Annotated in this window: 95 protein-coding genes, 2 tRNA genes and 6 pseudogenes (2 of these 103 cut by a window edge); 60 read left to right on the top strand and 43 right to left on the bottom strand. The window is 67.2% G+C overall.

Annotation, left to right across the window (positions count from 1 at the left end):
* The 3 genes from dnaJ to T333_RS16850 all read left to right on the top strand — a co-directional run.
* Window positions 1–925: the 3' portion of a molecular chaperone DnaJ gene (dnaJ, locus tag T333_RS16860; protein ID WP_355000755.1), read on the top strand. Its footprint begins 230 nt before the window's first position; 925 of the gene's 1,155 nt are visible here — the last part of the coding sequence; its start codon lies beyond the left edge, outside the window; it ends in the stop codon at window positions 923–925.
* Window positions 926–929: 4 nt separating this feature from the next.
* Window positions 930–1,670, top strand: coding sequence for a 16S rRNA (uracil(1498)-N(3))-methyltransferase (locus T333_RS16855; RefSeq protein ID WP_355000754.1), 741 nt, complete (start codon window positions 930–932; stop codon window positions 1,668–1,670).
* Window positions 1,671–1,852: 182 nt separating this feature from the next.
* A complete protein-coding gene (locus T333_RS16850; RefSeq protein ID WP_355001146.1) occupies window positions 1,853–2,233 on the top strand; it encodes a low affinity iron permease family protein in 381 nt (126 codons plus the stop codon).
* Between the two features lie 52 nt (window positions 2,234–2,285).
* Here the strand turns inward: T333_RS16850 and T333_RS16845 are convergent, their stop codons facing one another.
* A complete protein-coding gene (locus tag T333_RS16845; protein ID WP_496425039.1) occupies window positions 2,286–3,557 on the bottom strand; it encodes an MFS transporter in 1,272 nt (423 codons plus the stop codon).
* A 99-nt stretch (window positions 3,558–3,656) separates the two neighbouring features.
* On the opposite strand from T333_RS16845, the gene T333_RS16840 reads away from it, so the two are divergent.
* From T333_RS16840 to T333_RS16805, 8 genes are all read left to right on the top strand, one after another.
* Window positions 3,657–4,589, top strand: a complete 933-nt coding sequence (locus tag T333_RS16840; protein ID WP_496425038.1) for a LysR family transcriptional regulator — start codon at window positions 3,657–3,659, stop codon at window positions 4,587–4,589.
* Between the two features lie 139 nt (window positions 4,590–4,728).
* Window positions 4,729–5,784 (top strand): PhoH family protein, encoded by a 1,056-nt coding sequence (locus T333_RS16835; RefSeq protein ID WP_355001145.1) that lies wholly within the window; start codon window positions 4,729–4,731, stop codon window positions 5,782–5,784.
* Window positions 5,785–5,894: 110 nt separating this feature from the next.
* A complete protein-coding gene (gene ybeY / locus T333_RS16830) occupies window positions 5,895–6,449 on the top strand; it encodes an rRNA maturation RNase YbeY (protein ID WP_355000751.1) in 555 nt (184 codons plus the stop codon).
* Window positions 6,446–7,798 carry a hemolysin family protein gene (locus T333_RS16825; RefSeq protein WP_355000750.1) on the top strand — a complete coding sequence of 451 codons (1,353 nt, stop codon included), beginning with the start codon at window positions 6,446–6,448 and terminating at the stop codon, window positions 7,796–7,798. Before ybeY ends, T333_RS16825 begins: the two co-directional genes overlap by 4 nt.
* Window positions 7,791–8,150 (top strand): cytidine deaminase-like protein, encoded by a 360-nt coding sequence (locus T333_RS16820; protein WP_355000749.1) that lies wholly within the window; start codon window positions 7,791–7,793, stop codon window positions 8,148–8,150. The genes T333_RS16825 and T333_RS16820 overlap by 8 nt, the downstream gene beginning before the upstream one ends.
* Window positions 8,143–9,060, top strand: a complete 918-nt coding sequence (gene era, locus T333_RS16815; protein ID WP_496425037.1) for a GTPase Era — start codon at window positions 8,143–8,145, stop codon at window positions 9,058–9,060. Before T333_RS16820 ends, era begins: the two co-directional genes overlap by 8 nt.
* Window positions 9,061–9,189: 129 nt before the next feature.
* Window positions 9,190–12,063, top strand: coding sequence for a type 1 periplasmic-binding domain-containing protein (locus T333_RS16810; protein ID WP_496425036.1), 2,874 nt, complete (start codon window positions 9,190–9,192; stop codon window positions 12,061–12,063).
* 247 nt (window positions 12,064–12,310) lie between these two features.
* A complete protein-coding gene (locus T333_RS16805; RefSeq protein ID WP_496425035.1) occupies window positions 12,311–13,282 on the top strand; it encodes a TerC family protein in 972 nt (323 codons plus the stop codon).
* Window positions 13,283–13,321: 39 nt separating this feature from the next.
* On the opposite strand, the gene T333_RS16800 is transcribed toward T333_RS16805, so the two are convergent.
* Window positions 13,322–14,782, bottom strand: a complete 1,461-nt coding sequence (locus T333_RS16800; protein ID WP_496425034.1) for an amidase — start codon at window positions 14,780–14,782, stop codon at window positions 13,322–13,324.
* Window positions 14,783–14,939: 157 nt separating this feature from the next.
* Here T333_RS16800 and T333_RS16795 point away from each other — a divergent pair, with 157 nt between their 5' ends.
* From T333_RS16795 to T333_RS16775, 5 genes are all read left to right on the top strand, one after another.
* On the top strand, window positions 14,940–15,851 hold the full coding sequence (locus T333_RS16795) for an alpha/beta fold hydrolase (RefSeq protein ID WP_496425033.1): 912 nt from the start codon (window positions 14,940–14,942) through the stop codon (window positions 15,849–15,851).
* Window positions 15,838–16,437, top strand: a complete 600-nt coding sequence (locus T333_RS16790; protein WP_355000743.1) for a TetR/AcrR family transcriptional regulator — start codon at window positions 15,838–15,840, stop codon at window positions 16,435–16,437. The genes T333_RS16795 and T333_RS16790 overlap by 14 nt, the downstream gene beginning before the upstream one ends.
* A 56-nt stretch (window positions 16,438–16,493) precedes the next feature.
* Window positions 16,494–17,255, top strand: a complete 762-nt coding sequence (gene recO / locus T333_RS16785; RefSeq protein ID WP_496425032.1) for a DNA repair protein RecO — start codon at window positions 16,494–16,496, stop codon at window positions 17,253–17,255.
* An 85-nt stretch (window positions 17,256–17,340) separates the two neighbouring features.
* Window positions 17,341–18,168, top strand: a complete 828-nt coding sequence (locus T333_RS16780; RefSeq protein ID WP_355000742.1) for an isoprenyl transferase — start codon at window positions 17,341–17,343, stop codon at window positions 18,166–18,168.
* A 14-nt stretch (window positions 18,169–18,182) separates the two neighbouring features.
* The gene (locus T333_RS16775) at window positions 18,183–18,593 is read left to right on the top strand and encodes a YbjN domain-containing protein (RefSeq protein ID WP_355001144.1); all 411 of its coding nucleotides are present in this window, start codon (window positions 18,183–18,185) and stop codon (window positions 18,591–18,593) included.
* Between the two features lie 345 nt (window positions 18,594–18,938).
* On the opposite strand, the gene T333_RS16770 is transcribed toward T333_RS16775, so the two are convergent.
* The gene (locus T333_RS16770) at window positions 18,939–19,547 is read right to left on the bottom strand and encodes a TetR/AcrR family transcriptional regulator (RefSeq protein WP_355000741.1); all 609 of its coding nucleotides are present in this window, start codon (window positions 19,545–19,547) and stop codon (window positions 18,939–18,941) included.
* Between the two features lie 104 nt (window positions 19,548–19,651).
* On the opposite strand from T333_RS16770, the gene T333_RS16765 reads away from it, so the two are divergent.
* On the top strand, window positions 19,652–20,629 hold the full coding sequence (locus T333_RS16765; protein WP_496425031.1) for a hypothetical protein: 978 nt from the start codon (window positions 19,652–19,654) through the stop codon (window positions 20,627–20,629).
* A gap of 112 nt (window positions 20,630–20,741) precedes the next feature.
* Here the strand turns inward: T333_RS16765 and T333_RS16760 are convergent, their stop codons facing one another.
* The 3 genes from T333_RS16760 to T333_RS16750 all read right to left on the bottom strand — a co-directional run bounded on the left by T333_RS16760 (window position 20,742) and on the right by T333_RS16750 (window position 22,591).
* The gene (locus tag T333_RS16760) at window positions 20,742–21,170 is read right to left on the bottom strand and encodes a Fur family transcriptional regulator (protein ID WP_355000739.1); all 429 of its coding nucleotides are present in this window, start codon (window positions 21,168–21,170) and stop codon (window positions 20,742–20,744) included.
* A gap of 3 nt (window positions 21,171–21,173) precedes the next feature.
* Window positions 21,174–21,524, bottom strand: a complete 351-nt coding sequence (locus T333_RS16755) for an ArsR/SmtB family transcription factor (protein ID WP_067787209.1) — start codon at window positions 21,522–21,524, stop codon at window positions 21,174–21,176.
* Window positions 21,525–21,607: 83 nt separating this feature from the next.
* Window positions 21,608–22,591 (bottom strand): hypothetical protein, encoded by a 984-nt coding sequence (locus T333_RS16750; protein WP_496425030.1) that lies wholly within the window; start codon window positions 22,589–22,591, stop codon window positions 21,608–21,610.
* Window positions 22,592–22,974: 383 nt separating this feature from the next.
* On the opposite strand from T333_RS16750, the gene T333_RS16745 reads away from it, so the two are divergent.
* The gene (locus tag T333_RS16745) at window positions 22,975–24,375 is read left to right on the top strand and encodes a glycine--tRNA ligase (RefSeq protein WP_496425312.1); all 1,401 of its coding nucleotides are present in this window, start codon (window positions 22,975–22,977) and stop codon (window positions 24,373–24,375) included.
* Between the two features lie 115 nt (window positions 24,376–24,490).
* On the opposite strand, the gene T333_RS16740 is transcribed toward T333_RS16745, so the two are convergent.
* Window positions 24,491–25,111, bottom strand: a complete 621-nt coding sequence (locus tag T333_RS16740; protein WP_496425029.1) for a TenA family protein — start codon at window positions 25,109–25,111, stop codon at window positions 24,491–24,493.
* Between the two features lie 63 nt (window positions 25,112–25,174).
* Here T333_RS16740 and T333_RS16735 point away from each other — a divergent pair, with 63 nt between their 5' ends.
* Window positions 25,175–26,626 (top strand): phthiocerol/phthiodiolone dimycocerosyl transferase family protein, encoded by a 1,452-nt coding sequence (locus tag T333_RS16735; RefSeq protein WP_496425028.1) that lies wholly within the window; start codon window positions 25,175–25,177, stop codon window positions 26,624–26,626.
* A gap of 10 nt (window positions 26,627–26,636) precedes the next feature.
* On the opposite strand, the gene T333_RS16730 is transcribed toward T333_RS16735, so the two are convergent.
* Window positions 26,637–27,779 carry a serine hydrolase domain-containing protein gene (locus T333_RS16730; RefSeq protein ID WP_496425027.1) on the bottom strand — a complete coding sequence of 381 codons (1,143 nt, stop codon included), beginning with the start codon at window positions 27,777–27,779 and terminating at the stop codon, window positions 26,637–26,639.
* 31 nt (window positions 27,780–27,810) lie between these two features.
* Window positions 27,811–28,488 (bottom strand): MBL fold metallo-hydrolase, encoded by a 678-nt coding sequence (locus T333_RS16725; protein WP_496425026.1) that lies wholly within the window; start codon window positions 28,486–28,488, stop codon window positions 27,811–27,813.
* Between the two features lie 50 nt (window positions 28,489–28,538).
* Here T333_RS16725 and T333_RS16720 point away from each other — a divergent pair, with 50 nt between their 5' ends.
* Entirely contained in the window at window positions 28,539–30,518 is a 1,980-nt protein-coding gene (locus T333_RS16720; protein WP_496425025.1) for a TPM domain-containing protein, read from the top strand.
* A gap of 45 nt (window positions 30,519–30,563) precedes the next feature.
* Window positions 30,564–31,382: a MerR family transcriptional regulator gene (locus T333_RS16715; RefSeq protein WP_496425024.1), complete on the top strand. Its 819-nt coding sequence runs from the start codon at window positions 30,564–30,566 to the stop codon at window positions 31,380–31,382.
* Between the two features lie 143 nt (window positions 31,383–31,525).
* On the opposite strand, the gene T333_RS16710 is transcribed toward T333_RS16715, so the two are convergent.
* The 9 genes from T333_RS16710 to T333_RS16670 all read right to left on the bottom strand — a co-directional run bounded on the left by T333_RS16710 (window position 31,526) and on the right by T333_RS16670 (window position 40,935).
* Window positions 31,526–32,965 carry a molybdopterin-dependent oxidoreductase gene (locus T333_RS16710; RefSeq protein WP_496425023.1) on the bottom strand — a complete coding sequence of 480 codons (1,440 nt, stop codon included), beginning with the start codon at window positions 32,963–32,965 and terminating at the stop codon, window positions 31,526–31,528.
* A 138-nt stretch (window positions 32,966–33,103) separates the two neighbouring features.
* Window positions 33,104–34,063, bottom strand: a complete 960-nt coding sequence (locus T333_RS16705; RefSeq protein ID WP_496425022.1) for an MlaD family protein — start codon at window positions 34,061–34,063, stop codon at window positions 33,104–33,106.
* The gene (locus T333_RS16700) at window positions 34,060–35,115 is read right to left on the bottom strand and encodes an MlaD family protein (protein WP_496425021.1); all 1,056 of its coding nucleotides are present in this window, start codon (window positions 35,113–35,115) and stop codon (window positions 34,060–34,062) included. The genes T333_RS16705 and T333_RS16700 overlap by 4 nt, the downstream gene beginning before the upstream one ends.
* Window positions 35,115–36,197, bottom strand: coding sequence for an MlaD family protein (locus T333_RS16695; RefSeq protein ID WP_496425020.1), 1,083 nt, complete (start codon window positions 36,195–36,197; stop codon window positions 35,115–35,117). The genes T333_RS16700 and T333_RS16695 overlap by 1 nt, the downstream gene beginning before the upstream one ends.
* Window positions 36,197–37,234 (bottom strand): MCE family protein, encoded by a 1,038-nt coding sequence (locus T333_RS16690; protein WP_496425019.1) that lies wholly within the window; start codon window positions 37,232–37,234, stop codon window positions 36,197–36,199. The genes T333_RS16695 and T333_RS16690 overlap by 1 nt, the downstream gene beginning before the upstream one ends.
* On the bottom strand, window positions 37,222–38,229 hold the full coding sequence (locus T333_RS16685; RefSeq protein ID WP_496425018.1) for an MCE family protein: 1,008 nt from the start codon (window positions 38,227–38,229) through the stop codon (window positions 37,222–37,224). The genes T333_RS16690 and T333_RS16685 overlap by 13 nt, the downstream gene beginning before the upstream one ends.
* Window positions 38,229–39,260, bottom strand: coding sequence for an MlaD family protein (locus tag T333_RS16680; RefSeq protein ID WP_496425017.1), 1,032 nt, complete (start codon window positions 39,258–39,260; stop codon window positions 38,229–38,231). The genes T333_RS16685 and T333_RS16680 overlap by 1 nt, the downstream gene beginning before the upstream one ends.
* Window positions 39,261–39,262: 2 nt before the next feature.
* Window positions 39,263–40,126: an ABC transporter permease gene (locus tag T333_RS16675; protein ID WP_496425016.1), complete on the bottom strand. Its 864-nt coding sequence runs from the start codon at window positions 40,124–40,126 to the stop codon at window positions 39,263–39,265.
* Window positions 40,126–40,935 (bottom strand): ABC transporter permease, encoded by an 810-nt coding sequence (locus tag T333_RS16670; RefSeq protein WP_355000722.1) that lies wholly within the window; start codon window positions 40,933–40,935, stop codon window positions 40,126–40,128. The genes T333_RS16675 and T333_RS16670 overlap by 1 nt, the downstream gene beginning before the upstream one ends.
* A 350-nt stretch (window positions 40,936–41,285) precedes the next feature.
* On the opposite strand from T333_RS16670, the gene T333_RS16665 reads away from it, so the two are divergent.
* The 8 genes from T333_RS16665 to dnaG all read left to right on the top strand — a co-directional run bounded on the left by T333_RS16665 (window position 41,286) and on the right by dnaG (window position 50,372).
* On the top strand, window positions 41,286–42,533 hold the full coding sequence (locus T333_RS16665; RefSeq protein WP_496425015.1) for a PucR family transcriptional regulator: 1,248 nt from the start codon (window positions 41,286–41,288) through the stop codon (window positions 42,531–42,533).
* Between the two features lie 175 nt (window positions 42,534–42,708).
* The gene (locus tag T333_RS16660; protein WP_496425014.1) at window positions 42,709–43,707 is read left to right on the top strand and encodes an alpha/beta hydrolase; all 999 of its coding nucleotides are present in this window, start codon (window positions 42,709–42,711) and stop codon (window positions 43,705–43,707) included.
* Window positions 43,708–43,759: 52 nt separating this feature from the next.
* Window positions 43,760–43,975 (top strand): hypothetical protein, encoded by a 216-nt coding sequence (locus T333_RS16655; RefSeq protein ID WP_355000719.1) that lies wholly within the window; start codon window positions 43,760–43,762, stop codon window positions 43,973–43,975.
* An 8-nt stretch (window positions 43,976–43,983) separates the two neighbouring features.
* The gene (locus T333_RS16650; RefSeq protein ID WP_496425013.1) at window positions 43,984–44,967 is read left to right on the top strand and encodes a hypothetical protein; all 984 of its coding nucleotides are present in this window, start codon (window positions 43,984–43,986) and stop codon (window positions 44,965–44,967) included.
* A gap of 384 nt (window positions 44,968–45,351) precedes the next feature.
* Window positions 45,352–45,972, top strand: coding sequence for a YdcF family protein (locus T333_RS16645; RefSeq protein ID WP_355001143.1), 621 nt, complete (start codon window positions 45,352–45,354; stop codon window positions 45,970–45,972).
* Window positions 45,973–45,977: 5 nt separating this feature from the next.
* On the top strand, window positions 45,978–47,237 hold the full coding sequence (locus T333_RS16640) for a deoxyguanosinetriphosphate triphosphohydrolase (RefSeq protein ID WP_496425012.1): 1,260 nt from the start codon (window positions 45,978–45,980) through the stop codon (window positions 47,235–47,237).
* 95 nt (window positions 47,238–47,332) lie between these two features.
* Window positions 47,333–48,412, top strand: a complete 1,080-nt coding sequence (locus tag T333_RS16635; protein ID WP_496425011.1) for a Fic family protein — start codon at window positions 47,333–47,335, stop codon at window positions 48,410–48,412.
* 49 nt (window positions 48,413–48,461) lie between these two features.
* The gene (dnaG, locus tag T333_RS16630; RefSeq protein WP_355000715.1) at window positions 48,462–50,372 is read left to right on the top strand and encodes a DNA primase; all 1,911 of its coding nucleotides are present in this window, start codon (window positions 48,462–48,464) and stop codon (window positions 50,370–50,372) included.
* A 136-nt stretch (window positions 50,373–50,508) separates the two neighbouring features.
* On the opposite strand, the gene T333_RS16625 is transcribed toward dnaG, so the two are convergent.
* Window positions 50,509–50,754 carry a hypothetical protein gene (locus T333_RS16625; RefSeq protein ID WP_067787169.1) on the bottom strand — a complete coding sequence of 82 codons (246 nt, stop codon included), beginning with the start codon at window positions 50,752–50,754 and terminating at the stop codon, window positions 50,509–50,511.
* A 225-nt stretch (window positions 50,755–50,979) separates the two neighbouring features.
* Here T333_RS16625 and T333_RS16620 point away from each other — a divergent pair.
* Window positions 50,980–51,052, top strand: a tRNA-Asn gene (locus tag T333_RS16620).
* Window positions 51,053–51,141: 89 nt separating this feature from the next.
* Here T333_RS16620 and T333_RS16615 read toward each other — a convergent pair.
* Entirely contained in the window at window positions 51,142–51,585 is a 444-nt protein-coding gene (locus T333_RS16615; protein WP_496425010.1) for a tyrosine-type recombinase/integrase, read from the bottom strand.
* Between the two features lie 164 nt (window positions 51,586–51,749).
* On the opposite strand from T333_RS16615, the pseudogene T333_RS16610 reads away from it, so the two are divergent.
* Both T333_RS16610 and T333_RS16605 read left to right on the top strand, forming a co-directional pair.
* Window positions 51,750–52,629, top strand: a pseudogene (locus T333_RS16610) (IS5 family transposase).
* A 51-nt stretch (window positions 52,630–52,680) separates the two neighbouring features.
* Window positions 52,681–52,984 (top strand): annotated as a pseudogene (locus tag T333_RS16605) (transposase); the annotation flags it as partial.
* Window positions 52,985–53,055: 71 nt separating this feature from the next.
* On the opposite strand, the gene T333_RS16600 reads toward T333_RS16605, so the two are convergent.
* The 5 genes from T333_RS16600 to T333_RS16580 are packed head-to-tail and all read right to left on the bottom strand — an operon-like array spanning window position 53,056 to window position 70,045.
* Window positions 53,056–55,182 carry a UvrD-helicase domain-containing protein gene (locus T333_RS16600; protein ID WP_496425009.1) on the bottom strand — a complete coding sequence of 709 codons (2,127 nt, stop codon included), beginning with the start codon at window positions 55,180–55,182 and terminating at the stop codon, window positions 53,056–53,058.
* A 1-nt stretch (window position 55,183) separates the two neighbouring features.
* Window positions 55,184–59,332 (bottom strand): Eco57I restriction-modification methylase domain-containing protein, encoded by a 4,149-nt coding sequence (locus tag T333_RS16595; protein ID WP_496425008.1) that lies wholly within the window; start codon window positions 59,330–59,332, stop codon window positions 55,184–55,186.
* Window positions 59,332–62,214, bottom strand: a complete 2,883-nt coding sequence (locus tag T333_RS16590; protein ID WP_496425007.1) for a DUF8741 domain-containing protein — start codon at window positions 62,212–62,214, stop codon at window positions 59,332–59,334. The genes T333_RS16595 and T333_RS16590 overlap by 1 nt, the downstream gene beginning before the upstream one ends.
* Window positions 62,214–68,426, bottom strand: coding sequence for a protein kinase domain-containing protein (locus T333_RS16585; RefSeq protein ID WP_496425006.1), 6,213 nt, complete (start codon window positions 68,424–68,426; stop codon window positions 62,214–62,216). The genes T333_RS16590 and T333_RS16585 overlap by 1 nt, the downstream gene beginning before the upstream one ends.
* Complete coding sequence (locus tag T333_RS16580) at window positions 68,423–70,045, bottom strand: N-6 DNA methylase (RefSeq protein ID WP_496425005.1); 1,623 nt, start codon at window positions 70,043–70,045, stop codon at window positions 68,423–68,425. The genes T333_RS16585 and T333_RS16580 overlap by 4 nt, the downstream gene beginning before the upstream one ends.
* Window positions 70,046–70,196: 151 nt before the next feature.
* Between T333_RS16580 and T333_RS16575 the strand changes: the two genes are divergently transcribed.
* From T333_RS16575 to T333_RS16565, 3 genes are all read left to right on the top strand, one after another.
* Window positions 70,197–71,807 (top strand): DUF6119 family protein, encoded by a 1,611-nt coding sequence (locus T333_RS16575; RefSeq protein ID WP_496425004.1) that lies wholly within the window; start codon window positions 70,197–70,199, stop codon window positions 71,805–71,807.
* 81 nt (window positions 71,808–71,888) lie between these two features.
* Complete coding sequence (locus T333_RS16570) at window positions 71,889–72,644, top strand: hypothetical protein (protein WP_496425003.1); 756 nt, start codon at window positions 71,889–71,891, stop codon at window positions 72,642–72,644.
* A 621-nt stretch (window positions 72,645–73,265) separates the two neighbouring features.
* Window positions 73,266–73,982 carry a hypothetical protein gene (locus tag T333_RS16565; RefSeq protein ID WP_496425002.1) on the top strand — a complete coding sequence of 239 codons (717 nt, stop codon included), beginning with the start codon at window positions 73,266–73,268 and terminating at the stop codon, window positions 73,980–73,982.
* Here T333_RS16565 and T333_RS16560 read toward each other — a convergent pair.
* Both T333_RS16560 and T333_RS16555 read right to left on the bottom strand, forming a co-directional pair.
* Window positions 73,957–74,875, bottom strand: a protein-coding gene (locus tag T333_RS16560) for an IS5 family transposase (protein ID WP_496425001.1) whose coding sequence is annotated in 2 segments (ribosomal slippage) — window positions 73,957–74,505 and window positions 74,507–74,875 — 918 coding nt in all. Because the reading frame shifts where the segments join, the coding sequence is not laid out codon by codon here. The genes T333_RS16565 and T333_RS16560 overlap by 26 nt on opposite strands.
* Window positions 74,876–74,934: 59 nt before the next feature.
* On the bottom strand, window positions 74,935–75,177 hold the full coding sequence (locus T333_RS16555) for a hypothetical protein (protein ID WP_496425331.1): 243 nt from the start codon (window positions 75,175–75,177) through the stop codon (window positions 74,935–74,937).
* Between T333_RS16555 and T333_RS16550 the strand changes: the two genes are divergently transcribed.
* The 4 genes from T333_RS16550 to T333_RS16535 all read left to right on the top strand — a co-directional run bounded on the left by T333_RS16550 (window position 75,101) and on the right by T333_RS16535 (window position 79,244).
* Window positions 75,101–75,505: a tyrosine-type recombinase/integrase gene (locus T333_RS16550; protein ID WP_496425000.1), complete on the top strand. Its 405-nt coding sequence runs from the start codon at window positions 75,101–75,103 to the stop codon at window positions 75,503–75,505. The two genes, T333_RS16555 and T333_RS16550, sit on opposite strands and share 77 nt — an antisense overlap.
* A gap of 819 nt (window positions 75,506–76,324) precedes the next feature.
* A complete protein-coding gene (locus T333_RS16545; RefSeq protein ID WP_496424999.1) occupies window positions 76,325–76,507 on the top strand; it encodes a DUF1918 domain-containing protein in 183 nt (60 codons plus the stop codon).
* Between the two features lie 221 nt (window positions 76,508–76,728).
* Window positions 76,729–76,914 (top strand): hypothetical protein, encoded by a 186-nt coding sequence (locus T333_RS16540; protein WP_496424998.1) that lies wholly within the window; start codon window positions 76,729–76,731, stop codon window positions 76,912–76,914.
* Window positions 76,915–76,976: 62 nt separating this feature from the next.
* Window positions 76,977–79,244, top strand: coding sequence for an insecticidal delta-endotoxin domain-containing protein (locus tag T333_RS16535; RefSeq protein WP_496424997.1), 2,268 nt, complete (start codon window positions 76,977–76,979; stop codon window positions 79,242–79,244).
* A 258-nt stretch (window positions 79,245–79,502) separates the two neighbouring features.
* On the opposite strand, the gene T333_RS16530 is transcribed toward T333_RS16535, so the two are convergent.
* Together T333_RS16530 and T333_RS16525 are read right to left on the bottom strand one after the other, a co-directional pair.
* Window positions 79,503–80,363, bottom strand: coding sequence for a hypothetical protein (locus T333_RS16530; protein ID WP_496424996.1), 861 nt, complete (start codon window positions 80,361–80,363; stop codon window positions 79,503–79,505).
* A gap of 153 nt (window positions 80,364–80,516) precedes the next feature.
* Entirely contained in the window at window positions 80,517–80,753 is a 237-nt protein-coding gene (locus tag T333_RS16525) for a hypothetical protein (protein WP_355000711.1), read from the bottom strand.
* Between the two features lie 197 nt (window positions 80,754–80,950).
* Between T333_RS16525 and T333_RS16520 the strand changes: the two are divergent.
* The 3 genes and pseudogenes from T333_RS16520 to T333_RS16510 all read left to right on the top strand — a co-directional run.
* Window positions 80,951–81,373: pseudogene (locus T333_RS16520) on the top strand (PHA/PHB synthase family protein); the annotation flags it as partial.
* Window positions 81,357–81,971, top strand: a pseudogene (locus tag T333_RS16515) (alpha/beta fold hydrolase); the annotation flags it as partial. The pseudogenes T333_RS16520 and T333_RS16515, both read left to right, overlap by 17 nt.
* Window positions 81,880–82,251, top strand: a complete 372-nt coding sequence (locus T333_RS16510) for an alpha/beta fold hydrolase (protein WP_496424995.1) — start codon at window positions 81,880–81,882, stop codon at window positions 82,249–82,251. The pseudogene T333_RS16515 and the gene T333_RS16510, both read left to right, overlap by 92 nt.
* Window positions 82,252–82,263: 12 nt before the next feature.
* Here T333_RS16510 and T333_RS16505 read toward each other — a convergent pair whose 3' ends face one another.
* On the bottom strand, window positions 82,264–83,799 hold the full coding sequence (locus tag T333_RS16505; protein WP_496425311.1) for an FAD-binding protein: 1,536 nt from the start codon (window positions 83,797–83,799) through the stop codon (window positions 82,264–82,266).
* A 151-nt stretch (window positions 83,800–83,950) separates the two neighbouring features.
* Window positions 83,951–84,613: a TetR family transcriptional regulator gene (locus T333_RS16500; protein ID WP_496424994.1), complete on the bottom strand. Its 663-nt coding sequence runs from the start codon at window positions 84,611–84,613 to the stop codon at window positions 83,951–83,953.
* Window positions 84,614–84,671: 58 nt separating this feature from the next.
* Here T333_RS16500 and T333_RS16495 point away from each other — a divergent pair, with 58 nt between their 5' ends.
* Window positions 84,672–85,475 carry an SDR family NAD(P)-dependent oxidoreductase gene (locus T333_RS16495; protein WP_496424993.1) on the top strand — a complete coding sequence of 268 codons (804 nt, stop codon included), beginning with the start codon at window positions 84,672–84,674 and terminating at the stop codon, window positions 85,473–85,475.
* A 21-nt stretch (window positions 85,476–85,496) separates the two neighbouring features.
* Entirely contained in the window at window positions 85,497–85,916 is a 420-nt protein-coding gene (locus tag T333_RS16490; RefSeq protein ID WP_496424992.1) for an ester cyclase, read from the top strand.
* Window positions 85,917–86,181: 265 nt separating this feature from the next.
* On the opposite strand, the gene T333_RS16485 is transcribed toward T333_RS16490, so the two are convergent.
* Window positions 86,182–87,735: an acyl-CoA carboxylase subunit beta gene (locus T333_RS16485; protein ID WP_357252008.1), complete on the bottom strand. Its 1,554-nt coding sequence runs from the start codon at window positions 87,733–87,735 to the stop codon at window positions 86,182–86,184.
* A 370-nt stretch (window positions 87,736–88,105) separates the two neighbouring features.
* On the opposite strand from T333_RS16485, the gene T333_RS16480 reads away from it, so the two are divergent.
* Entirely contained in the window at window positions 88,106–88,576 is a 471-nt protein-coding gene (locus T333_RS16480; RefSeq protein ID WP_496424991.1) for a flavodoxin family protein, read from the top strand.
* Between the two features lie 248 nt (window positions 88,577–88,824).
* On the opposite strand, the pseudogene T333_RS16475 reads toward T333_RS16480, so the two are convergent.
* Window positions 88,825–89,538 (bottom strand): annotated as a pseudogene (locus T333_RS16475) (SDR family oxidoreductase); the annotation flags it as partial.
* 104 nt (window positions 89,539–89,642) lie between these two features.
* Between T333_RS16475 and T333_RS16470 the strand changes: the two are divergent.
* The 3 genes and pseudogenes from T333_RS16470 to T333_RS16460 form a co-directional block, all read left to right on the top strand.
* Complete coding sequence (locus T333_RS16470) at window positions 89,643–89,990, top strand: winged helix-turn-helix transcriptional regulator (RefSeq protein ID WP_496424990.1); 348 nt, start codon at window positions 89,643–89,645, stop codon at window positions 89,988–89,990.
* A 110-nt stretch (window positions 89,991–90,100) separates the two neighbouring features.
* The gene (ppnP, locus tag T333_RS16465; protein WP_496424989.1) at window positions 90,101–90,412 is read left to right on the top strand and encodes a pyrimidine/purine nucleoside phosphorylase; all 312 of its coding nucleotides are present in this window, start codon (window positions 90,101–90,103) and stop codon (window positions 90,410–90,412) included.
* Window positions 90,413–90,481: 69 nt separating this feature from the next.
* Window positions 90,482–90,784 (top strand): annotated as a pseudogene (locus tag T333_RS16460) (PaaI family thioesterase); the annotation flags it as partial.
* 195 nt (window positions 90,785–90,979) lie between these two features.
* Here T333_RS16460 and T333_RS16455 read toward each other — a convergent pair.
* Window positions 90,980–91,864, bottom strand: coding sequence for a LysR family transcriptional regulator ArgP (locus T333_RS16455; RefSeq protein ID WP_496424988.1), 885 nt, complete (start codon window positions 91,862–91,864; stop codon window positions 90,980–90,982).
* 68 nt (window positions 91,865–91,932) lie between these two features.
* Between T333_RS16455 and T333_RS16450 the strand changes: the two genes are divergently transcribed.
* Window positions 91,933–92,562: a LysE/ArgO family amino acid transporter gene (locus T333_RS16450; RefSeq protein ID WP_496424987.1), complete on the top strand. Its 630-nt coding sequence runs from the start codon at window positions 91,933–91,935 to the stop codon at window positions 92,560–92,562.
* A gap of 43 nt (window positions 92,563–92,605) precedes the next feature.
* Here T333_RS16450 and T333_RS16445 read toward each other — a convergent pair whose 3' ends face one another.
* Entirely contained in the window at window positions 92,606–93,346 is a 741-nt protein-coding gene (locus tag T333_RS16445) for a glucose 1-dehydrogenase (RefSeq protein WP_141812420.1), read from the bottom strand.
* Window positions 93,347–93,507: 161 nt separating this feature from the next.
* On the opposite strand from T333_RS16445, the gene T333_RS16440 reads away from it, so the two are divergent.
* Entirely contained in the window at window positions 93,508–94,395 is an 888-nt protein-coding gene (locus T333_RS16440; RefSeq protein WP_355000700.1) for an alpha/beta fold hydrolase, read from the top strand.
* Window positions 94,396–94,451: 56 nt separating this feature from the next.
* On the opposite strand, the gene T333_RS16435 is transcribed toward T333_RS16440, so the two are convergent.
* Window positions 94,452–95,849 carry a WS/DGAT/MGAT family O-acyltransferase gene (locus tag T333_RS16435; RefSeq protein WP_496424986.1) on the bottom strand — a complete coding sequence of 466 codons (1,398 nt, stop codon included), beginning with the start codon at window positions 95,847–95,849 and terminating at the stop codon, window positions 94,452–94,454.
* Between the two features lie 275 nt (window positions 95,850–96,124).
* On the opposite strand from T333_RS16435, the gene T333_RS16430 reads away from it, so the two are divergent.
* The 3 genes from T333_RS16430 to T333_RS16420 are packed head-to-tail and all read left to right on the top strand — an operon-like array spanning window position 96,125 to window position 99,941.
* Window positions 96,125–97,027, top strand: coding sequence for a metal-dependent hydrolase (locus T333_RS16430; protein WP_355000698.1), 903 nt, complete (start codon window positions 96,125–96,127; stop codon window positions 97,025–97,027).
* Complete coding sequence (locus T333_RS16425; RefSeq protein ID WP_496424985.1) at window positions 97,024–98,130, top strand: PDR/VanB family oxidoreductase; 1,107 nt, start codon at window positions 97,024–97,026, stop codon at window positions 98,128–98,130. Before T333_RS16430 ends, T333_RS16425 begins: the two co-directional genes overlap by 4 nt.
* Before the next feature lie 38 nt (window positions 98,131–98,168).
* A complete protein-coding gene (locus T333_RS16420) occupies window positions 98,169–99,941 on the top strand; it encodes an SDR family oxidoreductase (RefSeq protein ID WP_496424984.1) in 1,773 nt (590 codons plus the stop codon).
* Here the strand turns inward: T333_RS16420 and T333_RS16415 are convergent.
* The gene (locus T333_RS16415) at window positions 99,934–100,461 is read right to left on the bottom strand and encodes a UCP032817 domain-containing protein (protein ID WP_357252040.1); all 528 of its coding nucleotides are present in this window, start codon (window positions 100,459–100,461) and stop codon (window positions 99,934–99,936) included. The genes T333_RS16420 and T333_RS16415 overlap by 8 nt on opposite strands.
* Window positions 100,462–100,950: 489 nt before the next feature.
* Between T333_RS16415 and T333_RS16410 the strand changes: the two genes are divergently transcribed.
* The gene (locus tag T333_RS16410) at window positions 100,951–101,946 is read left to right on the top strand and encodes a zinc-binding dehydrogenase (RefSeq protein WP_357252043.1); all 996 of its coding nucleotides are present in this window, start codon (window positions 100,951–100,953) and stop codon (window positions 101,944–101,946) included.
* A 208-nt stretch (window positions 101,947–102,154) separates the two neighbouring features.
* Here T333_RS16410 and T333_RS16405 read toward each other — a convergent pair whose 3' ends face one another.
* Entirely contained in the window at window positions 102,155–102,586 is a 432-nt protein-coding gene (locus T333_RS16405) for a nitroreductase family deazaflavin-dependent oxidoreductase (RefSeq protein ID WP_357252047.1), read from the bottom strand.
* Window positions 102,587–102,761: 175 nt separating this feature from the next.
* Between T333_RS16405 and T333_RS16400 the strand changes: the two genes are divergently transcribed.
* Together T333_RS16400 and T333_RS16395 are read left to right on the top strand one after the other, a co-directional pair.
* Window positions 102,762–102,835: transfer RNA gene (locus tag T333_RS16400), tRNA-Ile, on the top strand.
* Between the two features lie 99 nt (window positions 102,836–102,934).
* Window positions 102,935–103,867 (top strand): tyrosine-type recombinase/integrase, encoded by a 933-nt coding sequence (locus T333_RS16395; protein ID WP_496424983.1) that lies wholly within the window; start codon window positions 102,935–102,937, stop codon window positions 103,865–103,867.
* A 381-nt stretch (window positions 103,868–104,248) separates the two neighbouring features.
* Here T333_RS16395 and T333_RS16390 read toward each other — a convergent pair whose 3' ends face one another.
* The 3 genes from T333_RS16390 to T333_RS16380 all read right to left on the bottom strand — a co-directional run bounded on the left by T333_RS16390 (window position 104,249) and on the right by T333_RS16380 (window position 109,111).
* Window positions 104,249–106,246, bottom strand: coding sequence for a hypothetical protein (locus T333_RS16390; protein ID WP_496424982.1), 1,998 nt, complete (start codon window positions 106,244–106,246; stop codon window positions 104,249–104,251).
* Window positions 106,247–107,422: 1,176 nt separating this feature from the next.
* The gene (locus T333_RS16385; protein WP_496424981.1) at window positions 107,423–108,118 is read right to left on the bottom strand and encodes a hypothetical protein; all 696 of its coding nucleotides are present in this window, start codon (window positions 108,116–108,118) and stop codon (window positions 107,423–107,425) included.
* A 72-nt stretch (window positions 108,119–108,190) separates the two neighbouring features.
* Window positions 108,191–109,111, bottom strand: coding sequence for an alpha/beta hydrolase (locus T333_RS16380; protein ID WP_496424980.1), 921 nt, complete (start codon window positions 109,109–109,111; stop codon window positions 108,191–108,193).
* Window positions 109,112–109,607: 496 nt separating this feature from the next.
* On the opposite strand from T333_RS16380, the gene T333_RS16375 reads away from it, so the two are divergent.
* Window positions 109,608–110,078: a DUF4760 domain-containing protein gene (locus tag T333_RS16375; RefSeq protein ID WP_496424979.1), complete on the top strand. Its 471-nt coding sequence runs from the start codon at window positions 109,608–109,610 to the stop codon at window positions 110,076–110,078.
* Window positions 110,079–110,171: 93 nt separating this feature from the next.
* Here the strand turns inward: T333_RS16375 and T333_RS16370 are convergent, their stop codons facing one another.
* Window positions 110,172–110,441 carry a hypothetical protein gene (locus T333_RS16370; RefSeq protein ID WP_355000690.1) on the bottom strand — a complete coding sequence of 90 codons (270 nt, stop codon included), beginning with the start codon at window positions 110,439–110,441 and terminating at the stop codon, window positions 110,172–110,174.
* Between the two features lie 198 nt (window positions 110,442–110,639).
* Here T333_RS16370 and mraY point away from each other — a divergent pair, with 198 nt between their 5' ends.
* Both mraY and T333_RS16360 read left to right on the top strand, forming a co-directional pair.
* Window positions 110,640–111,716, top strand: a complete 1,077-nt coding sequence (gene mraY / locus T333_RS16365) for a phospho-N-acetylmuramoyl-pentapeptide-transferase (RefSeq protein WP_355000689.1) — start codon at window positions 110,640–110,642, stop codon at window positions 111,714–111,716.
* A 93-nt stretch (window positions 111,717–111,809) separates the two neighbouring features.
* On the top strand, window positions 111,810–112,406 hold the full coding sequence (locus tag T333_RS16360) for a TetR/AcrR family transcriptional regulator (RefSeq protein ID WP_357252061.1): 597 nt from the start codon (window positions 111,810–111,812) through the stop codon (window positions 112,404–112,406).
* Here T333_RS16360 and T333_RS16355 read toward each other — a convergent pair.
* The gene (locus T333_RS16355) at window positions 112,384–113,313 is read right to left on the bottom strand and encodes an alpha/beta hydrolase (protein ID WP_355000687.1); all 930 of its coding nucleotides are present in this window, start codon (window positions 113,311–113,313) and stop codon (window positions 112,384–112,386) included. The genes T333_RS16360 and T333_RS16355 overlap by 23 nt on opposite strands.
* Before the next feature lie 304 nt (window positions 113,314–113,617).
* Between T333_RS16355 and T333_RS16350 the strand changes: the two genes are divergently transcribed.
* On the top strand, window positions 113,618–115,343 hold the 5' portion of the coding sequence (locus tag T333_RS16350) for a hypothetical protein (protein WP_496424978.1). 200 nt of this gene lie beyond the right edge of the window; only the first 1,726 of its 1,926 coding nucleotides appear in the window; it begins with the start codon at window positions 113,618–113,620; its stop codon lies off the right edge, out of view.

The following is a 115,343-nucleotide window of genomic DNA, read 5'->3' as shown; positions in this document are numbered from 1 at the left end:
CGCGGGGTTCTCCGGCGCGGGCTTCGGCGGACTCGGCGACGTGTTCGAGGCGTTCTTCGGCGGCATGAGCGGCGCGGGCGGTGGTCAGCGCAAGCCGCGCGGCCGGGTGCAGCCCGGCGCCGACTCGCTGCTGCGCACCCGCCTCAGCCTCGCCGAATGCGCGGTGGGCGTCACCAAGCACCTGACCGTCGACACCGCCATCCTGTGCGACAACTGCCACGGCGCGGGCACCAACGGCAACTCCAAGCCGGTGCGCTGTGAAACCTGTGGCGGCGCGGGCGAAGTCCAGTCCGTGCAGCGCTCGTTCCTCGGCCAGGTGCTCACCTCGCGGCCGTGCCCGACCTGTCGCGGCGCGGGCGAGACCATCCCCGACCCCTGCCACAAATGCGGCGGCGACGGCCGGGTTCGCGCTCGTCGCGAGATCGCCGCGCCCATCCCGGCGGGTGTGGCCAACGGCATGCGGGTCCGGCTGGCCGCGCAGGGCGAGGTCGGTCCGGGCGGCGGCCACGCGGGCGATCTGTACGTGGAGATCGTGGAGCAGCCGCACGACGTGTTCGTCCGCGACGGCGACGACCTGCACTGCACCATCCGGGTGCCGATGGTGGACGCCGCGCTCGGCACCACCGTGGTCATCGACACGATCTTGGACGGCCCCACCGAGCTGACCATCGCGCCAGGCACCCAGCCCAACGAAGTCTCCGTGCTGCGCGGACACGGCATGCCGCGGCTGCGCTCGGGCGCCCGCGGTGACCTGATCGCGCACCTGGACATCGTGGTGCCGACCAAGCTGGACAGCAAGCAGACCGATCTACTGCGCAAGTACAAGGGCATGCGCGAACGCGACCGCGCCGAGGTGATGACGGCGCAGTCCGAGCACAACAGCGGCCTGTTCGCGCGGTTGCGCGCCTCGTTCAGCGGGCGCTGAGTCGTTGGCCGCCACGGTCTTCTACCTCGACGACATTCCCGAGCCCGGCGCGATCGCGGTGCTCGACGGTCCGGAGGGGCGGCACGCCGCGACCGTGCGGCGCATCCGGGTCGGCGAGCCGATCACTCTGTCCGACGGACGCGGTGTGCTCGCCGAATCGGAGGTCGTCGCCGCCCAGCGCGACCGGCTCGACCTGAAGGTGTTGAACAAGACCGTGGCGCGACCGGTTTCGCCGCGCGTCACGGTGGTGCAGGCGCTGCCGAAGTCGGACCGATCGGAGCTGGCCGTCGAGCTGATGACCGAGGCGGGCGCCGATGTCATCGTGCCGTGGCAGGCCGCGCGCTGCGTGGCGAACTGGGAGGGCAAGGCCGCCAAGGCCGTCGACAAGTGGCGGGCCGCGGCGCGCTCGGCGGCCCGCCAGTCCCGCCGCGCCTACATTCCCGAGGTCGCCGATCTGCACCGCACCCGCGATCTGCTCGAGCTGGTGCGCAAGACCAAGGCCGAAGGCGGGATCGTGGCCGCGCTGCACGAATCCGGCGGCGGTCGTTTCACCGAGCTGCCGTTCGGGGACGCGCCGGAGGTGGTGCTGATCGTGGGCCCCGAAGGCGGACTCGACGACGCCGAGCTGGCCGAACTCGGTACGGCCGGAGCGGATGTCGTACTGCTGGGGCCGACGGTGCTGCGCACGTCCACCGCGGCCGCGGTCGCGCTCGGCGCGTTGGGGGCGCTGACCGCGCGCTGGTGAGCGGCCGGATCGTGTTCGGCCTCCTGCCTTTTGGCCGGCGCGCCGTGGCATCGCCGATCCGCCCCGTTTGGGCTCAACGGCGGGGGATATCCCGCAGGTAGCCGACGTGGCCGCACCGGGATGTGGAAGGGCTGGTTTCCGTAGTGGACGAGAAGGCGAAAGCCAAGGGTGAGCGGGGCGCGATGCCGTCCGAGGTGAGCGGCAAGCTGTCGGTGTTCGACAAGTTCGCCACCGCGGCGAGCAGTGTGGCGTCGCGGGCCGGATTCTTCATGTTCTGCGTGCTGCTCGTGGTGCTGTGGGCGCCGACGTTCCTGGTGCTGCCCTCGATCGACACCTGGCAGCTGGTGATCAACACCGCCACCACGATCATCACCTTCCTGATGGTGGCCCTGTTGCAGAACACCGAATCGCGCTCCGACGAAGCGCTACAGCAGAAGCTGAACGCGATCGCCGACGCGATGGCGGATTTGATGGACGAGCTCAGCGCCGACCACCCCGAATTGCGCCGCCACCGAGCCGAATTGGCCGATGCGGTTGGGTTGGAGAATCGGGAGTCGACCTGACGATCGCTCCGGTCGCCAGAGTCGAATCCGTTGTCGGAGAATGTCTGCGGGTCTATCGGCAGAGTTTCGCCGTGGGGCGCGACTCCACCGGCGACGCCGCGGCGGACGGAACGGCGTCGCGAGAACGGATCGTCGCGACGGCGAACAGGGCCGCCCCGGCCGCGAGCAGCGCGCCGACGACCCCGACCAGACCCACCCAGCCCGCGTGCGCGAAGGCGAGGCCGGACAGGCCGCCGACGACCGCGCTGCCGAGGTAGTAGAAGAACAGGTACAGCGACGAGGCGGCCCCGCGATTGCCGCGGGCCAGCGTGCCGACCCAGGCGCTCGCGACCGTGTGCGCGGCGAAAAAGCCCGCGGTATAGAGCAATACGCCCGCGACGACGCAGCCAAGCCGATCCGGCACGCTCAACGCCAGCCCGAGGCCCATCACCGCCATCGACGCGGTCAGCATCCGCTGCCTGCCGACGCGGTCGGCCAGGCGACCGCCCCACGCCGACGTCACGGTGCCCGCCAAGTACAGCAGGAACACCGAACCCGCCACCGCCGCGGGCAATTCGAAGGGTCGCTGGGTGAGCCGGTAGCCGAGGAAGTTGTAGATCGAGACGAAGCCGCCCATCAGGACGAAGGCCAAGCCGAACAGCGCGAGCAGCTGACGGTGCCGCAGCTGCCGCCCGAGATCGCCGAAGACCGTGCGCAGTCCGGCGGGCCGCGCGACGAAGCCGCGTGAGGGCGGCAACAGCCGGACGAACCACACTGTGCAGGCCGCGGCGGCCACGCCGACCGCCGCCGCTGCCCACCGCCAGGACGCCACGTCGAGGGTGAACGAGGGAATCAGACGTCCGGCCAGACCACCGATCGTGGTGCCCGCGACGTACACGCCCATCGCGGCGCCGAGCCCTTCGGCGCCGATCTCCTCCGCCAGATACGCCATCGCCACCGCCGGAACCCCGGCCAGCGCGATGCCCTGCAACGCCCGTCCGGCCAGCAGCGCGTCGAGCGAGGGACTGAATGGAACCAGCAGGCCGATGACCGCGGCGGCCGCCGCCGAACCGGTCATCACCCTGGTCCGGCCGATCCGGCTGGACAGCGCGCTCACCGGCACGATGGCCAGCGCGAGACAGCCGGTGGTGAGCGAGACCGCGAGCGCCGCGCGGGCGGGCGTGGCGCCGAACGCCGTGGACAGGCTGGGCAACAGCGCCTGCGAGTTGTACATCGAGGCGAAGGTGGTGAGGCCCGCCGCGAACAACGCGATGGTGATCCGGCGGTCGTGCGCCGCGTCGCTGCCGGTCGTGCGTCCCGCGATGGTGCTTGCCGTGGTGGTCATGGCTACCTCCTGTTCTCAGCATTGCCACCGCCCCTTCCGAAAGGAAATGAATAATGAACAATGGCTTGATGCTGTAGGCGCATATAGGGAGGTAGCGAGGTGCTCGGCGAGGATTTGCAGTGGTTCACGACACTCGCGGAATTGGAACGGATGAGCGCGGCCGCGGAACGCCTGCACATCGCCCAGCCCACGCTGTCGCGGATGCTCGCCCGGCTGGAGCGCAGGCTCGGCGCGGAATTGTTCGACCGGCGCGGAAAGCGGATCGCGCTCAACGAATTCGGCCGCGTCTATTACGAGCACGCGCGCCGCGCGCAGGCCGAACTCGACGCCGCGGGCCAAGCCGTCGCCGATCTCGCCAATCCCGCGCGGGGCGTGGTGCGGCTGTCGTTCCTGCATTCCTTCGGCGGCTGGCTGGTGCCGCAGTTGATCGCCGGTTTCCGGCGCAACGCGGGCCGGGTCACCGTGACGTTGCGCCAGGGCGCCGCCGAGAAGATCACCCGCCAGGTCCTCGACGGCGCGGCCGACCTCGCCGTCGTCTCGCCGCGTCCGAGCGCGCCCGGCGTCGGCTGGCGCGGCCTGCTGCGTCAGCCGCTGGTGCTCGCCGTGCCCGCTGAGCACCGGGTGGCTGGGCGCAGGCAGGTGCGTCTGGCCGACCTCGGTGGCGCCGAGTTCATCACCATGCATCCCGGGTTCGGTATGCGGCGCATCTTCGACGAACTCTGCGCGGCCGCGGACATCCGCCCGCGCGTCGCCTTCGAGGCGAGCGACCTGGTCACCGTCACCGGGCTGGTCTCGGCGGGCCTCGGCGTCGCGCTGCTCCCGCTGGCGGATCCCGCGCCGTCCGCCGCGCGCTCGGGCCTGGCGCTGGTTCCGCTGGCGGACGAGGGCGCGTGGCGCGAGGTGGGGCTGATCTGGTCGGCCGCCGCCGCGCCGTCGGACGCGGTGCGACGTTTCCGTGACTTCGCCGAGGATTGGTCGGACGGCCACGGGGGAATATCCAGCACACGGCGGGAGTGGCCGCCGCATCGGTAGCCGTTTATTCACTGTCCGCTGTCGGTGGGGCGCGTTAAACTTTTGTCATTCACCACGGCTGTCGAGACCGGAAAGCAGGCTGTAACCACTTTTGCGAACACAAGGCGAGATCGGCGACCCGACCAACCCCACAGCAGGCATTGGCGCCCGCGACAACGGTTCGGGCCCCGCAGCGCGCACCGTGCGCTCCAGCATCGAACTCGCTCCCGAATCCGTGTTCCCCTTCCTCGGTTCGGCCGACCAGAATCTGCGTGAGCTCGAGCAGTTGCTCGACGCGGACATTCACGTTCGCGGCAATTCCGTGACCCTCACCGGCAAGGCGGCCGACGTCGCCCTGGCCGAGCGGGTCATCGAACAGCTCATCGCGCTGACCGGCCGCAACAGAGTGGTGACGCCGGAGGCGGTGCGGCACACGGTGTCGATGCTGACCGAAGGTTCCTCGGACTCCCCCGCGGAGGTGCTGAGCCTGGACATCCTGTCCCGGCGCGGCAAGACCATCCGCCCCAAGACGCTGAACCAGAAGCGCTACGTCGACGCGATCGATGCCAACACCATCGTGTTCGGCATCGGTCCCGCGGGTACCGGCAAGACCTACCTGGCCATGGCCAAGGCCGTGCAGGCGCTGCAGACCAAGCAGGTCAACCGGATCATCCTCACCCGTCCCGCCGTCGAGGCGGGCGAGCGGCTCGGCTTCCTGCCCGGCACGCTCAACGAGAAGATCGACCCGTACCTGCGCCCGCTCTACGACGCGCTGCACGACATGATGGACCCCGAGGCGATCCCGAAGCTGATGGCCGCGGGCGTCATCGAGGTCGCGCCGCTGGCGTACATGCGCGGTCGCACGCTGAACGACTCCTTCATCATTCTCGACGAGGCGCAGAACACCACCGCCGAGCAGATGAAGATGTTCCTGACGCGTCTTGGCTTCGGCTCCAAGATCGTGGTCACCGGCGACATCACCCAGGTCGACCTGCCCACCGGCGCCCGCTCCGGCCTGCGCGCCGCGGCGGAGATCCTCACCGAGATCGAGGACATCCATTTCTCGGAGCTCACCAGCAGCGACGTCGTCCGCCACCGCCTGGTCTCGGACATCGTCGACGCCTACGACCGCTGGGAGGCCGCCCGGCCGCAGGTCACCCCGCACTACCCGGGCAACCGCGCCCAGCGCCGCGCCGCCAGCCGCGACCGCCGCTGAGCTCCGCGCCGACGACAGTAGATCGCACCGGCCGAGTGAACGACGGTCACCTCCGGTCGGTCCGGCCATGCGCGGGGCTGCGGGCGGATTGCGTTTATTAGGCTGTTCAGGTGAGCATCGAGATCGCCAACGAGTCGGGTATCGACGTACCCGAAGAAGACCTGGTCAGTGTTGCGCGGTTCGTGATCGCCCGGATGGACGTCCATCCGGCGGCCGAACTGTCGATGGTGCTCGTCGATCTCGACACCATGGCCGACCTGCACATGCGCTGGATGGACCTGCCCGGCCCCACCGACGTGATGTCCTTCCCGATGGACGAGCTCGAGCCGGGCGGTCGGCCGGACAGCCCCGAGCCGGGGCCCTCGATGCTCGGCGACATCGTGCTGTGTCCGGAGTTCGCGGCGGCGCAGGCGCGCAAGGCGGGGCATTCGCTCGAGCACGAGCTCGCGTTGCTCACCGTGCACGGCGTGCTGCACCTACTCGGCTACGACCACGCCGAGCCGGAGGAGGAGAAGGAGATGTTCGAACTCCAAGCCCGGCTGCTCGAGGAGTGGTACGAGAGCCTGCGCGAGGCACGGCGGCGCGCCGAACTCGCCGAGCGCGACGCCCGCCTGCTCGGCAAGGCCGGCTTCACCGGACCCGGTGACGCGCTGGGTCCCGCGTGAACTCACCGACCCTGATCGTGCTGGCCGTCTTGCTCGTGCCCGCGGGCGGCCTGTTCGCCGGTGTGGACGCGGCGCTGAACACGATCTCCCCGGCCCGCCTCGGCGACATGGTGCGCGCCGATCGGCCGGGCGCCGCGCGGTTGAGTCGCATCGTCGCCGACCGCGCCCGCTACGTGAACCTGATGGTGCTGCTGCGCGTGCTGTGCGAGATCGGCGCGACGGTGCTGCTCGCGGCGGCGCTCATCGAGATCTGGAACGACAACTGGGCGCTGCTGATCACCGCCGCGGTGATGGTGCTCGTCGACTACGTCGTGATCGGTGTCGGCCCGCGCACTCTCGGCCGCCAGCACGCGTACTCGCTCGCCTTGGCCGCCGCGCTGCCGCTGCAATTCATCGGCGCGCTGCTCGGCCCGGTCAGCAGGCTCCTGATCCTGATCGGTAACGCGATCACCCCCGGTAAGGGTTTCCGCAACGGTCCCTTCGCCTCGGAGATCGAGCTGCGGGAAGTGGTCGAGATGGCGAGCGAGCGCGGCGTGGTGGCCGACGACGAACGCCGGATGATCCAGTCGGTGTTCGAACTCGGCGACACCGCCGCGCGCGCGGTGATGGTGCCGCGCACCGAGATGGTGTGGATCGAGGCGGACAAGACGGCCTCGCAGGCCATGTCGCTCGCGGTGCGCAGCGGCCACTCCCGTATCCCGGTGGTCGGCGAGAACGTCGACGACATCCTCGGCGTGGTCTACCTGAAAGACCTTGTGCCGTACGCGGATCGCAGTCGCAAGGTGCGGGTGCGCGACGTGATGCGTCCGGCGGTGTTCATGCCCGACTCCAAGCCGCTGGACGACCTGCTCGACGAGATGCAGCGCCGCCGCAACCATATGGCGCTGCTGGTCGACGAATACGGCGGCATCGCGGGCCTGGTGACCATCGAGGACGTGTTGGAGGAGATCGTCGGAGAGATCGCCGACGAGTACGACACCGACGAGACCCCGCCGGTCGAGGAACTGGGCGAGGGCCACTTCCGGGTGTCGGCGCGGTTGTCCGTGGAGGATCTCGGCGAGCTCTACGGCATGGAGATCGAGGACGAGGACGTCGACACCGTGGGCGGTCTGCTCGCCCACGAACTCGGCCGGGTCCCGCTGCCCGGTTCGAAGATCGTGGTGCACGGGCTGGTGCTGCGCGCCGAAGGCGGACCGGATTCGCGCGGCCGGATGCGAGTCAACACGGTCCTGGTGCGCAAGGCGGCGGAGAAATCCGAGAAAGCGGGCGCGGTGGTGGCCGAGGGCGCAAAATCCAACGGCGGTAAGCGCAATGGCAACAAAGACGAGGATGGAGCAACCGATGACTGAACTGGACGCCGAGGACACCAAACTGCTGACCCTGGCGCGCGGCGCGATGGGCCGCACCGGCGGGACGGGCGGCGCGGCGATTCGCGACACCGACGGCCGCACCTACGCGGCGGGCGAGGTGGATCTGCACGCATTGCGGCTGACCGCGTTGCAGGCCGCCGTCGCGGCCGCTATCTCCAGCGGCGCCGAGGGCTTCGAGGCGGCCGTGGTGGTCGGCGGCCGGTTCTCCGACGCCGGGGTCACGGCGGTGCGCGAGGTATCCGGCGAAGCGCGGATCATCTTCACCGATCGCGCGGGCGCGGTGTTCGACATCGTCGACGACGCGGCGGGCGCCGAGGTGCAGGGTGGCTGACAAGTCCGGCTCCACCGAATTCCGTTCCGGCTTCGTCTGTTTCGTCGGCAGGCCGAACACCGGCAAGTCGATGCTGACCAACGCGCTGGTCGGCGCGAAGATCGCGATCACCTCCTCGCGACCGCAGACCACCCGCCACACCATCCGCGGCATCGTGCACCGCGATCACGCGCAGCTGATCCTGGTCGACACGCCCGGTCTGCACCGCCCGCGGACACTGCTCGGCCAGCGGCTCAACGACCTTGTGCGCGACACCTATTCCGAGGTCGACGTGATCGCGATCTGCATCCCGGCCGACGAGAAGATCGGCCCCGGCGACCGCTGGATCGTGCAGCAGATCAAGCAGATGGCGCCCAAGACCACGGTGCTCGGCGTGGTCACCAAGATCGACAAGGTGAGTCGCGACCAGGTCGCCGCCCAGCTGCTCGCCGTCTCCGAGCTGCTCGGTCCCGAGGCCGACGTGGTTCCGGTGTCGGCGGTCGAGGGCGAGCAGGTCGAGGTCCTCGTCGACGTCATCGCCTCGAAAATGCCGGAGGGCCCGGCCTTCTACCCCGACGGCGAGCTCACCGACGAGCCCGAGGAAACCCTCATGGCCGAGCTCATCCGCGAGGCCGCGCTGGAGGGCGTGCGCGACGAGCTGCCGCACTCGCTGGCCGTGGTGATCGAGGAGGTTCTCCCGCGCGAGGAGAACGAGGACATGTTGGACGTGCACGCGCTGCTGTACGTCGAACGACCCAGCCAGAAGGCCATCGTCATCGGCAAGGGTGGCAGCCGCCTCAAGGAGGTCGGCACCAACGCGCGCAAGCAGATCGAGCACATCCTCGGCGTGCGGATCTATCTGCACCTGCACGTCAAGGTCGCCAAGGACTGGCAGCGCGATCCGAAACAGCTTGGCAAGCTGGGCTTCTGAGCAAACGGTACGTTCGCGGACCGCGAACTCGAGCGAACAGCCCGCCCGAGTCCGATTTGTACCGGTACAGTCCCGGTTGACGCCCGGGTGTGCGTCGCAGCCACGCATTCCACGGGGGAGGCCGTCGAATTGACCGATACCGCCAACGATGTCCCCAAACTGCTCGAGCTACTACGCGCGCTCGAAGTTCCCGACGCGAAGCCGCGAGTGTTTCGCACGTTGCTGCGGCGTAGGCGTCCGCTGCCGCGCCCGGTCGTCGGTCTGGTCGGGGCGGGCGCGGGCGGCGCGCTGCTCGTCGAGATCTACCGCTGGCTAGGGGAATCCGGTGGCAGACGGGCGACGCCGCGGGCACGGGTGGATCTACAGGCGCCGGATCTGCCGCCCGACGCGCTGACACCCGACCCGAACGCGACGGGCGAGGAGATCCAGGGGCACTGCCTGCCCATCGTGCATCGGCTGGTCGAGGGCTTCTCCACCGACGACACGGCGATGGGGCCGATCAAGTTCCCGCGCTACCGCACCGCGGATTGGCTGACCCGCCAACGTGTTACCAGCGACGAGACCGAGGCCACGGTCGAACTGCGCTCGCGGCTGCCGCGCCTGCTGCGCAGCGGCTCGCCGACGGACCGCTCCGACACCGCCGAGGGCGTCAGCGGCGACACCATCTCCCGGCTGGTGTTCGGCGTACTCGCGCTGTGGCCGGTGCTGCGGCTGTGGCTCTGGATCAGCGGGCGCATCCCCGGCATGTCGAAGGTCACCCGCTGGTTCATGCGCCAGCGCTACCTCGCGCCCGAATTGTCGGACAGCTTCCTGGGTTTCGCGACCAGGCTGACCGCGTCGCGGCGCAGCGACGAGGACCAGGAGCAGGTCGCCAAGCTGCTGGTGCACGCCTTCCTCGAAGACATGCGCGACGCGTACCGCAAGCGGTTGTGGCGCCCATCGAGCTGGCGGCGCACCGCCTATCCGGTGGCGCTGCTCAGCGGGGTCGACGAACACGGCGCCGGTAGGCAATTGATCCAATGGATCAACAACATTCGCAACGAGACCGGGCATTTCGATCCCCTGGTCGTGCTCGCCTGCCTGGATTACGACCCCGCCCCGCCCGCTGAGCCCGACGAGCCCGACGACGCTCCAGGACGGACGCCGCAGCTGGCCAGGATCGGCGATCTTCAGCACCTCGACACCCTCGAAAGCCTGGTCGACCGCCCGTATTCCGGGCAGCAGCCGGATCCGCTGCAACGCTGGTTGCGCGACATCGACAACATGCGCACGAATCGGTCCGAGGACGCGTGGTTCCTGCCGCTGCGCGTGCGGCTGCCGGACCCGCTCGACGGCCGCGTGCGCGATCCCAGCCTGGCGCACCTCGCGGTGCCGCCCTCGCCGCCGCTGGCCGCCCGCAAGTGGTTCGTCGCGATGTGCGTGCTCATTCCGATCGGACTGCTGGTGGCCGCCGCGCTGGTCTACATTCCGCCGCTGCGCGGCGCGCCGTGTGCGCACTGGCCGTGGACGCCCGGCATCTCGGTGCAGCACCGCGACGGCGAGTGCGTCGGCTACAGCGACAACGCCGACCAGATCTTCACCGACGACCCGGAGCTGACGGCGATGCAGCGCGAGGTCTTCCGGCTCAACGTCGCCGCCGCCGACGCGCGCCGCGACAACCCGCGACGGCCGCTCATCACGCTGATCTACTTCTCCGGACTCAGCTACGTGGACACGAACGTGCGGTACCCGCACGCCCAGGTCGAGGAGCTCGCCGGACTCGCGGTGCAGCAGCGCCGCGCACTGCTCGCCTCCGACGAGTCCGAACCGCTGCTGCGGGTCGTCGTCGCCAACGGCGGCTCCGATATGCGGCACGCGACGTGGGTGGTCGACCATCAGCTGCGCGGCCTGCTGAGCGACGAACCCGGCATCCTCGGCGTGGTCGGCATGGATCGCAGCAACGCCGAAACCCGCCGTGCCATCGGACGGCTCGGCGAACTCGGCGTTCCGGTGGTCGCGACGACGCTCTCGGCCGACGGCCTGGAGAAGTCCTCGCCGCTGTATTTCCAAGCGGCGCCGAGCAATACGACACAGGCGAAGCTGATCGCGGACTACGTGCAGGGCGCGCGCCATCCGGCGGGCGCGCCGCGGGCGGGTCAGCCGCGCTACAACCAGGTCGTCATCTACCACCCGAAGGCCGACGGCGACATCTACGTCGAGACCCTGGTCGAGGACCTGCGCGGCGAGCTGGAGCGCCGCGGCGTGCCCTACCGGCGCATGGAGTGGACCGAACAGCAGGAGCTGAATCGTTTTCCCGCCCCTTGCGAGACAACGGATTTCGATCGCGGCACCCTGCTGTTCTTCGCGGGCCGCAACGACGATTTCGCGACCTTCGCCAAATCGGTCAGCCGCGGCTGCCTGACCGGCGAGTCGCCCGCCATCCTCGGCAACGACACGGTGACCCGCCTGATCACCGATCAGAAGGCGATGGCGGCGCTGCCCGCCAATCTGTCGGTCCGCTACGTCGCCAAGGCGGCGCCGGTGATGCTCGGCGGCGCCGAATGTGTCCGCGGCAACGGCGAACTCGGTGACGAGCCGGTCGCCTTCGACTACCAGCAGCTGTGCGCCGAGCTGGCCGTGCTGATCGACGACCTGCGCGCCTACCCGCAGATGGCCGACTACCAGCCGTCCTGGCCCGGCGACCGGACCGGCCTCGCCTACGACGTGGTCGGGCTGTTCCTGCGCGCGGTGCGCACCGGGCCGCAGCACACCGACGGTTCGATCAACCGCACGGCGGTCGCGATGCAGTTGCGCGAGACGGACTATCGCGGCGTCACCGGCACGCTCGGCTTCACGACCAGCCGGATCGCGGACGGGTCGTCGATCGCGGTGCTCGTCACGGCGGGCGTCGGGCAGCCGGGTCCGCAGCAATGCCTGGTGATGTCGCCGCGTCCCGCCGAAGGGGACGGGTGTCCGTCGGGGACGAAGAGCGCGTCGGAGGACTGGTCGCCGCCCCGGCGTTGAGTTGTGGTGCGCTGACGCTGGATTGTCGTGAGCCGGGCTCAGCGGTGAGCTGGGCCACGAAAACCAGTCCGCACCGGACGCGTCTGTATAGTGGGCCCGGTGGAGGGGAGTACTCCCCCGACGTCAGCCCCGTCAGTACGGATCCGCCGCGGATCCCGGGGTGGCGGCCCGGCCCTGATCCGATGTGGCCGGGTGGAAGAGACCTCCGGTAGCGACGCATGTCGTCGTGGATACCGGAGGTTCCGTCGTGGATGTTTCGTCGACCCTGTGGGTCGCCACTATCATGGTGCTCGGCGCATTGATCGCCGTCGACTTCTTCATCGGGCGCAAGCCGCACGAGGTGTCGCTGAAGGAAGCCGGGATCTGGACCGTGGTTTGGATCGCGCTCGCCGTGCTGTTCGGGCTCGGGCTCTGGGCGTTCGCGGGTGGACAGCCCGCCGGGGAGTTCTTCGCGGGCTTCGTCACCGAGAAGTCCCTCAGCGTGGACAACCTGTTCGTCTTCGTCCTGATCATGGCGAGATTCGCGGTGCCGACGAAGTACCAGCAGCGGGTGCTGCTGATCGGCGTGCTCCTCGCGCTCGTGCTGCGCGGTGTGTTCATCGCCGCGGGCGCCACCCTGATCGCCAGCTTCTCCTGGATCTTCTACCTGTTCGGCGCCTTCCTGGTGTGGACCGCGTGGAAGCTGATCAAGGAGGCACGCGCAGGCGGCGAGCAGGAGGAGTTCGAGGAGAACCGCCTGCTGAAGAGCCTGGAGCGGCGCTTCGGCGTGGCCGACCGGTACCACGGCACCAAGCTTTGGGTTGTGCAGAACGGCAAGCGGATCATGACGCCGATGCTGGTGGTCATCCTGGCGATCGGCACCACCGACCTGCTGTTCGCCCTGGACTCCATTCCGGCCATCTTCGGCCTGACCCAGAACCCGTACATCGTCTTCACCGCCAACGCCTTCGCGCTGATGGGTCTGCGCCAGCTGTACTTCCTCATCGGCGGACTGCTGACGAAGCTCGTGCACCTGAGCTACGGCCTCTCGGCCATCCTCGGCTTTATCGGCGTCAAGCTGTTCATGCACGCGCTGCACGAGTCGGGCGTCGCGGTGCCGGAGATCTCCATCGGCGTCTCGCTCGCGGTGATCGTCGGTGTGCTGACGGTGACCACGATCTCCAGCCTGATCGCGACCAAGCGTCAGGAGCGCGCGGAACTCACCGCCGCGCGCAGCTGACGAAACGCCCGGACCGGGCGACCAGCTCGGCCCGGGTGTTCACCACCACGGCTCGGGACGGTGGCGGTCCCAGCGCAGCTCGGACTCGAGTTGCGCCGCAACGGAAATCAGCAGCGGTTCGGTGGCCGCGGCGCCCATCAGCTGGGCGCCGACCGGCAGTCCCGCGTCGGTGAAACCGGCGGGCACGTTCACGCTCGGCCAACCGAGCACGTTCCACGGCCAGGTGTAGGGGCAGGCGGCGGTGATGAGGTTGTTGGTGGCGTTGACGCCGATGCCGTCGATCTCCTCGGCGCGCGGTGGGGGAGTGGCGGTGGTGGGCGCGAGCACCAGGTCGTAGTCGTCGAAGAAGGTGCCGATGCGCTTGTGCAGCAACGGTTCCGCCTGCCGGGCCGCGAAGAGCGCGGGCCCGCCGAGCACCCGGCCGAAGCGGACGTTGGCGCGGGTGCGCGGGTCCACCTCGGCGCCCGGCATCCGGTCGTGCATGGCGCGAATGCCCGCCATCGAGCGCGGCAGGAACGACGCGCCGATGAGCAGTCCGTAGTGCAGGTCGGCCACGGTGACCGAGTGCCCGAGCTTGCGCAAGGTCGAGGCGATGCCGCGTACCGCGGCGCGCACCTCCGGGTGCAGCGCGGTCTTGGTCGCGGTGAAGGGAATACGCAGGGACAGCGCGATCTTCAGACGTCCGGGGTCGCGTCCGACGGCATTGGAGGCGCGAATCGGTTCTGGGGTGTGCCGGTCGCCCTTGTGCGGTCCCGCCGCCGCGTCCAGCAGCAGGGCCGCGTCGGCGACCGTGCGTGCCAGCGGTCCGTTGACCGTGAGGCCCTGGAACGCTTCGGCTTCCGGCCAGGTGGAGACGCGTCCGCGCTGCGGTTTGATGCCGACGAGGTTGGTCCACGCCGCCGGGATCCGGATCGAGCCCGCGCCGTCGGAACCCAGTGCGGCGGGCACCAATCCGGCCGCCACCGCGGCCGAGGAGCCGCCCGACGAACCGCCCGGCGTGTGCTCGCGGTGCCACGGGTTGCGGGTGTGCCCGAAGGCCGCGCCGCTGGTGAAGGGCAGCTGGCCGAGTTCGCAGGTGTTGGTCTTGCCGACGATCACCGCGCCCGCCGCGCGTAGTCGCCGAACCGACTCGGCGTCCTCGGTTTTCGGCGTGAAGTTGCCGCCGCAGCCGAACGCCGTCGGCTCACCGGCGATGTCGGTGTCGTCCTTGACGGCGATCGGCACGCCGAGCAGCGGCAGGCGCTCGCCAGCGGCCAGTCGCCGGTCGGCCTCGGCCGCCTCCGCCAGCGCGCGGTCCCTGCGGACCACGCGAAACGCGTTCAGCGTCGGCTGACTCGCCTCGATCCGGTCGAGCGCGGCGGCCACGGCCGCGGTGGAGCTGACCGTGCCCGCCGCGAGCGCACCGGCCAGCTCGGCGAGGCCCGTCTCGCCCGCGGGCGTCGCGCCCACCGCGGAGTCCGGTTCGTCGGCAGGCCTGAGCGCTCGTTTCGGCACCGTCATGTGAGCTCCCTCTCTTCGGTCGTCCGGTGTGAACCGTAGCGCTGTATTGGACGACCGTCCACATGGGTTATCGCCGAGGGGCGCCGAAGTGCATCACCGCTGTTTCCGCACGTCGTGGAGCTGGGGCGATCCGGGTGGCTATAGACATACATTCGGTATGTATGTAAAAGTGGACGGGACGCCCGACCTTCTGGAGGAAGCCATGGGAATCAGCCCGTCACTCGGCCCCGCGCACGAGATCGACCTGCCCGGCGCCCGCGTCCGCTACCACGAGACCGGCACCGGCGCGCCCGTCGTCTTCGTGCACGGCCTGCTCGTCAACGCCGATCTCTGGCGCGCGGTGGTGCCCGCCGTCGCCGCGGCGGGCTACCGCTGCCTGACGCCCGACTGGCCGCTCGGCTCGCACTCGATCCCGGTGCCCGAGGCGGACCTGACGCCGACCGGAGTGGCCGACCTGATCGCCGCCTTCCTGGAGCGGCTCGACCTGACCGACGTCACCCTGGTCGCCAACGACACCGGCGGCGCGATCACCCAGGTATTGCTGGCCAGGAACACCGCCCGCGTCGGCCGCGTGGTGCTCGCTTCGGTGGACAGTCACGAGAAGTTCCTGCCGCAGCCGTTCACCCTGCTGCCGCTGCTGGCCCGCGTGCCGGGTTCGATCCGCCCGCTCACCGAGACGCTGCGCCTGCGCGCGCTGCACCGGCTGCCGCTCGCCTTCGGCTGGGTGAGCAAGCGCCCGGTGCCCGCCGAGTACGTCGACTCGTATCTGCTGCCGAGCCGCCGCTCCGGCGCCATTCGAAAAGACCTGCGGCGCTTCCTGAAATCCGCGCACCGCCGCTACACGCTGGACGCCGCGACCCGGTTCGGCGACGTCCGGCTGCCGGTGCTGATCGTGTGGGCGCGCGAGGACAAGCTGTTCCCCGTCGCCTACGCCGAGCGGCTGGCGCGCGAGTTCCCCGACGCCACCTTGGAACTCGTCGACGACTCCTACACCTTCCTGCCCGAGGATCAGCCCGAGTTGCTCACCCAGCGGATTCTGGAGTTCACTCGGCTGCATGCCACGCCGTAGTCAGGAGGACCGCTCCCGCACGACAAGGGCCGCCCTGGAAGAGGCGGGGCGGCGCCTGTTCGCGGACCGCGGTTTCGCGGCGACCTCCGCCGAGCAGTTGGTGACCGAGGCGGGCGTCACCCGCGGCGCACTGCACCACCACTACGGCGACAAGCGCGGGCTGTTTCGCGCGGTGCTCGAACGGCTCGAGTCGGACAACACCGCGGAGATCCGCGCGGCCATCGCCGCCGTCGATCCCGGCGACATCCTCACCTCGATGGCCGTCGGCATGAACGTCTTCCTCGACATCTGCCAGCGCCCCGAGATGATCCGCATCGCGCTCTACGACGCGCCGGCTGTGCTCGGCTGGGAGGAGTGGCGCGCCTTCGAGGCACGGCACGGGCTCGGCCTGATCGTCGCCGAGCTGGAGCGGGCCCGCGCCGCCGAGCTCATCGCCGACGTGCCCGTCGACATCCTGGCCCGGCTGCTGCTCAGCGCCGTGACCGAGGCGGGCTTGATCGTCTCGCACGCCGAGGACAAGGAAGCCGCCCGCGCGCAGGCCCAGCAATCGCTGCTGTTGCTGGTCGCGGGATTGCTGCGCACCTGATTCGCGCGGAGGCGCGGCGGCCGCGGGCTGTCGCCGGTTCGTGGGAGGATGAGCACGTGCGTTTGTATCGGGATGAGGCGGTCGTGGTGCGCCAGCACAAGCTGGGTGAGGCGGACCGCATCGTCACGCTGCTGACGCGTCAGCACGGCCTGGTCCGGGCGGTCGCCAAGGGAGTGCGGCGGACCAAGTCCCGATTCGGCGCCCGATTGGAGCCGTTCTCCTACATCGACGTCCAGCTGCATCCCGGCCGCACGCTCGACACCGTCACCCAGGTGCACACCGTCGAATCCTTCGCCGCCGACATCATCGACGACTACGGCCGCTACACCACCGCCTGCGCGGTGCTGGAGACGGCCGAACGCCTCGCGGGCGAGGAACGCGCGCCCGCCCCGCGCCTGCACGCGCTGACCGCGAGCGCGCTCCGCGCCATCGCCGCCAAGCAGCGCCCGCACGAACTCATCCTCGACGCGTTCCTGTTGCGCGCCATGGGTTTCGCGGGCTGGGCGCCCGCGCTGGACGAATGCGCCAAGTGCGCGACCCCGGGCCCGCACCGGGCCTTCCACGTGGCGGCGGGCGGCGCCGTCTGCGTGCACTGCCGCCCGCCCGGCGCGGCCACCCCGGCGCCGGGTGTGCTGGATTTGCTCGTCGCCCTGCTGAGGGGGGAGTGGGACTACATCGCGACGGTGCCCGATTCGGTGCGCCGTCAGGCCAGCGGGCTGGTCGCCGCTCATCTGCAATGGCATCTGGAGCGTCAGCTGCGGACGTTGCCCCTGATCGAGCGCACCAAGACGCCGACGCCCGCGGGACACGTCGGCTGAGCCTTTCGCCCTGATCGCGGCCGTGCTCGGCCGGTCGGCGGGTAGATCCGCGGAGGTCGTCTCGGCTCCCGGCCCGGATGGCAGGATGGAGGCCGTGATCCTCCGTCGAGACTCCTCCACCGCGACAAGGCCGAGCAGCGGGCAGCAGAACCGCGTCGTCCGTCCGCCGTCGCCGCACCCCTCGGGCGCGCGGCCGCCGCAGCTGCCCCCGGAACTGGTTCCCAACCACGTGGCGCTGGTGATGGACGGCAACGGCCGGTGGGCTCAGGAGCGCGGGCTGCCGCGCACCGCGGGGCACGAGCGCGGCGAGGCGGTGCTGATGGACACCGTCGAGGGCTGCATCGAGATCGGCGTGAAGTGGCTCTCGGCGTACGCGTTCTCCACGGAGAACTGGCGGCGCAGCCCCGACGAGGTGCGCTTCCTGATGGGCTTCAACCGCGACGTGATCCGGCGCCGCCGCGACGAGATGCACGAGATGGGCGTGCGGGTGCGCTGGGCGGGTCGGCGACCGCGCCTGTGGCGCAGCGTGATCAAAGAGCTGGAGATCGCCGAGGAGCTCACCGAGGACAACACGACGATGACGCTGACGATGTGCGTCAACTACGGCGGTCGCGCCGAAATCGCCGACGCGGCAAGGGAAATCGCGCGGCGTGTGGCGGCGGGTGAGATCGATCCGGAGAAGGTCACCGAGGCCACCCTCGCGCAGTACCTCGACGAGCCCGACATGCCCGACGTCGACCTGTTCCTGCGGCCGTCCGGCGAATTCCGCAGCTCGAACTTCCTCATCTGGCAGTCGGCCTATGCCGAATACGTGTACCAGGACACGCTGTTTCCCGATTTCGACAGGCGCAACCTGTGGGAGGCCTGCCTCCAGTACGCTTCGCGTGACCGCCGCTTCGGCGGCACCAAGTGAGCGGCGGACCGGAGATGGACGCGGCGGTCACCCCCGATCGGGAACTCCAAGCGCGGGCGGGCGCATGTCTTTCCCAGTACGGCATCGACGTGCGCGTCGACCCGGAGGGTTCGCTCGGCTTTCAGTACGAGGGCGCGCTGTGTTCGCTGCGCGCGGTGACCCTGGCTCCCGGCCTCGACGTGCTGTCCACGACCTGCGTACTGGCCTGGGACCGCCCGCTGAAACCGCAGCTGCACAAGCGAGTCGCCGAGCGCAACAACAACTTGCAGTTCGGCTCGCTCACCGTGATCGGCCGCGACAAACTCGCCGACGTCATCCTGCGCTACACCTTCCCCGCCGCGGGCCTGGACGATCAGGCGCTGACCACCATGCTGCTGCTCGTCCTGTCCGGCGCGGGCCGGGCGCGCCAGGGTCTGCTGCCCTGACGTTCACGGCCGCGAGTTCGGCAAACGCCCTGGCTGATCGGCGAATGCTGGGCAGTCGCCGCGCCGCCGATGGCAGGATCGGTGGATGCGCGCCGAAGAGGGCTCGGGTCTCGCGGCACGCTCCGACGACGGCCGGTCGCTCGTCGTCGCCGACGCCCGTGGAAGCGCCTTCGTCGCCGGTTCCCTGGTGGTCGTGGCCGCCGAGGGCCGCCGCCAACTGGCGCTGGTGGATCGCCGCCGAGGGTCGCAAGTACGGGCTGTGGCTGCTGCTGTCGACCCAGCGGCCGTCGAAGGTGCAACCCGGGATCCTGTCCCAGTGCGACAACCTCTTGAATTCGGTGCTGCTCAGCGGGCGACGGGCTTGCCGACCGGGATGAGCAGGTCGACGCCGCGGGCGAGGGTGTCGGGGTCGAGGTCTTCCAGGATCAGGTGTTGCAGGATGAAGCCGGGCAGGAAGCCGATGATCGCCTTGGCCACCGCGTCGGTGTCGGCGTCCTCCGGTAGCCAGCCCTGCTCGCGCATGCGCACCGCGTAGTCGCGCCAGAGGTCGCGCATCGCGTGCATGGTCTCGCGCACGGGCTCGGCCGCTTCGTCGTGCACCAATGCCAGGGCCCACGCTTGCGGCGCCAAGCGCACCGGCCCGTCGGGTCCGCTGCGGCGGACCACTTCCTCGGCGATGCCGCGCACCAATTGCGCGGGCGTCGGCAGCGGGTCGGTGCGCACCGCCTGCGCGATCGCGGCGCGCAAGTCGACGGTGGTCTGGGTGGCCAGCGCCGCGATGATCTCGTTCTTGCTCTTGAAATAGCGGTAGACCGCGCCCGCCGAGAGCCCCGATTCGGTGAACACGTCCTGCATCGAGGTCTCGAAGAAACCCTTGCGGCCGAAGCACAGTCGCGCGGCGTCGAGGATCTGCTGTCTGCGGCGTTCCAGGTGTTCTTCGCTGACTCGGGGCATGAGCCCAAAGTAAAACGAATATCCGTTCTTGACAAGCCGCGGAGGCCGTGCCACGGTAAGGACATCGAAAAGAGAACGAGCATTCGATTTATTGGGAGAATGTCATGAAAACCATGCAGCGAGCGGTCGCCCTCGGCCTCGGCGCGGCCCTGATCCAGGCGCTGATGTTGATCGCCTTCGCATGGCCCGCGGCCAATATCGCGCCGCGTGACCTGCCCATCGCCGTCGCCGGTCCGCAGGCCGCCGTCGTCGCCGAACGGCTCGGGCAGCGCGACCCCGACGCCTTCGAGATCACCACCTCGGCCGACGCCGCGGCAGCGCGCGCCGCCATCGAGGACCGCGAGGTCTACGGCGCGATCGTCACCGGTGGGGGAGCGCCGACTGTGCTGGTCGCCTCCGGCGCGAGCCCGGCGGTCGCCCAGCAGCTCACCGCCATCGCCCAGCAGTTGTCCGGCGCGCCCGCCGCCGCGGTGGAAGACGTCGTCGCCGCCGATCCGGACGACCCGCGCGGCGCCGCCTTCGGCGCGATGGTGCTGCCGCTGGTGATGGCGGGCCTCGCGGCGGGCGTTCTGCTGAGCCTGCTGATCCCGTCGGTCGGCGCGAAGGTCGCTGGCCTGGTGAGCTTCGGTCTGTTCGGCGGGCTGTTGAGCATGGCGATCGTCCAAGGCTGGATGTCGGTGCTGCCGGGTAGCTACCTGATCCTGGCGTCGGTCGCCGGGCTGGTGTCCTTCACGGTCGCCGGCGCGGTGGTCGGGCTGGCCTCGGTGCTCGGCCGTCCCGGCATCGGCGTCGCGGCGCTGACCATGCTGCTGATCGGCAACCCGTTCTCGGCCGCCACCTCCGCGCCGGAGCTGCTGCCGCAGCCGTGGGGCGCGATCGGTCAGCTGCTGCCCCCGGGCGCCGCGGCCTCGCTGCTGCGCTCGGTCGCCTTCTTCGACGGCGCGGGGGCCGGGAAACCGCTTGCGGTGCTGGTAATCTGGGCCGCCGCGGCGCTCGTGCTGCTCGGTGTGGCCGCGCTGCGCGGCCGGGACGCCGCGGCACCGGTAGCCGCGCCGGTGGCCGAACCCGTCCCCGCTGCCTGATCCGGCGACAGAACGCCACTCGCCACGAAGTAGCGGGTCGTATACGCAACGAAGAAGGCCACCCGCTTCCGAGGTAGCGGGTGGCCTTCTTCGTCGCGCTGAGTCGCGTTCGTCAGTCGCGCGGTGTCTTGGCGCAGCTCCGGCAGGTGCCGAAGACCTCGATGGTGTGGCTCACCTCGGTGAAGCCGTGATCGCACGCGATGGCCTCGGCCCACGCCTCGACCGTCGGGCCCTCGACCTCGACGGTGCGGCCGCAGTGCCTGCACACCAGGTGGTGGTGGTGCCCCGTGGAGCACTGCCGGTAGACCGACTCGCCGGAGTCGGTGCGCAGGACGTCGACCAGGCCCGCGTCGGCCAGCGACTGCAAGGTCCGGTAGACGGTGGTGAGCCCGATGCCCTCGCCGCGCTTACGAAGCTCGTCGTGCAGTTCCTGGGCGGAGCGGAACTCGTCGATGTCACCGAGGAGCGCGGCGATCGCGCTGCGCTGTCGCGTGCTGCGGATTCCGACCTGCTTCTGCGGGTCCAACGTCTTCTCCTGCACGGATCACCCTTCCTCTGCGTGCGCGACGGCATCGACCACGATATGCGCCAGGTGGTCGTCGACGAGCTCGTAGAGCACCTCGCGGCCGGACCGCTCGCCGTGCACGACGCCCGCCGACTTGAGGATGCGCAGATGCTGACTCACCAACGGCTGGGTCACGCCGAGCGCGTCCACCAGCTCGTGCACGCAGCGCGGCGACTCCCGTAGCTGTAGCACGATGGCGATGCGCACGGGCGCGGCCAGGGCGCGGAGCAACTCGCCCGCGTCCTCCAGGACGGTGCGCGCGGGCACCGGCGCGGGTCCGGGGGAGCGATACGGTGTGTGCGAATGCGCGGCGGCCGTCTCGGCGGTCATCGGGAACCAACTCCTTATTGGAAAGCGATCCCATTTTGATATGCACAGGTGCGCATGTCAAACGCGGCGCGCCGGGCGACGGGTTACGGGCAACCGTCCTCGTTCGGCATCGGAATATTCGGGTCGAAGTACTCCTCGCTGCGGCGCGCGGACGGCGTCGCCGAATTCGTCCCCGGAGGGTTGGTGTAGGCCGGTGCGAGGAAGCCCAGGTTGCCCTGCGCGCAGCCGACCGCGTAGCTGAAACCGTCCACCTCGCCGAACCAGACGCCCATCGCGTCGGCAGCGTACTTCGGGTCGTCGATCCAGCGGAATTCGATCTCCTGGCGGACCAGCGCCACGATGTCCATCGGGCCGTCGAGTTTCTGCGGCTCGGGCGCTTCGAACGCGTAGGCGACCAGGTAGTTGGTCCGCACGACCAGCTCGTCTTCGGCGTTGATCGTCGGCGTCATCGATCCGATGACGCGGGGTTGGACGGGCAGCAGCCGGAAGCCCGGCGCGATTCGTTCGGACACGTACCATGCCTTGCGCTCGTGGCCGGGCGCCAGCCTGTCCGCCAGTTTCTCGACCATCATCGGCGCGAGCAACGCCAGCACCGGGGCCGGGTCGCCGGTCTCCAGCACCGTGCGATCCAGTCGCGCGGTGATGATCAGCTGACGCACCCGCTCCATGAACTGACCGACCAGCTCGGCGGAATACTTGCCGACGGGGATCGCGGGCGGCGGTTCGATGCCGCCAGCGCCCTCGCGCCACATGGCGGCGGGGGTGTCGGCGAACGGCCTGGTCGGATCGATCTCGGCGTTCTTTCGCAGCGGCGCGGTGGACGTGCTCGCGGTGCTCGCGGACGGTGCGCTCGCGCTCGGCGCCGTCCCGTCCAGGAAGGCGAAGCCCGCCCACATCAGCACCACCGCGAGGCTGAGCGCGAGCGTCGAGAGCAGCGCGCCGCGGCTGGGTCTGGCCAGGCGGCGGGCCTTGCGCACCCTGGTCGCGCGCCGGTGATCGCGCAGAGCGCGGCGCTCGGCTTCGCGCGCCCAGTCGGCATCGAACAGATCCGGTGGCAGATCGGCCACGGCCCACCCCTATGTACTACCCGCCGAATCGTTCGGAGCTCAGCGCCCCACCCCGCCCCGGCCGTCTTCGGCAAAAACGTTGGCGCCGGGGCGATCCCGGCGGTCCGTCGGAACATGATCGCACCCGCCCGACGGTCGCGCGTCCCGGGGCCGCGGATCGGTCGGGTGTACCTCCGCCTCCACTCCGGCCGCGCGCGAGCTACCGACGAACCAGGTTCGGGAGTGTCGATCGGGGGAGGCTCGAGAAGCGGACGTCGCGCGCGTGATCTTGTGCAGGTGGCTGGCGGTGCAAAGTCGATTGCGCGATGCCGATAGGCTGGAGGTCATCTATAGCATTCAGTGCAAAAGATGCGATGCAGTGAATGAAATCCGACTCGCAGTGGATGGAGAAATCTCGCGTGGCACCCAAGTCGAAGGTGGACACCGTTGCCAACCTCGCCAAGCGCCGGGGTCTGGTGTACCCGTGCGGTGAGATCTACGGAGGCACCAAGTCGGCATGGGACTACGGTCCGCTCGGTGTCGAGCTGAAGGAGAACATCAAGCGGCAGTGGTGGCGCGCCATGGTCACCAGCCGTGAGGACGTCGTCGGCCTCGACTCGTCGGTGATTCTGCCGCGCCAGGTGTGGCAGGCCTCGGGGCACGTCGAGACCTTCACCGACCCGCTGGTCGAATCGCTCATCACGCACAAGCGCTACCGTGCCGACCACCTGCTGGAAGCCTACGAGGAGAAGCACGGCCACCCGCCGGCCAACGGCCTCGCCGACATCCGCGACCCCGAGACGGGCGACCCGGGCCAGTGGACCGAGCCGCGCAACTTCTCCGGTCTGCTCAAGACCTTCCTGGGTCCGGTGGACGACGAGGAGGGCCTGCACTACCTACGCCCGGAGACCGCGCAGGGCATCTTCGTCAACTACAAGAACGTCGAGACCACCGCGCGCAAGAAGCCGCCGTTCGGCATCGCCCAGATCGGCAAGAGCTTCCGCAACGAGATCACGCCGGGCAACTTCATCTTCCGCACCCGCGAGTTCGAGCAGATGGAGATGGAGTTCTTCGTCAAGCCGGGCGAGGACGAGCAGTGGCACCAGTACTGGATCGACACCCGCATGGCCTGGTACACCGATCTCGGCATCGACCCGGAAAACCTGCGGCTCTACGAGCACCCGAAGGACAAGCTGTCGCACTACTCGACGCGCACCGTCGACATCGAGTACCGCTTCCGCTTCCAGGGCAGCGAGTGGGGTGAGCTCGAGGGCGTCGCCAACCGCACCGACTACGACCTCAAGACGCATTCGGAGCACTCCGGCACCGAGCTCAGCTACTTCGACCAGGCCACCAACGAACGCTACATCCCGTACGTCATCGAGCCCGCGGCCGGTCTGACCCGTTCGCTGATGGCCTTCCTGGTGGACGCCTACGCCGAGGACGAGGCGCCGAATGCCAAGGGCGGCGTGGACGTTCGCACCGTGCTGCGGCTGGACCGCAGGCTCGCGCCGGTGAAGGCCGCCGTGCTGCCGCTGTCCCGCAACGCCGACCTGACCCCGAAGGCCAAGGACCTCGCCGCCCAGCTGCGCAAGCACTGGAACGTGGAGTTCGACGACGCGGGCGCCATCGGCCGCCGCTACCGCCGCCAGGACGAGATCGGCACCCCGTTCTGCATCACCGTCGACTTCGACACCCTCGAGGACCAGGCGGTGACCATCCGCGAGCGCGACTCGATGGCGCAGGAGCGGATCGCGCTGGACAAGGTCGAGGGTTATCTCGCCCAGCACCTCATCGGCGTCTGAGTTTCACCGCGACGACCCGCGACCGCGCTGCCGGTCGCGGGTCGTCGCTTCCCTCTATGCGCCGATTCCGACTGAATGTCACCTCCACCCCGTCCCAGCGGGGTGGAGGTGACATTCAGTCGGTTGGTTTCCGGGGAACGTCCCAGAATGCCAGCTCGTGGCGCATGCCTTCGCGGAAGAGGAGCTCGGCGCGCGCGGGATCGACGCCGGATTCGTCGAGCATCTCGGCGCAGCGGCGGGTCAGCGCGGCGAAGCCGGGATCGGCGTAGGTGTCGACCCAACGCCGATATCGCGGCTCGGCGGGCGGGTCGGTGGCGAGTTCTGCACCGAGCGTCGAGTAGCCCCACATGCACGGGTAGAGCGCGGCGAGGCCTTCGCCGTAGTTCGCGGCGGAGTCCAGCAGGAAGGCGGTGTAGTTCGCGCACGGTCCGCCCTTGGTCGCGCCGTCGAGGTCGGCGCCGAACTCCGCGGCCAGCGAGCGGTGCAGGGCGAGTTCGTCGTGAAAGGTGGCGTGCGCCAGGTCGACCAGATCGCCGAGGTGCGCGGCGGGCGCCTGCCAGGCCAGCCTGCTGAACACCCGCACGTAGTCGAGCAGGAACAGGTAGTCCTGCTCCAGCCACGAGCGGAACACCGGCTCGGGCAGATCGCCCGCGGCGATACCCGCCACGGTCGGGTGGGCGCGCTGTTCGGCGACCAGCGGGCGGCCGATTTCCTCCAGATGTGCGGCGAGACTCATGTCCGTCAGTCTTCCGTACTGCCCGGTTTGCGCAGGACCCGGCGTTGCCGCACTCTGGGCGGTGTGTGGTGGACAGCGGACGATACGGTGCGGGTGCTCGCGCCGTCCGAGCAGCGTTTCGTGCGGCACGCGACCTATACCGGTCGCTCCGTTCTGGTCGAGGGCGAGCTCGATAGCACGGCCTTGCGAAGCGCTTTCGACGCGCTGCTGCGCGCCCATCCGATCCTCGGCTGCCGCATCGGCGAGGACGCCGCCGGGACCGGTCACCTGCTGCGCCCGGTGGGGAGCGCGGTGGGCGCGTGGGTCCGCGCGGGCGACACCGCGACCGTCGGGCTGCCGGAGGAGACGCTCGATCCGTCGGTCCAGCTCGCCTACCTCGACGTGGTGATCGAGAACGGCCGCTCCCGCGTGACGCTCTACGCGCACCACGCCGTCGCCGACGCGGGCCACTGCGTCGCGCTGCTCGCCCGGCTGTGGGACCGCTACACCGACGAGGTGTCCGGCATCGCGAAGGACATTGCACCGCAGGACTATCCGCGTCCGCTGGAGTGGTACGCCGCCCGGCACGGCATTCCCCGGTCGGCGGTGTCCGGTCTCGAGTCCGCGTCGCGGCCGCTGGAACACCCGCCAATCCTGCCGCCCGAGCCGCCGACTCCCGCGCCCGCCGCGCTGGCGCGACCGGAGCGAACGATTCTCGAGCCGGGGACGACGGCGCGCATCGTGGAACTCGGGCGGCGGCACGGCGTCACCGTGAACGGGCTCATCACGGCCGCGCTGCTGCGTGCGTATGCCGAAACCGCGTGGGGGCAAGAAGATTCGAGCCCTGGTTGGTCGAGTTCACGCGCTGCGACGCCGCGCGAGGCCACTCCGGACGAGCCGAGGCCGGGCGATTCCGCGCCGCTGCGCTCCGTGTACCCAGTGGGCGAGCCGAGGTCGGGGGAATCCGGGCCGCTGCGCCGCGTGTACCCGGTGGGCGAGGGAGATTCGAGGCCGCGTGATTCCGTGCCGCTGCGGTGTGTGTACCCGGTCGACATGCGCGCACGGCTGAATCCGCCGATCGCCGCCGCGGACGGCACCAATATGGCCGGACTCGCCGCCTTCGTCGCCGACGTCACCACCGCGACCGACGTGGTCGAACTGGCGCAGCGCATTTCGGCACGGCTGCGCCACGACCTGGCCGAGGGCATCGTCCAGCAATCGGTCCTGCACTTCCCAGAGTTCTTCGGTCCCACCGCGACTCGCTCGCTGGCCGGGCACGTCGCGGTGACCAACACCGGCAGGGTGCCCCGATTCCGCACGCCCCCCGCGCTCACCCTCACCGACTACGAGATCGTCTACCTCTCCGCCCACCCGCGCCCCTCCGCGGGACCGTCGGCGGCAGTCACCTTCCTCGTCTACACCTTCGCCGACCGCCTGTGCGTCGGCGTGCTCGGCGGCGGACCGCTCGCGGACCGGTTGCCGTCGGCCGTGCGCCGGGAGCTCGCCGATCTGGCGGCGGTATCGATCGACGCCTGATCGCCGCTGGCTACAGCGCCGCGTAGGCCGCCGCGACGAGATCGTAGGCGCGGCGGTCGCCCGCGAGACCATCCCGGCGCAGGTTGGGGATGAAGGCCAGGGCGAGGTCGTGTTCCAGGTCGCCGAGGCCGACCGAGCCACCCATTCCCGGATGGCCGAAGGCGGTGGCACGCGCGCTCTTCGGGAGCTGGAAGTTGAGTGACGGGCGCATGTAGCCGAGGCCGAAAGCGCTGTCCAAGGCGAGGACTTCGTCCGCACCGCGCACTCGTTCGCGCACGGCGTCGCGCAGCGTCTCGGGGCGCAGCAGATCACCGCGGATCAGGTCGCGGTAGAAACGGGCCAGCGCGCGCGGTGTGGTCACGATGCCGGAGCCCGGCCAGCCGCCCGCGAGCACGGTCGGATCGTTGTAGGAGCCGTTGGGATTCGTCGACCCGCGCATCAGAAGAGAGTCGGGATCGCGATACGACTCGACCAGTCGCCGCACGGCGGGGTACTCGGGTAAATCCTCTGTCCGCCACTCCATTTGGGCGGGAGGCGGAAAGCCGAGGCGAGCGGCGTTCGCGATCTCGTCCGGGCCCGCCCAGAGTTCCGCGCCGAAATGCTCCCTGACGAACTCCGGAACGGTCCGGCCGGTACGCCTGCGCACCAGCTCGCCGACCAGCCATCCGAAGGTGAGCGCGTGATAGCCGTGCTTGGCGCCGGGCTCCCACACCGGAGCCTGTCCCGCGAGTTCGGCCGCCATGGCGGCGGGATCGGCCGCGTCGAACTTGGTCAGCGACCGCTCGAAGACCGGCAGTCCCGCGCGATGGGTCAGCAGGTCCTCGACGGTGACCGCGTGCTTGCCGTGCGCGGCGAACTCCGGCCACCAGCGCCGCACCGGCTCTTCGGGACCGGTCCCCGCGCGCTCCATGACCAGCAGCGCGGCGGTGGCGGTGACGGCCTTCGTGCAGGAGAACGCGACGCACGGAGTATCAGCCAGCCACGGCCGCCCGCTGCGTTCGTCGGCCACCCCACCCCACAAATCCACCACCGGCCGTCCGCCCGCGAACACCGCGACCGCCGCCCCGCGGTTCTGCCCGTCCGCGAAGCTGGCCGCGAATACCTCCCGCACCTCCCGAAACGCGGGATCGCAGGTACCGGCAACAGAATTCACACAAAAATTAGAACACGTTCTACAGCGTGTGTCACCAGCCGCGCTCGCGCCACTCCGCCAAGTGGGGGCGTTCGGTGCCGAGGGTGGTGTCGTCTCCGTGGCCCGGGTAGACGACGGTGTCGTCGTCGTAGCGGTCGAAGAGTTTGGTGGTGACGTCGGTGTAGAGGGAGGTGAAGTCTTCGGGGCTGTGGGTTTTGCCGACGCCGCCGGGGAAGAGGCTGTCCCCGGTGAAGAGGTGGATGCGGCCGGGTTCTTCGGGGAGGGCGAGTGCGATCGAGCCGGGGGTGTGGCCGCTGAGGTGGATGACGGTCAGGGTGAGGTCGCCGATCTCGACGGTGTCGCCGTCGTCGAGGAGGCGGTCGGGGGTGACGGGCAGCGGGTCGGCGTCGAGGCGGTGCGCCGCGGTGGGGACGTCGAGCTCGGCGGCGACTTCCTTCAGCGCCCACCAGTGGTCGGGATGCTGGTGGGTGGTGACGATGAGCCGGACCTTGCCAGGCGCTTCCTGGGCGACGAGCTCGAGGATGCGGTCGGGTTCGTTGGCGGCGTCGATGAGCAGCGCGGCGCCGGTGGCCGCGCACTGCACGAGGTAGACGTTGTTGTCCATGCCGCCGACGGACATCTTGACGATGCGCGCGCCGTCGAGATCGCGCTGCTGCGGGTTCGAGCCCGCGGACACGTGGCCGGTGTAGGGGCGGTCGATCGTGATCACGCCACGATGCTATCCACTGATTCGCCGGGAACCGGGGATAGATTCATGGGGTGCCGTCGCAGCCGAAACGTCGCGTCCGCTGGTCCGCCCCGGTGGCGGTCGGTCTCCTGCTGCTGGCCACGGCGCTGATCGGCGCGCCGACCGCCACGGCGGAGCCGCCGAGCCGGATGGACACCTATGTCGTGGACAGCGCGGGCGTGTTGGACGACGGCCAACAGGACCGGGTCCAAGCCGCGGTGGACCGTCTCTACGACGACCGGCGGGTCCGCCTGTGGATCGGCTACGTGCGCGATTTCGACGGGCTCGGCGCCGAAGCGTGGGCCGCACGCACCGCTGCCGCTTCCGGTTTCGGCACCCGCGATCTGCTGCTCGCGGTCGCCACCGGCTCGCGCGACTACTGGTTCTACGGCGACCTGCCCGCGGACATCAGCGAGAGCGAACTGGACGAACTGTTGACCCGGGAGGTCGAACCCGCGCTGCGCGACAGCGACTGGGCCGCCGCGGGCATCGCGACCGCCGATGGACTGAACTCGGCGATGAGCGCGGGCGGGGTGAGCGTTCGTACGCTGCTGATCCTGGCCCTCGTCGTCGCCGCGGTACTCGGCGCGCTGCTGCTCTACACGCGCAAGCGCCGCCGCGATCGGAACCGCGCCGAGCTGGAGGCGGCGCGCAAGGTGGATCCCGACGACAGCGCCGCCCTCGCCGCGCTCCCGTTGGAGGCGCTGCACGAGCGGTCTCGCGAGGTGCTCGTCGAGCTCGACAACGCGATGCGCACCAGCGCCGAGGAACTGGAATTGGCTGTTGGCGAGTTCGGCGCGACCGCCGCGACGCCGTTCACCACCGCGCTGGACAACGCGAAAACCGCCGCCGCCAAGGCCTTCGCCATCCGCCAGCGGCTCGATGACGACATTCCGGAGACCGCCGCCGACCAGCGCCGTCTGCTGATCGAACTGATCGGTCTCGTCGGCCGCGCGGATCGCGAACTCGACGGGCGGGTCGCCGAATTCGACGCGATGCGCGACCTGCTGATCGACGCGCCAGCCCGATTGGACGCGCTGACCAGGGATCTGGTCGACCTCACCGGCCGCGTGCCCGCCTCGGAAGCCGAGTTGGCCCAGCTCACCGCCGCGCATCCAGCCAGCGTGCTCGCCCCGATCCGCGACAACACGGCGATGGCGCGCGAACGCATCGCCTTCGCCGAACAGAACGTCGACGCCGGACGCGCCGCGCTGACGCGGCCGGTCGGCGAACAGGGCGCGGCCGTCGGCGCGATCCGGGCCGCCGAGGGCGCCATCGGCCAGGCGCGCACGCTGCTGGACGCGGTCGACAACGCGGCGACCACGATCCAGCAGGCCCGCGACGGACTGCCCGCCGCGCTGGACGAACTGCGCAAGGACATCGACTCGGCCACCGAGCTCGTCGCGTTCGGTGGTTCGGAGCTGGAAACCGCCACCGTGTCAGCGCGGCAAGCCCTGGACAAGGCGTCGGCCACGGCCGATGCCGACCCGCTGGACGCCTTCCACGACGCGGTGGCCGCCGACGGAGATCTGGATCGCGCCATCGCGGCCGCCACCGACCGCAAACTCGCCGCCGAGGACCTGCGCCGCCGCCTCGATCAGGCGCTCACCGATGCCCGCACCCGGGTAGCCGCGGCGTCCGACTACCTCACCACCCGGCGCGGCGGCATCGACGTGAACGCCCGCACCCGGCTCTCCGAGGCGCAGCGAAATCTCGACGCGGCGCAACGGCTCGGCGGCACCGATCCCGGTCAGGCGCTGCGGCACGCGCAGACAGCGGCCGACCTGGCGGGCCGCGCGCTACAAGAGGCGCAGGCCAGCGTGCGGGCGTGGGAGGCGAGCAGGCCGCCTTCGGGTGGGGCCCAGGCGGGCGCGGTGCTCGGCGGCATCCTGTTGGAGGGGTTACTGCGCGGCGCGGCGGGTGGCGGGTATCGCTCCGGCGGCGGGTACCGGCCCGGCTCGTTCGGCGGTTCCAGCGGGTCGCGGCGAGTCAGCCGGGGCGGGCGGTTCTGAGTTCTTGACCCTGACACCGTGTGAGGCCGTAGACCGGAGAGCGTCATGTTCAGCATCGGAGATTTCGCCAGACACGGACGGGTGTCGGTGCGCATGCTGCGCCACTACGACGGCATCGGGCTGCTGCGGCCCGACGTGGTGGACCCGGCCACCGGCTACCGGTTCTACGCGGCCGGACAGCTCGCCCGGCTCAACCGCATCGTCGCGCTGAAGGAACTCGGCTTCACCCTGGAACAGGTGCGCCGGATACTCGACGAGGAGGTGAGCGGCGCGGAACTGCGCGGCAGGCTCACCCTGCGGCACGCGGAGCTGGAGCAGCGCATAGCGTCGGACCGGGAACGGCTCGTCCAGGTCGAAACGAGACTCCGCGTCATCGAGAAGGAGGGCGCCATGCCCGTGCACGATGTGGTCGTCAAATCCGTTCCGGCCGTCCGGGTCGCCGAATTGACCGGCGAAGCAGCGGATTTCGAGCCGGGATCGATCGGGCCCGTGGTGGGTCCGCTGTTCGAGGAGCTGTGCGTGCGGTTGGAGCGCGCGGGACTCACGCCGGTCGGCCCCGCCATCGCCTACTACGACGAACGCGCCGACGGGTCGGTGCTGGTGCACGCCGCACTCCCGGTCGCGGCGGAACCCGATGCGGGACAGGACTTCTCGATCGTCGACCTGCCGGCCGTCGAGCAGGCCGCCACGGTGGTGCACCGCGGCAGCATGAACGAGGTGCTGGAACCGTGGCAGGCGCTCGGCCGGTGGATCGACGAAAACGGCTACCGCTCGCAGGGTCTGGCGCGCGAGGTGACCCTGGAGTACACCGAGGACCCCGCCGGATGGGTCACCGAACTTCAGGAGCCGATCGCCAGCCGGTGAGCGCGCCGCAGCCTGGAGTCGTTGCGGCGGCGACCCTTTCGAGTACAACTCGGCCGGGACGCCGCCGTTCGGCGGGCCTGCGCGGTAGCCGCGGCGCACGGATGCTGTCGAAACGATTCAACCGCGCGACCCGCCAGGCAGGCTCAGACTTGCACGGTGACCGAGTGCATGCCGGTGGGGCCCAACGGGAACGGTGCGCGGGTGGCGCTTTCCTGCACGTGCCCGGAGCGGCTGATGGCGCGGGCGCGCAGCGTATGCGGGCCCGGCGGCAGCTCGAGCGTGGTGCGCCAGCGCCGCCACGCGGCGGGGGCCAGTTCGGTACCGAGATCGACCGGGCGCCATTCGCCGTCGTCGACGCTGAGTTCCACCTGCACGACGCCGTGCGGCGGCGCCCAGGCCACGCCGGTGACGGTGAGCGTGCCCGCGACGGTGCGGCCGGGGGCGGTGGCGTCGATGCGGGCGTGCGGCTCCACCCACAGCAGTTCGTCGGGCCAGCCGCGCTGGACCCAGTAGTCGGCGTGGCTGTCGCCGGTCAGTTCCAGTTCGGACAACCACTTCGCGCCGGTGTACTGGCCGTAGAGTCCGGGCACGAAGACGCGGGCCGGGAAGCCGTGCTCGGGCGGCAGCGGTTCGCCGTTCATGCCGATCACCAGGTAGCCGGGCAATTCACCGGAGCGCAGCGGTTCGACGGGCAGCGAGATGGTGTAGCCGTCGACGGCGCGGGTCACCAGCCGGGTGGCGCCGGGCTCCGGAATCGCGTGCTTCAGCAGGTGCGCGAGCGGCACGCCGAACCAGCGCGCGTTGCCCGCCCTGCCCTGGCCCGCCCGGTTGTGGATGCAGACCATGACCGCGTCGAATTCGACTGCGTCGGCGGCCAATTCGGTCAGTGACAGCCGCAGCGGGTGCGCCACCCTACCGGTGACGGCGAGCCGCCAGCGGTCCGGGTCGATGCGCGGCGGGCGCAGGTTCACGTCGGCGACGTAGAACCGGCCCGCCGTGGTGATCAGCGGGGAGAGGCCGGGCTCCTCGAGCCCGTCGTCCGGCACCAGGCCGATGCCGCCGAGCGGGCCGACGCGCTGAATCACACCGTCTTGTTCGAGATCGTGATCGCGGTGCAGCTTGCGCGCCGCGGCGAGCAGTCCCGTGCCCGCCGCCGTCCACGCCAGCCTGCCGAGCAGTCCACGCGGGCGCCTGCGCAGACCGGTCGCCAGCACCGCGGCCGCCGCCGACGCCCCCGCGACCGTGGACGCGGACCTGGTCGACTTGCGCAGCGCCAGGCCCGCGGCACCCGCGCCGAACACCGCCGCGGCCGGTGTGCGCAGGCGGGGCGGCAGCGCGCCCACCGCGGCGGTCGCGGCGATCACGCCCGCGCCGACGCCGAGCCGGGTGACCGCCTTGTCGTGCCTGCCCGACAGTACGACGGTGGCCTCCACCACCGGCACCGGCGCGGTGTCGATCATGGCCCGGCCGACGGTATCGATCAGGGATCCGCCCTTGACAGCGGCGATCGCCTCCCCCAACCCCAGGGCGGCCATGCCCACCGCGGCCGCCCCGAGGCCGCCGCTCTCTTCGTTCGTCCGCACCGCCCGAAACACCCGCTTCCGCGTCATCGCCTACGTGGTCTCCCCAGCATTGTCCACGAATCCGCAGGCTCGGCTAGGGCGATTGCTTCCGATCAGGGGGAGCGGAACAGGCAGTCTCGTGGGCGGACCACGCGCCCGCTACTTCACACCAACCCGAATACGCACGGCCCCTTCGGGTTCGGTAGCCGCCAGCGCCTGCGTGATCAGCGCGCTGAGATCGACCTGCGGCGCGCTGTGCGCCGCAGCGTCGGCGAGCGGCTGGAGCATCGGCGCGAGCGGCTTCACCTCCGGGCCCACCGTGGCGATCCACTCGGTGAGCCGAGTCATGAACGGCACCAGCCCGTTTCCCTCCAGGTACATCACGGGCGTGTCGCCGGTCTGTGCCAGGCGGCCCACCGCTTGGGCGATCTGATCGACCCGTTGGCCGAACTCGACGAAGTTCGGTGCGGCCGTGTCGAAGGAAGGCCCGGTCCAGTCCATGTCCGGCGCGATGGATTGCAGATCCGACATGATGGTCCCGATTTGCGGTGACCGGCTCATGATGGCCGCGGCCAGCAGGTCGGTGGATCTGGCGAGGCCGGGCGTCACCGATTCGGTGCCCTCCATCGCGATGCCGAGGGTGTCGATGAATTCGCCGATGGCGTTCGGGTCGAGCTGGTTCATCACCTGGGTGACCAGGCGGGCGACCTCCGGCGTCGAGAGCGGCGCGCGCACCCGAAGGCCTTCCAGCACTTGGCCTTCGGTCAGGTAGGGGCCGTCGTCGGTATTCGGGGTGAACTCCACGTACGGCTCGCCGAGCGCTGACAGTCCCTCGATGACGACGGTGCTGTCCACGGGAAGCCGGTAGCGCCGATCGAGGTCGAAGTCGGCCTCCACCCGCCCGCGCCCGCGCCGCAGCGCGGTGACCTCACCGACCTTCACGCCGCGCAACAGGATCGGCGAACCCACCTCGAGCCCACCGGAATTGGTCAGCGCCAAGGTCGCCCGCAGGTCTTCGCGCAGCGGCTCCACCCGCACGACGCCGAAGGTGAGATAGGCGATGCCGAGCACCGTGATGACGGCGATCCCGCCCAGCGACAACAGCGAACCGACCTTCATCGCACCGCTCCGATCATCCGCAGCGCCCCGACGATCTGCTCGACCTGGTCGTCGGTGGAAACGTCACCGGAATTCACCGTCACCCCAACGATGTTCACCTTCGGTCCGCGTTCGACGAACGGGATGATCCGATCGCGGATCAGCGCGACGAGGGCATTCAGATTAGACGGCGCGGTGAGATCGAGCGGCCGCGACGTGAGGGCCAGCGGGACGAACGCGCGAGCCGCGGCATCACCCGCCTGCGCCAGCGGGGCCAGCCACACCAGCGAATGCGCGACACTGCCCAGCGCGCCGAGTACCCCGACGACATCGACGATGGACGCGACCGAGGCCGAAACCTGTTCCACGGCGGGCTCGGTCAGTAGTTCGGCGACCTGCGGACCCATCTGGCTCACCACGGCGGAATCGGCGGTCAGCGCGTCGAGGAAGATGTCGACCTCCCGCAGGTGTTCGGCGAGGTCGATCGCGTTGGCGCCCACGGTTTCCGAGATCCGTGCCGTCTCGGCGGGATCGGCGGGCAGCACGGTGTTCAGCCGGTCGACGATCTCCTGGAACTGGCTGATCGCCCCTCCCTGCGCGAACGTCGCGACGCCCGCCATCGTGTCCTCGATCTGGGTGGCCGGGACCGTCTGCGCACGCGGGATGGTCCCGCCCGCCGCGAGGAGCGAACCAAAGCCGTCGGGCGGAGTGGCCAGCGCGATGTGGATGTCGCCGAGCACCGTGTTCTGCCGCAGCTGGGCGAGGGTGCTGGTCGGAATCCGCACCGACTTCTCGATCTCCGCCTCCACGACGACATAGCCGCCGCCGCCGTTCGTCGCGGCCGGATCGACCACGGTCACCCCGGTGACGTTGCCGACCTGCGCTCCGTTGGCCATGACCTTGGCCCGCGCGGGCAGGTTCAAGGCGTTGGCGAACTCGATGCGGATCGGGTACGTCGGCCCTGATACGGAGGCCCCCGGCACCGGAACCGAGGCCGGATCGAACGCGCAGCCGCCGAGCAGCGTGGCCGCGAGCAGCGCGGCGAGCAGGCCGTGGCGAATTCTCGGAGCCATCACCGCGCCCCCGCCATGCCGAGGACCCAGTGCACCAGGTCGACCTGCGGTTTGCCATCGGCCGACGCGCCGCAGCGCCCGGGAGAGATCGCGTTGATCGCCGCGCACACCTGTGCCGCATCCTGTTCCGGTAGGGCCACTTTCGGTGGCAGGTAGGTGAGACCGGTCGCCGTCACGGTGCCGATAGCCGCGGTGAGCGCCGGGACCTTGGTGACGATGTCGCGCAGGCTGTCCACGTTGTCGCGCAACAACCGCACCAGCGGCACGGTGGCGTCCAGCACTCGGAAGATCGGATCGCCGAACATGCTCGTGATCTCGTTGAGCATCGGCAGCAATCGCTGGAAGCTGTCGATGATCTCGACGGTCCGGCCGAACAGTTCGTTGTTCACCTGGCCGAGTACGTCGGAGAGGCGCAGCAGCATCGACTTGATGTCGCCCCAACGGGCGGCCACGCTGCCCGACAGCGAGGACAGCGCGTCGATGAGTCCGGCCAGGTGGCCGATGGCGGCATCCGGGGAGTTCAGCGCGCCGCCCAGCTTGCGGACGATCTCGTTGAGCTGCGGGCCGGTGCCCGCCGTCGCCGCGTTCAGCGCGCCGATGCCGCGGGCCAGCGCGTTCTGTTCACCGCCCTCGGGACCCGTTACCTCGCTGGACAATTCGGCCAGCGCGCCGAGCGTTTCCGTCATGCTCTTCGGCGTCAGCGTTTTGGTCAGGCACCGCGCGGAATCCCAGCGCCCCGTGCCGGTATTCACCAGCGCGAGTTCCCGATCGGCGACGATGGTGTCGGAAACCGTCGTCGCCGCGGCGTCCGCCAGCAGGGGATGGTCCGCGTCGACGGTGAACTCCACCCGCACCGAGGTGGGCGACGGCTCGATCGCGGTCACCTCGCCGACCGGCAGACCGCGCATGGTGACGTGATTACCGACGTACAGGCCGATCGTGTCGGGCATCAGCGCGCAGTAGGTCTCGGTCCTCTTGAAGGGGTCCGCGGCCACCACATACGCGGCCGCCGCCATCGCCACGATCACCAAAGCTCCGGCGACGGACATGAATCCGCGCGATCCGAGGACTTTCGACAGCATCAGCAGACCCTCCCGGCCACGGGCACGCAGATCGGTTCGGCCGACGGCGGCGCCTGCACGGTGGTGTTCGACTGATCGATCACTACCTCGCCCTCGTGCGGAACGAGCTGTCCGAGGCGCTGGCCGAGCGCGTGCACATCGTCGATGACCGGTTGCAGACGTTCACCGAGCCGTTCCAGTTCCGGCACCGCCGCGGCGAGTTGCTCGGCCATCGGCCGGAGCGTGCCGCCCCAGGCGGGCTGCAGCGCGCCGAGCCTGCTGATCACCCGGTCCAGCGCCTCCACTGCCGTGCGCACCTCGGTGCGTTTGTCGGCCAGCAGCGTCTCGAGCAGGTTGACCTTGTCCACCAATCGCCCCAGCTCACCTTTCGCGGCGCCGACGGCGGTGAGGTATTCGTCTGCGATGCCAATGGCTTTCGAGACGTCGGCGCGCTGCTGATCGAGCACGTCGACGAAATGCTCGACGCCGTCGAGCGTGCGACGCAGGCTGTCCGGGCTCGCCTCGAGCGAGTCCGCCATCGCGGCCAGGTTGTCGCGCAGGCCGGTCCCGTCGACGCGGCGAATCGGTTCGACGGCGTCCTGGAAGGCTTGAATCAGGCTGTAGGGCAGGCGGACTCGATCCGACGGGATGGTTCGGGAGCCGAGCGGGACGTTCCCGGCGGGGAACAATGCCACGTAGTGGCCGCCGACGATCGTCAGCATGCGAATGTCCAGCGAGGTCTCCTTGCCGACGAAGACCGACGAGTCGACGGTGAACGTCATCAGCACCCGATCCTGTTGCAAATCCAGCGATTCGACGCTGCCGACGGGGATGCCCGCGAGGCGTACGTCGTCGCCGGGACGCACCGACTGCGCCTCGGTGAGCTCGGCCGTGTAGGTGCGCTCGCCGAACGGCACCGCGTACAGCACCGCGACCGCCGCCATGGCCAGTGCGACGAGCAGCACGCCGAGCACGCCGAGGCGCAGGTCGCGCCTTCTGGTGGCGGCCTCGTCGCGGCGCGGCCGGTCCCGGTCGAACAAGCGCGTCAGCCCTTGCATATCGCCACCTTCTGGCCCGCGATCAGCACGTCGAGCGCGCCGGGGACGTCGGCCCGGCCGCGACTGCACGTCAGAGCGGTGTTCGATGATGTCGCCGGAAGCGCCTCGCGCAGACCGGCCAGCAGGGCGGGCAGCCTGCCGAGCAGGTCGACGAAGACACGCGGGTCCGGGAAGAGTGTGTGCACGATGGTGTCCAGGTCGGGGTTGGCGTCCTCGGTGAGCCCGAGCGTGGCGAGCAGCGAGTCGACCGGATCGAGGACCGGCGGCGCGGTGACCGCGAAATCGATCAGTCCGGTGATCTTGATCTGCAGCGAGGTGAAGACGTCGGCCAGCTTGCTCAGCAGCGTCACCAAATGCGGTGAGCGTCCACCGATTTCGTCCGAGATCTTGGACAAGTTCCTGATCAACGTCGAGATCACCTGCTGCCGGTCGATCGCGTAGCTGCTGAGCGTCCCGATGGCGTCGAGTGCGGGGCCGACGCCGTTGCCGTTGCCTTCGATCACCGCGAGCATGCTCTCGCTGAACTGGTTCACCGTCTCGGGCGAGAGGGTGGCCAGCACCGGCTTCAGACCGTTGAACAGGCTGGTCACGTCGAACGAGGGCACGGTGCGGTCGGCGCCGATCGTCGATCCCGCCGCGGTGCGGCCGCTCGGCGTGTTCTGCTGCTGCAGATCCACGTATCGCTGTCCGGTGAGATTCTGGTAGCGGATCGCGAACCTGGAGTTGTCGTAGACCGGCGAGGCGCGGCGCACGCTGATGCCTACCAGGGCCTGATTACCTTGCAGCGCAATGGTTTCGACCTTGCCGACCTGGACACCGAACATGCGCACGTCGTCACCGGTCTTCAGGCCGTTGGCGTCGGTGAAGACCACCCGGTAACTGTCGGTGTCGCCGGACACGGGGCGCTGAATCGCGGTGATCACCAGCGCGAGCACCGCCACCATCGCGCCCGCGAACAGCGCGAGCCGCAGACCAGCCGCGCGGACCGAGATCATCACCGGCCTCCCGCGTCGCCGAGCAGCGGCGCCAGGACCGGCACCGTGCGCACGTCGATGTCGACGTTCAGGACGGGGCCATCCGGGGTCTCGGGCATGGCCGAGCGCCACCGATCGAGCAACTCGCGCAGTTCGGCACTGGACTGCTCCGGCGTCGACACCATCCCGGCGGCGGCCGCGAGAATGGGCGTCAGCATCGCCGCGTATTCGGCGAACTCGTCACCCGCGCGGTACATCGTCCGTTCGAAGGCCGGGAAGAGCTGCTCGACGACCGTGTCGATGGTCGCGTCGAAGCGCTCGCGGTCCGTGCGCAGCACCGGAATTCGATAGACCTGATCGATCACCTGCAGGGTCGCGCCGACGAACGGCGCCGCGCCGCCCAGCGCCGAGCCGAACTGGCCGAGCTGATACGACAGCGGCAGTGTCTGCGCGTCGGCGACCGTGCGGGCCAGCACCACCATCGACTGCAGCAGCGGCGTGAACGCCCGGATGTCACCCGCGAGCTGGGCAAGCACCGAGGTCAGCTGCGCGGTGAGCACCTCGTTGCTCACCCGGGAGACGCTGCGCAGCAGGCTGCCCATCGTCGCGTCGTAGGCGGCCGCGGCGTTCGCACCGGTCAGGTCGATCACCGTGCCCGGCCGCAGGGCCGCACCGCCCGGTCCGGGGCGCAGCTCGAGTTCGCTGATGCCGAAGACGTTTCCGGTCGCGTAGTCCACGCGCAGGCTGTCGTCGAGACCGTCCAGGCGAGAGTCGTCCAGCAGCACGGTGATCCGCTGCGTGCCCTGCGCGTCGGGTGCGATCTCGGCGACCTCGCCGACCAGCACGCCATCGGCCCTGACCTGTGTGCCCGCGACCACTCCGTCGCCGATCTGCTCGGTGTGCAACGAGATTCGCAGGCCGTCCTCCTCGCGGACGCTGTCGTAGCCGCGCCAACCCGCGCCGACGCATACCACCGCCGCCAGCAAGACCGCCCCGGTGCGCATCGACATCTTGCGGTCGATCGCGACACCGGGCATTCCGTAATTCGGCATTCCTACCCCGTGAAACTGATGGCGGCGTTGAAGCCCCACAAGACGATGGACAAGACCATGTCGACGGCGATGATCGCCACGAAGCTCGCGCGCACCGCGCGGCCGGACGCGACGCCGACGCCTTCCGGGCCGCCGGTGGCGAAAAACCCGTAATAGCAATGGATCAGGATGACCACGGTGCCGAAGATCGCGACCTTGAACACCGCGGCGATCACGTCGAATCCGGAGACGAACTGGAAGAAGTAGTGGTCGTAGACACCCGAGGACTGCCCGTGCACCAACGTGATCAGCCCGCGGCAGGCGAGATAGGACAGGATCAGCGCGATGAGGAAGGTGGGCACGATCGCGATGGCGCCCGCGATCACGCGCGTCGTCACCACGAACGGCACCGAACGCAGGCCGAGCGCCTCCAACGCGTCGATCTCCTCGGAGATGCGCATCGAACCGATTTCGGCGGTCATCCGACAGCCCGCCTGCGCGGCGAATCCGATCGCGGCCGCGATCGGCGCCAGTTCGCGGGTCGTCGCGAACGCCGAGATCAACCCGGTGACCGGGCCCATGCCGAGCATGTCGAGGGTGGCGAAGGATTCGACGCCGACCGACGCGCCCATCGCGGCGCCGAGCACGATCATCATCGGCACGGTGCCGCCGCCCACGATCACCGAGCCGCGCCCCCAGGTCATATTGGTGATGGCGCGCATGGTCTCGGCGCGATAGTGGGTGACCGTCAGCGGGATGGAACTCAGTGCCTGCCAGACGAATCCGGCCGCGAAGCCGATGGCCTCCAGCGGATGCAGCGGCCGGGCCGCGCGTAGTCGGCGGGTCAGCCTGCCGAGCCCGGCGGGGACGTAGGAGGACGCGGTCATCAGGCCAGCCTCGTGGGCAGGAACATCGCGGTCACCTGCGTCAACAACAGATTCACACACACGATCGACACCACCGACAACACCACCGCCGCGTTCACCGCATCAGCCACACCCCGCGGACCACCCTTGGCCTCCAACCCCCGCTGACACGCGATCACCACCACCAAAAACCCGAAAATCAACGCCTTCACCAACGACATCCACACATCCCCCGCCGTCGTGAACGACCCGAACGTCGCCCAATACGACCCCGGCGTCACCCCCTGACCACCGATCGCCACCGCATACCCGGCCAACACCCCCACGAAAATGATCAACACGTTCAACAACGGCGCCACGACCAACATCGCCACCATCCGCGGAATCACCAACCGATGAACCGGACTGATCCCCATCGTGTGCAACGCATCGATCTCCTCCCGAATCGTGCGCGCCCCCAAATCCGCCGCGATCGCCGCCGCCCCCGCACCACCCAACAGAAACCCCGTCGCCATCGGCGCACCCTGCTTGATCACCCCCAAACCACCGGTCGCACCCAACAGCGAATCCGCACCCAACGTGTGGATCAGATTGCCCACCTGGATCGACACGATCACCCCGAACGGAATCGCCATCAAAATCGCGGGCACCGTCGTCACCGTGATCAACCGCCACGCCTGCAAGATCGCCTCACGCCACTGAAACTCCCGACGCACCACATCCCCCACCGCGCCGACCACCGACTCCTGCGCGATACCCACCGCACGACCGAAGGTCCGCAACGACGACGTGACCGTCTCCGAGAAGTTCTCGCGAACGGTGCGCAACATCGCCGGACCACCCCCGTCGGCCGCGGCCGCTCGCGAAATATCGCGGAAGGTCCCCACCAAGTTCGCCGCTCCCTTTCCGCACTGCTCGGGTTGTGACTCGAGCCATAGCCCGGCCGGTGTCCGAATCTAGGGGGCTGGCGCGACCCTTGTCACTGCACATCGGCGAGAAGATCGACCATGCCGATTCGTCTCCAGAGACTAAGTGCGCCAGATTAGCGACGTATCGCTCCTGCTCACCGACAGGCCCGGCTGACCGATTCGTTCCGCACCGCGCCGTGCTTTGTCGCGTGAGCCGATCTCGGCCGTCAGGGGAACTTGCAGCAACATCGGGTCGCGGTCAAAATGCCGCAATGCCCGCACTGCCGTCACCGCTCTCGATCGATGCCCCGATCATCACCCGGCTCCTTCCGCGCCTCACCGATCTGTTCACCGAGTTGCTCGATGCCGGGATCGCGGCGATCCCCGGCGCCGAGGCGTTGCCCGCCGGGCATTTCAACGACGAGGTCGTTCCGGCGATCGTCGCCGGGGCGGGGGCCTTCCTCGCGGCGCTGGACGAGAAACGAGCGTGCACTCCCGAGGAAGTGGCCGAGTGGGTCGTGCCGGTGGTGCAGCGGCATGCCGAAGACCGAATTCCGTTGCGGGCGTTGATCCAAGCGCTGTTCGGATCGGTGCGGCATCTCTGGCGCGAGGCGGGGACGCTCGCGGAACCCGACGACCTGCGTGACCTGCTGGCCTTCTCCGATCTGCTGCTGGAGTTGCTCGCCAACATGACCGTCTCCATGGCCGAGACGCACAGCGACGTGGAGCAGTCGATCTACGGCAGCGAACGGGAGGCCCGCAGGCTGTTGTGCGCCGCCTTGCTGCGCGGCGTCGAGACCGCCGAACTGGCCGCCCGCGCCGACATCGCACTGGCGGAGCGCTACGACGTGCTCGCCATCCAGGTCGTCCCGTTCAACCAGGCGGACCCGAGGGTCGACACAGTAGTGGCCCGCCGCCGAATCCGGCTGGTACAGCAGGCGCTCGACACCCTCGCCGCGACCACGGCGCTGAACACCTTCGACGGCACGACCGGTATCGCGCTGCTGCCGACGGCCGCCGACCCGTCGATCGATCCGCCGTACGCTGAATTGGGCGCGGCGCTCGCGGCTCGGCTCGGCAGTTCGGTCGTCGTCATCGACGCCGGATCGGTACCGCGCGACGAACTGGTGTCGGCCGCGAGCGAGGCCGCCGAACTCGGTGATCTCGCCAGGGCGCTCGGCCTCCCGACGGGCACCTACGTGCTGGACGACCTGATGCTGGAGTATCAGCTGACCCGTCCGGGCCGGTCCCGAGAACGATTGGCGCAGCGCATAGTTCCGCTCGAGCCCTACCCGCATCTGCTGGAGGCGCTGGACGCGCACATGCGCCACGGCGCCGATCGCAAGGCGGCGGCGGCCGAAGTGCACCTGCACCCCAACAGCTTCAGCTACCGCCTGCGACGCGTCGCCGAACTCACCGGCTTCGATCCCTCCGATCCCACCGAATCCCGGCTGCTCGCGGCGGCGTTGATGGTGTATCGCCTCTACCCGCCGGCCGTCGCGGCGGCGGATCCGATCTGACCGCGATTCGTTCCGCGTGACTAACGCGGCAGCCCGTATTCTCGTATCGATGCAGTGACACCGACTCAGACGGTTGCCGATACTTGTGCCAGGATCACAACGCGGGTCGTCGGCGTTGCGCGGGCTCGAAGCGCTCGTGCGGGCGAGGGGACCCAGGACGAGAAGGGCTGCCACCATGAATTCGGTCGACGTGGACCGTTCCGCCGTACGCCCCCAACCGAATCCGCTGCGCACCGACTTCGCGGGCGGCAGTTTCCGCTCCCGCGTTCTCGACGCGGCGATCCGGTACTCCGTGCGGCCGTTCATCGCCCTCTGGTCGCGCTACCCGGATCTGCCGTGGCCGTACGGCGCGATCGATCATCTGGGACGGGTGCTGCGCACCGCGCCGGGCTTGAGCCGTCAACGTATCGCATTGCCGCACTGCGGAGCCGAGCTCACCACGCCGCGGACCGTCGACGAATCCCGATTCGTGCTCTACCTGCACGGCGGGGCGTTCCTGGTCGGGAACCGGACCCTGCACCACCAGATGGTCGGGCGCTTCGCCGACATGCTCGGGGCGCGTATCCTCGCGGTCGGCTACCGCAAGATGCCCAAATACGGTATCGCCGAGGCGGTATCGGATTGCGTCGACGGGTATCGGCACGCGTTGGAGATGGGCGTCGCGCCGGAGAACGTCACCGTGATGGGCGATTCCGCGGGCGGATACCTCGTCTTCGCGACGGCGTTGGAGATCCGGCGCCAGGGTCTGCCGATGCCCGCCGCGATCGTCGCCATGTCGCCGCTCACCGACTGGGATCACTCCGCGAAGCTCGCCGCGCCCACCGGCGGCGTCTGCGCGGTCTTCCCGGTCCGCGCCGTGCCGATCTTCGGTGCGCTCGCCGAGCGAACGTGCGGGGCAACGCCTTTGGTTTCGCCCGCGCACGCTGATCTGACCGGATTGCCGCCCACGTTGATTCAGGCCAGCTCCAGCGAATTCGTCTATCCCGACGCCGAACTCATGGCCGAGCGCCTGGCCGCCCACGGCGTGTCCTGCGAACTCCAGATCTGGCCGGGGCAGGTGCACGTCTTCCAGGCGGCGGCCTCGATCGTGCCGGAAGCCGCCGAGGCCGTCCGGGAGATCGGCGGCTTCCTCGACCGCACGCTCTGGCAGCGCGCCGAGCGTCGCACCGCCTGATCGAACAATCCAGCCAGTCAACCTTTTTCGACACCAAGGAGCCACAACCGGGATGACCGATCCGAAACGTGAGCTGCTCGCCGAACTGGCCGAGCCGCGCGAGATCATCGACCAGCTCACCGACGAGGAGGCGAGGACACTGGCGACCCTCCTGCACCGCGCCGAACAACAGCAGCGGCACAGTCTCGACGCGGCCATCGACGGCGCGCTCGAAGTACTGCCGCGGCTCGTGCGCATCCCGGCCCGCAAGATCCTGTTCGGAAAGTAGGCGAGACGATGACCGATCTGCTGACCCGCGGCCAGCTGGAGATGCTGGCGCAGACGCTGGCCGCCGACCCCGCCGACCTCGCGAGCCTGACCCGGCTCGGTGCGCAGAACCTGCGCGAGTTGCGGGAGCGAATCTCCGACCGGCTCTTCGACGCGCACGCGGCCACTTTCGCGAGGGTGAGCAAACTCGCACCGCTGGTGCCCAACGCGCTCGCCGCCAAGGTGGTGCTGAAAGCCGTGCCCGCCGAGGTCGGCGGCCGCGCGGGAGGAGCGGTCGGGGTCGATCACCCGGACCGGGCCGCCGGGCTGCTCGGCGAACTCACACCCGAGTACATGGCCGACGCCGCGCCCTATCTCGATCCGAGGGCCATCCCGGTGCTCGCCCCTCGGATGCCCGCTGAGGTGCTGGTGCCCGCCGCGAACGAGCTGCTGCGCCGCCGCGACTACGTCACCTCCGCGCGTTTCGTCGAGCACGCCACCGACGAATTGATCCGTGGTTTCGAGCGCGGCATCGCCGACGACGAGGGGCTGTTGCGCACCGCGGCGCTGACGCCCTCGGCCGACCGGCTCAACGACGTCGTCCGGGTGTTGTCCGCCGAGCGCCGCAGCGCCATCGTCCATGCGGCGTCGGCGAGTTCGGACGAGACGTTGATCGCCGGTATCTCGGTGCTGTCCCGGCTGGAGCCCGGCTTGCGCCGCGAACTGGGCGGAGAGTTCCTCGACGGACTCGACGAGGCGGGACTCGATCGGCTGTTCACCGTCGCCATCGAAGGCGAAGCGGTTGTCGAACTGATGACCGTGCTGTCCGCGGTGGACGAACGTCATCTGCCGCCGGTGGCCGCGCGGTTGAGCAGCGGCGACGGCACGGTGGTCGGCGCACTGCTCGACCAGGCGACGACCCCGGCGGCCCGGCGCGCGCTGCAGGCCATCGGCGCGCTGCTCGAGCCGCCGGTGCGGGATCGCCTCACCGAGCTTTCCAGCCACAGCGAGTAGGTCGTCGGCGTGCGGTTTCGACTCCTTGTCGAGCCGGACTCTCCATGCCCGCCGCCGACCCGAGAGTGAGTCCGCGCACTCGGAAACGCCTCCGTGCGATACCTCACTGGGCTGCGGCGTGTTCGCCACATGCCGTGGCCGAGGTGCCCGCGAGCCGAGTCGCCCGTCCGGCCAGCGGTCGACGCGGCCCGCGCGCGATCCCGGTCGGATCAGTCACGCGCGGGCGCCGGAACACAATTCGACGTCGGCGCGGCCACGGCGTGCGCGCAGCTCCGCGCTGTCGCGGGGTCACCTGGCACACTTGGTTGGGTGATTTCGGCACCCCAGCGCAGCACACCGGCCTCGGCGCACGAATCCGGCCTCGCGCGCGGGGTCGGCGCCGGGATGCTGCGCTGGACACGGAGGATCCTGATCGCCGCGGTGCTGACGGCGCTCGTGCTGATCGGCGGCACGGCTTTTCGAGTCTGGCAGGTCGCGCGGATCGACGACTACACCAAGGCCGACGCGATCGTCGTGCTCGGCGCCGCACAGTATTCCGGCACGCCGTCCTCGGTGTTCGAGGCCCGTCTCGACCAGGCGTATCGACTGTTCCAGGCCGGAGTCGCGCCGCGCGTGATCACCGTCGGCGGCAAGCAGGAGGGCGATCTCTACACCGAGGCCGCCTCCGGCAAGAACTATCTGCAGCGGCGCGGCGTACCGGCCGACCGGATCCTGGCCGTCGAGACCGGGTCGGACACGCTGCGCAGCGTCGAGGCGGTCGCACTGGCCATGAAGGCACGCGACATGTCGTCGGCCGTGCTGGTCAGCGACCCGTGGCACTCACTGCGCACCCGCACCATGGCGCGCGACGCCGGACTGCACGCCTGGACCGCCCCGACCCGCACCGGCCCCGCCGTCTACACCCGCGAATCCCAGGCGCACGGCATCGCCAGGGAGACCTTCGCGCTGCTGTGGTACCAGCTGACGCACTTCTCCGCCGACTTCTCCTACACCGCCGGACAGTGACGCCGATGGACAGCTACACCGATCACGACCGGGAACGGATGGCCGCCGAGGGCACCAAGACCGCGGGCCTCGCCCCGCCGCGCAGCGAATTCGAGAACGGCCACCGCACCGAGTTCGCCCGCGACCGGGCGCGTGTCCTGCACTCCGCGGCGCTGCGCAGGCTCGCCGACAAGACCCAGGTGATGGGCCCGCGCGACGGCGACACCCCGCGCACCCGGCTGACGCACTCGCTGGAGGTCGCCCAGATCGGCCGCAGCATCGCCGACGGATTGCGCTGCGACCCCGACCTGGTCGACCTGGCCGGACTCGCCCACGACATCGGTCACCCGCCCTACGGCCACAACGGCGAGAAGGCCCTCGACCAGTTCGCCGACCGGCACGGCGGTTTCGAGGGCAACGCCCAGAACCTGCGCATCCTGACCCGGCTCGAACCCAAGGTGCTCACCCCCGACGGCGCCAGCGCCGGGCTGAACCTCACCCGCGCCGCCCTCGACGCGGCGATCAAATACCCGTGGGGCAGAACGGGTTCCGGCACCAAGTTCGGCGCCTACGACGTCGACGTAGATCGGCTGGCCTGGATACGCAAGGGCGCGCCCGACCGCAGGCGCAGCCTGGAATGCCAGATCATGGACTGGTCCGACGACGTCGCCTACTCGGTGCACGACGTCGAGGACGGCATCATCGCGGGCCGCATCGATCTGCGCGCCCTCGCCGACCCCTCCGAACAGCGGGAACTGGCACGTATGGGCCTCGCCCAGCACCCCACTCTCACCGTCGACGACCTCGTCCAGGCTGCCCAGCGCCTCTCCGAACTACCGGTGATCGCGGACGTCTTCCGCTACGACGGCACCCTCACCGCTTCGGTCGCGCTGAAACGTCTCACCAGCGAGCTCGTCGGCCGCTTCGCCACGGCCGCCATCATGGCCACCCGCACCGTCGCGGGCGGCGAGCCGCTGTCCCGCTACGCCGCCGACCTCGAGATCCCGCCCGTCGCCGCCGCCGAAGTCGCCATGCTCAAGACCGTCGCCCTGCGCTACGTCATGTCCGACCCGGACCACCGCCGCAGGCAGGCCGCCCAGCGCGAACGCATCCTCGCCGTAGCCACCAGGCTGCACGCCGAAGCCCCCCGCCACCTCGACCCCCAACTCCTCCCGTGGTGGGACGCCGCCACCACCCCCACCGCCCAGATCCGCGTCGTCGTCGACCAGATCGCCTCCTACACCGAAAGCCGCCTCGAACGCCTCGCCACCTACTTCGGCGTTTGACGTAATCATTACGTCATTACATCATTGAATTTGTGCTGTTCCCTACGCCTGCGTTGACTAGCGACGACCTGGAAGTCTTGAGCCAGGTCGACGACATGCGCGAGAAACTTCGGCACCAGCTGCTCGGAGCTCCAACCAAGTGGACGGGCGGACTACGGAAGTTCCTCACCGCCGACGCGGTAGCGGCATCGAACTCGATCGAAGGATTCCGGGTTTCCACGGTCGATGTCGAAGACCTGATGGCGGGTGAGCGCGATGTCGACGTCTCCGACGAGAATCGCGCCGAAACTCTGGCCTATGAGCAGATGATGACCTACATCCAAACGCTGCACGATGTCCGCGATTTTTCCTACAGCAAGGGCTTGCTGAACGGACTGCACTGGATGCTGCAAGGGCATCGCCACACGGCGCGTAAACCCGCCGGGCAATGGCGTCGCGGACCGGTCTACGTCACCGACCCCCGCGACCCGAGCATCGCGGCTTACACGGCGCCCGACGCCGAGAAGGTTCCGGCTCTGATCTCCGAACTCGTCGACTGGCTCAACACCGACGAGGACTCCCACCCTCTGGTCCGCGCCGCGATGGCGCACCTGCACCTTGTCTCCATCCATCCCTGGGCCGACGGGAATGGGCGCATGTCGCGCTCGCTGCAGACACTGATGATCGCCCGCGACGGCGTGCTGGCTCCGGAGTTCTCCTCGATCGAGGCGTGGCTCGGCCGTCCCGGCAACACCTGGGAGTACTACCGCGAACTCGCGGCGCGCGGCAGCGAGTACCAGCCGGATCAGGACGTAGGGGACTGGATTCGCTTCAACCTCACCGCCTATCACCAGCAGGCGCAGACCGTGCATCTGCGATTCGAGCGGTCCGGACGCGTGTGGACCGAACTGGCCGAGTTCGCCCGCGGCCTCCGGATGGACGAACGGGTGGTCAGCGCCCTGCACGATGTCGCGCTGTCCGGGCGGGTGCGGCGTTCCCGTTACGAGCAGGCGGAAGGCTTGAACATGCAGCAGGCGCAGCGAGATCTGCGCGATCTGACGACCGCGGGAGTGCTGGAACCTGTCGGGCGAACACGCGCACGTTATTACGTGGCAGGGCCGCGCTTCCCCGAACCGGTGCTCGATATCGCCCGCACGCCGATGACCCTGACCGACCCGTACCGCGCGCTGGGCTGACAGCAGATGCCGGTGCCTCGAGCGCGGCCGGACTGGCTAGACTCGTCGCGTGGCCGGACGACTCCCTGATCGCGATATCGCGGCAATACGCGAACGCGTCCGGATCGAAGACGTGGTGGGGGAGTACGTAGCGCTCAAGCGGGCGGGCGCGGACTCCATGAAGGGGCTGTGTCCGTTCCACGACGAGAAGTCGCCGTCGTTCCACGTGCGGCCCAACCACGGTCTTTTCCACTGCTTCGGCTGCGGCGAGGGCGGGGACGTTTACAAGTTCCTGCAGAAGATCGAGCACATCGGCTTCGTCGAGGCCGTCGAGCAGATGGCCGACCGGATCGGCTACCAGATCAACTACGAGGGCGGCGGCACCTCGGTGCAGCGCGACCGCGGCACCCGTGCCCGCCTCGTCGCCGCCAACGCCGCCGCGCACGAGTTCTACATGGCCCGGCTGCGCGAGCCGGAGGCCGAGGCGGCGCGCAAGTTCCTCACCGACCGCAGCTTCGACGGCAACGCGGCCCTCCAGTTCGGCTGCGGCTACGCACCGGACGGCTGGGACACGCTCACCAAGTACCTGCTCCGCAAAGGCTTCGATTTCAAGGAGCTGGAGGCGGCGGGTCTGTCCAAGCAGGGCAAGCGCGGCCCCATCGACCGCTTCCACCGCCGCCTGCTCTGGCCGATCCGCAATCTCGGCGGCGAGGTCATCGGCTTCGGCGCCCGCAAGCTCTTCGACGACGACACCATGCCCGGCAAGTACGTGAACACGCCGGAAACGTTGCTGTACAAGAAGTCTCAGGTGCTGTTCGGCCTCGATCACGCCAAGCGCGAGATCGCCAAGGGCCGCCAGGCCGTCGTCGTCGAGGGCTACACCGACGTGATGGCCATGCACCTAGCGGGCGTGAAGACCGCCGTCGCCTCCTGCGGCACCGCCTTCGGCGACGAACACATGGCGATCCTGCGTCGCCTGCTGATGGACGACAACTTCTGGCGCGGCGAGATCATCTACACCTTCGACGGCGACGCGGCGGGCCAGGCGGCCGCGCTGAAGGCCTTCGCGGGCGACCAGAAGCTCGCGGGCCAGACCTACATCGCCATCGCCCCCGACGGTCAGGATCCGTGTGAGCTACGTCAGCGCTCCGGCGACGGCGCCGTCCGCGATCTGATCGCGCGGCGAACCCCGCTGTACGAGTTCGTGATTCGCGGTCTGCTCGCCGAACACAACCTGGACCAGGTCGAGGGTCAGGTGGAGGCGCTGCGGCGCGCGGTCCCCGTGGTCGCGCAGATCAAGGACAACGCCACCCGCAAGGCCTACGCCACCCGCCTCGCGGGCTGGGTCGGCTGGGACGACATCCAGACCGTGGTGCGCCGCGTCGGCGAGGAAGCCAAACGCAACCGCCTCGGCGGTCCGCGTCGCGCCGAGACCCCCGCGCCGAGCACCAAGGTCACCGAACACCCCGCCGCCCGCCCCAACCCGAACGACCCGACGCTGCTGCCGCAACGCCAAGTCCTGTGCGCCGCTTTGCAATACCCGGCCATCGCGGGCACGGTCTTCGACTCGTTGGAGACCGAAGCGTTCACCCATCCCGCCTACGTCGCGGTGCGCACCATGATCGCCGACGCGGGTGGCGCGTCCGCCGGGTTGAGCGGCGCGGAATGGGTCAACGCCGTCAGCGACACCGCCGACGACCTCACCATGCGGGCCCTGGTCTCCGAACTCGCCAACGCGCCGCTGCCGGTGAAATCCGTCGACGACATCCCGCGCTTCATCACCGGCGTGCTCGCCCGCGCTCAGGAGGCGTGGGTCGGCCGTCAGATCGCGACGCTCAAGTCCAAGCTGCAACGGCTCTCCGCGACCGAGCAGCCCGACGCGTATATGGCGCTGTTCGGGGATCTGGTTGCGCTGGAGCAGTATCGGAAGAGTCTGGAGGCCCAGGCGATGGGCAACTCCGACGATTTCGCACCTGCTTGAGGGGCGCTGGACCGGTCGTGTGCCGGTTTCCGGCGACTGTGGATCGCTCAGCGGCGCAACCTGGTTGGTTCCCCGAGCGGCGCCAGCTGACGGCGCTGCGAGGCGCTGAGCCGGTAGCTCCCGCGCCCGGAGTAGCTCAGCGGCGCAGCTGATCGTGCGGCACCAGGACGGTGGTCCGCTCGTCCAACGGCACCATCGGCTCCAACTGCGGGCGCGTGCTCAACTTGTCCGACAGCTTCTGCCGCCCCACCTGCACCAGCTTGCGGGTCACCGGGCTCGAGGTGACGGCGCGGGTCGCCGCGCTGATCTGCTCGTAGCGAGCCCGCCCGGCCTTACTGCCGAGCACATAACCGGCCGCGACGCCGATGATCAACCGCAGCATTCCTCTGAGCTCCTCCCAATCGCCTGTGCGCGCGGCTACCATCCTGCCCGACGCCACGTCCACCTGTCGATCCGGATCCGAGTTACCCCTGGGACAACTGTGACCCCACCCGTCCCACATGCACCCCCGCATCACCCCAGGTAGAGGCGCGATTTGGGAACCCGCCCAGCAATACGCTAAAGTTTCTCCTCGGCCCGCCCAGTACGGGAGAGCCACCCAGGATAGTCCCCTATAGCTCAATTGGCAGAGCAGCCGACTGTTAATCGGCAGGTTTCTGGTTCGAGTCCAGATGGGGGAGCATAGATCAGCCCCTGACCAGGCAAACTGGTCAGGGGCCTGATTCATTTCATCCGTTGGATTGGACCTTTTCCAAGAAAACACCAAAATTCAGCGCCACAACGTTCGTCGGCTGGTCGCCGTGCCGAGTCTCTGCTCGAGCACCGCCGATGAGTCCGGTGCCTGCTGAGGTGACGCGATGTAGTGCCGCTCGGTGATCGCCTCGCGGGAGTGTCCGAGCTGTTTGGCGGCGGTCTTCGAATCCGACGCTTCAGCGATCTGTGTGGCGACCGCTTTCCGGAACGTGTACTGGGTCACGTCCTTGTACAGCGTGCCACCGGCAGCCCGCCATGTCCGGTTGAAGTTGTGGGGATCGCGAAGCACCCCACTGCGGCCAGGAAAGACGAGCGCGACCTTGTCTTCCCCCTCCACCACGTTGCCGCCCACCTCGCCCAGCGTCTTCACCTCGCACATCCGGTCGTGGGTCGGGTTGTCGCGCAGCCGCCTCAACATCTGGATAGTGAACGGGCCAAGCGACCATTCGGTACCCAGCATGGATTAGTCCACTCCTGCCGGAAGAGTCCTTTCCCGCTCAGCAGTCTGACGGCAGTCGCCGAGACGGTCAACGAGAGCACCGCTTAGGTTCTGTCTCCCAATCCACTTGAATAGCTCCGGCCGGGGCTGATGGTGGTGCAGCATGTTCTGCTGTGACGCGGCTGGTGGTTGATCGGTATCAGGTGCTGACGAATAAGCAGTGGGAGTTGCTGGAGCTGCTGTTGCCGAGCTCCGAGGACCGGGTGGGGCGCAACTTCGCCAATAACCGGCTGGTGGTGGAAGGGATGCTGTATCGGTTGCGGACCGGCTCGCCATGGCGGGACCTGCCACCGGTGTTCGGGCCGTGGCAGACGGTGTGGAAGCGGCACCGTCGCTACGCCGCGGACGGGACCTGGGATCGGGTGCTGACCGCGCTGCTGGCGCTGGCCGATTCGACCGGAGATCTGGACTGGGTGGCATCGATCGACTCCACGATCGTGCGGGTGCACCAGCACGGCGCCGGCGCCCGGCGCGACTCGGTGGGCGGGCTATGAACCCGCCGATCACGCCATCGGTCGCTCACGCGGTGGGTTGACGACCAAGGTCCATCTCATCGCCGATGGCCGCGGGCGTGGCCTGGCCGTCGCGGTGACGCCTGGGCAGGCAGGCGATTCGCCGATGCTGGCCCCGTTGCTCGAAGTGGTCGCGGTGCCGCGACTGGCCGGTGGCCCGCCCGGTCGCAACCCGCGGGTCGTGATCGCCGACAAGGCCTACTCCTCGGCCGTCAACCAAGCCCTGTTGCGGCGCAGAGGTATCCGCACCGTCATCCCTGAACGGTCCGACCAGATCGCCCACCGCAAACGCCGAGGCAGCCGCGGCGGACGCCCACCAGAGTTCGACCGGCACACCTACACCCGGCGCAACGTCATCGAACGGGCCTTCAACAAGGCCAAGCACTGGCGCGCGGCGGCCGCCCGGTTCGACAAACTGGCCCTCACCTACCGCACCGGGGTGGTACTGGCCCTGATCATCGAATGGTTGAAGTCATTAGGAGACACAACCTAGGGGTGTGCCGAGGGTAGGTCTGCTTGCCAGGGTTGCGTCCGACTGAGTGGTGTGGCGCTCGCTGTTGATCGGATGCTCGACGCATTGAGCGAGACGCTGCCGAAAGTTGCCGATCACCTCGACGCCGCGCGGGCGGACCTGCTGGCGGTTTCTGCGTTCCCAAACAGATCTGGCGTCAGATCTGAAGCAACAACCCGGCCGATTGAACCATTCAACAAGGAGATACGCCGTCGCACCGCCGTCGTCGGCATTTTCCCGGCCGCAGCTCGACCGTCCCCCTGACCGTCGCGCTACTGGCCGAGCAGCACGAATCGATCGAAGGACCCGCTACTTCGGCCTCGGCGTCCTGCACCGTGGCCTTCTCGACGGGAATTCGCCAGGCAACCGGACGCGGTGGACGATTCGCCAAACCGTTCCGTCCAGCGCTTACATTGCGTCCATAGCATGGGGGCCGGACGAGACACCAGAAAGGTGGGCCAGAAACTCACTGGGTTGTCCATGCCATGTCACCACGAGGTGTTCTCTGGCGCGTGTGCACGCGACGAACAGTAGGCAGCGTTCCCGTTGGATATCCAAGCGATGCTTGTGTTCGTCCTCGACCGCGGAAGTTACCGCCGCGGCCTCCGGCACTTGATTGGCGCCGACACCACCGGCGATCAGACAGCGGAATTCGAGGCCCTTCATGCGGTGCATGGTGGCGACGGCGATGCCGGAGAGATGACGGTTCCGGTCCAACAGAACCGCGTCGAGATTGGCTGCGCGGAGGGCCTTTTCGATTCTCCGGCCGTACCATGCGGCTCGAACCGCGATGCCGATCTCCTCTGGCGCAATTCCGTGATCCACCCAGTACCGCACTCGCCCGACGATATGGTCGATTTCGGTTCTGGCTGAATCGAATCCGATGGAGATGGGCGCGCGTCCGTGGACATCGGAGCGGCAGCCGGCGATGGAGTCGAGGCCCTCCATCATGTCGTCGACCTGTTCACCGTGCAGCAGCGCCAGGCTCCAGCCGAGGATTTCGGCGGTGGTGCGGTAGTTGATGGGGAGGCGGCGGCTGCGGCCGGCGACGAAGACGCCGACATCGCGTAGAGTGACTCTATTGTCGTAGATGCGTTGATGAGTGTCACCGGCGATGAAGATGTCATCGGAGGCGTGGGGTACGGCGGCGCGGAGCACCCGCCACTGGTCGGGGCTGAGATCCTGGGCTTCGTCGACGATGATGTGGCGGTACGGCTTGTCGGGGCGGTCAGCGAGTAGGCGGGCTGCTTCGCGGGCGACGGTTTCATGAGTCCAGCTACGGGTGTCGGCGAGTTCGGTTTCGAATGCGGATATCGCAGCCCAGGCGCGGATCTTCTGTTGGGGTCCAAGACGTTTGCCGCGACCGGGACGCTTGGCTTCCTGGTAGGCAGTCAAGGTGGTGAGTTGTTGAGCCAGAATGACGTGCCGCCATTCGTCGGCCAGAAACGTTGCGGGCAGGCCTGTTTCAAGGCGTCCGGAGATATCGCTCCAGAGGGCCGCCTGCTCCTCTTGGTTGAGGATGGTCAGGCGGCCATGCTCGGCGCTGACCACTTGGTGGGCGTAGCGGTCGACGTGGGTGAAGGTCACATTCGAGCGTGACCATTTGCCGTCGACGAGGACGTCGAAATCGTCCTCCATGGTGCTGGCGAGATTCGCCGTGAAAGTGGTGACGAGCAGCTTTCCTTCGCCCCGTTCGGACAGACGCCGCGCGCGGTGCAGCGCGACGACGGTCTTACCGGTGCCAGGGCCGCCGGTAACCCGGGCGGGACCGCTGAAAACGGCGTCGGCGAGCGCACGCTGAGTCGGGTGAAGGTAGATGCGCCACAGTGCGAATGGGTCGGCGAAGGCGGCCATCAGTTCATCCGGCCCGTCCACCAGTGCCACACGGTCGGTGCTGCGGTGGATGGCGGAATCGAGGTCGGTGACATCGACCGCGGTGCCGGAAGGGACGTCCACCCCGAGATGCGACCACACCTCGTCCGGGGTGTAACCGGCGGCGAGCCCGTACAGCACCTCCCACTGAGTGGTGGGCAAATAGTGTTTGGCGGCTTCCAGCTGATCCACGTCGGTCAGGGCGCGAGCGAAGGGGAATGTGGTCTGGTCGATGCCGAGGCGGGTGAGGTCGCTGTCCTTCACGTGAGCCAACAACCGCGCCGGGGCGTGTACGGCCGATGCCTCGTAGACCCGCAACGCCTCGGACATGGCCTCGTCATCACGGATCTCGATGCGATGGTCGGCCTGGTTGACCGAAATCGAACGGCGGCATGCCCACTGGTAGGCGTCATCGTGGGGGAGGACCTTCAGCAGCGTGTACAGGTCGCCGGACTCCGGGGCGAGGACGATGCCGCGCCAGAAGTCGTCGATGCGTACCGAACGGTAGCGGCTGTTGCGGGCGTTCTTGATCTTCTCCAGGTGGGCGCCGGTGTTCTTGGTCGACTCGAACTTGGTGAGCAGGTCGACGGTTCGCTTCTGAACCGGGGGTTCGAGCTTGGCGAAGTCGAGCATGAAATCGCGGTGGATTGCCAGCTGTGCCATGTCAGTTCCCGGTGCCGTGGGCGGAGGGCTCCCGCCAGGGGTGGCGTGGACCGTGACCCGGTGGGGGGTCCAGAGGCGAGTCGTAGTTCTTGCCGTCGACGAGTGGGTGCGCGAGATCGACTCCGGCCGTGGCCATTCGGTCGTAGGCTGCGAGAACCAAATCCTTGGTGCGGTAGGTGCCGTACTTGGCGATCTCGTTGTTCTTCAGGCCGCCGCCGGAGTCGGATTGGAAAGTCTCGAGGATGTATTCAGTGTCGTCACGACCAATCCCATAGAGATGGAAGAAGTACGCATCCAACTCGGCTCGAATATTAGTTCGACGGTAGTCGTCCCATCGGAACGGCTGGCCGCCGTCGTCGAGATCCCGAGCCAGACCTTCCATGTCGTAGGCCGTGTAGACGAGTTCGAGAACACGCGGCGTGATGAACGTCGTGTGCGGCTTTAGCATTTCCGGGGTTGGGACCGGAAGCTGTTTCCAGATAAACAGTTTCATGTGGGCGTCGCTGATCTTCTGACGACTGACGAAATCGAAGACGAGAGAGCTCTGCGCGGCGATCAGTGCGGCGACAAGATTTGGCGCCACATGTGAGAACATCAACGGGAAAGTATGCATGACAGGCGTCCGCGGAATAAAGGCCGGGATGGCGGTTCGCTCATTTGTTGACGCTGTCACGTCGCACCACCCGCACAGCCATTCTCTTGTCCAGTGCACGTCATTCAGCCGCGGCTCCAGACCAAGTGCCTTGATCTCCCGCCCCTTCCGCTTGACGGGAATCCGTTCCTCTGCCGAGATCCAGTTCAGGGAAACAACGAAACGCCCAGGATCGAGGAGGTCACCGTCGTTCAAATACCGTGGTTGGTTTTGCCGGTTTACGGCGGTTGCACTCTTGACGACATCCGCGGCGCGGTGATTGAAAAAGTCAACCATCTTCGCCTCGTACACGGGCAGCATCCGCTGCTCCGCCCGCCAGAACGTACTACCGTCGAGCTCCCAGCCATCACGAATGAGGTCATCGCGCTCGTGCAGTAGATCGCCGTCGTTCGCATTTCTGAAGAGATACTTGAATTCGATGAGCCACGGATTTACGTTACCCATACTTTCGTCACGGAGGACTGGGAAACGTTGGTATATGGCGATCGTGAGATCTGCGTCGCGGCGGGATCGAAAGATTGGAATCGTGCCCGTATTGGGGCTCAGCAGGTCTATCTCCTTAGAGTCAAGCGGAAAGACCTTGTTGGCATCGTCGAGATTACTAGCATCCGCGAGAAAGAAGGCGAACTGCGCTGCAGCCTCATGAAGATTCCTGCCAAGCATTGAAAGTAGGCAAAACTTCTGACGAGAATCCACGCCAGGGAATATCTTCGCCCTATTCTCGAAATCATAAAGAGCGGCCAGAGACTCCCTTCTAGTAAAGTCGCCGAATAGGAACTGACCGCCAGCACTTGTAGCAATAGCCGTCGGAACGATGCACCCGAAGCGTCCACCAGGATCAACGACCGACGAAAACCGCTCCACAAACAACTGGTCGGCCTGAAGTTTTGTAACCCCGCCAGCGGTCAGGCTTTTCGCGCACAACGGAAATGTTCCTGAGCTTGCAGCGAACATGGATGTCGACTTCAGTCTCCGTCGCTCGCCTCGATACTGAACGGCAGCTTCCGGATTCTCCTGCTCCCACTCGGCGATGCGCCGTCCACGGGCCGTCCCTGAGAGCGCGGCAATCGAAGGCTCAATGCGGTCGAAGTACTTCTTATCCTCCCACTCGAGGCGTTCCCATGGCGGGTTGCCAAGCACGCAGGAGAAGCCACCAGCCCATCCTGTAACTGGATCGACGTCAACTCCGGTGTCATCGTCCCGCACGGTGAAGATCTCGGGATACTCCAAGTGCCAATGGAAGAACCGGTACCTGTCGCTCAGTCTCCTGATCTCGTCGTGGGTAGCTTTTGGCGCGGAATCCTCGTGCGGGTCCTGCAGGGCGAGGAAGACATCCTGTGTCACGGTCAGCGGCGCGTCGTGGGTTTTGTCCCAAAAGAAGGCGGCGCACCAAGCATCCGCGATATGGAGCGCATGCTGAAACTCTGCCGACGTTCCCCAAGCTGCGTAGGCAGCCTCTTGCTGCCGAACCTGCGCGAGATGTGCTGCGGGAGCGCGGGTAATACGCCTGACGTCGGATGCGAACGACGTATTACTGATCTTCGGCTCGCTGTGCAGGTCCCAAAGCCCGCCCTGACCCTCGTGCGCCTTCCGGTTGAGCACTTCCCAGGACTTCGATACCTTCGGATCGTCTCCTTCCACAGGCTTGAATGCCTCGTCTGGAATGCCCTTACGCAGAGATGCCGGTGTCGCACCTATCAGACCATTGCCGTGCTTTATGTGGGCGTCCAGGAAACCAAGGGCCACACCGGGTTCCATAGCTTCTAGCCACAGGGATACTTTCGCCAGGTCTACCGCCATGGGGTTGAGATCGACACCGTAGATGCACCGGCCGATGACCTCATGCAGAGCGTGCCGGACACTCGGCGGAGTTGGCTCTGGGTTGTTCTCACGTATGGCCGCCACTCGTTTCGCGATGCGACGCGCAGCGGCAACAAGGAAGTGGCCGGAACCGCACGCGGGATCACAAACCGTGATTGACAGAAGTTCGGCGACTATCGCGTCAGCCGGGTCGGTCTCACCTGCGGCTCGAGCCTTTTCAAGACCCCGCCGCTCGGCATCGTCAATGACCGGGTCAAGTGTGGCATCGAGCAGCGGCTCGATGAGAGTGGTTGGCGTATAGAACGATCCGGTCTTCTTGCGGTCGTTACCCAGCCGGTTGACCAATTCGAAGGTGCCGTCGGCAGTACGCTGCGGCACCAACTCCAGCAACGATTCATACACCGAGCCGAGTTCCTCGGCGTCCATATTGCGGTAATCGACGGGACGCCAGCGTCGGGTGTCCGCATCCCACACCCGCGCCAAGGCGCGCACCGCATCCAGCAGATACTGGTTCGACATGACCAAGCCGTGCAGGGGACGGTCGGCCGGGCGATCGTCGAAGAGGCCGCCCAGGCCCGGCAATCCGAGTTCGGGTCGGCCGTTTTCGTCGCCGAGTGCGTCGAAGGTTATCGACAGGGCACGGTACAGGTCGGTGTGGGCGGTGCCGCGCCGATTGCGTGCCTGTTCCCGCAGGCGTTCGGTGGAGAAGTAGCGCCGGTACCGTTCGCGCGCTTGGGGTGTGGCGTCGGGGGTGTGCAGTAGGTCGCGATCTTCGATGACGAACAGGAAGATCAGGCGGTATACCTGACGCAGCAGTGCCGTGCGCAGCGTCTCATTGTCGACCGCGCGCAGCGCCTCGTCGTTCTCCGGACGTTTGAGAAATCCGGTGCCGAGCACGACGATTGCCGCCTGTACACCTTCCCGGTACTGGTCCAGCGCTCGCACCCCGGTCTCGATGGCCTTGAGACGCCACTTCTCCAGCCAGCACGCTGAGGCGGGGTCACCCTCTTGGACAGCGAAGCGCGAAACATGCAGCAGCCGGAACAACAGCACGAAATCGCTGAACAGCTCACCGTCGAAGATGGCTTCGAGATCGAACTCGACGTAGGCGGCGGTGGCGAATGAGCTGGAGTCCCGCAGCAATCGGAGCTGGCGGCCATTGGTGAGGATGCCCCACAGCTGGGACTTGGAGCGGTTCAAGCACTCCTGCACCAGCGATTGCGCGGGCACTGAGCCGGTGCCGGTTTTCTTGTCCAGCTTGGAATTCCACGTGACGAGGTGGATCGGGACGTGGTTCCAGTGGTGGCTGATGGCGAAGGGCTTCTCACCATCGTCCGATGTGATGCCGGCCGGGCCGACGGCGGAGAGCTTGCCGAAGCCCAGTTCGACGAAAAGCGGCTCGAGCCATTGTGTGACCGCGATGCCTCGCGGGTCGGCGGACGCTTCCTCGTCTCGGGTGGTGGGCAGTTCCTTGCGCAGTTCGCGCCACGCGGATTTAAGGTAGTCCCAATGACGTTCGGCTTCGTCGCGCACCGATTGCACGCCGACGACGCCGTAGTCGGCGGGTTTGCAGCCGTCGACATCCTTGCCGCCGGCGATACGCTCCAGCATTTCCATCGGGATCAGGCCGCCGACGGACTGCACCGCCGAGAATGCCCGTTCTCGTCCGCTCGCCATCAGGCTTGTCCCTCCATCGGGGCCGGAAGATAGACATAGACACCGAGAATGTCGGCGCCCGGCTGCGCCTTGACCTCGACGCCGCCGATGATCTCGCCGTAGGCGGAGCGGACCCGTCGATGCGAATCTCGCAAGTGCTCAGCCAGTTCCACGCCCCGGTCATCGAGATAGGAGCCAACTTTTTCGGGGAGGCCGTCGAGGATGCGGGTCATGGTGCGTTCCCCGAGCAGCGGATCGGTATTGAGGGCGGCCTCCGCAGACAGCAGAGCGAGGGCCGCGTCGGTGGACAGCCAGGCCGTCTCGGCGGGTGCGCCTTCGAAGCCGAACACTCGAGTGTCCTCGGCCACCAATTCTCTGCTGCCGCTTCGGGATCGCAGTGACAGGTGGAATCGATAGCGGACCACCAGCACGGTGGTGCGGATGGTGACGGCGGCGGTGCGAATGACGCCGCAGCGCCGGGCGGGGCGGCGGGTGTCGTCCGCGGTCTCCTCGAGGGCCGAGTTGAGCACGTAGGTGGCCAGTGCCGCCACCACGGGGTCGGTGCGCACCAATGCCGCTTCGCCACGGGTGACCGCCGCGCCGACACGGAATGGCAGTGCCTTGCCGTTGGACACGATCCCCGACCCGACCGCGGCGTCGAGGGCGTCGCGCACGCCGAGCGGGCAGTTGGACAGATCCGCTGTGAAACCGCCTGTCCCGTCATTCCGGAGGACCGCGCCCAACAGGGTCAGCGCGGTACGCACGAACGCGCTGACTTCACCCGGGTCGCCGAGCGCGTCCCGGGTGACGGCCACTTCGCGGGCCACCTCGTCGAGATGGATGGCGTTTTGGGCGAACCGGGAACGGGAGGCCTTCTCCCGCTCGGCGGTCGAGATCCATTCGCGCTCCAGCTCATCGGCTTTCGCTTCGACCTCGCCCAATAGTTCGTCGATGCCGAACAAGCCCTCCTGCTGCCGATCCTCCCCGCGCATCAGCACCCATTCCCAGATGGCGTCGCTGACGGCGGCCGACTGTTCGTCGGGCACGGACACCGAAATGCCGAGGGAATCACGGATGCGGCGGTGCTTCTGGATGAGCACCTCGAGGACTTTGCCGTCGATACCGTTGTCGCTGCCGTACATGGTGATGACCTTGACCTGGTCGCGGCGCTGTCCGTACCGGTCGACGCGACCTTCCCGCTGGTCGTGCCGGGTCGGGTTCCAGGCCAGGTCGTAGTGCACGACGGCGTCGAAGGCGTTCTGGAGGTTGACACCCTCGGACAGGCAGTCGGTCGCGACCAGCACCCGGCGGGCGGCCGGATCGTCGCGGGTCAGATCCGCCAACTCCTCGATACGCTGAATGCGCTGCTGTGGGGACAACGTTCCGGTAACCGCCCGGACATGCGTGTTCTTGCCGAGCTTGAGGTCCAGATACTCCGCCACGTATTCGGCGGTTGGGATGAAACGGCAGAACACGATGGGATGGTAGCCCTCCTTCAACAGGGCTTTCACATGCTTGATGAGGACGTCGAGCTTGCGATCGGCCTTCGGGCCTTCCAGCTTCTCGGCGCGGTCGGCGAGTTCGGCGAGCCGGTTGACCGTCGCGTCGATGGCCGCGCCCGGAGCGACATCCATACCTTCCAGCGCATCGGCGTCGACGTGGTCGCGTGCTCCGGGTGCCCCGAGTTCATCGGCCTCTTCGGCGGTTGCCGCGAGCACTGCGGCCGAGCGGGTGCGCAGGGTCTGTGCTGCGGCGCGCGGCGAGGAGACCAGCGACCGCAGCAGCGCGATAGCCGACCACCACGCGATACGGGCCTCGCGTTTGCCGTGCTCACCGGCCGAGACGACCCGGTCCCGGGCGTAGGCGATGGCGTCGTCGAGCAGGGCGCGGTACTCGGGCGACAACCGGTAGGGCTCATTGAGGATGAGCCGATCGGATGGAAACTCGGTTTCCTCGTCCAGGTACTTGCGTATGTCGGCCCGGCGACGCTGAACCAGGTGCTGGGCCAACAGGATTCGACCTGGCCCCTTGGTGATGTCGAGGGTGGCGAAATCAGGCCGGAGCAGTCCGAGCAGATTCCGGAACGTGGATTCCTTGCCGCTGTGCGGAGTCGCGGTCACCAGCACCAGATGCCGGTCGGTGCGGGCGATTCTGTCCAGGAGTTCGAAGCGCAGCTGGCGTTCCCGGGCGCCAGTCTCGTCGGAGGCTACACAGGTGTGTGCTTCGTCGACGATCACCAGATCCGGGCAGTGCTCGACGAATTCGTCGCGGTGGCGGGTGGATTTGATGAAGTCTGTCGACACCACCACGTGCTGATACTTCTGGAACAGCGATTGGCCCAGTTCGAGTCCGCGTTCCAGGCGTGGCACCGTCGACGACAGCACCAGTTCGGCGTCGAGCCCGAATTTGCTGCGCAACTCGTCCTGCCACTGTTCGGCCAGGGCGGGTGAACAGAGCACGGCGATCCGCCGTGCGTCGCCCTGGGCGAGAAGTTCCGCGGCGATCAACCCGGCCTCGACGGTTTTGCCGATTCCCACATCGTCGGCGATCAGCAGGCGCACCGTGGACTGTCGCAGTGCCATCAGCAGCGGCACCACCTGATAGGGCCGCGGTTCCACCGCGATTCCCGCGAGTGAGCGGAACGGTCCTGCGCCGGAACGGAATCCGAGGCGCAGTGCGGTACGCAGCAGTCCGGCCGCGTGCGCGTCACCCAGGTCGGACGCCTTGGGGGGTCGGAATGCGGCGCTGGTGACCGTCTCGAATCCCGGGAAGGCGGCGGCGATTTCATCGTCCGCTCCACCGAGCGGACGTAGCACGAGCATGTCGGCTTCGGATTCGGGCAGCACCACCCAATCCCGCCCCCGCGCCGACACCAGCGATCCGACTACGAAGTTGTGTGTCATCAGCCCTTGACTCCAAAGTAGCGGGGGTACTTCCGGACGACCTCGTCCCAGTCGTCGTCATATCGGACGCGAACCACATCCCAGCCCAGATCGAACAGACGCTCCTCGGCCTGCCCGTCACGTTCCGCGATCGAGGCATGGTCGTGCACCGGACCGTCGATGAAGACGGCGACATTACCTCCGGGCAGGAAGTAGATGAAGTCCGGGCGGGCGAAGGCCCCCGGCACCACTACCTGTGCGTCATCAGGGAGCCGAAATCCGTTGTCCTTCAAATATTTCGCGAACTCTTCCTCCAGGATGGAGTCCGCACGGCGCACCAGGCGGCGCTGTTGTTCGGTGCGGGACTCCCCCGGTCCGGTGGACCGGGTCTCGGTGTCCTCCGCGGCCAGACGCCTCAGCAGGTCACGCGCCGCATGCCGATCGATCTCGGCGTGATAGGGCTGATTGCCGTAGGTGAGCAGGCAGTCGTAACAACCTCGCGCACAAGCACCTTCGGTGCCCGGGCCGCGTAGATCGTTGCCGTCGGCGTCGAAGTGGCAGATCTGCATGGCTTCCCGGGCAGCGTCGCGCAAAGCATGCGTTTCCGCTTCCAAGCGGCGCAGGACACCCGCGCCGCCCTCCGCCGCTTCGGTGAACAGGATGCGGTTACGCGGTCCGCTGTCCGGCGGAAGCAGTTCGGATTCCAGTTCGGAATCCTCCAGCTCGAATCGCGCCTCGATACCCCGCTCCAGCGCGAACATCACCGACAGCGCGACCGACCGTTCCACCGGCTCGGCCAAGGTCAGCACCACGATATTGCGGCTGTCCTCGACGTACGGCAGGACGCGCTTCTTGTGCCGTTTGTCGCTGTCGGCGACCCGCAGCTCCGAGGTGTCGCCGGCGGCGTCGGCGGCGTCGGCTTCGTTCATCCAGCTACCGTCGGCAGGGTCGAGCCAATAGCCGTACGGCTCATCCTCTTTCGCACGCAATCGGCCGACATTGGTGATTCGGACCGTCGCGGAGTCACCGTAGGACACCGTGGCGATTCGCTGGTCATCGTCGACTACCAGCGCGTCTCGGCGGCCCGGTCGCGACCCGTGCCGGTTGAATCGGTACGAGGTCATCAGTCGGAATCCGGCCCGGCGACGCTCTTCCTCGTCGGAGGTGATGCGCTCACGCAGCTTGGTGTACACGGTGTGCAGCTTGAGCAGCCCGGTGGTCTCCTCGGGCAGGGGCGCATTGCACATTTCGCAGCGATCGGCGAGATCCTCGGCCGGATGGTGGTAGCCACAGCTCGTGCAGCGTTTGGCGGAACTGGTCACCACATCGGTGCCCGTTCCAGACTCGAGCTGAATCCGGTCCACCTGATAGCGAGCGCCCTCGTGGTAGATCAGTGCGCCGGGACCGAATTCGCGGATGGCGACGAAGCGGGACCGTTGCAGGTAGTCGCCGTCCCCGAAGCCGCGACCGGAGGGGATGTAGGCCGCCAGCGGCAGGCGAGGGAACGAATAGCCGGGCAGGAAACCCTCGCTGGCCAGGTACCGGTACGGGTTGAAGTCCGACAGCACCGACTTGCTTTCGGGGCCTTCGTTCTTCAGCAGATCCAGGCGCGTCTCCGCTTCCTTGCGGCGGCTGGCCGCCAGTTGCCGGTCACGTTCGGTGAGGGTGTGGTCGAGGCGGCGGCGGTTCTGTTCGGCCTGGTCGATCAACGCGGCCCGGTACAGGATCCGCCATCGGCCGAAAGCATCGTCGAACTTCGCCTGGGCATGTTCGATGCACTTCTTCAACCACTGATCGTCCCACCATGTCGTCTCCGCGGAGAATGTCGATAGCAGCTCCCCGAACGCGGTCCGCGCGGCTCGCAGACTGCGCTCCCCAACGTCTCGGCGCACGATCTTCTCGACTACATGATCGTGCAGCGGCAGGGTTGGGTCCGGCTGACGAGCGTCCTCGTCGTAGCCGATATCGATCACGTTCGGAATCGCCCGGCCCAATGCCAAGCCGGTCTCAGCCAGCCAGATGGCTTGAATGTGTGACCGGACCAGATCTTCGTTGGCCAGATCCAGTCGCGGTGGCTGCACTTTGCCCGCCACCATCCGTTCGGAACGCCGGAAGTAGTAGTGGTCGTGGCTGTTGCCGTTGGCGCAGTAGGTGACCACCAGCGCTGGCTGCCCTTGACGGCCTGCACGGCCGCTGCGTTGCACGTAGTTCGCCGGCGTCGGCGGCACATTGCGCATCAGCACGGCATTGAGCGATGCGATGTCGACGCCGAGCTCCATTGTCGGCGAACAGTACATAACCGGAAGTTCCGCGCTGCGGAAGTCCTTTTCTCGCTGTTTGCGTTTTCCGGGGTCGATCTGGGCAGTGTGTTCGAGGGCGCGCAAACCGGCCAATTCGATGGCGGTCTCCTGGTACAGCCGCCGGAAGAACTGGTTGACCCGTGGTCCGTCACCACTGGCGTAGGTGCGGTTCACCGGGTCGTGGACACCGGACTTCCCGGGGCCCGCGCGCCACACCATCGCGGCCGATGCGACACGGTAGCCGACACGGGCAGATTCGCGACGATACCGTGCGCGGCCGGTGCGCGTCGGCTCCACCGTCACCTCGGTGACCAGTCCGGCACCTGCCATAACCGTCAGCAGGTCTCCGATCACGACCTGCAGGTTGTCCGACTTCAGATGAGGAAAATGCTTGCGGCGCAAGTATTTCGCGAACTTGCCGCGTCCGGACAGGAACAGGCCGGAACGGTCCATGCCTGGTTTCGAACCCTGCGGATACGCGGTGCCGATCCGGGGCCGATCACTGTCGGACAAGGCCCAGTTGTCGCGCAGCCGCTCCGCACTGGCGCTCTTGAGGCTGTCGAAGTCGTCGCGGAAGTGCTGGACGTCGATGGCCAGGCCCCAGCGCATCTGGTCGAGCAGTACGCGCATGATCTCGGCGCGTTGATCACCGGGTGCGTCGCGCAGCGGTGCGCAGGCTCTGCTCCACCGATCCTGTTGGGCTGCGGTCCATTCCACATCGGGGTAGTCGATGCGCAGCAAACCGGACTGTTCGAGATTGGGCATCGTCACCCGCCAGCCGCGCTCCAAATCCAGATAGAGGCGGAAAGCGACGGTGTCACGCAAGGTGCGGGCGGCGTTGCGCGCCAAGGCCGGAGCCGGATCCGGGACCCTGACGTAATCGGCGGGTTTCAGGCCCAGTGCGTTGGTCACCCGGGTGGCAAGTTCCTCGTGCTGAAGGCCTTCGGCTCCGGCTTCCACCAGTGCGTGGTAAAGGGCGCCGCGCAATTGGGCGACTTGCACGAAGTCGTTGAAATGGCCCGCCTGCAACGCGGCATCCTGCCGGTTGTCGACGAACGACAGCAGTTTCCGCGCCTCCTTGTCGAGCGCGGTGGCGGGCACCGCATTCAGTGCCCGCACGATCGACGCCGACACCAGTGACGTCGCGGACGACCGTGCTTCCTGGTCCAGTGACGCCAGGCGGGCGAAGTCACGGCCCCGAGTCTGCTCGTAGCTGACTCCACAATGCAGACAGAACAGGAAGGGCGATGGAATGAACACCGCGTGCAGCTCACCCGCATCTTCCGTCCCGAACGGATCGACGGTGACCGGGCGGGGCAAGCGCGGCAGGTACGACTTGCGTACCGTTTCCTCACCATTCTTGTCCGGTTCGAGCCACGATTCGGGCAGCCGCCGTTTCTCGATCGCCTCGGCCACAGTGCGCGGCCAGGACTGCTCCGGATCGATGTACAGATGGCCATCGGTGCGGTCGCCGCCCGTCGCATCGATGTTCTTGCGCGGTTCGTACACGTACCCGCCGTCACGCCGGGTACGGAATACCGCCAAATACTCCTGACCACATTCACGGCAGAAAGCCAACGGCAGGAAGATCTTTCCGGTTCCGGGCTCCTGGAGCTGATAGTCCCGCGTCATCGACCGCGAACGCGGGTCCTCGAGGGTGACATACACCGTGTCCCCCTTGGACAGGAACTGATGCAGCCGGAACGCGAACAGCGGCCGTCCGGTCACCGGGTGGTTCACCTGTGCCCCGGCCTCGAGCGTCTCGCGAATCGCATAGGCGCACCGCTCGGCGGGAACGCCGCTGTCCCGCGCCAATCGCTCTGCCGCGGTCTCAATCTTTGCGGGTTGCTGCCGAACCACGCGCCCGGATTCCTGCTCCTCGTCCAGACCGAAGTACGACTCGATCCAGCGGGCGAGCGGATCCTGGGCGAGGCCCGCGTAGTCACGCGGCGCGGCGGTGGAGAGGCGTTCGGCTGAAACGGTTTGCGGCGCGGGGTCCGTGGCGCGCACCAATGTTTCACCGATCACGCGTTCAGGCGCGATATTCGTGCCGAACAACGTGGACGCCACATCCGCCACCACCTGACGCTGGTCCTCGAAGGAGCCTTCGGTCGACATGGTGGCCGAGGTACCGATGCACTGGAGACCGTCGGCCTGGCACGCCTCACGGACACGTCGGATCAGCAACGCCACGTCCGCGCCCTGACGTCCTCGGTAGGTGTGCAGCTCGTCGAAGACGAGGAACTCGAGGCCCTTGGCCATCCGGATCAGCGACTTCCGCTCTTCCGGGCGGGTCAGCATCAGTTCCAGCATGACGTAGTTGGTCAGCAGAATGTCGGGCGGATTGTCGCGGATCTTCTCCCGCTCGACCTCGTCCTCCTGACCGGTGTAGCGGGCATAGGTCACCCGTTCCCCGCCTTCGCCATAGCCGTCGGTCAGGTATTTCTTCAGCTCTTCCCGCTGACTGTTGGCCAGGGCGTTCATGGGGTAAACAATGATCGCGCGCACCCGCTTGTCGGTGTCGGCGGCGTCTCGAACCCGCAACACGCGATCGACGATCGGGACGATGTAAGACAGGGATTTTCCCGAACCGGTGCCGGTGGTGAGTACATAGGACTCACCGGACTGGGCGGCTTCGATCGCCTCACGCTGGTGCTGGTGCAATGTGAGGGGAGTTCCATCGCAGACAGTGCCGCCAGCGGTCTTGTCCCGCTGGAAGATTCGCGCGCATTCCGCATGCAGTACGCCCGCACCCGCCAATTCGAGCATGTGGCCGCCGGAGGCGAAGAACGGGTTGAGCGAAATCCATGGGTCGGGCCACTGCGACTTGGCCTCCATGTCCTTGCGGACGAATTCCTTGACATCGGGGTCACGAATTATCAAACCGCCTTCATTGAAGGCTCGGTAATCATCGATCAATCGGCGGTGCAGGTTGAAGACATCCATGCCGATGCCGGGCGTCGGCTCGGACGCTTCGGCATTCCGATCCGGAATGCCAACCGGCGCAACCGGTTCCGCTGTCAACGCGGCGCAGTAGGGGATCGGGTCGAACTCGTGCCAGCCGGGTACTTCGTCGTGGCCGACGACAAAGGAAAGGAGAGCCTCGACGACGGTGCGTGCATCTTCGGGACGGTCGGCAGGGTCCTTGCTGAGCAGCTGCTCGATGAGGCGGAGTAATCCGGAAGGGACGTCCGAGCGTTGCGGGCCGATCGGCGGCACTGGATCGTTGATGTGTTTCTGGGAGAGCTCATACGCCGAGACCGCGTGGAACGGCGGCACACCGGTGATCATCTCGTAGAGCACGCAGCCCAGCGCATACAAGTCGGCCGCCGGTGTCACCGTCCGTTCGGCGCGGCATTGCTCGGGAGCCATATAGCGCGCGGTCCCGACTGCCACGCCGGTGCTGGTCAGGCGATCGTCGACGTCGCCGATGATGCGGCCCATCCCGAAGTCCAGGACCTTCACCGCGCCCCCGCGCACGAGCATCACATTGGCGGGTTTCAGGTCTCGATGCACGACGTCCGCGTCATGTGCGGCGGCGAGTCCCGCGGCGATCTGGGCTCCGATGGCGGCGGTCCAGCTGATCGGTAGCGGGCTCTGCTCGTCGATCAGTTCCTTGAGCGTCTGACCGTCCAGGAATTCCATGGCGAGATAGGGGATTCCGGTCTCGTCGACACCGCCGTCGACGGTTCGCACGAGGTTGGGATGCACCAGCTTGCGCATGATGCGGATCTCGCGATCGAACCTGTCGAAGAGCTTGAGATCGGCATCGGAATCGAAGCTCTGGCCGTACCGGTTCCGCCGGATCAGCTTCACCGCGACGGGCGCACCATCGCCGGCTTGCGCATCCTCGGCGCGGTATACCTCACCCATATTGCCGCGGCCGATCGGGCCGATCAGGCGGAATCGTCCCGCGATTACCATCGAGCTCATCGGATCTCCTCGTTGGCGACAGGCTTGAGGTTTCCACTGGTAAGGCCATCGTGCGCCAGATGCGCAGCTTGGTCTGCGATCTTCGACAGGCGTTCGGCGGCCTTCTGTACCGCCTCGAGTCTGCGGAACAGCGCACCGTATGCCCGTTGCGTGTCCATATCGAGGTGGGGTACCTTCGCCGCCTTTGGGTCGAGGCGGTAGCTGCCACTGGCCGAGGTACTTCGGCGAGCGTTCGACGGACTGCGGACGAATCCGCTCAAGAAGTCCCCATCGACCTGATCCGTATGCGATATCAGAGTCTTCTCACCGGCTGATACCAGCCCATGGCGAATCAGCTCGCCCACATCAAGTGCCGTTGCTCGATCCCACCCGGATGCCGCGGACAGGTCCGGCAACGCATCTGCCAATTCGCTCAGCAACCGGTCGAATTCCGCTCGCGCCGAGGCATATTGGGCCCCAATGTCCCCACCATGCGGAACAACATACCGGGAGGGTGTCAAATCCACATCGTCATCGAGCAGAGCAACCGGCGGCACCGCCACCGCACGGTCCCACGCCGAGGCCATATCGATGTCGCCATCCTCGTCGGACAGGTCCAGCATCCGTACCCCGGCATTGGACGGAGTGCGGCGCAGGATCCACACGTGGATCGGCAATGCGTTGCCCGCCACCGCACCAGCAGGCAGCTGAATGATCGCTTCCACATAGCCGCCCCGAACCATCTCCGCACGAATTCTCTTACCGGAACGGCGATATGCCGCCGCCGACGGGAGTGCGACTATGGCACGGCCACCGGGTTCGGCGTGAGCGAAGCAGTGTTGCAACCACGCGAGCTCACCTTCGGACTTCGGAGGTATACCGAATTCCCAACGGGTATCGACCAGTAGATCGTCACGTCCCCAATCGGTCAGAGTTCTAGGAGGATCGCAAACGACCACTTGGGCCTTAGAACCCGCGAATCGGTCGTCTCTCAAGGAGTCTCCGGTCTCGGCGCGAAGAGAGAGGTGCGTGAGCGCGGCACGGTGAATCAGCAGCTCGACTGCAGATCGACGCGAATCCTGTCCGATCCGTTCAGTATCGCGTGAGCCGACGGCGAGTAGCAAGTCACCTTGTCCGCATGCGGGATCGAATACCGACACAACCTCCTCACCGGCCAGCTGCGAGATCACGCTGACCAGCAAGGGCGTGGAGACGAACTCACCGCTGCCACGCCCTACGGAACCGACGTACCGCGCGCCGAGATTCGACAACAGTTCGGAAGCGCCACGATCCGCACCCAGCCGTCGTACCAGCGCTCTGGCCGCAGTTGGCAAATCACTGGTCCCCGGCTCCTGTAGTTCCTTCGCCACGGCCGCGAAACCAGCGACCATATCGTCGGCGAACTGGGACCGCAGCTCTTGCCACAGCACGACCTCATCAGAGACATCCCTGCCTCGACCTGTGCGTTTGAGCCAATCCCTCACCTCGGACAGCGAGAACAACGGCGCAGCGACCGTCCCTTCGCTCCGGTTGGGAAAGTCCGGGTATCGCCGTCTCCAGTTGGAAACGGCGGCCCGCGTCACACCCGCGAGTTGAGAGATCTCCACCAGCGAGACCAAGGACTCTTCCGCTGCCGTCACGACCATGACTGTATCCACTCCGTTAGCGCAAGGTCAAAAAAACATTGTGTTGACTACGTTAACACGCTACCGTCTCGGTTACGGTACAAACAGGTGGCAGGTGGTGCCGTGGGAATCCACAAGCTCAGAACGATCAAGGGAGGCAGTTCAGATGGCAGCTCGTACGGCGGCAGTGAAACGAACGACCTTGTACCGCTTCGCGGAAGGAACCAGGCTCACGGATGCGGTGCGCCGAGCGCCCCGCGGGTTCGTTACGCGCCGGGTGCGGGTCGGGGAGGCGGCCGGCCTGCTGATCTACGGATCCTTCGAAACTCCCAGCAAATGGGCCGGCGATGTGGCGATGCTGGCCGACGCGGAGGTATCGCTGAACAATCAGTCACCGGGCGCGATTCTTGCGGTTGAGACCTCGCCGAGCGACCTATGGGCGCTCACCTGGGGAATCGGATTTCAGCTGCTGGACACCGAGCGCATCGACTTCCGGTTCGGATCCCGGATCGTCGCACGCACGGCACTGGCCAGCGAGATCAAATCCATCACCAGGACCATTCTCGACCACCGCGCTCGCACCGCCCGCACCTCGCTGCCGAACGGCAGCACCATGTGGGACCTCGGTGTCGACGGCTACGGCGAAGTGATCAGCCGAGTGGAAACAAAGGCGCGCATCCCCGAATTGACGTTCGGCGACAAGGACATTCAGCTGAAGGCTGCCGACTCCCTCAGCCTCCCGCTGGCCAGGAGGCCCGACGAACTGGTCCACGATCTCACCGTGCTGCGCGAAGTGCTCGATCATCCCATCCTGCCCGGCCTGGAAAGCGTCGAACAACTGGTTGCGCTCAAGGCCAAGGACCCGATGGCATCGCGACTGAACGAGCGGCTGGTGAACCGACTGCTCGGAGCCTCCGACGAGCCGATCGGCCTCAGCTGGCCGCACGAGCGCTTGGACCTGCACGGCCCGGTGATCAGCTGTAAGGCAACGGGATTCGGCGACCGGCAGGCCCGGATCTTCGATGGCCTGCCCACCTTCGACGACGTGCTCGAATGGTTCACCGGTCAGACGCCCACTGCGGTCCACCATCGGCTGACATCGATCGCCCTGGAGCTTCACGGCGAGGCCGTTCCCACGCCCGCCACCGCTGTGTCATCGCCGGTCAAGATCCGAAACTGGCTAACCTTCGAGGTGCGGGACGGGGCACGACGGTACTCCCTGCACGACGGCGCCTGGTATCGCATGGACGACAAGTACCTTGAGCGCATCGACCAGCGCGTGGAGGACATCCTCGCGCAGCCCGCCGGGATTACCCTGCCCGTTTGGCCGAGTGGGATGGATGAGGACGGATACAACAAGGCCGCGGCTGCCGCTGTCGGCGGGTACACCCTGGACAAGAAGATGATCAAGACTCCTCTGCATTCCAAGAATGGCTTCGAGTCCTGCGACATCTACGTCCCACCCGGCATCCTCGTCCACGTCAAGAAGGGACGGGGCTCCGACGCGATCAGCCATCTGCTCGCTCAGGCGCTGGTGGCCAGCGAATCGCTCGCGCGGGATGAGTACGCGCGTGAAGCGTGGACAGATGCGGTCGAAATTGCTTCGGACGGCGCGGTTCCCGATGCTGCGGTGGCTGAAGTCGTACTCGCGATCGGGCGTAAGACGCCGGTGACGACCCAAAGTTTGTTCACTTTCTCGAAGGTGAACCTGGTGCGGCAGTACGATCTTCTGCGGCACCTGGGGGTGGATGTGCGAGTGGTATCGATCCCGGTCTAACGGCGGTGCAGGGCGATAGTTGTTGCATACCAATACAATTGGTTACAGTCATATGCCGACTCGGCAAGGGGGAGGGATCGTATGTGGGAACGGCCGCTTGCACCGGTCGCCTACGGATGGGCGCTGGCCGGCAGGCTATTCACGCCGAGATACCAGCTCGCGCCATTGGACAAGACCATCGACGATCTCGGCACAGCCCGCACCGCAGTCGGTCTGGGGATCAGTCTTCTCGTCATCGGCAAATACTCCGGCAATGTGGTCGAGGGAATGATCGTCAATGGAACGCAGCGGCTCATGCTCTCGGCGATGATCGCGTTCCCGGTCTGTCTGATCGCCTTGGCCGTGCTGGTTGCGGCGACCGAGTCGGTCCATCGAGCCGCAACCGCTCGCCAGCTGGTCCATCCGCTGCGGACGATGGGGATCTGCGTCGCCAGCGTCGCCTCCTTCGCCGCCATGCCGACGGCGCTGTCGACCTTCAACGGGCATGCCGGAATCCTGCTGGGCCTGATCATGCTGGTGGTGGTCATCGCCTTCACTTTGGTGATCGTGCCGTTCCTGATTCGCGCCACATTCCTGATCACCAAACACTGGTTCAATGCTGTTGACGGACAACTGCTCCTCGGACCCACCGTCGCCGTCGTCGTGACATGGACTGTCGTCGTCATCGACCTCACCACCCGGGAAACAACGCTGCTGCCCGCCCCCATCGATCTCGCCCTGCTCGTCGGCGGGAGTGTCATCGTCATCATCCTCGCCATCACGGAAGGTCGACGCGCACAACAGCGTTACGGCGTCACTTTCCGCTCCAGAGCATGGCCGAGCGGGCTGCATCGATGACCCCGATCATCCGAGAGGCATGACTGCGATGAACGACAAGACACAACCTCTCACCCGCACTCAGTGCGAAGAATTCTGGCGCAGGAGAGGCTGGCGCCCGGCTCTCCATGCGCAGCATATGGCACGCCCGCGCATACGAACTCCACATCGCCAAAGCATTCTCCCACTTTGCCTCAGTACTGATTGTGCTGGTCGACGGCGCCCTCACCCGCGAGTGGGAATATCTCGACCACGAGTACCCCAAGTTGGCGGAATTGGTCGAGGAGGTCGACCGGACATACGTGATCTGGGTCGTCAGTGCGTGCACAACGGCCGCCTCGGGGTCAAAAATATTGAGGCACAGAGCGATAGACAAAGTTTGAAGTGCTAACGCTTGCTCAATTGCGCAGTAGGAGGATGTCAATGATGCCGAAAGGCGCGCCGACATCATGACGGCTTACAGTTTCGGCAATCGCTGGGTCGGCATCGTCGCGCTGGGTACGCCGCCACCACCCGAACCCCTGCACAAGATGGCGCTCCGTCTCCGGGCGAAGGCGCTGTCCCGGCGAATCCGGATCGACAAAGGCATCCGGGTTCCGGTCGACGCACTACAGTCGTCACTGGCTTGTCATCAGGCTCAGAATGGCGCTCTCCGGGCTCGATGCACGAGCGCAGGAGTGCCTCGCCATCGAGCGGGCGGTTCGCTCGGGGCAGTCGCCCAAGTTCCGGCCATGGTTGCAGGAGGAGTTGATTCGCGCCCACCCGCACGATCGGTCAGGGTGGACGAAGCGCGCGTCAGGCCACGAACGCAATGGAGCCGCAGACAAGTTGGATCCGGAAGCGTTGCCAATTGACCCAATCGTCGCCACGGGATGGGCGACCGCCTTTCCGCACGCTCCGGACTCACCGTGGTTGCCTCCAGCGCCGCCCGCGCTGGTCCATAACCTCGCGCTGATGGACCTGGACCTAGACGAGGATGCGTTGCGTTGGGTGCGATGGGCCTGCCTGCACCGCAGCTATCTATACGAGTCGGTGCCGGACAGCCCGATCAACGGGGAGGCATTGGACCTCCTCTCTACAGTCGGCCGCAGTTGGATGCGAATGGCGTTGCTGGAACTAACTCGCTCTCTGCGTGGCGATTTCACCTCGAATACTGAGGTAGCCGGTGCGCTCTCGGTGGACGGACAAGCGCGGGCCGCCCTTGCCGCGTGGGTGAATACCAGTGCCTCAGGCTTTTTCGGCAAGGGCGAGGCCAGCCTGCTGGCATCGGGATCGAAGAGCCACGCACCCGAGATCGTCGCACTGCAGATACTCGGGGGACTGGTCACGTGTGCTAGGTCATGTCTCCCAATAGCTTGAGCCATTCAACGGCCAAGGCCATGACGAGACCTGCGCGGTAGGTCAAGGCGAGTTTGTCGTAGCGGGTGGCCACCCCGCGCCAGTGCTTGGCCCTGTTGAAGGCGCGTTCGATGACGTTGCGACGCTTGTAGGCGGTGGGGTCGAATCCGGGTGGTCGTCCACCGGTGCGGCCGCGCCGTTTCCGATTGGCGACCTGGTCGGCACGCTGCGGTATGGCCGCGCGGACCCCTTTGCGACGCAACGAGTCCCGGTTACTCGCTGAGGAGTAGGCCCTATCGGCCAAGACCTTGTCGGGACGGCGTCGAGGCGGACCTCCGGTCAAACGCGGCACCGCGATCGACTCCAGCACGGCGGGCATCATCGGCGAGTCCCCGGCTTGCCCGGCGCTCACCAGCACCGCCATGCCGCGTCCGTTGCCGTCGACGGCCAGGTGCGCTTTGGTGGTCAGCCCGCCGCGGGACCGGCCGACCGCGTGATCGACCGGCTCATAGCTCACCGTCTGGACCGAGCGACGCGTCGCCGCCACGAGAGATATTCGCCCCGTGTTGATGCACCCGCATGATCAAGGAATCCACCGACACAACCCAATCCAGATTCCCGGTCGCATCCGCCAGCGCGGTCAAGGCGACCAGCACTCGATCCCAGGTTCCGTCACCGGCATAGCGGCGATGCCGTTTCCACACCGTCTGCCACGGACCGAACACCTCCGGCAGATCCCGCCACGGCACCCCGGTCCGCAACCGGAACAACATCCCCTCAACAACCAGGCGATTGTTCGCGAAGTTCCGGCCTACACGACCATCAGATTTCGGTAGCAGCAGCTCGAGCAACTCCCACTGCTTGTCCGTCAGAACCCGATACCGATCACCGACCGCCGTCGCCACGGCCAACATGATGCCCCACCCAACGACCTACCGGGCACGATCCACAAAACCCGATTGGGAGACATGACCTAAGCCTTGCCCGACGAGGCGACGGTGGGTCGGTCACTGAGCAGTCGCCGGATACTCGACATAGCCGACAGAATCCGCTGCGACTCCAGCGAGAGCGCAGGGAAGGCATCGGCGCGGGCGCGGATATTATCCCGAATCCGGTCTGCTAGCTCGGCTTCCACCTCGATGTTCTCGACCAGCAGAGCGGGCAGCTTGCCCATGGTTTCGTTGCAGAGTTCGACATCGAGTGTCTCGGTGCTCATGCGCTCAGTTTTCCAATCGGGCCCGCGGGTCCCGCGCTGGGCCTCAGCGTCGGTTTGGGCCCGCTCCCGGGTGTGGGTCCGGCGGACGTGGACACCCCGGCGATCGCGCGGACGACTGCGACGTCTCGCCGAGGAATCGGCCGTGCGTCTGCCGCGGATGCATCCCCACATGCTGCGCCATACCTTCATCGCCACGATTCTCGATACCGGTGTCGACCTGCTCGGCGTCCAGATCGCCGCCTGTCACGCCGAACCGCGCACCACCATGCGCTACGGCCGAGCCCACACCAGCGTCGATCACCACGGCGGCGCGCGTGTTCGGATTTGACCCCTGCTCCCAAATATTCGCCAAAGATTCGAGTCGATCCTGGGGGTTCCGTGTGCGAAACCTGCTGGGTACATAGGGCGTTTCGTGCGTTCAACTCGACCCCGTAAGCGCAACGATGCCTTCACTGCTAGGCGTGACCAGTGCGTTTCCGGAGCTTGTTATCGGCAGGTTTCTGGTTCGAGTCCAGATGGGGGAGCCGAGAACGGCCCCTGACCAGCGCTTAGCGTACACGGTTGGGGGCCGATTTCGTTTCCGGACCGCGAAACGCGCCAAAAAGTCTGCCAAAAAGTCGCGACCTCTCCGTCTACGTCGCTGTTCTGTTCAGGGCGACAGAGCCCCGCTGATGGCACGCTGTGGGTCGCGGCCGCCGCCTCACGCCTTGTCGCCTAGAGCGCGAGCGCCACGCGTTCATGTGGAAGCCGAACCCGGAGGCGACTGCACTCCATGCAACAGGCTCCCTGCCGCCACTCCACCTAGGTGCCAGGCGGATGGAAAGCCACTGTGAGGGAGGCGTGCCCCTGGCCTCACCGGCCGCTCAGCGCGACGTTCCTCCTGGATGAGCCTCAACCCCCGGGAAGATGCGGAGCACGGCAGGTAATCCTTGACCCCGGCGTAGGGACCGGTGCGGGCGCGGCGGGGGGCCGCGATACTGTAGCGGCGCAGTGTCAGCGCCGGTGCTGCCAGGCCCGGCGGGCCGCCCCGGATCGCCGCCGCACCGATGTACGTTCGAAACCGGATTCGTGGCGCTGATCGCTCATACTTGGTGCCGTAGTGACTGCTCGGCTGGTGCACAACAACGGCGCAGAGGGAGGTTGCTCGATGCAGGCGAACGTCGGAGACCAACTGGTTCTACGCAGCCGCAATGGGGGCATGAACGATCGGACGGGGGAGATCATCGAGATCCGGGGAGCCAACAGCGCACCCCCGTATTTTGTGCGGTTCGAGGATGGGCACGAAGGCTTGATCTATCCCGGACCCGATTGTCTGATCAAACCGAACTGACACCGATGGCCGCGCGCGCCGGGCGGCCGCACCCTCGGACAGGTTCCGTAGGGTCGCCGTCTATGACCGATATCAGTTCGGTGACCGCCCTCTCGCGGGCGGCGTTCGGCGATCCGGGCGCGCACGCGGTGAGTCCGTAACAGCCCTACCGTGCACGCCCCTACCACTCGGCTACTGGACCGGCGCCGAGCACGTCCTGGAACTGATATCTGCCACACCCGGTGTCCGCCGGGTCGTCTCCCGACGGGCTGCACCCGACCCGCGCCGAGGTCATCCGCGCGGGATATCTGCACATCCTCGGCCTGGAGGCGATCACGGGCGAGGCGATGCACTGCCGCTGTTCGACCGGCACGCCGGTGTCGCGTAGCGGCTGGGGTGTTATCCACGACCAGCGGACCCGCCCGTGAGCAAGCCGCGATACACCGGCGCCGTCGACATGTTCCTTGCACATTCCACGGAGGAGTTTTCGATGTCCGAAACCGATGAGCATCCGACGTATCCACCGCAGCGTTCGAGCGGAGGTGCGGTTGCAGCTGATGAAAAGGAACTGCAAGACGTTCGAATCGAAGCCGCACCAACCTCAGGGATCAGCGAAGAACAATTTTTGGCCGGGATTTTCTGGGCCAATAAACAGGCAATCTGCATGGGGCTTGGGTTTGTGCCGGTAATAGGCGGCATCCTGGGTTCAGCCGTCGGAATGCTTATGGATGCGATAAATCCGGGCAATCAAGAGGAGGAGAAAGAGAAACACGAAGCCCTTATCCGGCTGATACGAGAGGTCACCAAGCAAGAGATCCAGGTCTTCTACAACGAATCCGCCGAGAAGATTCTGGAAGGTACGCATAGAAGCGTCAACTACTATCGGAAATATGCCAAGCAGTACGGAACAGATGCCTGGGATGTGCGGCGCACCAACGAGGAACTGAACGGCGCGATCCGCTATCTCAACAACCGTATCCCCGATCTCACGGTAGGGCAGTATCGTTTCGATGCACTTCCTTACTTTGCCATGGCGGCGAACATGCACCTGATGCTACTGCGCGAAAAGCTCAAGTTCGCCAAGATACTCGAAATCTCCGAAGGAGATATCGCAGTAACGAAGAGTGAACTCAAAGAGGGTATCGAGAAATACGTCGACTATGTTCGGAAAACCTATGACGAGGGCCAGAAGCGCCCCATGCCGCACTGGAGCTGCAATGTCGGCTACTCGCGCATCATGTACCTTGGCGCCTACGAATTCACCCTCCTCTGGCCATACATGGAGGACCCCGACTGGAAACCCATCGACATACCCCGGGAAATCGAGCTCCACTTCGGCCCGTTCGGCTACGACCAAAGTACGGATTTCCGCCGATGGATAGACTCGAGCTGGCCAGGCCCCAAAAAGCTGCAAACCAGCGAATCTCTACGGTGGTTGGAAATCGGTGCAGATTTTGGAACGAGAACAGTCGGTTCATGGGGATCATCCCGGACCGTTGAATATTCACTGATCAACCAATGTTCCTACAACGGAAATAACACTTCGGGAACGGGCAGAAGAGTGAATCGTCGGACCCCCGCACGGCCGCCGTGGCAAAAGAAAGAATCATTCTTCCCTACTCCAGTCCTTATCCCTTTCTATATCGCCGACCTCACACTCTACTGTTCGAAACCTCAATCCCGGGGGGGACCCTTCGATACCCGCTTTCACCGTGTGGATGTTGAAGATTCGTCAGGCAATAAAGATTCTATCGGCATCCGCGAGGATGAAGATACCAAACTCGAATGCAGCATTCCCGGTTTCGCCCTTTCTCAGTTGCGGATCCTGAGTCAGAATTCCCTCGGGCAGGCGAACTGCATGATGGCCAGTTTCAAACCGGCCCCATGGAATGATACTTTCAATTCCTTCAACATCCGGCCAAAGTTGGTGTCCGGGCAGGCGTACCACGTCATCGACGCCGACAGTGGCGGCTTTCTGGATGTGGATCACTACACGCTGACCAGTAGTCCACGGCCGGTGGTGCGTGAGGTCGCAGGCTCCCGTAGTCGTGACTGGGTCATCGACGCAACCGAGGACGGCGGGTGGGTCCTGGTCAACGCCTACAGTGGGCAGCGGCTGCAATACAGCCCCGATGGCCTGCGCCTCGTCGACGCGGACGAGCCCGCGACCGACGACAACGTGTGGGACTTGCATCCGAACCCGGCCTCGGACACCGGCAACGGCACCGATCCCGACGGCACCGACGGCACCTGGATGATGGGCTGCCGCAGCCAAGGTCGCGACCACTACGCCACGGTGGCCGACGACACCCTGGTCGAGGGCCAGTCCGATCGAGTCCAGGCGACCCGGTGGGTACTCGTGCCCGCGCCGGTCCTCGGCGACGGGCTCGTCAATCAACTGCCGTCGCTGTGGATGGACCCGTCCCCAATCGGATACTCCGCCACCACAGAATTCGTCCTGCACAACCCCACCGCCGCGGAAGTAATCCCGGGCCCGTGGACCCTGCGGCTGATGCTGCCTGCCGAAACCGGCGACGGGCTCATTTTCGACAGCGACGACGGACTCGAACTCACTCACACCACCACCGACCGCGGCACCCAAGCCACGATCACCGCCGCCACACCCCCGGCCCCCGGTGAAACGATCACTTTCACCCTCACATCCACCAGCGGACACATCGCACCCACCGACATCACCCTCGACAATCACCTCCTACTCACCAACGACGACCTCACCACCAACCCCACCACGCTCTAGACCACCGGCCCGACACCCAAACCCCGTCGACAGAACCACCGTCAGCGAGATCCAGTGCCCGACGAGTTCCTCCACGGGCACTGGATCTGGCACGGCGATCGTCCCCCGTGGCGCCGGAAGTGACCGACGTGCCGACTCCTCCGCGGCCCCCGCGTGGCTGTGGAAACTGTGGACGAGAACCGACCGGGGCGGGGCCCCGCCCCGGAGTGGCTCGATCACGCCACAGGCCACGGGCTCGATGCCGACGCAGCGATACCGCTACGGATTCTGAACAGCCACCACCCGGCTGCCCCCTTCGGGAGCGGAGGGGCACGTCCATATTCGGAATTCGGAACCGGAACTACTCGCAGCGCGAGATCGACGTTGCCCAGGCCGCTGCACCGGGTGCCCGATACCGCTATGGGCGGGGTCGCGGTACCAGGCCGCGGCGGTCAGCCGAAGACCTCTGCCCGGCCTTCCCTCGGCACTGCTGCCCGCCCGGCCGATTCCGTCCCCGGTATCGGGGTTGTCGGGGTCGACGAACTCGACCGGTTCGTGCAGGTGGAACATTTCACCGCGTGCAGGGAACTGGGTGAGCTGCGCGGTCAGAATCATCAGGACCTTAGCGTGCAGCACGACCGGCCCCTTTACCGGGCCGTCGATGGTTACGGCGTCGTCGAGGAAGTCCTTCTCCTCGTACCGCGGCGGGTTCTGCTGGGTGCGCATCACCGTGCTGCGCGCGTCGGCATCGACATCGTTCTGTTCGAGGGTGCCGTCTTCCTCGATCTCCGACATCATCCTGAATTCGACGGTGCGCAGTCGCACACTGTTGAGAGGATCGTCGGGATATTCTTCGATGCGTTGTTTGATCCCACCCTTGAACGTGACGGTGTAGGTCTGGCCGCCGTACTCGAACTTGCTGTCGACAGCGAGCATCGAACTGGGGATCTCCGAACCGATGGGCGGCGGAAACCCGGCTGAGCTTGGGCCACTCCGGAACCGGTCGGGCACAACGCCACCGCCGCATAAGCCGCCGTAGCCGCGACCACTCGACGCCACCCCGACGCGGCGGAGACCCAGCGCTGAGCAGATTTCGGACCGTTCAGCGACAACTTCGTTCTCGCTGATGAAGCCGGACATCACTGACTGACCTGCCTGTATTCGCGGCCGGCGCCGATTCCAGAGGGCGAGAGCGCAGCGACCAGGCCCCCGAAGTTTTCCATGGCCCACCTGTGTTCGGGCCATTGACGCGCCCACCCGGGAGCACCGCAGAAGCGGTCACAGCGCTAAAGGTCAGTCCTCAGGAGTGGCCGACACGAATAGCGCATGGATCGAATAACTACCCTCCACCAGTTTTGCCGGAACAACTACCGGGGCGGATTTCGTCTTCTCGAGATGATGGCGCACTCGCGTGCCCGGTTTACCGTTCGGGGCACGGATCGCGGCCGAAGCTCGCATCGATTCGATGGCAGCCGGCAACGTCGCCAGAGCCGACTGCTCGCGATCCTGACCTGCAGCCTCGACGACCATCGCTGCTCGGCAGGCTCCGGATCGGCGCTCTACCACCGATCCCAGTACCTGACAACGACAATGAACAGTCGGCGTCGTGCCGATAACGGGAGAACTACGATGGTCGTGCGCAATTCGCCTCTTTCCGACGAACCAACCGTGCCTCTGGTATCGGCGGCACTATCAGCAGCGGCACCGTCCGCACCCGATCGGTCACACTCGCTGCCCCGAACCAGGCGACCATGCTCGGCACCCGGATCGACCTGTCGATGCTGCCGGTCGACGCCTACGTCGTGGCGGGCATCGCCGATCACATCTCCCCGTGGCAAGCCTGCTACCGCAGCGCGCGGCTGCTCGGCAGCAAGGATCTTCGTTTCGTCCTGTCCACCAGCGGCCATATCGCGGCCTTGGTCAACCCGCCTGGCAACCCCAGGGCTTCCTACCGCATCGGGCCGGTAGACCAGATCGAACCCGACGGATGGGCCGAAAGGCATGCTACGCAGCAGGGTTCGTGGTGGCCGAACTACGTCGAATGGCTCGCCGAGCGCAGCGGTCCGGACATCGCGGCGCCGACCACGCTCGGTAGTGCCGAATTGCCGCCGCTCGCACCGGCGCCGGGGACTTATGTGCGCGAACACTGAGGGCCCCGGCGCGGAACTCTCGCGCGGCAGGACCGAACAACGCCTCGTTTCCATACTCGGACAGCGGATCCGGGTCGACGTGCGCTGGGGGACCGGTGTACCGCTCGTGTTGTGCAACGGCATCGGCGCCAGTCTGGAGGTCCTCGATCCCCTTGTCGCGCAACTCGATCCGGAAACTACCGTGGTACGGATCGACGTTCCCGGCACCGGCGGCTCGCCGAATTCGCCCTTGCCGTACGGGTTCCCGTATCTGGCTACGGTGCTCGGCCGACTGCTGCGCAAGATCGGCTTCTCCGGGCAGGTGGACATCCTCGGCTTCTCCTGGGGCGGCGCGCTGGCCCAGCAGTTCGCCTTCCAGCATCCACGCCGCTGCCGCACCATGATCCTGGTGGCCACCGGTACCGGAATCCTCATGGTTCCCGGCGATCCGCGGGCCCTGCTGAAGATGCTGACCCCACGCCGATTCCTGGATCACGAATACGCTGCCCGGATCGCCGCCGGCATCTATGGCGGCAGCGCGCGTGACGACCCACGCGTCGTGCGGCAACTGCTCGATCGCCAGCTCATGGCGGGCTCCCGCGTCGGCTACCCTCCACCAGCTGCTGGCAGGCTCGGTCTGGACCAGCCTGCCCGCCCTTCCGCTGATTCGCCAGCCCACCTTGATCATCGCCGGTGCCGACGATCCGATCATTCCGCTCGCCAATCCCCGCATCATGCGACGGCTGCTCCCGCATGCCGCCGTTCACCTCCACCCCGGCGGCCACGTCGACCTCATCACCAATGCCGCGGAATTGGCTCCGGTCATCGAACGCTTCCGCAGGGCGCCTCAGCGCGTCCTGGACGGAGATTGTCCGTCGTCCGACAGCATTGCCGACTGATCCACCGCCGCGTCAGTCGCCGAGCATGTCCCGCACCGCCAGATGGCTGAACAACATCGATGCGCCGATCGGATTGCCGCCACCGGGATAGACGGTGCCGCTGACCGCCGCCATGGTGTTGCCCGCCGCGTACAGGCCAGGGATCGGCGCGCCGTCTCGGTCGAGCACCCGTGCCGCGCTGTCGGTTCGCAGCCCGCCCTTGGTCCCCAGGTCCGAGATGCCGAACGCGGCGGCGTGGAACGGTCCTCGGTCGATCGGCACCAGCGGCGGTTCACCGTCGGAGAAGGCGCGATCGTAGGCTTCGTCACCGCGGCCGAAGTCGGTGTCGACGCCGGCGGCGGCCATCGTGTTGAACCGGTCGACGGTCGCGACGAGCGCGTCGGCCGGGACGCCGATCTTCTCCGCGAGTTCGGGCAGTGTGTCGGCGGTGTGCCAGAGACCGGCGGCGACGTACTTCTCGGTCTCCACCATCGAGACGTTGGTCGCCTTGACCGGCGGCTTCTCGCCTTCCTTGTGGTCGTAGACCATCCAGTAGGGCAGGGTGATCGAGCCTTCCCGCAGCTGCCGGATCACCTCGCGACCGAGCCGGTCGTAGGGCGCGGACTCGTTGACGAACCGCTTGCCGTCCTGGCCGACGAAGATGCCGCCGGTGAACCACAGCGCGAACGCCGAGCGACCGTCGGGATGGGTCAGCCCGGGCGACCACCACGCCTGGTCCATCAGGTCGACGTCGGCGCCCGCCGCGATGCCGGCCCGGTGCGCGAATCCTTGATTTCCCCAGGGGCCCATGGTGTCTCGGGCCTCTCCCGGCACGCCGTACTGACGGCGCATCTCGTCGTTCTGCTCGAAGCCGCCGGTCGCCAGGAGCACGCCGCGCCGCGCACGGATCGCGAAGCGTTCGCCGTCGCGTTCGATCAGGGCGCCGACTACCGTGCCGCCCTCGACGACCAGCTCGATCAGCGGCGAGTTCAGGTGCAACCGGACGTGCGGGTAGGTCGACAGCGCCTGCAGGAACCGGCCGATGAGTGCTCGACCGCCGATCAGCACCTCGGGCAGCGGCGCGCCGAGCCGGTCGGTGTCGAGTGGTCCGCGGAGGGACTCGCGCAACTCTCCGAGTTCCGCGGCGGGGAGCGGCGTGGGCATGGTGTGGCGCAGTCCGTCGAGACGGGCCTTCGGCGCCGTGCCGAAGTAGTCCGGCCAGGGCAGAACCTCGAACGCGAAGTGGTCGTCGGCCTCGAGGTATTCGATGAGGTCGCGGCCGCGGCGGACATAGGTTTCCTGCAGTTCCCGCGGGGTCCGGTCGCCGACGACGGCGTGGTAGTAGGTGAGCGCGTCCTCGATGGTGTCGTCGCTGCCCGCTCGTTGCAGCACGGGGTTACAGGGGAACCACACGCCGCCGCCACCCGAATAGGCGGTGGTGCCGCCGAATTTGTCGGTCGCCTCGACGACCGCGACGCTCAGTCCCTCGCGGGCCGCGGTGTAGGCGCCGGCCAGACCGCCACCCGAACCCGCGACCAGCACATCGACTTCGTCGTTCCAATCCACCACTGTTTCCTCCCGCGCCACCGTGTTTCCGTCGACGCTAGGCTCGGCCGCCTCGGCCGGAGCACCGGCGATCCCGGTCATCGGAATGGCGGCGCAGCGGGAGAAGATCGAACGCTTTCAGCCTCGGGCGGCGAAGATGGATTGTCGAAGTCGATCAGTGGGACAGGACGACCGACCGCATCATCGCCAGCAGGAGAGCGCCGCAGGCCTCGAGCTGTTGATCGGCGGCGCGGGGGTCGTCGCTTACTGTTCCGATGGTCGTCTTCAGGCCGTCGAAGGCGCCGACGAGGACGGTGGCGAGCTGTTGGGGGTCGACTTCGTCTGATACCTCACCGATGTGCTGGGCGTCGCGAATGAGGTCGGCGACGCGGTCGATCCATCGGCGGGTCAGTTCCGTGGCGAGGTCGCGGGTCGCGGGCACCTGGGCGAGGTTCTGGGCAAGGCGCGAAATGACCCAGGCGTCGGGGTCGTCACGGTGGAGATCCAGCATGGCGGGCAGCAGCGCTTCCATCCGTTGCAGCCCAGGGGGTGCCGTGGCCAGTCGTGCGTGTACCCGATCGAGCCATTGCGCGTGTTTCTCGGTGAGCACGGCGACGGCGAGGGCTTCCTTGCTCTCGAAATGAAAGTAGACCGAGCCCTTGGTCATTCCGCTCGCTTCGACAACGTCGGCCATGCGTGCCCGGTCGTATCCGACCTGCGCGAACACAGCGGCGGCGGCATCGAGAATCCGCTCTCGGGATGCCGCTCCGTGTTCGGTTGGGCCGGACGGGCGGCCGACGCGTCGCCGGGCCTGCGTGCTGCGGTGGGGGCTTGCCATGGCCTCAGCATAGCGGTATTAATTAGACCGGCATGAAGGTTTAATTAAGGAGATGGTGGTGGCCGGATATTTCGACCGACAGCGAGTACTGGTGACCGGGGCGTCATCGGGTATCGGGCGCGCCTTCGCCGCGCGTATCGCCGCGGACGGTGGTGACCTCGTTCTGGTCGCCCGCAGGGAGGCGGTATTGCGAGCACAGGCCGAGGAACTGCACGCCCGATTCGGTTCGAGCGTGGAGGTCATCCCCGCGGACCTCGGCGCCCCGAACGCCGCGGCGAGCGTCGCCGAACTGCTCGCACAGCGTGCGATCACCGTCGACGCGCTCGTCAACAATGCGGGACTCGGATTCCACGGCGACCTCGCCGACGCCGACCTCGGGGCCGTCTCGAGTCAGATCGCGGTGAACATCACCGCTTTGACCGAGCTCACCGCAATCCTGTTGCCCAGCATGATCGCTCGCGGCCGCGGAGCCGTCGTCAATGTGGCCAGCACCGCCGCGTTTCAGCCGGTCCCGCACATGGCGGTGTACGCGGCGACCAAGGCGTACGTGCTGTCCTTCACCCGCGCGCTCTGGTCCGAGACCCGCGGCACCGGAGTCCAGGTACTTGCCGTGAGCCCGGGTGCTACCGACACCGCGTTCTTCGAGATCGCCGGCGAGGACGCCTCGGTCGGCAGCAGGCGCTCGCCCGAACAGGTCGTCGAAGCGGCCTTGGGCGCGCTCGGATCGAACCGCCCCGACATCGTCGACGGCGCGGCGAACGCACTGCTGGCGCGCATCGCCTGCCGAATTCCCGCCAAGTGGGCGATCGCGCTCGCCGAGCGTTCCGTCCGACCGGAATCGCCTGTATCCCAAACCAATTGATCGAATCGGAAAGAGCAAGACATGTTCATCCAGAATTTCGCCACAGCGGCCGCGGCCGCGGTGAACAAGCACAGCGTGGACGAGGTCGTCGGCCTGTGGCGAGAGCCCGCCGCCTACGACTCACCCCTGACCGGTCCCCAGCAAGGTCTTACGGCGCTGGCCGCGCGAGAGTCCGCGCTTTTCGACGGCTTCAGCGACCTCACCGCCACTATCCAGCCCCTCGGGCAAGTGAATTCCACTGGTGCCGCGCTGGTTCGCTTCGACGGTATCCACGACGGGCACTACGCGGGAATAGCGCCGAGCGGGAACACGATTGCCATCGAGATGGTCGCTGTCGTCACCTTCGACGACGAGGGCTACGTCATCGGCGAACGCGTCTTCTTCGACACCGCGGCCGTCCTGTCGCAACTCACCGGATGCGCCGGCACCGGCACGGCATAACCTCGCCAACTTCATCCGCGCTGCCCGACGCGGCAGGACTCGCCTCGATACGACGTGGACGATCCCTATGACCGTCCGTTCGCTCCGGTCTGGCCGGAGCGAACGGCAGGATATCGATACGCCGGTTATGCCGTGCTCACCGCGGTCCGCCCACGGCGCCGACATTGCCGATGCTCACCGGGTGAGTGGTGGTCGTTCGCCCCGGACTTCATGGCCACGATGGATCTTCGGTCGCCGACCGGACGGGTGACCGGCCCGGGGCGGATCACATCGGGTACACCGGGTGTTTCCGCGGGTTGAACTCCGGCTTCACCTTCGGCTTGTCCCGCAGCAGGCGCAGCGCGCTCCGGATCTCCAGGCGGGTGGTCGCCGGTTCGATGACCGCGTCGATGTAGCCGCGTTCGGCGGCGATCCAGGGGGTGGCGATCGTCTCGTTGTACTGGTTGACCATGAACTCGCGCGCCGCCGCCCGATGCTCCTCCGGCACCGCCGCCAGCTGCCGCTTGCCGATGAGGTCGACCGCGCTGTCGGCGCCGATCACCGCGATCCGGGCCGTCGGCCAGGCGAAACTGATGTCGGCGCCCACCTGCCGGGCCGCCATCATGCCGTAGGCGCCGCCGTAGGACTTGCGCACGACCAGGTTGATGATCGGAACCGTCGCCTCGATGATCGCGCGCGGGACCCGGCCGCCGCGGATGATCACACCATTGGCTTCCTGATCGAGCCCCGGCAGCACACCGGGGGTGTCGGCGACGAACACCAGCGGGATGTTGAACGCGTCGCAGAGCCGGATGAAGTAGGTCGACTTGTCGGAGCAGGCGGCGTCGATGGAACCACCCAGCACCAACGGCTGATTGGCGATCACACCGACCGGATATCCGTCGACCCTGGCGAACCCGGTGATCAGATTCGGGGCGAACGCTTCGCGGACCTCGTGGAACTCACCGTCGTCGAAGATCCGCAGCAGAATCTCGTGCATGTCGTAACCGGAGCGATCGGAATCCGGGATGATCTTCTCGAGTTCCCGGTCGGAAGCGGTGATCTCCGGCTCCAGGCCGGGGTTGACGATCGGCGGCTGCTCGAGGCAGCTGGTCGGCATGTAGCTCAGGTAGTTGCGGGCCCAGTCGTAGGCTTCCTGTTCGGTGTCGGCGACGTGATGCAGCGTCCCGCGCTCGGCCTGCACCTTGGCGCCGCCGAGCTCCTCGGCGGTGATGTCCTCACCATTGACGGCTTTGATCACCTCCGGCCCGGTGACGAACATGTAGGAATCCTTGGTGCCGATGAGCACGTCGGTGTTGATCGGCCCGTACACCGAACCCGCGGCGCACTTGCCGAGAATGATCGACACCTGCGGCACATACCCGGACAGCTTCTCCAGCACCCGGGAAATATCACCGAACGAAGCGATCGAACCCACCGCGTCCTGGATCCGCGCGCCGCCGGAGTCGTTGATCGTCACCACCGGGCACGCGTTGTCGAACGCGAGTTGCAGCGCCCGCATGAACTTGCGCGCGGACGTGATACCGACCGACCCGCCGTAGACGGTCTGATCGTGGGCGATCACCACCACCGGGCGGCCCGCGATCAGCCCGCGACCGGTGACCAGCCCGTCACCGTAGAGAGCGTCCGGCTGGCCGGGCTGACGAGCCAGCGCACCGGTCTCGATGAACGTCCCGGGGTCGAGCAGCATCTCCACCCGCTGGCGAACGCTCGGAATGCCCTTCTTCTCCCGCTTGGCGACACCGGCCTCACCTGCCGGTTCCTCAGCGATTGCCAGGATCTTGACCAGTTCATCGATCTTCGCCTGGGTACCTGCCACGCTCGCTGCCACCTTTCAAACCAACTGTTGCCGTCGCGACGTTAGGCGGTGTCGAGGCGGAACGTGACATCGGGCCGGATATCCGGGACAAATCACAGACGAGGCCGGACGCACATCACCTCCCGCCCAAAGACACAGTCAGCGGTATGCCCATCGGATGCGACCCCGAATACCTGGCACTGCCCGCTGGAGCCGGGCGGTGTACCGCTACGACTTCGACCAGGGACCTGTGAGCGCCGTGGCGAGGATCGCGCGGCCAGGAGGGAAAGCACGTCGCCGCGATCGCTCGCTAGGCTGGTCTTGTGGCTCAGCCCGGTGGCGCCCCAGTCGACGGGCACCCCGGATCGGGAAAGCGAAGGGGGACATCGCAATGAAGGCCGTCATCGTCTGTACCTCGGTGTCGCATGGCAACACCAAGAAGGTCGCCGACGTCATCGGGCAGGTTCTGGAGGCCCGTGTCGTCAGCCCCGCCCAAGTCGACGCGGCCGAGCTTTCCACCTATGACTTGGTGGGATTCGGTTCGGGGATCTTCCTGGGATCCTTCCACGCGGAGCTGCGCGAGTTCATCAGGTCGCTGCCGGATGCGCAACGGCGGAAAGCGTTCGTGTTCGCCACGAGTGGCTTTCCCGAGGCGCGGTTCCAGCGCTTCTCTCGACCTCTCGTGCGGATGCTCGACCAGAAGGGCTTCGAGGTAGTCGACACCTTCTCGTGTCGGGCATTCGACACGTACGCGCCATTCAAACTCGTCGGCGGTATCCGGAAAGGGCGGCCGAACTCCACCGACCTGGGGGCGGCGCGCACGTTCGCCGAAGGACTGGCAGGCACCTACTCGATCACATAGGCGTCTCCCGGAAGGGTGACGCTCCCGAATTCCGGGCCGGGAATCGTCGGCTCGAAGTCGCTGGATCCACCTGTGCGGGCGTCTTCGGCGAAATCCTGCCAGGTCGTCGGCACGCCGTCCTCGATGACGGGATCCTCCAGGCTGACGTCGTAGTCGTCATCGTCGTAGTCGTCATCGGCCGACTGCTCGGGCGGGGTTGACTGATCGTCCGTCGACTGGCCTGGCTCCTTCTCGTCGGTCGACGTGCTCGCGAGGTAGTCGGGGCCACCGATGTAGACGGTGTGGCCGGATTCGGTCGGGGCCGTCGTGGCGTCGGCGATGGCGGTGGCGAACTCTTCGACGGTGGGGAGTGGGCCGTGGTCGCGGCGGGTGGTGACGGCGTCCGGGTCTCGGCGTTCGAGGAGGCGGACGATGATGGTGCCGTCGATCATGTCGCCGGAGACGACGGTGAGGGTGATGCCGAGGGCCTCTAGTTCGGGGATGAGGGCGCGAAGGGCGTCCTCGCCCGCGCGTTTGCTGGCGGCGATCGGTTCGTAGTCGGCGGGGACGGGTTTGCGGCCGTGGAAGTGGGCCTGATGGCTGGTGACGAAGACGATGCGGCCGCCGGATGGCATGAGGGGCAACGCGAGTCGGGTCAGGCGCAGTTGCGCGTCGCGGTTGATGGACATGGCGTAGTCGGCGGCCGCGTCGCGTTCGAGGCCGCCGGATGCGTTGAGTACCAAGACATCCAGGCGGCCGAAGCGGTCGGCGATATCGGCGATCAATGCGCGGGTGGCGGTTTCGTCCGAGACGTCCGCTCCCGCGACCGACGCGGTGCCTCCGGCGGCCGTGATCTCGTCGGCGATGGACTGGGCGCGGCGGCGCTTCTCGCGGTAGTTGACGATCACGTGGTCGCCGCGAGCCGCGAGGATGCGGGCGGTGTCGGCGCCGATCCCTCGGGAGGCGCCGGTGACGAGGGCGATTCGCTGGTCGGTCGAGATGTTCGGTTCGCGCACCACGTTCCTTTCCTGCGCGGACCGCCGCCCGCCCGGTTGCTTCTAAAACAGAATCACTATGGTGGTTCGAAATGAGAAGCGCAAGCGGTGCGAAACCGTCGCGAGGTGCGGCCGACCCCGCGAACGAACCGATGCTCGCCGCTATGGAACTGCTCGGCCAGCGGTGGATGCTGCGCATCGTGTGGGAGTTGGAGCCCGGCACGCTGGGCTTTCTCGAACTGCGCCGCCGGATGGGGCAGTGCTCGTCGAGCATGCTCTCGGTGCGCTTGCAGCACCTTCAGGCCGCGGGGCTGATCGTCAAGAAGCCGGACAAGTCCTACGAATTGACCACGGCCGGAAGGCAACTCGGCGCGGCACTGGCGCCGGTGTGGGAGTGGTCGCGGCGGTGGGAGAGGTTGTTCCCGGAGGCGGGCGACTGACCGTGCGCGCCGACGGGCCGACTGCTGGACGGCCTCAACCCGGTGGGCGCGAGCGCCTCGCCGCTGCTGAAGTAGGCTGACGGCTCCACTTCAGCACGGGAAAAGAGACCATGTCGCAGTTCGAGAATGTCAGCGTCACGAAGAAGGCCAACGTCTACTTCGACGGCAAGTGCGTCAGCCACAGCATCGAGCTGGCCGACGGCACCGCCAAGTCGGTCGGCGTCATCCTGCCCTCGACCCTGACGTTCAACACCGGCGCACCGGAGATCATGGAACTCATCGAGGGCGAGTGCAAGGTCACCCTCGCCGGTGTGACCGAGGCCGTGACCTACAAGGGCGGCGAGTCGTTCGACGTGCCCGGCGACAGCTCGTTCCAGATCGAGGTTCTGGAGACGGTGCATTACGTCTGCCACTTCGGCTGAGTTCTCGACACCTCCGCCGCCGTGCTTGCGGGCCGCGACAGTGTCGGCCGGTGAATCGTCCGGCACAAGGTGAGCGGCTGGAACAAGAACCGCGCGGGTGTGGCGTTCGGCGGAATTCTGTCCATGATGACCGACCCGTTCTTCGGGCTGATGGCCCTGTGGCAGCTGGGCGAGGGATACCGCGTCTGGAACATCACGGCCACAACGGAATTCGTGCGTCCGGGTCGCGGGTTGGTGCGCGTGACGATGCTGATGCCGCCCGAAGACATGGCCGAGATCCGCGCGAATCTGGAGGCGGACGGCGTCTCTCGCACCAACCACTCCGCCGAGCTCGTCGGTGCCGACGGCGAGCTGGTCGCGCGCACGAGCCAGGAACTCTACGTGCGCAGGCACTCTCGGCAGTGCAGTGCAGCGCGCCCGGCTGCTTCGGCGACTGCGCGGCACAACGTCCCGCTGCGGCGGGTGGCTCGCGACACTGCGCGGGGGTCGGCTCGGCACGCGCTGCGACCGAGCTCGCGGGCTCGACGAGTCAGCGGAGCGCGGGCGACGCGGCCTAGCTTGGACAACTCAGCGCAGCGCCGCGGCAGCCGCCTCGGCAATCGCCCCCGCGATCGCGCTCAACGCGGGGGAGTGCAACTTCCACTGCTGCCAGTAGAGCGGCACGTCGATGAACGAATCCCCGTCTATCGGAACCAAACTCGTCGGTGAGTCGTCGGCGGTCTGCAGGTCCGGCAGCATGCCCCAGCCGAGGCCGAGGCGAACGGCCGTGCCGAAGGCGGTGGACGAGGGGACGTAGTGGCGGGGCGGATCGATCGGCTGTCGAGTGCGGCGGCGGAGATGGCGGTCCTGGAGGTCGTCTTTGCGGTCGAACAGGACGACGGGCGCCGCGGCGTAGGCCTTGGCGGTCGGGCCGTCGGCGAACCAGATCCGGGCGAACTCGGGGTTGGCCATCGGGCGGTACCGCATGGCGCCGAGCTTGTCGACCTTGCAACCCTGCACCGGCTTCGCGGTGGCGGTGATGGCCGCCATGACAGTGCCGTCGCGCAGCAGGGCGGTGGTGTGCTCCTCGTCCTCGCGGTGGATTTCGAAGCACACGCCGGGCGGTGCGTCGCGGAGGGCGGGCATCACCCACGTCTCGAGCGAGTCGGCGTTCACCGCGATGGGGAGGCGGATCGGGCGGTCGACGGGGTGGTCGGCGTCGCCGAGTTCACGGGCCGTGTCGCCGGTGAGCAGGTCGATCTGCCTGGCTAGGCGCAGCACGGCGAGCCCGGATTCGGTGGCGCGCACCGGTTTCGTGCGTTGCAGCAGGATGCGACCGGCCGCTTCCTCGAGCGCTTTGATGCGCTGGCTGACCGCCGACGGAGTGACCCGCAGACTGCGCGCGGCCGCCTCGAAGGTTCCCTCGGTGACCGCCGCGTTGAGCGCCCTGAGCTGGTCCAGCTGCAAATCCATATCAAGAAATTGTAATGATGCTTCAGAATCTTTAGCTTGTCTGGTTGAATGGCGCGGTCATAGCGTCGATGGACGTGACGGTTTCCTCGGCGGGTTTCGCCACCATCTCCGGTTTGGGTTTCGGGTTGTCGCTGATCGTGGCGATCGGCGCGCAGAACGCCTTCGTGCTGCGCCAAGGTGTGCGCGGACAGCACGTCGCCGCGGTGGTCGCGGTGTGCGCGGTGTCGGACATCGTGCTGATCGCCGCGGGCATCGCGGGCTTCGGAGCGCTGGTGGAGTCGCTGCCCTCGGTGGTGACGGTGGTGCGCTACGCGGGCGCCGCGTTCCTCATCGGCTACGGCGTGCTCGCGGCGCGGCGTGCGATCTCCGGCGGCACCCTCACCGCGGACGGGGCGGGCACGTCGGTGGCACTGGGCGCGACGGTCCTCACCTGCCTGGCGCTGACCTGGCTCAACCCACACGTCTACCTGGACACGGTCCTGCTGCTCGGCTCCTTCGCCAACACCTACGCCCCGCCGGACCGCTGGTTCCTCGGCGCGGGCGCGATGCTCGCCAGCATCCTCTGGTTCGTCACCCTCGGCTTCGGCGCCCGCCTGCTGAGTCCGCTGTTCGCCCGCCCCGCGGCCTGGCGAGCGCTGGATTCAGCGATCGCGCTGATCATGTTCACCCTCGCCGCGGGCCTGCTGCTTTCGAGCTGACGAGTGCCGCGTCCAGAATTGGATGTCCAACCTTTGTGCGGCACTAGAAAGTCTTGTGCGGCACCCCCACCGTCAACCCACCATCGATGACGAACTCCGCGCCCGTCGAATACGACGACTCGTCACTCGCCAAATAGGTCACCAGGTTCGACACCTCGGCCGGATCGGCGGCCCGCCCCAGCGGGATCTGCAGGAAGTCCGCTGGAATTCCCTCGGTCATCGGCGTGCTGATCAAGCCGGGATGCACCGAATTCACCCGAATCCCGTACTGCGCCAGCTCCAGCGCCGTCGACTTCGTGAGCCCGCGGACCGCGAACTTGGTCGCCGTGTACCCGTGCAGACCGGGACTCCCACGCATGCCCTCGACGGAGGAGATGTTGACGATGGAACCGCCGCCCGCCTCGATCATCGCCGGGGTCGCGGCCTGCATACCGAGGAACGTGCCGGTCAGGTTGATGTCGACGATGCGCTGCCACTCCTCGAGCGCGAAGTCCACCAGCAGGTTCCCGTTGACGATCCCCGCATTGTTCACCAGCACGTTCAGCGCGCCGAAACGCCGCACGGCCTCTTCGGCGGCGGCCTGCCAGTCCTGCTTCTGCCGGACGTCGAGGTGCACGTAGACGGCGTGGTCGCCGAGTTCCTCGGCCAGCGCCTTGCCCTCGTCGTCGAGAATGTCGCCGAGCACCACGCGCGCGTCCTCGGCCACGAACTTCCTGGCGTGCGCGGCGCCCATGCCGCGGGCTCCGCCGCTGATCAAGGCCACCTTGCCGGTGAGTCGCCCCATTGCGATACCTCCGTCCGTCCCGGAACAGTCGTGAACACGTTACATAACTTCTGGACGGTTGCGGCTCGAAGGCGCGTCGGCACAGCGAAGAAGGCCCACAACCGTGTGGCATCATCGAATAGAACGTGTTTCAGTGACGGCTCGTCCGGAGGAGGCCGACGATGGCGAACCGGTTCCGACGCTTGATCCGGCGCGCGGGCGTTCCCGACATCGCGGAGGTGCCCGGTGGCCGATTGGTCGACCTGCCCGGCCGGGGACGCACCTACGTGGTCGACATGCCGGGGCCCGAGGGAGCTCCCACGCTGATCCTGCTGCACGGCACCGCGAGCACCGCCTGTCTCACCTGGTTCCCCGCGCTGGAAGCGCTCGCAAAGCGGTACCGGGTGATCCTGTTCGACCAGCGCTGGCACGGCCGCGGCATCCGATCCCCGCGCTTCTCGGTGGACGACTGCGCCGACGACGTCGTCGCCGTCGCCGACGCGATGCGGGTCGAGCGCCCGATCTGCGCGGGCTATTCGCTCGGCGGAGTGGTGACTTTGACGGCCGCGCACCGGCATCCGGACCGTGTCGGCGGGCTGGTGCTGTGCGCGACGCCGTACCGATTCCGGGAGAAGTGGCGCGAGCAAGCGTTCCACCAGGTGTTCGGCGCGTTCGCCGACGCCATCGGACCGTATTCGTTGCGGCGCATCGAGAAATTCGCGAGCACACTGTCCGAGCTGCCGGAACATACCTGGCCTCCGGGCGGCTTCGAGAAGTGGGCGCTCGGTGAATTCCGCAGTACGAGCGGATGGGCGCTGGCCCAGGTGATCGCGGAGGTCGGCCACTTCGACGCGTCCGCTTGGCTCGACACGATCGCGGCGCCGACGGCGGTGGTCATCACGACCCGCGACCGGGCGATTCCGGTGTATCGGCAGCTGGAGATGGCGACGATGATTCCCGGCTCGACCATTCACCTGGCCGGTGTGGGACATGCGGGCTGCGTTTTCGGCGCGGAGCGTTTCGTTCCCGCACTGCTCGACGGCTGCGCGTCGGTCGTCGACCGGGTGTAGCGAAATTCGCTGCGGTCGACCCTGTTCGGCGTCGGTGGCGAACAGGGCGGCGCGGGTCACTCCACTTCGTGTGCCGCGGAACGCAATTCGTCGATGATGTCCGGCACCGCGTCGGCCATCGCGGCGAGATCCGGCACGAGTTCCTTACAAGCTATGAACCCGATATCGAGATCGCCGTTGTTGGACAACACCGTGACGGTGAGCCCGGCACCGTGGAAGACCGGCCCGAACGGATACATCGCGTCGACCTTCACGCCGAGGAAGTACAGCGGCATCGGCGGTCCCGGCACGTTCGAGACGACGAGGTTGTGCACCACCGGATGGTGCTCGGCCAGCTTCAGCGACGAGTAGACCCGCGCGGCCAGCTGAAAAGTGTTGGGCGGGGCGTACTGTGACCAATCCTGTAGGAAGTCGGCGCCGATGAGGTCGTGTTCGTCTTTGGCGTCGCGGTTCGCTTCGGCCACCTTGCGCAGCCGCTCGACCGGGTCGGCGATGTCGGTGCCGAGCTCGGAGAACAGCGAGGAGACCTTGTTGATTCCGGCCTTGTGCCGGGTGGCTTCGTGCACCGACACCGGTACCGAGGCGATGAGCGAGCGATCGGGCAGCTCGCCGTGCTTGTCCAGATAGGCGCGCAGCACACCGCCGACGACGGTCAGCACCACGTCGTTGACCTTTACGTCGAACGCGGTCTTGATCTCCTTGATGGCGGCCAGATCCGCTTCGGCGAAGGCGACGGTGCGATGCGGTGTGATGGCCCTGTTGAACGGCGTGCGCGGCGCCGTGAGCGGAATCGCCATGCCCGCCTGGTTGTTTCGCCGCCGCTGCGCGAAACCGGCGAGCATGCCGACGGTCTTGGGCAGCATGCCGACGATGCCCGCCTTGCCGGGCAGCCGAACGGCCGCCTCCGCCAACAGTTTCCAGTCATTCGGCGCGGTCTCGGGCCGCCATTCCTCGGTCGGCTCCGGATGCGTCACGCCCGGTTCCATATCGCACAGATGCATCATCATGTTCGTGCCGGTGATGCCGTCCACGGCGGCGTGGTGGTACTTGCAGATCACCGCGACCTTGTCGCCGTCGATGCCTTCGACGACGTTCATCTGCCACAGCGGCCGGTCGCGGTCCATCGGCCTGCTGGCGATGTCGCCGACCAGTTCGGCCAGCTCGCGCCTGCCGCCCGGACTCGGGATTCCGATGCGGCGGATGTGGTAGTCGAGATCGAAGTCGGGGTCCTCCACCCAGACTGGATGGTCCAGGTTGAACGGCACCTCGTGCAATCGCCGCCGCATCTGCGGAATCAGGGGCACCCGGCGGCCGAGTTCGGCCTTGAAGGAGTCGAAGGAGTACCGCACGCCGTCCGCGGTCGGGTCCAGGATGAGCAGCGCGCACACATGCAGATGCTGGGTCCCGGTCTCGAGATAGAGGAAACTGGCATCCAATCCGGTTAAACGTTCCATAGCGAAAGACTACTAGAACAGGTTCTAGTTTTGGGCTGGATTCGGGGGAGGTCGGTCACAGTGGCGCTCTCTATCGTCCACTTGGAGAACGGAATTCATCGGATGAATGCCGGGCGATAGCCCGCCGTGTCGGGTTCGAGTCCGATCGGTGACATGCATGTGTGTTACCGCTAGTTCCATGTATGTGTATGATCGTTTCTACACCAGCGCAGGAATCGGCGCACCGCCGTGCCGATTCGCCGCTGAGGTGCACGTATGAGGATCGAGGAGTACCGATGAAGCTACTTCGCAGGGCTCACCGGCGACCGGAAACCGACCCGGGCGAGGTGGCCCTCAACGCACGTAACGTCCAGTTCGACTGGGCCGACACTCCGCTGCACTGGATGCCGGAGGAGCCGATCGCCTCGCATCTGATCAATTCGCTGAATCTGCTGCTGCCCGAGGGCGAGCGCATGTTCTGCGCCGCGTATGCCGAGGCGCTGCCCTACGTCAAGGACGAGAAGCTTCGCGAGGCCATGCTCGGCTTCATCGGTCAGGAATCGATGCACGCCGAAACCCACGACAAGGTGCTGAACGAGGTGCTCGCGGCCAACGGCATCGACCCGGCGCCGTATGTGCGACAGGCCGAATACCTGTTCCGCAAGACGCTCGGGCCCAAGAACGTCGAGGGCATCGCGCAGCGCCAGATCATGGTCGAGCGGCTGGCGTTCATCGCCTGCCTCGAGCACTTCTTCGCCTTCCTCGGTGACTGGGTGCTCAACGCCGATCTGGAGAAGTTCGGTGCGGACCCGCGGGTGGCCGACCTGTTCCGCTGGCACGGCGCGGAGGAAGTGGAACACCGGCATGTCGCCCACGACGTGGCGGTGTACTTCGGCGCGGGATACATCCGCAGGTCGGCGCTGATGGTGCTGGTCTTCCCGATCTTCATCTCGCTGGTCGTGCGCGGCACCAAATTCATGGTCCAGCAGGATCCCGCGCTGCCCGATCTCGGCTATCCGCGCCTGATCAAGCGGGTTTTCGGCGCCATGTGGCGCGGCTCCCTGCCCGGCGTACCGTCGCTGCTGTGGAGTGCGCTGTCCACGCTCGAGCCCGGCTACAACCCGGAGACGGTCGGCTCCACCGCACAGGCGGTGGCGTACCTGGCCGCCTCGCCCGCGGCGCGCGCGGTCGCCTCGTGAGTCCGCGGGTCGTCCCCGAGCAGTTGCCCGCCGACCTGTTCGGCAAGCGCGATCGGGACCGGGCGGTACGGGTGCTCGATGCCGTAGCCTCGGCCCGGTTGCGCTGGGCCACGCTCGTCAACCGACGGGATCTGCGCCCGAAGGTCGACGACCGGAGATTGTCGCTCGTCGTCACCGAGCGTCGGGTCGAGGCGCACGACCAGGATGTGGTGAGCCTGCGACTCGAGTCGCCGGACGGCCGCGAACTGCCCGCGTGGCGGCCGGGCGCGCACCTGGATCTGGAGCTGCCCTCCGGCAGGTTGCGGCAGTACTCGCTGTGCGGCGACCCGGCCGACACCCGCGCCTACCGTGTCGCGGTGCGCCGCATCCCGGAGGGCGGCGGCGGTTCGGTGGAGGTGCACGACGCGCTGCCGGTCGGCGCGCCGATCGTGGTGCGCGGGCCGCGCAACGCCTTTCCGTTCGCGGTGCCCGGCTACGGCTCACCCGCGGTGCACCTGCACTTCGTCGCGGGCGGCATCGGAATCACCCCGATCCTGCCGATGGCGCGGCTGGCGATGCGGCTCGGCCTCGACTGGTCCATGGTCTACGTCGGCCGCAGCCGCGAGACCATCCCGTTCCTGGACGAGATCGAGACGTTCGGCGACCGGGTCACCGTGCGCACCGACGACGAACACGGTCTGCCGGACGCGCCCGCACTGCTGCCCGGCGTGACCACCGGCACCGCGGTGTACTGCTGCGGTCCGGTGCCGATGACGACCACCGTCGCCGAAGCGGTGCGTCGAATGCGCGGCGTGGAACTGCATTCCGAGCGGTTCTCGCCGCCGCCGATCGTGAACGGGCGGCCGTTCGAGATCCAGCTCGCCTCCACCGGTGAAGTGCTCCAAGTGCCCGCCGACGAGTCCGCGCTGACCACCCTCTTGAAATCCCGCCCTGATCAACCGTATTCGTGTCGGCAGGGCTTCTGCCGAACCTGCAAGGTGCGCGTGCTGGCCGGCGAGCCGGACCATCGCGACACGGTGCTCACCGAGGACGAACGCGCCGATGGCGACATGCTGGCCTGCGTATCGCGCTGCGACGGTGGCCGTCTCGTGCTCGACCTGTAGTGGAGACCCCCTCCGACCCGGAGAACAAGGAGACGTCCATGACGACGGATATCGACTCGGTGGCGACCGAGCGGATCGTGCGCAGCGGTGAATTCGACCTCGCTGTCTACGAATACGGTGATCCCGCCGATCCGACCGTGGTGCTCGTGCACGGCTGGCCGGACACCCACCACCTCTGGGACGCCGTGGTGCCGCTGCTGACGCCGCGGTTCCACGTCGTCACCTACGACACGCGCGGGCACGGCCGGTCGACCCGGACCCAGCACACCGCGGACTTCCGGCTCGAGGAGCTCGCCGCCGACTTCTACGCCGTCGCCGACGCGGTGAGCCCCGACGCGCCCGTGCACGTCCTCGCCCACGACTGGGGGTCGGTGCAGGTGTGGGAGGCGGTGTGCGAACCGCGGGCCGCCGACCGTATCGCCTCGTTCACCTCCGTGTCCGGCCCGAATCTCGACCACATCGGAAAGTGGGTGCGCGCCAGGCTGTCCCGGCCCACGCCGCGCAACATCTGGCAGCCCTTCACCCAGCTGCTCTCCTCGGCCTACACCGCCTTCTTCATGACGCCGGTACTGCCGCGAGCCGCTTTCACCGCGCTCGGCACCGAAGAGCGTTGGCAGCGCGTCGTTTCCCTCATGAACGACACACCGACGTCGAACGTCACCCTGGCGCCGACCTTCCGGCGCGACATCGTCGACGGCCTGCGCATCTACCGCGCGAACATCGTGCCCCGGCTGCTCGGCCCGCGGGAGCGGCACACCGAGGTGCCGGTTCAGCTGATCGTGGCGGGTCGCGACGTCGCGGTGCGGCCCGCGGGCTACGACGACGAGCGCAAGTGGGTCTCGCGGCTGTGGCGTCGCGACGTGCCCGCCGGGCACTGGATGCCGTTCTCGCACCCCGAACTGCTGGCCACCGCCACCACCGAGCTGATCGACACCCTCGCCGGTGGCGCGGTGCCGCGCGGCCTGCGTCGTGCCGAAACCGACCGGAACCGAAAGGAATTCGACGACCAGCTGGTGGTGATCACCGGCGGCGGCAGCGGCATCGGCCGGGAGACCGCGCTGGCGTTCGCCCGCCTCGGCGCCGAAATCGTGCTCTCCGACATCAATCTGGACGCCGCCAAGCAGACCGCGGAGCTGATCGCCGCGGAAGGCGGTGTGGCGCACGCCTATCGCCTCGACGTCTCGGACGAGGCCGAGGTCACCGCGCACGCGGCCGAGGTGTTCGCCGCGCACGGCGTGCCGGACATCCTGATCAACAACGCGGGCATCGGCCAGGCGGGCGGGTTCTTCGACACGCCGTCGGCGGAGTTCGATCGGGTGCTGCGGATCAACCTCGGCGGCGTCGTCAACGGCTGCCGCGCCTTCGGCGCCGCCATGGGCGAGCGTGGTTTGGGTGGACACATCGTCAACCTGTCCAGCATGGCGGCCTACAGCCCGCAGCAGGGGCTCAGCGCGTACTCCACCAGCAAGTCGGCGGTGTTCATGTTCTCCGACTGCCTGCGCGCCGAGTTGGCTGGCCGCGGCATCTCGGTGCACACCGTCTGCCCCGGCATCGTGCACACCAATATCGTTGCCACCACCTCCTTCTCGGGCGTCAGCGCCGAGGAGGAGAAGCGCAAGCAGGCCAAGTACGACGACCTGTACCGGAGGCGTCACTACACGCCCGACAAGGTCGCCGATCAGATCGTGCGGGCCGTCCGGCGCAACCGCAGCATCGTGCCGGTCACCCCGGAGGCGCGCTTGCAGTACCAGTTCAACCGCTTCGCGCCCGCGGTGGTGCGGTTCTTCGCGGCGCGGGTGAAGCTCACTTAGCGGGGTTCGTCGCCGCCCGGTGCAGTTCGGCCTCGATCGCCGCGACGCGCCGGGCGTCGATGCCCCACGGTTCGGCGACCCCGACCTTGCTGTCGAGATCCCACAGCACGCAGGTCTCACCGGGCCGCGCGACCATCGACCACGCCACCACCGTGCGGCCGAGCTGTTCGGTCATCGAACCGTGCGCGGTGGGCTCGGCGGGGCCGTCCCCGTCCGGGTAGTGGTGCAGGAACCGGCCGTAGGCCGCCGTGCAAAACGCGGCGTAGCGCTGCGTGCACAGGATCAGGCCGTGCCACGCCTCGTCCACCGCGTGCGAGGGCATGCCGATGACCTGGCCGTCGCGCATCGCCGCGCCGCAGCAGCGCAGCCACTGGCGCAGGCCGGTCTCCACCAGCTCGCGCGGCTGCCAAGGGCACGTCTTGAAGACGGCCTCGGTGAGTTCCAGCGCGGCCACCGCCTCCTCGACGTCGCGTAGGTCGACCTGGCGGCGGAGGCGCTGTCGGGAACGGAAAAACTGCACGATTCACTGTACGGCGGCGCGCCGCTACCATTCCGGCATGAGGGCTGTTCTCCTGGGTCTGTTTCTGATCGCTGTGGTCGTGATATTCGTGGTCGCCGTCGTCGCGTTCGTGGTGCTTCTGGTCAAGGCCGTGAACAGGCCGTCGCGGCAGCCAGGGTGGGGACCGAACCACAATCCGGGACCGTGGTTCGCGGGCGGCGCCGGGACGGGGCACCGCCACCACGGCAGCGGCTGCGGCGGGGGAGACTCCGTGAGCGGCTGTTCGGGCGGCAGCGGCGGAGACAGCGGGTCCGGCGGGGGCGGCGGCAGTAGCTGTGGCGGCGGGAGCAGCAGTAGTTGCGGCGGCGGTGGTGGCAGCAGTTGCGGTGGCGGGGGCTCCTGAACGCGATGTCCCGCCTCGCTCGCGAGTGATACCGCTCCCAGCGCTTGACCTCTACTGAACTTCAGGTTTCATGCTGGGCACTGATCAACGAGATGTGGAGGTCAGTGATGCGGGTTGTGCAGGCAACGGAATTCGGTGGACCAGAGGTGCTCGCGGTGCGCGAGATCCCGGATCCGACACCGGGTCCCGGTCAGGTGGTCGTTCAGGTCGCGGCGGCCGACGTGATGTTCCTCGACACCCGGCTGCGCGGCGGGTGGGGGAGTGAATACTTCCAGATCGAAACCCCTTACGTGCCGGGCGGAGCAGTGGCGGGCGTGGTCGTCGAGGTGGGCGCGGAGGTCGATCCCTCGTGGATCGGCAAGCGCGTCGCCACCAGCACCGCCGCGAGCGGCATCGGCGGCGGTCAGCCCATCGGCGGCTACGCCGAAAAGGCGCTGGCCAAGGTCGAGACGCTCAACGAAGTGCCGGAAGGGCTTTCGCTCGAGCAGGCCGTGGCGTTGGTCCACGACGGCAGGACCGCGCTCGCCGTCTTCGAGCGGGCCGCGATCCAGGCGGGGGAGTGGGTTCTCGTCACCGCGGCAGGCGGCGGGCTCGGCACGCTGCTCATCCAATTGGCGCGCTCCGCAGGGGCACACGTGGTCGCGGCGGCTCGCGGCCGCGACAAGCTCGAACTCGCCGAACGGCTCGGCGCGCACGCCGTCATCGACTACTCCGAGCCGGACTGGTCGGCCAAGGTACGCGCCGCGACCGGCGGGGCCGGGGTGAACGTCGTGCTCGACGGAGCGGGTGGCGACCTCGGCGCGGCGGCCACCGAAGCCATCGCCGACCACGGCCGATTCCTCGGATACGGCGCCGCGGCGGGCGATTTCGCGGAGCTGGACCGCGACGGGCTGGCCGCGCGCGATATCGCGGTGCTCGGCCTGTTCGACATCACTGGCGCCGACACCGATTGGAACGCCCTCGCGCGGGGTATCCAAGACGCCGTGGTCGCCGGTGACATCGAGGTCGTGATCGGTCAGACGTTCCCCCTCGAACACGCCGACCGAGCCCATGCCGCAATCGAATTGAGGAAATCTCTCGGTCGAACGCTGCTTACTTTGTGACTTGTCCGCGCGTGGGTGCGATCGGTCTCAGACAGCGCTAGGGTGCCCCCGTGCAAACTCTGATAGTCGTCGGTGTCGTTGCCGTCGTCCTCTTCCTCGTTTTCGCCGTCGTCCAATTCGCAAGTCGCCCACCGAGAATGGAGAGTCGGTGGGACGACAGCGTGCCGGTGGACAAGGGGCGATGGGGAGACGGCGACGACTGACCGCGTCACCTCGCCTGCGTCAACACCACCACCGCGATGGGCCGCTTGGTCATTTTCTGATAGGCGCTGTAGCGGCCCTGGTTCACCTCGTCGACTATCGCCCAACGTCGTGCGTAGTCCGGGTCGTCCGGATACGTCGCTCGCGCAACCACTCTCATCCTGCGTCGCCCCACCTGGATCTCGCACTCGGGCGCCGCCTTCACATTCGCCAGCCACCCCGGCGGACGCGGCGAGCCGCCGTTCGACGCGGTCACCAGGTATGCCTCGCCATCGCGTCCGTAGGTCAGCGCCGAGGTCCGCTCCTGACCCGTCTTCCGTCCTATCGTTCGCAACAGCAGGGTCGGATTCCCGAACAGCAGCTTGTGGCCCACCAGCCCGCCGCTCTTCTCGTATACCCACTGATGAACCCGCAGCACATTCGCGAACACACTGGCCATATCTGACCCTCCAGTAAGTTTCCGGTGTCGGCCCCACCCTAATCGACCTCGCCCGGCCGAGTCGGCCGACAGACCGCGCTTCGTCGGAGTAGCGTCGAGGGGCCGGGGAGTCAACTGGTGCCCGGCCCGCCGCGCCCGGTAGCATCCTTGACAGTCGCGGTTCCACCGCGCATGCGGGGCGGTAGCTCAGTCGGTTAGAGCCGTGGACTCATAATCCATTGGTCGCGGGTTCGAGCCCCGCCCGCCCCACAAACCCGCTCTTACCAGCGGAAACGCTGAGTTCAACAGCCGAGTTGGTCCAGAACAGCGCTCCGACAGCAATGTATTTCAGCGGTAGAATCAGCTGGTATGGGGCTGGATCTGGACGACATCCGGGAGCTGGCGGAGGACTTCGCCACCGAGCTGCGCCGCAAGAACCGCAGCAAGCAGACGATCGACGGATACCTGACGCGCATTCGATACTTTGCCGACTACCTCGAGCGCAACGAGCTCTCGACCTCGGCGCCCGACATCACACGAGAACATCTCGGGGGATACATCGAGGATCTGCTCACTCGGCCGAACCTCCGTACCGGAGAGCCGCTCTCGCCCGAGTACGCCCGCGGGCAGTATCGGTCATTGCAACAGTTCTTCAAGTATCTCGCCGCCGAGGACATCATCGAGACGAACCCGTTCGACAAGATGAGCCCACCGGCCGTGCCCGAGCAGGAAGTGCCAGTCCCGACCATCGACGCCGTCCGCGCCTTGCTTTCGGAGTGCGGCGGCACGGACTTCAACGACCGCCGCGACACGGCGATCATCCGACTGTTCGCCGACACTGGAATCCGTTGCGGCGAAATGGCACCGCTCGAGGTCGACTCGCTGGACTTCAACGAGAACACCGTGCTCGTGATCGGCAAAGGCCGACGGCCGCGCACCGTGCCATTCGGCGACAAGACCCGCACGGCACTTCGCCGCTACCTGCGCGTGCGCGCACGCCACCCCGCCGCGAAGAACGAGAATGCGGCGTTGTGGCTCGGCTACAAGGGTGCGATGACCGACTCCGGCATCCGGCAGATGCTCGAACGCCGATGCGACGCCGCGGGGATCGAACGTCTGCACCCGCACCAACTGCGCCACTTCTTCGCCCACACCTGGCTCGACAGTGGTGGCCAAGAGGAGGACTTGATGATGCTCGCAGGCTGGCGATCGCGTCAGATGCTCGGGCGGTATGGGGCGGCGGTCGCGGACTCGCGGGCGAAGTCGGCCCACCGTCGAGCTCGATTGGGTGACAAGCTCTGACAGGACCTCGAACGGCCCGGATCTTATTTGTCGATCAGTCCCGGGCGTGTGGGCCGCCCACCGGCTCCCCATGCTCCAGGTACAGCGGGATGCCATCGCCCGCCAGCGCTTCTACGGTGGCGGTGAGTCGCTTGGCCAGCCTCGGAATTGACAACAGGAGGGCGTGCACCACGCATGGGTGGCGATGATGTGATCGGCTGCGGCGCGGGTCGCCGGTTCGGTGTCGACATCCCACTTCTGGCGATCGAGCACCTCGATCTACCGGGGCCGATGCATCGGCGTTCCTCCTGATCGCTGAATCACTCCGCTCGCGAACGGCCACCCAAGATGGCCCTTGGCTCGACCGAGCCCGCAGTTACACAAGGTAATCCGCGAGATCGGTCACCCCGCCTGGTCCGGTTGCAGCTTCTTCATGAGCAGCGACCGAGCAATTGTCGGGTATTTACCCATTGGACGGTCGGTGCCAGCTAGGTCGAGGAAGGTTTGCGGGCGGACCGGCATCTGTTTGGTGCATAGGATGCGCCACTGTGCGAGCATCTCGACAAATGCCTTCGGGGCGCGGTGTTCGCAAACTCCCTCGAACACCTGCAATTCATGGTGGGTCAGCACACCCGGCGGTGTCACGAACTTGCCGAGCTTCCCGAGAACCTCGTGTGATCGGAGTTTGAAGTCGACATCGGAGAGCACATTGGGCGGGATACCGGCGTTCGGTACGATCACCATCGGAACATATATCATCTGGTCATCGAATGCGCGTCCCTCCCAGCCTTTTTCGGCGAGAAGCTCGATCGTCGACTTCAGCTGAAGGAACTTCTTGTTGACAAAGATATCCTCGACGTCTGCTTGGTAGTCCTCCGCATCAGCGGAGCCCTGCGCTGCCTTTTCGTCGAGCCAGTGATTAGTCGCGTCCACCAGAAGGCAGTACCTACCAGCCACAAGTACCCAGTCGCACACCGACGGGAAGTTGCCCCCACGTTTCCACGCCTGCTGCATTTGTTTCTCGGTGATCAGCGTGATGGCCGCGCTGGCACGACGGGTCACTCGTCGGAATAGGTAACCGACGGTACGTTCGAATACATAGTTCATCGCATGGCTGAACTGCTCGCCGCGTGGATCCTTCTCGGTTCCGAAGTCGAAGAATGTCTGCCAGTACAGCTGGGAACCACAAAAGCGGTCCAGCGCCCAGGCCGGTCGTAGCACCAAGTATTCGTCGTCAGCGAAGCGCAACAGCGGCCGCTCAGTGAAGGTATAACGGCGGTGCGCAAGAAGTCCCTTCTTGCGTTCCCGATCCAGCCGCTTGCGGTATTCCTTGACGGTGAGCGAGGCCGCGGACTTCATCAGACGTATGGCTAGGGGATCGGCAGAACCCTCCATCGACGATGCGCTGACGGTCACGTTACCGGTCTTGGTTAGCTCCCAGAGCGCGAGTCCCAATGTGACGAACTCGTGCAGCGGCACATCTGTCGCTGCGTAGAACGCGTCAATGGGCGTATCGCCAATCAGATCGTGCGGAGCTACCGTCGGCCAACCTTTGAACCAGGTGTCGTACGTGTCGCCAAGCAGCTCGTCTGGAACCGTGGTGGCGTTGGCCTGCATCCGGGCGAGATCAGACAGCATGTGCCGCTGAAGCTCACTCCGCACCAGGTCATCATCGATCGACATCGCTGCGTTGTACTTCTCGAGTTCTTCGGCGGTCGGGGGCCAGGACTGGAAGAAGTCCGGGATGTCTTGACGTTCTTGGTCACCGTTGATCGAAATTAACAGGTGGACGAAGTCGTTGCGATCCAACGGCAGACGGGCGTCTGCGTCACCCGAGTCACTTGCCACCGCGTCGGGACACCATTCGATGACCTCGCGAATCAATTGCGTCACCGCAGCAGGCGGCATCAAGATATTCCCGTTCTTGACGGACTCGCAGACCTTGACTCCGAGATCGCCCGCAAGTCCACGTACAAACTGCTTCTCGAAGGTGTTGATACGAGAATGCAGTGCCGCATCGTCGAACTGGGCGAAGGTCTTGCATACGAATTCGAGGGTGAGCTTCAACGCGCGGTCGGCGAGCAACTCCTGGCGGCGCTGCTCATCGAGGTGCTCAATACCGATGCTGATTGCGGTAATGCACTGCGGCCCAAGGTCGCGCCGCGTCGTATTCAGAAACGCTTCATACTGTTCATCCGAACTGAACCACGCCGGTCGTTGCCTCGGCACACCACCACTGCGCGTTCCGCCCGCGCCGTCGCGGGCAAGCATTCGAAGTCGCGGTCGTTCGACCACTGGTACCCCAATCTGCGGCACAGGCCGCGTACGGCCGCAGCCCCGCGTAGAGGTGACGCACAGCACGATCGTGCTGTACACGGTCACCGCACTCAGCATGACCATCTAGGATCAGGGAATCCTACGAAGACTTCCTAGGCCGTTGCTGGAGTTCGCCGCAGCCGGGGCCTCGGCATTTTCGCGTACGCCAACGACGTTCGCGCTACCACTTTACCTCCGCGGTACGACACATCAGTCGAGAGTTGCAAGCAGGTTGCTGCGAGTCGCTCGCACTCAGTTCGTGAAGCATCAAACAACTCGCGCCCCCAGTCAGATGCAGACGGCGACATCAGTTGCGCCGAGTTGGGCGGCTGCGGCGCCGAAACGTGCAACAAACCCTGGAACTGTTCGAGATCGCGTTGGCGGCGGTAGGCGATCATCAGGGCGACGACACCGCCGACGTCGGCCCTGGACGTATGTCGGGTCAGGTCTCCGGCTTCCAGGGTAAGGGACGTGGACTTTGCCGTTGCAGGGGCGCGGAGGGGTTCTTCGCGCTGCACGCGTCGCCGATGTCCGTAGCGGGGCTTCGGCTGGCGGTGTTGCCTGGTGGCGGTGGGCCATCGGTGGCGCCGATGGGCAATGCCCTGCGTGCTGGGGTGTTTGGGTGTACCCGTTGGGAACGAACGAATCGGGCCCGCTAGAAGCCGGGGCTGACCTTGTGAGACGGTGGGCGCGATACTGGGATTGAACCCATGCCACCTCGGAAGCCAATCACGATCCAACACTTGGTGTTCGACAGCAATGTATTCCGCCTCTTTGCTTGTTCCTGACCCGCGTTTCTCCTAGTCAGGACATCGTTCGGAGTGTTTGATCTCATAATCCATTGGTCGCGGGTTCGAGCCCCGCCCGCCCCACAAATCCCTTCTACCAGCGGAAATGTTCGCGATTTCGCTGTGCGTTCGTCCCGGACGGGGCTCGGCAGCGATAGATTTCGGCGGTCGACTGGGCGTGGGATTCCGCTGGATTTCCTACTCGACGTCCGTGGCGTGCAGCGCCCAGTTGAAGCGCCTCAACCTTCGTCCGCTCCTGTTCTCGGAGACAGGTGCCAAGCCGAGCGGTTGCTCCCCGGTGTCGCCCGCCGTTCGGCATCGCTCGGCTCGGCGCGGTTCACGGTCGGCCGGTCGTTGCAGCGCGTTCGTTGGCCTCACGGCGGCGAAGTGATACGGACGTCCGTCGCCAGCATCGCTGTCGACGTTTCACGCGAATTCACCGGCGGCATTGGATTGGCCGTAGCTTCGGACGTTATCGGCGGCGCCGAGGAGTCGAGGTCCGTGCCCCGAGCTCGCCTGCGCCCATCAAAATTCCTCCCGCGGCGAAGATCGCGAATCCGACGCCGGGAGTGCTCGGTGAATTGTGTTGGCTGATGGCGATCATCATGATCACCCAGCCGAATACGGCAATCGCGCCACCGACCCAGAGGCAAACTTTCGTCCAAGTCGGGGCCCCGGACAGGTCGTCGTTTTGCGGGGCGTAGTAGTCGGAGACGATGTTGTCTCTGCCCGCTGTATGGCCCTGGCCGTAACCGGCGACGGTCTGGCTACCACCGCCGGTCAGGATCACGCTGTTGTATCCCTCGCGCCGACCGAGCTGATTTTGCAGCTCGGCGAGTTCCCGTGCGAACTGCGCGTCGGTGGCAGCCGCACGTTCGATCGAGGCGGCCACGCGACGATGTGCCGCAACGCTGTCCGGGTTCTCGGCGAGGTCGTCGAGAGGCGCGCGGCCGAGCTTGCGCCGCACAGTCTCGGTGAGGGAACTGAGTAGCCCATCGAGTTGGCCATCGACCCACCGGCTGCCTGCGGCTCCGAGCGCCCCCGCGAGATAACCAGCGATCACCATTCCGTCGATCACGGCCCTGCCTCCTCCGTAGCCATCGGGCAACTCGATCATCTCACCCCTCATCGCGTGAATGGACCCTTTTGTTTCCAGATCAGAGATCATGAATTCGTTTGCTAGCAAAGGTAATTCACTGTGGAATTGCGTACGACGGCCTATTCGCCGTAGCCCCCGGACTCAGTCGCCTGATAGACGGTGCGCGATCCACGAATCGATATCCCGCAGCGCGGCGGCGGCCATGCCGGTCGGGCAATGGGTGAAGGCGTGGGTGGACTCGGGGTACACCCGGATGTCCACGTCGTTTCCCGCCGCGGAGAGGCGGGCGGCCATAGCCAGGTTGTCTTCGAGGAGGATATCGAGACCTCCTACCACCAGCAGTGTCGGCGGTAGGTCGGTGAGGTCGCCGTAGAGGGGAGAGATATCGGGGTCGGTTCGGTCGGCGACGTGGCCGACATACGCCTCGATGAAGAACTCGTCGGCGTACAGCCTCCCGCCGGGGGATCGCCCGCTGAGGTCGTAGGCGCCGAACTGTAGGACGGCACCGGCGAACGGATCGGCCAGGCCCTGGTCGCGTAGTCGTAGCAGGGTGGTCATGACCAGCGTGGAGCCCGCCGAGGCTCCGCCGATCACCAGTTTCGTTGTCCTGAACAATGACTCGGCCTGTTCGAGGAGCCACAGCGCCGCGGTTTCGCAGTCGTCGGGAGCCGCGGGCCATGGATGCTCGGGCGCCAATCGATAGTCGACGCTCACCACGGCCACGCCGAGAGCGTCGGCCAGACGAGCATTGCGGGCGTTCTCACTGGCCGCTGATCCGAGGTAGAAGCCGCCAGGGTGGATGTCGAGGTAGGCGCCCCGGATCTCGGTTTCCCGAGGGACGGTGATCCGCACCGGGACTCGACGCTCACCGACTTCGGCGGTGTGCTGGGTAGCCCTGTCACCCGATGACGTGAGAGACCTGGCCTGCCTGGCCCGGGCCTGCCGTAATTCCTCGATACTGGTCGGGCCCGCGCCAGCAGGTGAGGCCGCGTTGAACTGTCGGCTCTCCTCGACGTAAGCGTCGAGTCCCTCGCCGATCAGCCGCTTCAGTCCGATCTCCATGTTCCTCCCGTTCGTAGCCGCGTGTCGTGTGGGGAGCGCCGATGAAAGCCTGCCGCCATGTCCGAACAACCCACATCGACCAGGAGGATGCAACCAGGTGAAGCGACGAGCCTCAACAGCCAATCCGCGTGCTGGCCACAATTATTGGTTGTGCACTGCGCTGACCGATCGCGCGACCGCAGCTCGGCGATACCGCTCTCGGACTCCGCCGGCCGGGGCCGCACAAGGTAATCGGGACTCGCCGAACCAGTCGTGATCCGTGCTGGAGCGGCGAGAGATCAGTCGATGTCTCAGTACAGCGTTGATGAATCTCGCTCGCGTGCAACAGGTTCTGGTAAGACGGGCATGAGCTGCCTGCCTGGCCGCGGGTGCCACTGAGACCGTGTCGCTGACCTCTTCGAGATGCCGATGCGTCACCTCCGCCGACCACGCTCCGATCGGGGGACTCGGTTAGGCTTCCTCAGGAACTTCTGGCATCACTCACGCGAGGTGTGGCATGGACTCGTCGGCGGTCGCCGCGGCTGCTGGTGTGGCGACGGCGGTGATCGCGCTCGTCGCCGCGTCGTTGGTGGTGTGGCAGGTGACCGAGATGCGAAAGACGACCTACGCCAGCGCTTTCAAAGCGGTGTACGACATGCTGCAGGCGGAAGTGATCCGTCAGGATCGGCGTTTCGTCATGCGGGAATTGCGGATTCGCGACCTCGACACCTGGACCGAGGACGACATCCTGCGCGCCGAACGGGTCTGCCACAGCTACGACTGTGTCGCCATCATGTGCCGCAACGGGTTCATCCCGACCGACGTGGTCGCCGATTCCTGGGGCGATTCGCTTCGGACCTGCTGGAGCGTCCTGCGACCGCTGGTCGAGAAATACCGTTCGGACCGGGGCGCGCCCGAGTTGTGGGACGACTTCGCCTGGCTCGCCGGACGCGCCACCGAACTGCACGGGCAGCGGCAGTCACGGTAAGCCGCATCCCGGTCGCCACAGCCTTCGGCGGCGGGCACGCCGTTCAGCCGTGTCGCGACCGAGGCCGCGACCCGCGACCCTCGCGATGGAAACTCAGTAGGGCCGGTCGATGGTTTGCGGGACTTCCCATTCGTCGGTGATGTCGAGGGCGCGGTTTCGGGCCTCGCCGAGCAGGGCGTGCGAGTGCCTGCTGCGCTTGGTCAATTCGTAGCGGCGAGCGCCGAGGCCCGTCGTGGTCTGCAGCTCGTAGTCGAGGTCGTCGACCAGGTGGTGTAGCTCGTCGACCTGCGTGAGTGTGGGCCGGTCGCCCAGACTCTCGAGTTGGTCGATGACGTCGCCGAATCGGTCTTCCAGACTGCGCATCGCGCGCCCTCCCCTGTATCACCGTGTGCCCCTTGCTATCTCAGAGTAAGGCGGAATCGGGTATTCGGCGAACGATCGAGACGCGCACGTGCGGGTTCGGGGCCGAATACGGCGTACACCGCTCGCTTTGGCTAGCATCTGACCGAGGCGTACGGGTTTGGTGGACAGGGCGGAAGCTCAACGGCGGTACGGGAGCCCATGAATCAGATCTTGTTCTCGGCGATGATCGCGCTGGCGGTGTCGATCATGGTGACGCCGTTCCTGATCAAGGCGTTCGTCACGAGGAACTTCGGTCAGGAGATCCGCGTCGACGGACCGGCGAGTCATCAGGCGAAGCGCGGCACGCCGACGATGGGTGGCATAGCCATCATCGCCGGTCTGTGGGCCGGGTATCTCGGCTCGCATCTGATCGTGGTCCGGGACGGCGTCGATGGTCCGTCGGCTTCCGCGCTGCTCGTTCTCGGGTTGGCGACCGTCTTGGGTTTCGTCGGCTTTCTCGACGACTCCATCAAGCTGCGCAAGCGACGCAATCTCGGCCTGACCGCGACGGGCAAGTACCTCGGCCAGCTCGGCGCCGCCGTGTTGTTCGGCGTGCTGGCACTGCGATTCCCCGACGGCGCCGGGTTGACGCCCGCCAGCAAGCACATGTCCTACGTCCGGGATTTCAGCGCCGTGTCGCTCGGGCTTGTCGGGTTCCTGCTCGTCGTCTGCTTCCTCGTGGTGGCCTGGTCGAACGCCGTGAACATCACCGACGGCCTCGACGGCCTCGCCGCCGGATCCATGAGCTTCGCGCTCGGCGCCTACGTGATCATCACCTTCTGGCAGTACACCAACGCGTGCGCGACCGGGGTCGCCCCGGGCTGCTACGAGGTCCGGGATCCGCTCGATCTCGCGGTGGTCTGCGCCTCGGGCGTCGGCGCGTGCATCGGATTCCTGTGGTGGAACGCCGCACCGGCGAAGATCTTCATGGGAGACACCGGCTCGCTGGCCCTCGGCGGCCTGCTCGCGGGCCTCTCGATCACCACCCACACCGAGCTGCTGATGGCCGTGGTCGGCGCGTTGTTCTGTGCGGAAATCCTTTCGGTCCTGCTGCAAATCGTCGTTTTCCGCACCACGGGCAATCGGGTGTTCAAGATGGCCCCGTTCCACCACCATTTCGAACTCAGCAAGTGGGCCGAAACCACGGTGATCATCCGCTTCTGGCTCCTCGCGGGGATCGCCGCGGCGGTGGGGCTCATGCTCTTCTACGGCGAGTATCTCGCCGTCGTCGGCTGATCCTGGCCCTGCGTCCGTATGCCTCGGAGGCGTACGGAACCGAGTGCGGGACGAGTGCGGGAGTCCTCCGCCGCGGGCTACGGTGGAGGGATCATGGCCGATACACCGCGCAAGGCGCCGCGGCAGCGGCGGTCGAAGGAGACCGTGGACACGCTGCTCGAGGCGGCCGCGCAGATGTTCGGGCGGGAGGGGTTGGCGACGACGACGAACCGGATCGCCGAGCGCGCCGGGGTGTCGATCGGGTCGCTGTATCAGTATTTCCCCAACAAACACGCGCTGCTGCACGCGCTGGCCGAGCGGCACGTGGCCGAGGGGATGGCGCGGCTGGACGCGGTGTTCGCCGAGGCGCGTGTGACGCGGCCCGGGTTCGACGAGACCATGCGGGTGATCCTGGAGGCGGTAGTCGACCTGCACCGGGATCGGCCCGCGCTGCACGCGGTGCTGCACCGGGTCGCGCCCCGGTCGGCGGCGGAGGTGGCGGCGATGCGGGCGTTCGAGGACCGGCTCGCGGATGAGGTGGCGTTCCACCTCGTGCGCTGCGGCCGGGGTGGCGAGGACCCGAATTACTTGGCGCGCACCATTGTTCACGCCGTAGACGTCCAGCTGCATCGAGTGCTGATCCCACACCGGCTCGACACCGAACGGCTGCTGGAGCTGGTCCGCCGGATCACCGCCGATCCGGCGGCGTGAGCGCGGCCGTTTCGGCCAGCACCTCGCGCAAGGTCGTCGCCAGCAGGCTCAGGCCGGGTTCTTCGATCGGGAAATGTCCGCAGCCGTCCAAGAGAACGGTCCTGGTCGGTCCGGGGACCCTGGCCAGGAACCGGAGACTGAGCGACGGCGGTGTCCACCGGTCGGCCGCGGGGTGCACCAGGGTGACCGGTGTGGCGGTGAACTCCTCCGGCGGGGTGTGCCGGAAGTTCAGGAAGTCGGCGAGAAATCCCAGCGGGACGTGCGCGCCGCCGCCCTTCGGGTCGCTGCCGCACAGGTCGGAGAGGGCCGGGTCGAGGCTCATGTTCCGCATGTCGACCAACCACCTGATCGGCACCCGAAGCCCGGCCAGCGGTGTGAGCGATCGCAGCAGTAAGGGAGCGAAGCCGCCCGTGAACGACCAGCGTGCCGCGGCACGCCGAGCCGCGGGGTCGGAAGGGTCGAGCAGGCAGGTGGCGACGACGTGCGCCACCGCTCGCGTCCGCGCGGCGGTCTCGTAGGCGAGCATGCCGCCCATGCTCGCGCCGAACAGGATCAACGGCCGTTCGTCGAATTCTGTTTCGGCTAGGACGAATTCGCTGAGCAGGTCCACCCAGTGGGCGTAGCGGACCGAGTTCGGCTCGGGTTCGACGGTGTCGCCGTAGAGCGGCAGATCGATGGCCATCGCTTCGACGCCCTCGCTCGCGGCGAGCGCGGCGAACGGCCAGAGCAGTCCCGCGTGCCCGCCCGCGCCGTGGACGAGCAGCACCCGCACCGCCGCATCGGGTCGCGCCGCTCGGGCGACGTGCACAGTGCGCCCGCGCCACGACCACCAGGTGGAGATCGGTTCGAGCAAGGGTTCGCGTCGATAGTCGGCGGGCAGGAATTGGGCGTATCGCAGGTATTCCATGTATTCAGGCTCGGCCCCGGCGTCCATGCGGACAACTCGCATTCGACCCGGTCGGTTCCGCCGTAGACGACCCCGCTGACCTGCGAAGATCGGCACCCCGCGAGCCCGCGCGACCACCGGCTCACATTCGGACCTTCAACCTTGCCGCTCACGCACTCAGACGGGGGCCTCGGTGCGCCCGCCGATGGGCCGGGCAGCCTGCCTTGCGTCGAACTCGGGCGAGTCGGAGCGCGGATCGAGTTGTCTCACAGCGGAATCGGCGTCGCGCTGCTAGAGTCTCGCGCAAGCCCGAGGGAGGTGAGGCTTGGTGATCGTGGGGCGCGCCGAGCTGCTGGAACTGATCGACACCCTGGTGCGGGTTCCGCGGGGAAACACCGAAGAAACCGGGAATCCCGTACTGGTGCTGGAAGGGTACGGTGGGTCGGGCCGCACCACCGTGCTGGAGCAGGTGCTCGACCGGTGGCAGCGACGGACCCCGACCGTCCTGGTCCGGCCGTTGGAACGCCCGTACGACCCGGATAACCCGGCCCGCCCCGTGCTCGCCGCGGCGATGCTCGGCCTCAGCATGGATCTGCCCGGCTTCCCGATGGCGTTTCCGCGCATCGTGGTGGCGCAGATCGCGATCAACGAGAATTTCACCGAGATTCCCGCGACCGAGCATCGAGAACGGTTGCGCACGGCGCTGAATCGGTACCGGGACCGCGCGACGCTGGTCGCTTTCATCGGCGATCTGGTCGGTTTGGCCGGCGCGCAGGCCGCCAACATCAAGCTGCCCGGCGCCAGCATGATCGCGCCGACCCTGAGCCAGCACCTGTCGAACCTGGTGGTGGGCAGGCTGACTCGCGGCAGGCTGATCACCAAGATCACCTGGGGTTCGGCGGTCTCCTGGTACGGACACCAGGATCTCGGCCTGCGGGCCGACGCCGAGACGGAGCTCATCGAACTCGGCATCAAAGCGGCCAGCGAAGACGCGGCCACCAGGCGCGGCGTGGACAACCTGCTGATCAGCGCCTTCCTCGCCGACCTCCGGCACAGCGCGGCGCGGGTCGCCGGAAGACCGTCGAATGTCGTTGTGCTGCTGGACGATGGCGACACCCCGACCGCGATCGCCTTCACCAGCGCACTGCTGCGTGCGCGCGAGGCGATGACCGCCGCCGGATCCCCGCTGACGGATCCGCTGACGCTCGTCACCACCAGCTCCGGCGTGCTCGCCGAGGAACTCGACGGACAGGTCCCCGCGCCGGTGACGTGGACGCCGCGCCGACGCGCCGATCCGTCCGAGCGGAACCCGTGGGCGCGGTTGCGGATCGACGACTTCACGGAGTTCGAGGTGAAGACCCTCGCCAAGGACGTCACCTCGATCGAGGCGGACCGGATCGGCGAACAGGTGTACCGGCTGACCGGCGGCCACCCCGCCGCGACGGCCTATGTGCTGGATCGGTTGCGGCAGCGTCGGCGGTCGGTAGACGACCTGGACGACCTGTTGCGCGACAACCACGCGGGGCCGGGCACCGCCGTCCAACGCCACCTGCTCGGCATGTTCGCCAAGGATCTGCACCCGCGCAAGCAACTCGACGAGGACACGCTCGACGCGCTCGTCACGGTGTCGGCGGCGCGCACCAAGGGCGACGCACTCCGGTTGGTCACGCTGTTGCCCTCCGGGATCGGGGAGCGTTCGCCGGTGTTCCGATCTCCGTCGCTGTGGAGCGGGCCGACCGACAGCGCGGTGCTGCCCGCCTTCGTTCGTCGCATGGGCCTGCGCGAACTGGCGGTGCGCACGAACCGTCACCCCGGTTGGGACCGCGTGTTCGGAAAGCTGCTCGACACAGCGCCTTCCGGCGATCGCGCGAGCAGGCTGCACTACACGCGGCTGCTGCACGGTGGCGCCGCCATCGTCGACGAACTGGCTGAGTTGCTGCCGAGCACAGCCGCTTCCGAGTGGTTGTCGCTGTTCGACAAGATCGTGGAGATGTCCGATCCGCGCAGGCCGGATGCCGGTCTCGTCGACGGCCGCGACCACGCCGCGAGTC

Source organism: Nocardia sp. CNS-044, from assembly GCF_059570515.1.
Note: the sequence above shows the minus strand (reverse complement) of the source record. Positions and strands in the feature narration are given on the sequence as shown.

Coding starts and splice junctions, on each gene's coding strand:
- T333_RS16850 (WP_355001146.1), top strand. CDS start 1,853: ATGCCGTCCGAGGTGAGCGGCAAGCTGTCGGTGTTCGACAAGTTCGCC.
- T333_RS16845 (WP_496425039.1), bottom strand. CDS start 3,557: ATGACCACCACGGCAAGCACCATCGCGGGACGCACGACCGGCAGCGAC.
- T333_RS16820 (WP_355000749.1), top strand. CDS start 7,791: ATGACTGAACTGGACGCCGAGGACACCAAACTGCTGACCCTGGCGCGC.
- T333_RS16800 (WP_496425034.1), bottom strand. CDS start 14,782: ATGACGGTGCCGAAACGAGCGCTCAGGCCTGCCGACGAACCGGACTCC.
- T333_RS16795 (WP_496425033.1), top strand. CDS start 14,940: ATGTATGTAAAAGTGGACGGGACGCCCGACCTTCTGGAGGAAGCCATG.
- T333_RS16790 (WP_355000743.1), top strand. CDS start 15,838: ATGCCACGCCGTAGTCAGGAGGACCGCTCCCGCACGACAAGGGCCGCC.
- T333_RS16780 (WP_355000742.1), top strand. CDS start 17,341: ATGGAGGCCGTGATCCTCCGTCGAGACTCCTCCACCGCGACAAGGCCG.
- T333_RS16775 (WP_355001144.1), top strand. CDS start 18,183: ATGGACGCGGCGGTCACCCCCGATCGGGAACTCCAAGCGCGGGCGGGC.
- T333_RS16770 (WP_355000741.1), bottom strand. CDS start 19,547: ATGCCCCGAGTCAGCGAAGAACACCTGGAACGCCGCAGACAGCAGATC.
- T333_RS16765 (WP_496425031.1), top strand. CDS start 19,652: ATGAAAACCATGCAGCGAGCGGTCGCCCTCGGCCTCGGCGCGGCCCTG.
- T333_RS16755 (WP_067787209.1), bottom strand. CDS start 21,524: ATGACCGCCGAGACGGCCGCCGCGCATTCGCACACACCGTATCGCTCC.
- T333_RS16745 (WP_496425312.1), top strand. CDS start 22,975: ATGGAGAAATCTCGCGTGGCACCCAAGTCGAAGGTGGACACCGTTGCC.
- T333_RS16740 (WP_496425029.1), bottom strand. CDS start 25,111: ATGAGTCTCGCCGCACATCTGGAGGAAATCGGCCGCCCGCTGGTCGCC.
- T333_RS16715 (WP_496425024.1), top strand. CDS start 30,564: ATGTTCAGCATCGGAGATTTCGCCAGACACGGACGGGTGTCGGTGCGC.
- T333_RS16705 (WP_496425022.1), bottom strand. CDS start 34,063: ATGAAGGTCGGTTCGCTGTTGTCGCTGGGCGGGATCGCCGTCATCACG.
- T333_RS16700 (WP_496425021.1), bottom strand. CDS start 35,115: ATGGCTCCGAGAATTCGCCACGGCCTGCTCGCCGCGCTGCTCGCGGCC.
- T333_RS16695 (WP_496425020.1), bottom strand. CDS start 36,197: ATGCTGTCGAAAGTCCTCGGATCGCGCGGATTCATGTCCGTCGCCGGA.
- T333_RS16690 (WP_496425019.1), bottom strand. CDS start 37,234: ATGCAAGGGCTGACGCGCTTGTTCGACCGGGACCGGCCGCGCCGCGAC.
- T333_RS16685 (WP_496425018.1), bottom strand. CDS start 38,229: ATGATCTCGGTCCGCGCGGCTGGTCTGCGGCTCGCGCTGTTCGCGGGC.
- T333_RS16680 (WP_496425017.1), bottom strand. CDS start 39,260: ATGCCGAATTACGGAATGCCCGGTGTCGCGATCGACCGCAAGATGTCG.
- T333_RS16675 (WP_496425016.1), bottom strand. CDS start 40,126: ATGACCGCGTCCTCCTACGTCCCCGCCGGGCTCGGCAGGCTGACCCGC.
- T333_RS16670 (WP_355000722.1), bottom strand. CDS start 40,935: ATGTTGCGCACCGTTCGCGAGAACTTCTCGGAGACGGTCACGTCGTCG.
- T333_RS16665 (WP_496425015.1), top strand. CDS start 41,286: ATGCCCGCACTGCCGTCACCGCTCTCGATCGATGCCCCGATCATCACC.
- T333_RS16660 (WP_496425014.1), top strand. CDS start 42,709: ATGAATTCGGTCGACGTGGACCGTTCCGCCGTACGCCCCCAACCGAAT.
- T333_RS16655 (WP_355000719.1), top strand. CDS start 43,760: ATGACCGATCCGAAACGTGAGCTGCTCGCCGAACTGGCCGAGCCGCGC.
- T333_RS16650 (WP_496425013.1), top strand. CDS start 43,984: ATGACCGATCTGCTGACCCGCGGCCAGCTGGAGATGCTGGCGCAGACG.
- T333_RS16645 (WP_355001143.1), top strand. CDS start 45,352: ATGCTGCGCTGGACACGGAGGATCCTGATCGCCGCGGTGCTGACGGCG.
- T333_RS16640 (WP_496425012.1), top strand. CDS start 45,978: ATGGACAGCTACACCGATCACGACCGGGAACGGATGGCCGCCGAGGGC.
- T333_RS16635 (WP_496425011.1), top strand. CDS start 47,333: ATGCGCGAGAAACTTCGGCACCAGCTGCTCGGAGCTCCAACCAAGTGG.
- T333_RS16625 (WP_067787169.1), bottom strand. CDS start 50,754: ATGCTGCGGTTGATCATCGGCGTCGCGGCCGGTTATGTGCTCGGCAGT.
- T333_RS16615 (WP_496425010.1), bottom strand. CDS start 51,585: ATGCTGGGTACCGAATGGTCGCTTGGCCCGTTCACTATCCAGATGTTG.
- T333_RS16600 (WP_496425009.1), bottom strand. CDS start 55,182: ATGGCACAGCTGGCAATCCACCGCGATTTCATGCTCGACTTCGCCAAG.
- T333_RS16595 (WP_496425008.1), bottom strand. CDS start 59,332: ATGGCGAGCGGACGAGAACGGGCATTCTCGGCGGTGCAGTCCGTCGGC.
- T333_RS16590 (WP_496425007.1), bottom strand. CDS start 62,214: ATGACACACAACTTCGTAGTCGGATCGCTGGTGTCGGCGCGGGGGCGG.
- T333_RS16585 (WP_496425006.1), bottom strand. CDS start 68,426: ATGAGCTCGATGGTAATCGCGGGACGATTCCGCCTGATCGGCCCGATC.
- T333_RS16575 (WP_496425004.1), top strand. CDS start 70,197: ATGGCAGCTCGTACGGCGGCAGTGAAACGAACGACCTTGTACCGCTTC.
- T333_RS16570 (WP_496425003.1), top strand. CDS start 71,889: ATGTGGGAACGGCCGCTTGCACCGGTCGCCTACGGATGGGCGCTGGCC.
- T333_RS16565 (WP_496425002.1), top strand. CDS start 73,266: ATGGCGCTCTCCGGGCTCGATGCACGAGCGCAGGAGTGCCTCGCCATC.
- T333_RS16550 (WP_496425000.1), top strand. CDS start 75,101: ATGTTCTCGACCAGCAGAGCGGGCAGCTTGCCCATGGTTTCGTTGCAG.
- T333_RS16555 (WP_496425331.1), bottom strand. CDS start 75,177: ATGAGCACCGAGACACTCGATGTCGAACTCTGCAACGAAACCATGGGC.
- T333_RS16545 (WP_496424999.1), top strand. CDS start 76,325: ATGCAGGCGAACGTCGGAGACCAACTGGTTCTACGCAGCCGCAATGGG.
- T333_RS16535 (WP_496424997.1), top strand. CDS start 76,977: ATGTCCGAAACCGATGAGCATCCGACGTATCCACCGCAGCGTTCGAGC.
- T333_RS16530 (WP_496424996.1), bottom strand. CDS start 80,363: ATGTCCGGCTTCATCAGCGAGAACGAAGTTGTCGCTGAACGGTCCGAA.
- T333_RS16525 (WP_355000711.1), bottom strand. CDS start 80,753: ATGGTCGTCGAGGCTGCAGGTCAGGATCGCGAGCAGTCGGCTCTGGCG.
- T333_RS16510 (WP_496424995.1), top strand. CDS start 81,880: ATGGCGGCAGCGCGCGTGACGACCCACGCGTCGTGCGGCAACTGCTCG.
- T333_RS16500 (WP_496424994.1), bottom strand. CDS start 84,613: ATGGCAAGCCCCCACCGCAGCACGCAGGCCCGGCGACGCGTCGGCCGC.
- T333_RS16490 (WP_496424992.1), top strand. CDS start 85,497: ATGTTCATCCAGAATTTCGCCACAGCGGCCGCGGCCGCGGTGAACAAG.
- T333_RS16480 (WP_496424991.1), top strand. CDS start 88,106: ATGAAGGCCGTCATCGTCTGTACCTCGGTGTCGCATGGCAACACCAAG.
- T333_RS16470 (WP_496424990.1), top strand. CDS start 89,643: ATGAGAAGCGCAAGCGGTGCGAAACCGTCGCGAGGTGCGGCCGACCCC.
- ppnP (WP_496424989.1), top strand. CDS start 90,101: ATGTCGCAGTTCGAGAATGTCAGCGTCACGAAGAAGGCCAACGTCTAC.
- T333_RS16455 (WP_496424988.1), bottom strand. CDS start 91,864: ATGGATTTGCAGCTGGACCAGCTCAGGGCGCTCAACGCGGCGGTCACC.
- T333_RS16450 (WP_496424987.1), top strand. CDS start 91,933: ATGGACGTGACGGTTTCCTCGGCGGGTTTCGCCACCATCTCCGGTTTG.
- T333_RS16445 (WP_141812420.1), bottom strand. CDS start 93,346: ATGGGGCGACTCACCGGCAAGGTGGCCTTGATCAGCGGCGGAGCCCGC.
- T333_RS16440 (WP_355000700.1), top strand. CDS start 93,508: ATGGCGAACCGGTTCCGACGCTTGATCCGGCGCGCGGGCGTTCCCGAC.
- T333_RS16435 (WP_496424986.1), bottom strand. CDS start 95,849: ATGGAACGTTTAACCGGATTGGATGCCAGTTTCCTCTATCTCGAGACC.
- T333_RS16430 (WP_355000698.1), top strand. CDS start 96,125: ATGAAGCTACTTCGCAGGGCTCACCGGCGACCGGAAACCGACCCGGGC.
- T333_RS16420 (WP_496424984.1), top strand. CDS start 98,169: ATGACGACGGATATCGACTCGGTGGCGACCGAGCGGATCGTGCGCAGC.
- T333_RS16410 (WP_357252043.1), top strand. CDS start 100,951: ATGCGGGTTGTGCAGGCAACGGAATTCGGTGGACCAGAGGTGCTCGCG.
- T333_RS16405 (WP_357252047.1), bottom strand. CDS start 102,586: ATGGCCAGTGTGTTCGCGAATGTGCTGCGGGTTCATCAGTGGGTATAC.
- T333_RS16395 (WP_496424983.1), top strand. CDS start 102,935: ATGGGGCTGGATCTGGACGACATCCGGGAGCTGGCGGAGGACTTCGCC.
- T333_RS16390 (WP_496424982.1), bottom strand. CDS start 106,246: ATGGTCATGCTGAGTGCGGTGACCGTGTACAGCACGATCGTGCTGTGC.
- T333_RS16385 (WP_496424981.1), bottom strand. CDS start 108,118: ATGATCTCTGATCTGGAAACAAAAGGGTCCATTCACGCGATGAGGGGT.
- T333_RS16380 (WP_496424980.1), bottom strand. CDS start 109,111: ATGGAGATCGGACTGAAGCGGCTGATCGGCGAGGGACTCGACGCTTAC.
- T333_RS16375 (WP_496424979.1), top strand. CDS start 109,608: ATGGACTCGTCGGCGGTCGCCGCGGCTGCTGGTGTGGCGACGGCGGTG.
- T333_RS16370 (WP_355000690.1), bottom strand. CDS start 110,441: ATGCGCAGTCTGGAAGACCGATTCGGCGACGTCATCGACCAACTCGAG.
- mraY (WP_355000689.1), top strand. CDS start 110,640: ATGAATCAGATCTTGTTCTCGGCGATGATCGCGCTGGCGGTGTCGATC.
- T333_RS16360 (WP_357252061.1), top strand. CDS start 111,810: ATGGCCGATACACCGCGCAAGGCGCCGCGGCAGCGGCGGTCGAAGGAG.
- T333_RS16355 (WP_355000687.1), bottom strand. CDS start 113,313: ATGGAATACCTGCGATACGCCCAATTCCTGCCCGCCGACTATCGACGC.